Below are 109,295 nucleotides of genomic sequence, written 5' to 3' on the forward strand. Positions count from 1 at the left end.
AGCACGGCACCGACGAGCGGGGCCGAGCGCGGCACGGGCAGCGACCGGAACCGGTCGAAGATGCCCTTCTCCAGGTCGGTGTTGAGGTTGACGCCGATCGCGATGGCGCCCGTGGCGATCGTCTGCGCCAGGATGCCCGGCAGCAGGAACTGCAGGTAGGAGGCGGTCGATCCGGCGACGGCACCGCCGAAGATGTAGACGAAGATCACCAGGAAGATCGCCGGCTGCAGCGTGACGTCGATGAGCGCCTCCGGCGTGCGCCACGTCTTGATGAGGCTGCGCTTGGCCAGCGCCAGGGAGTGCCGCAGCAGCGGCAAAGGCTTGCGGGAGACCTCGGCGGCGCGCGGGACCGTGCTGGTGCGCGGGGTGGGGGTCAGGGTCGCGGTGCTCATGCGGCGACCTCCTTCGTGACGGTCGTGTCGTCGTCGGACGCCGTGCGTCCGGTCAGCTTGAAGAACACCTCGTCCAGGCTGGGCAGGTGCAGGGAGAGCTCGGTGACGCCGATGCCGGCGGCGGCCAGCCGGGAGACGGTGGCGGTCAACGCGGTGTCGTCGGACACGGGGACCGACAGGACGCCCTTGCGGTCCTCGACCGCACCGGTCACGCCCGTGGAGACCTGCGACAGGATCGTCGCCGTCTCCTCCATGCGGGCCAGGTCGGACGGGCGCACCTCGAGCGTCTGGCCGCCGACCAGGTGCTTGAGCCCGTCGGGGGTGTCGTGCGCGATGACGCGGCCGTGGTCGATGACCGTGATCTCGTCGGCCAGCGCGTCGGCCTCCTCCAGGTACTGCGTGGTCAGCAGGACGGTGGAGCCGTCGGTGACCAGCGACCGCACCACGTCCCACATGTCCTCGCGCTTGGCGGGGTCCAGGCCGGTGGTCGGCTCGTCGAGGAAGATGACCTCGGGGCGCCCGACGAGGCTCGCGGCCAGGTCGAGGCGGCGGCGCATGCCGCCGGAGTAGGTCTTGGCGGGCCGGTCGGCGGCCTCGGTCAGGCCGAACCACTCGAGCAGCTCGGTGGCGCGAGCCCGCGAGCCGGCGCGGCCCAGGTCCAGCAGCGTGCCGAACAGCACGAGGTTCTGGCGGCCCGTGAGGTCCTCGTCCACGGACGCGTACTGGCCGGTGAGGCCGATCGTCTGGCGGACCTGCTGGGACTGCTTGACGACGTCGAAGCCCGCGATGGTCGCGTGGCCCGCGTCGGGGGTCAGGAGGGTGGACAGGATGCGGACGGCGGTCGTCTTGCCGGCGCCGTTGGGGCCGAGGACGCCGAGAACGGTGCCTCGCTTGACGGCCAGGTCGACGCCCTGCAGCGCCTTGGTCTGGCCGAAGTGCTTGACGAGGCCCTCGGCCTCGATCACCAGGTCTGTGCTCATGGGTGCAACCCTGCACGCCCCCGCTGACACGCCACCGACACGGGCCCGACACCCCTCGTCAGGCCGCTGACACGGCCCGACGCACCGCGGCCTACAGGACGTGGGCCAGGAAGTCCTGGGTGCGAGGCTCCGTGGGTGCGTCGATGACCTGGGCGACCGGGCCGTGCTCGACGACGGCGCCGTCGGCCATGAAGACGACCTGGTCGGCGACCTCGCGCGCGAAGCCGATCTCGTGCGTCACGACGATCATCGTCATGCCGGACGCGGCGAGGTCGCGCATGACGCCGAGCACCTCGCCGACGAGCTCCGGATCGAGGGCCGACGTCGGCTCGTCGAACAGCATGAGGTCGGGGTCCATGGCCAGCGCCCGGGCGATCGCGACGCGCTGCTGCTGACCGCCCGAGAGCTGCGACGGGTAGTGCTCGAGGCGGTCCGAGAGCCCGACGCGGGTCAACAGCTCGGCGGCCCGCTCGCGAGCCTCGGCCTTGCTCTTGCCCAGCACCTGGATCGGCGCCTCCATCACGTTGCCGATCGCCGTCATGTGCGGGAACAGGTTGAAGCGCTGGAACACCATGCCGACGCGGGCGCGCTGCACGGCGATCTTCTTGGGGTGCAGGCGGTGGAGCCTGCCGCCCTCCTCGCGGTAGCCCTGCAGCTCACCCTCGACGTGGATGGAGCCCGCGCCGATCTCCTCGAGCTGGTTGATGCAGCGCAGCGCGGTCGACTTGCCGGAGCCCGACGGGCCCAGCATCACGGTCACCGTGCCGCGCGGGACCACCAGGTCCACGCCGGTCAGCACGTGGTTGTCGCCGTACCACTTGTGCACGCCGGCCAGCTCGACCATGGGGGCGTTCGGGTCGAGGCCGTCCGTGCGACCTGCGTCGGCGGCGTTCGTCGGCACGGCGCTCACGGTGTGACTCCGTCCAGCGGGCTGGGGTCGGCGGTGGTCCTGGCGGCGTTGATCGCGGCTTGCCGGGCGGGTCGCTTCTTCGGGCTGTGCTCGTCGAACCCGCGGCCGTAGTACCGCTCCAGGTAGTACTGCCCGACCATGAGGATGCTGGTGATCACCAGGTACCAGATGGCGGCCACGACGAGCAGGGGAAGCGGCTGGAAGATCCGGTTGCCGATGGCGGCCTGCGCGAAGTTGAGGTCGTAGATGAACGGCACGGCCAGGACCAGCGACGTCGTCTTCAGCATGGAGATGGTCTCGTTGCCGGTGGGAGGGACGATGACACGCATCGCCTGCGGCAGCACGATGCGCCACAGGATGCGCCCCTCCTTCATGCCCAGCGCGCGAGCTGCCTCCGACTGGCCGCGGTCGACGCTCTGCAGGCCGGCGCGCACGATCTCGGCGAGGTAGGCCGCCTCGTTCAGGGCGAGTCCGATGATCGCGGCGCGCAGCGGGTTGAGCAGGTCGGCGGTGTCGACCTGGAAGAACTCTGGGCCGAACGGGACGCCCAGCGACAGGTTCTTGTACAGGACCGACGCGTAGCCCCAGAACGCGAGCTGCGTGTAGATCGGGGTCCCGCGGAAGAACCAGATGTAGACCCACGACACCCAGCGCATCACGGGGTTCGCGGACCGCCGCATCACCGCGAGCAGCACGGCCAGCACGATCGCGATGGCCATCGACGCGACCGTGAGGACCAGTGTCCAGCCCACGCCGCGCATGATCGGCTGGCTGAACAGGTACTTCCCGACCGTCGGCCAGGCGAACTTGTCGTTCGTGATCAGTGCGTTGACGGCCATGGCCGCCAGCACGACGACAACCGCCGCCGAGATCCATCGGCCGGGGTAGCGCACGGGGACCGCGTGGATCCGCTCGGGCTCGGCCGCCGGTCTCCCGGCGGCGGGTGTCGTCGTCGTCACGGCGTCAGGATACGGACGGGTTGAGCTCGGCGGTCTTCACCGCACCGGCGTCGTTGCCCCACGCGGCGAGGATCTTGCCGTAGTCGCCGTCGTCGATGAGCTTCTGCATCGCCTTCTGCACGGCGTCCGTGAGGGCCTGGTCGTCCTTGCTGACGACGATGCCCTGCGGGGCGCTGGCGAACACGTCGCCGAGCTGCTCGAGCTGGCCGCCGGTCTGAGCGATCGCGTAGGCGATGATCGGCGAGTCGGCGTACATCAGGTCGGCCTTGCCGCCGACGAGCGCCGTGGTGACCTCGGACTGCTTGGCGTACTTCAGCGGCGTGATCGCCTTGTCGCCCGCGTCGGTGCACTTCTTGGACAGGCCGTCGAGCTCCTCGTCCTCGACCGTGCCGGTCTGCACGCCCACCGTCAGGCCGCACAGCTTCGAGCCGTCGACCTTGCCCGGGTTGCCCTTCGGCACCGCGAACGCCTCGCCGGCCTCGAAGTACTCGACCATGTTCGCCTGCGTGAGGCGGTCGGGGTTGATCGTGAACGACGAGATGCCCACGTCGTACTTGCTGCCGATGGCCGGGATGATGCCCGTGAAGTCGGCGGTCTGGACGTCGGCCTTCAGGCCCATGACGGCCGCGAGCGCCTTGGCGATGTCGACGTCGTAGCCGACCGCGGTGGTGCCGTCGTCGTCGATGTACTCGGCCGGGGCGTAGGACGTGTCGGAGCCGACCGTCAGCGTGCCGGCGGACTTGATCTTGTCCGGGACCAGCGCGGCGATGGCGTCGTCCTTGGCCACGCTCGACGGGTCGAACGTGGCGGCGGCCGACGACGTGCCGCTCGAGCCGGGCGTCGCGGAGTCGTCGTCACCCGTGCTGCACGCGGCCAGGGCCAGCGTGGTCGTCAGGGCGAGCGCGGTCAGGAGTGCGGGGCGGGACGTGCGCAAGGAATCCTCCTTCACCGCGCCGGGGGCGACGCGGGTCCTGGCAGCCGACTGGCGTCGGGTCTGACGCACCGGGGGTGCGCGAGCCGGAGCGTAGTCGGCCGGTGTTACGTCGTGGTAACCCGATCACGCGCCGGGACGGCGTCGGTCGGGGCGTCGCTGGGCTGGACGCTACCGCCGTCGCGCGGCTCGAGCACCTCGATCTGGTGCAGCACGCTCCCGTGCGTGTCGCCGAGCAGGCGTCGGGCACGACGCGCCGCGAGCACCGCGTGCGTCGCCAGCGCGAGCGTGACGACCGCGCACCCGACCGCGCTGATGACGAACGTGAGCTCGATGCCGTGCCCGGTGGGCCGGCTTCCCGGGCCCAGGTGGGTGGCGATGACGGCGCCCGCGATGGCCGACCCGATCGAGCCGCCGACGGTCCGCAGCACCTGGTTGAACGACACCGCGCTGCCGAGCTCCTGCGCCGCGACGCCGCGCGCGATGAGGCCGGGCATCGCGGCATAGGTGGTGCCGATGCCGACGCCGACCAGCAGCATGCCGATCATCAGGTCCGCGACCTCGTCGTGCGCGACCAGCATGAGCAGGTTGGCACCCGTGGTGAAGGCGGCGCCGATGGGCAGCAGCAGCGTGAACGGTAGCCGGTGCGACAGCGCGCGGGCCGTGCGGCTGGCGAGCTGGCTGCCGACGGACAGCGGGAACATCACGAACCCGGCCCAGAACAGCGGCATGCCGGCGCCGTAGCCGGTGGAGGTGGGCGCCTGCGCGATGAGGCTGATCACCGAGACGCCGATGTACATGGCCGTGCCGATGCTCAGCGCGGTGGCGTTCGCGAGCAGCACGTCGGAGTGGCGCAGCAGGTCCAGGCGGATCAGCGGGTGGTCGGTGCGCAGCTCGCGCCACACCCAGCCCGCGAGCACGACGACGGCGCCGGCCAGGATGCCGAGCGTCGTCGTCGACCCCCAGCCCCAGCGCGACCCCTCGCTGATGCCCAGCAGCAACGCCGCGAGGCCGATGCTCAGCAGGGCGGCGCCGGCGGTGTCGAAGGGAACCCGCAGGCCGTGCTCGTCCGGCCCCTTCGGCACAGCGACGACCACGACGACGATCGCCGAGACCACGAATGCGGCGGCGAACCAGAACGCGTACCGGAAGTCGAACGTCGCCGCGATGATCCCGGTCAGGGGGTAGCCGAGCCCGATGCCCGTCGCGACGGTCACCGAGAGCGACGCGATGCCGGTGCGGACCTTGTCCGCGGGCGCGTAGCGGCGGGCCAGCGCGATGGTCATGGGCGTGATCGCGTAGGACAGGCCCTGCAGGGCGCGGCCGACGACGAGCACGGCGAACGTCGTCGCCGTCGCAGCAAGCACCGACCCGGCCAGGACCACGGCCAGCGTGACGAGCAGGATGCGTCGCTTGTGCGGGCCGTCGCTGAGGCGCCCCAGGACGGGCGTCGCGATGGCACCGACCAGCAGGTTGATCGTCAGCGTCCACTGCGCCGTGCTGACCGTGACGTCGAACTCACGGGCCAGCGTCGGGACCAGCAGGAGGCCCAGCGAGCTGATGATCGCGGCGGCCAGCGCGGTGTAGACGAGCGCGGGGATCAGGCGATTGCGCTCAGCCACGGTAGGTCCCCAGCTTGCGCAGCACCGGGATCGCGGCGGCGATGACCGCGCGCTCGTCGTCGTCCAGCGCGTCCGTGAGCACCGACGTGAGCCAGCCGCCCGTCGCGTGCCGGTCCGCGTCGAGCGCGGCGCGGCCATCGTCCGTGATCCGGACCAGGCGGCGGCGGCCGTCGTGCGGGTCCTGCTCGCGCGCGACCATTCCACGCGCCTCCAGCTCCGCGACGATCGCGGCCATGGACTGGGGGGTGATGCCCTCGGCGGCGGCCAGCTCCGAGGAGGTCGTCGGGCCGCCCGCGACCAGCGTGTTCAGCGCGCGGGTCTGGCCGACGGGCAGAGTCTTCTCGGCGACGAGCCGCCGGTAGACGGGCCCGAGCGCGGCGCGCAGGTCGAAGGCGATCTCGGAGACGGTCACGCGGCAAAACTATACAGTTCGGCTGATGAGTCTCCCTGACGACCTCGCGCCGGTCACGCCGGGCGGGCCGTCGACGCGCGCGCCGACAGTCGCTGCATCGTCGCCTGGTGGGCGCGGACGGGCCCGTCGGCCAGCGTGTTGAGGACGCACGTGCCCACCTGCTGACCCATGCCGTGCACGTCGAGCGTCATGGCCGACAGCGGCGGGTTGGACAGCCGGCACAGCGCGGAGTCGTCCCATGCGAGCAGCGACAGGCGCGCCGGCACCTCGATGCCCATCTCGGCGGCGACCGCGAGCGCCGCGAGCGCCATGACGTCGTTGTCGAAGACGATGGCCGACGGCGCACCCCGCCGGCCCAGCAGCAGCCGCGCGGCCGCCTTCCCGGAGTCCTCGGTGTAGTCGCCCTCGACGATCACGCCCTCGACGCCCGTCGCCGCGCAGCGCTCCAGGAACGCGTCGTTCCGCCAGCGCGTGTGCAGCAGCGCCTTCGGGCCGCTCACACGCGCGAGGCGGTCGTGCCCCAACCCCACCAGGTAGTCGACCGTGTCGCGGCTCACCTGCGCGTCGTCGATCCAGACGTTGGAGAACACCATGCCGGTGCGGGGTCCACCGACGACCACCGCGGGGATGCCCAGCTCGGCGAGCACCGGGATGCGCGGGTCGTCGTCCACGACGTTCACGACGACGACCGCGTCGACCATCTGACCGGCGGCCCACCGGCGGTAGGCCGCGATCTCCGCGTCCAGCGTCGGGACCACGTGCAGCAGCAGCGACCGGTCGTCGGTGGCCAGGACCTCCTCGATGCCGGCGATGAGCTCGCCGAAGAACGGCTCGTGGCCGAGCATCCGCGCTGGCCTCGCCAGGACGAGGCCCACGGCATCGGATCGGTGCGTCACGCCGGTCAGCCTAGCCGCGGCGCTCCTGGTCGGGCCGTCCGCGGCGCGGCCCGGCGGGCCGACGACGCGGCGCGGGACCGGGCCGCGCCGTCGGGCACCCGGGCGGCGGTGTCGACCTGGCGGGCGGCCGTCGCGGCGTCGTCGAGCGCCGCCCGACGAGCATCGGCGTCCCGCTCGTCGAGCACACGCCGCAGACGCGGCGGGGCGACCGGGTCCCAGCGGGTCGTGCGCAGTGCGAGCACGACGAACGGAGACGCGATGATGAGGGCTGCGAGGACTGTCACGAAGGCTTCCATGCGTCCAGCCTGGGTCGTCCGGCCGCGCTCGACGAGTGGCAGGAATGACCGCCTACGTCAATATGCCGCCAATGGATGACCGCATCGGCACGAGGTCGCCCAGTGGCAGTCGAGGCATTGACCATCGAGATCCCGCCACCTACCGTGGCGGGATGCTGCGCAGTGTGGGTGCCCTGGTGATCGACGGCCTGTCGATGTTCGAGTTCGGTGTGGTGTGCGAGGTGTTCGGCATCGACCGCACCGAGGAAGGCGTGCCGCTGATCGACTTCCGGGTCGTCGGCACGCGTCCGGGCCAGGCGGTCCGGGCCGCCTCCGGCATCGGCATCACGGCACCGTTCGGCCTCGACGCGCTCGCGGACGTCGACCTCGTCGCCGTCCCCGCCACCACCATCCGCGACGAGTACGACCCCGCGATCCTCGATGCGATCCGCGCCGCCCACGCCCGCGGTGCCACGATCGTCTCGGTCTGCTCCGGCGTGTTCGTCCTGGCGGCGGCCGGAATCCTCGGCGGGCGCGCCGTGACGACCCACTGGCGGCACGCCGACGAGCTCGCCGCACGCTACCCGGAGCTCAGTGTCAACCCGGACGTGCTGTTCGTCGACGAGGGCGACATCGTGACGAGCGCCGGCACCGCGGCCGGCATCGACGCGTGCCTGCACATCGTGCGCCGCGAGCTCGGCAGCCAGATCGCCACGACCATCGCCCGCCGCATGGTGGTGCCGCCGCAGCGCGACGGCGGCCAGCGCCAGTACATCCCGCAGCCGGTGCCGGAGTGCACGGACGACTCGCTGCGCCACGTCCTGGACTGGGTGCTGGAGCGGCTGGCCGACGACCACACGGTCGACTCGCTCGCGGCCCGGGCGCTCATGTCCTCGCGGACGTTCGCGCGCCGGTTCGCCGCGGAGACGGGCACGACGCCGATGCGGTGGCTCACGTCGCAGCGGATCCTGCGGGCCCAGCACCTGCTCGAGGACAGCGACCTGGACGTCGAGGAGGTGGCGCGGGCCTGCGGATTCGGGTCCGCGGCGCTGCTGCGCCACCACTTCCGCGCGTCGGTGGGCGTCGCGCCCGGCGACTACCGCGCCACGTTCCGCGCCCGCGTCGCCTGACAGCCCACACAGGCCGGGCCGAGGACGAACCGTGCGGGCGCTCGAGCCGGTTGCCGACGGGGTGCTCGTCGCTACGAGCCGGACCATGTCGACGACGTCGACGGTGGTGGTCCACGACGAGCGCGCGCTGCTCGTCGACCCGGCGTGGCAGCCCGACGAGCTGGCGGGCTTGGCCGCCGAGCTGGCCGGGCGTCGCTGGACCGTCGTCGCGGGGTTCGCGACGCACGCTCACCACGACCACCTGCTGTGGCACCCGGGCTTCGGCGGGGCGCCACGGTTCGCGTCCCCGCGGACGGCCCGGCTGGCGGCCGACGACCGCGCCACGCTCGTCGCCGAGCTCGGCGACTTCCCGGAGGACCTCGTCGACCTGGTGGGCCGCGTGTCCCCGGTCGACACCATCCCGCCCGAGCACCTGCCGGGGATCGACGTGGAGCTCGTCGTGCACGACGCCCACGCGCCGGGCCACACCGCGCTGTGGCTGCCGCGGTCGCGCGTGCTCGTCGTCGGCGACATGCTCAGCGACCTCGAGCTCCCGCTGCCGTTCGACCCCGACGACCTGCCCGCGTACCTCGCCGGGCTGGACACCCTGGCGCCGTACGTCGCGCGGGCCGCGGTCCTGGTCCCGGGCCACGGCACGCCGACGCGCGACCCCATGGCCCGCCTGGAGGCCGACCGCCGCTACCTGTCCGCTGTCGCCGCAGGCCGCACCCCGTCCGATCCACGCCTGTCGACACCGGACATGCAGGAGACTCACCGCCGGATCGTCGCCATGGCCTCACCGAGCTCGACATCGTCCACGCCCTGACCCCCGCCAACCGTGAACGATGTCGATCTCGACGGCTCAGTTCCGACGCGGTGAACTCGACTTTCGCCGCGGTTCGCGGCGGGAGTCCGCGGCCAACCTCGAGCTGGGGTCGGTCGCGCACGTAGGGTGCCGGTATGGCTGACGACGCGTTCGACTTCGTTCCGCTCGGTGCTGCGCCGCGGCCCGACGACGGTGAAGAGCTGGCGCGGCGGGTGCGGAGCGCGCTCCTGGACCAGGCGGCCGGGGTCACCGACGCGTCCCCCGTTCGCGTCGCCGCGACCCTCGACGGCGCCGCGGTCCCGACGCTCGACGTCGACCTCACCGGCGTCGTCGTCGCCGGAGCCCGTAAGACCCCGCCTCCCCCGGCACCCGTCACCGCACGGTCCAGCGAGGCCGGGATCGTCGGACGGCTCCGCGTCGACGCGCACCCCGTGACGATCGAGGGGGTGCGGGTCGACCTGCAGGCCGAGGCCGAGAACCTGTCGTTCTCCTGGGTCGAAGGGGTCGACGGGTCGTTGGCCGCCCAGCTCGTCGAGCCGACCGAGCAGGACCGCGTCGTGGGGCAGGTGCGCGTCGCGGCGGCGCGCGACGAGATCGTCGCTGCTGTGCAGCGGGTCGCAGCCGACCTGGCCAAGGCACAGGGCGTGACGCTGTCGCGGCTCGACGTCGACCTCGTCTCTCGCGGGCCGCGAGCGGCGTCCGTGGCCGTGCGGGCCCAGATCCGCAAGGGGTTCCTGTCCGCGACGGCGGAGGGCGGAGCCACGGCGACCGTCGGGACCGACCTGGTGCTGACCGTCAGCGACGTGTCCGTGACCAGCGGCAACCCACTCGTCGCCGGGATGCTCGCCGTCGCGAGCGGGAGGATCAAGGCCTACGAGGGGCGGCGCATCGACCTGGGCGCGCAGCTGCCTCCCGGCGTGCGGCTCGTCGACGTCGGGCTCGACGTGGGAGACGAGGTCGTCCTCACCGCCCGTACCGGCTGACGGTCAGGGCCAAGCGCGCCGATCAGGGATTGACGACGCTCTGGATCTCCGCGACGGCGATCTGGGCATCGGCGGTCACCGTCTGAGCGGGAAGGTCGGTCCGGGCCGCGCTCTGCGACGACACCCAGCCCGCCGTCCACGTCGACGTCGCCATCATGGTCGTGGTCGGCAGGGCGTCGGACGCCCCTGCCAGGTAGGCCGTGGACCGGTCGAACGACAGGCACGCCGTGTCGGCGGCCGGCGCGGGATACGTCACGCCCTCGCACGGCACGCTCGTCGCATCGTCGGCCGTCACCGCGACATCGGTCCGGTCCGCGTCGACACGGGCCCACGTCCCACCCGGGATCGAGGCGGTGACCTCGATATGCCTCGACGCGTCCTCGAGCCACACACCGGTCTGCTTGCCGACGATCGTCCCCCCGAACCCTTTGACCTTGGGGTTCCAGTCGAGCTTGCCCGGGGGCAGGAGCTCCTTCATCGAGTCGTAGGCAGCCTTGGCGAGCACCTCGGGGTCCACCAGGATCGCTGCCGCCGGCGGGTCGTCGTTCGCGTCTACCCAGACGTAGGCGTTCGCGATCTGGTACGCCAGCGTGATGTCGCCCGGGGTGTCCAGCTGGCACATCGGGCCGTACCAGTGCCCGCCGTCGTCGTCCTTGTGATCTTCCATCGCCTTGGGCAGGTGGCCGCCGTACGCGTAGTCGTCCATCGTGTCGGCCTCGCGTGCGGGCCCACCCGGCTTCCAATAGTCCCAGAACTCCTTGCCGGACATTCCTGGGGTCAGCCAGCACTGCGGGCGAACCGTGACGCCGCCCGGCACGCTGTCGGTGAACGTGTGCCCGCCCGAGGTGGTGCCTGTGGAGGTGATCGTGACGCTGATCGACCCGCCGCCGGCGGAAGGATCGACGTCGTTGTTCCCCGCAAAGCCTCCATCGGCCGACGCGGGCGTAGCAACGACGACGCCAGCGACGCCCACCAGGGCGCCGCACAGCAGCAGGGCGGGGATGCGACTCCTCAGCACGACCCCTCCGTCTCGATCTTGTAGATGCGCCAGAAGCCGTTGGCAGGACCCGGCGTCACTGTCACCTTCTGGCGTCGCGGCCCGAACCCGGCCTCCTTCGGCGTGTACGTACCGCTGGGATCCTTGAAGGTGGCCTGGTCGAAGTTGTCGCAGACGGTTGCGGTCGCGCTTCTGCCGTTCTTCGCGATCGCGACATCCGAGATGGTCACGTGGACCGTCCCGCCGATGTCGGCCTTGTTCTTCGCGTTGGCGGCCGCGATCTTCTTCAGCGAGGTCGCCGCATCGGTCCCGTACAGCTCGGAGACCCCAGGGCTGACCTTGTTGGTGGTCAGCGTGCGCCAGTACTCGGTCTCGTAGCGGGCCAACGAGTTGTAGGCGTCGGCAGCGGCGCCTGTCAGGCCAGGGACGTCGGCGAACACGATTCCGAGCTTCGGGTCCGAGAGGTCCTGGGCGCCGCGCTGTGCGGGCGCCCCCGACGATGTGGCCGTGGTGGGCGTCGCTGCCGGCGTCGCGCCCTGGGTGGGCGTGGCGGCCGCGGAGGTCGCTTTCGTCGGCAGGACGCTCGGCCCGACGTCGGCCTTGCTGGCCGCCGAGCACGACGCGAGCGCGAGCGCGCACATGCCGGACAGCGCGACAACACCTGCCCGCCGCATCTGCACCTCCGTGGTGTCCACCATGTCTGCGGCCCACGGTACCGACCATTCCGGGAGGAATGCACGCCGGGACCCAGCGCCGCAGCGGGTGATCACACGGGCCGCAGCGCGCCCACCAGGTCGTTCGCGGTGCGCAGCACCGGCCGCTCGGCGAGCGCCTCGGCCAGCCCACGGACCGCGGTGCGCACGTGCAGCCGCGCCGATGCACCGGCCGGCAGGGTGACGAGCGCGTCGCTGACCTGCGCCGCCGGGTCGAGCCGGTCGACGTGGAGCGTGAGGTCGCGGACCAGCGAGCGCGCGACGACGGTCACGACGTACCCGTCGGCGACCGCCTCGACCGAGGCGTCGAACGGCGCGGGCTCCACGTGCAGGTCGACGTCCTCCACGAACGCGTGCACGGTCCGCACGTCGCCCAGCTCGGCGACGAGCACCTCGTCGGCCGCGTCGACCGGCACCGCCACCTCGTCGGGCAGCGCCACGAGCGCGACCGCACGCGCACCGGCGGACGCGTCCAGCGACGCCGACGCGAGCACCGTCCCGTCCAGCCGCTCGCGCCGCACCTCGACCGTCCCGGTCCACGGCAGCGCGGTGTCGTTGACCGCCGCGACCACCAGCCCGGACGGCCGGGACTGCACGGTCAGGAGCCGGTCGGCGTACGCCGCGCGCAGAGCCCACCACAGCGGCTTGGGCCGCTCGTCGCCGTCGACCGCCGCCCACGACGTCACGGGCCAGCAGTCGTTGAGCTGCCACACGATCGACCCGGCCGTGCGCGGCCACCAGGAGCGGTAGTGCGTGATGGCGGAGGAGACCGCGCGCGCCTGGTTGAGCTGCGTGGCCCAGTGCCAGTCGGTGAAGTCGTCGGGCACGCCCAGGTGCGGCTCGAGTCCGCGGTCGAGCTTGCCGTTGCCGTCGTCGGCCTTCTGGTGCAGGAGCCAGACGGCGTCGTCCTTGGCCAGCGGCGCGCCGTCGGCGTTGCGGACCGCACGCTCGAGCGTCGCCCACGTGGGGGGACCCTGGAACCCGAACTCGCTGCTGAAGCGCGGGACGTCGTCGCGGTAGTGCGTGTAGTCGATGCGGTTCCACACCTCCCACTGGTGGTGGGTGCCGTGGTCGGGGTCGTTGGGGTGCACGACCTGCGGGTCCTGGCGCGGCGAGAACGGGCTGCCAGCGGAGTACGGCGTGGCCGGCGAGAGCTCGGCGACGATCGACGGGAACAGGTCGTAGTAGTAGCCCGCGCCCCAGGTCAGGTCGCCCAGTTCGTCCTTCCAGCCCCAGTCCTCGTGGCCCCAGATGTTCTCGTTGCCGCCGTTCCACAGCACCAGGGACGCATGCGACGCGAGCCGCGTGACGTTCTCGCGGGCCTCGGCCTCGAGCTCGCTGCGCAGCGGCTCCTCCTCCGGGTAGGCGAAGCACGCGAGCAGGAAGTCCTGCCACACCATGACGCCGCGCTCGTCGCACACGTCGTAGAAGTCGTCGGACTCGTAGATGCCGCCGCCCCACACGCGCAGCAGGTTGAGGTTGGCGTCGAGCGCCTGGTCGACACGGCGCGCCAGGCGCTCGCGCGTGATGCGGGTCAGGAGGTGGTCGTCGGGGATCCAGTTCGCGCCCTTGACGAACACGGGCTGCCCATTGACCACGAACGTGAAGGCGGTGCCGTGCTCGTCGTCGGACGTGTCCACCTCGACGGTCCGCAGGCCGATGCGGCGCTGCCACTCGTCCAGACCGTCGAGCTCGACGCGCAGGTCGTACAGCGGGTGGTCGCCGTAGCCGTGCGGCCACCAGAGCTTCGGGTCGTCGACGACGACGGACAGGACGACGGACGACGCAGCTGCCGGCACCTCGCCGCGGACGTGCTGGTCGCCGACGCTGACGGTGACGGGCAGCGCGGCCGCGTCCTCCAGACCCGACCGCTCCACGTCCACGTGCACGGACACCGTCGCGGCACCGTCGATCGTCACGACTGGCCGCACCGAGGCGAGCCTGGCCGTGCGCCAACGCTCCAGGCGGACCGGCTTCCAGATCCCGGCCGTCTGCAGGTCCGGCCCCCAGTCCCAGCCGAAGCTGCACGCCATCTTGCGGACCATGTTGAGGGGGTGGGCGTACGCGCCGGGCCGGGCGCCGAGACGCTCGCGCTCGGCCTCGGCGGTCTCGAGCGCGGACCGGAACAGGACCGTCAGGGCCTGCTCCGCTCCCGTCACCAGCGACCGAACGTCGAACCGGTAGCCGCGGTGCATGTTGGCCGTGCTGCCGATCAGCGCGCCGTCCAGGCTGATCTCGGCGACGGTGTCCAGGCCGTCGAAGACCAGGTCGACGCGCTCGTCGTCGGCCGCGGGCTGGGCTGCGAACGTCGTCGCGTAGAGCCACTGCGCGCGGTGCGCCCAGACCAGCTCGTTCTCACCCAGGTCGACGTACGGGTCCTCGATGAGCCCGGCGGCGAGCAGGTCGGTGTGCGCGGTGCCGGGCACCTGGGCGTCGATCGTGCGACCGGCGACGTGGTCGGGCACGGGGCCGCCGGCCGCACGCAGGGTCCAGCCGTCGTGCAGGGTGGTGCGGTTCATGGTCACAGCTCCGTTGCGCGTGAGGTGGCCCGGCCGCGAGCCCGTCGTCGACATCATCGTCAGTCGTTGTCGGCAGCCAGTCAGCAGGTAGGGACCGAGTCGGTCCCGACCCCTACCGGCATTCTTAGATCGGTGGCTAAAGTTAGTCAACTCTTCGGTGGCATCCCGGGCGATCGGTTGCGCACCGGCTACCGTGAGCAGCACCGGGTGCGACGCCGGACCCGGACGCTCACGCAGGTCACCGGCACGGGCGTGGACATGGGCAGCACTGGCAGGGCCAGGCCGACGACGTCGTCGTCGGCCTCGACGTAGGAGGACCGATGAGCTCCGGACCGGCACCGGTCACCCACGCGACATCGAGCGCGGCCGTGCTCGACGTGATCAGAGGCGCCGGCATCATCAGCCGCGTCGACCTCACGCGCGCCACCGGCCTGACGGGCGCCACCATCTCGACCGTCGTGCGCCGCCTCATCGACAACGGCCTGGTGCTCGAGACGGGGCGCGCCGAGTCGACCGGCGGCAAGCCGGCGGTGCTGCTGTCCCTCGACCCCGACGCGCGCTACGCCGTGGGCGTGCACCTCGACCATGCGGGCATCACCTACGTCCTGGCCAACCTGGGCGGGGCCATCGTCGGGCGTTGGCGGCGCCCCGGCGCCGGCACGGACGCACCCGACGTGGTCGTCGCGCGGATCGCCGCCGAGGTCACGACCCTCGTCGCGCAGACGGGCGTCGATCCGGACCGCATCGTCGGGTTGGGCGTCGTGTCACCCGGACCATTGACGGGCTCCGCGGGCATGAGCCTGACGCCGCCCGTCATGCAGGCATGGACCGACTTCCCGGTCCCCGAGGCGCTGGGTGCCGCCACCGGCATGCCCGTCATGCTCGAGAACGACGCGACCGCGGCGGCCGTCGGCGAGTACTGGGCCACGTCCCACGAGGCCAGCGCCTGCTTCGCGACCCTCTACATGGGCACGGGCATCGGTGCGGGGATCATGGCGAACGGCGACATCTTCCGCGGCGCGAGCGGCAACACCGGCGAGATCGGGCACATCTGCGTCGACATCGACGGACCGGCGTGCTGGTGCGGGGGGCAGGGCTGCATCGAAGCGCTGGCGGGCCCAGCGGCCTCCGTCGCAGCAGCCCGCGACGCCGGCGTCGACCTGCCGGGGATCGGCACGGCCGAGGACTTCGCCGCCCTCACGCGTGCTGCCCTGGCCGGCCCCGGACCGGCCGCGGACATCGTCGCGCGATCCGCCCGGTACGTCGCACTGGCCGCGCAGGCGCTCGCCAACATCCTGGACCTCGACCGCGTGGTGCTCACCGGCCCGTCGTTCGCCTACGCCGCCTCGCTGTACGTCCCGGCCGTCCGCGCCCAGCTCGACCGTGCCTTCTTCTCCCGCAGCAGCCACCCCATCGACGTCGTCATCTCGGCCCACGCCGCGGAGGCAGCGGCCGTCGGGGGTGCGGCGCTGGTCCTGCAGAGCGAGCTGGCCCCGCGCGCCTCGTCGGCCCGCGTCCCGTCGCGCGCCCGCTGACCGCAGGCACCGAGACAGGCGTCTGGCGGCGAGACAGACCTTTGCAGAGGTCTGTCTCGCCGCCAACGGTCTGTCTCGGTGAGGGTCAGCTCCCCAGGCCGATGGACGGGTCCAGGAAGTCGTTGGTGAACAGGTCGGTCGCCTTCAGGCCCGCGGCCGGCGCCGTGCCGTTCTTGGTCAGGATCGGCGTGGTGATGTCGAGGATCTTCTGCACGCGTGCCTCGTCGAAGTCGCCGAGCTCGTCGTTCGTCCCGTTGCTCACCAGACCCAGCGAGACCTGCTCCTTGGCCGAGCTGGCCGCCTCCCCCGCCGGGTAGACCCAACCCGTGTTGTACTCCTCGACGGCCTTGACGATCAGGGCGTTGGCGGCCGTCGGGTCGGCGAAGAAGTCGGCCGTCGACTGCTGCACCACGGGGATCAGCTTCTTCAGGCACGCAGACTGCTTGCTGACGTCGTCGGACCGCACGGACAGCGCGACGGCGTACAGCGGGTAACCCGTGTCGGCGATGAGCTGGTAGTCGACCGGCTTGCCCCACTCCTTGATCTCGTTCTGGTAGACGTACGGCTCAACGGTGGCGAAGCCCTGCTGCCCGTCCTTGCCCTTCGCGGCGACGAAGTTGGCGGGCGTGCCGTCGTAGCCGCCGTCGGTGTGGTCCTTGCGCAGCTGACCGGACCCGACGAGGTAGTCCATCCACGTGGCGCCGTTGAAGTACCGCACCACGGCGTCGGTCTTGCCCAGGTCGGCGATGGTCTTCACGTCGGGGTACGTCGCCGGGTCCCACATCACCATCCACGGCGCCTTCTCGAACGTCGCGAAGACGGCCGTCGTCGGCATGGCCTGCGAGTTCTGGATCGCCTCATCGGTGTTCACCCAGCCCAGCAGGATGTCCTTGTCCGTGTACATCTGCGCCGGGACGGCCGTGTAGCCGATGGCCGGGCCGCCCGCGCGAATCTCGACGTTCACGCCGGTGGGCTGCCCCTTCGAGTACAGCGAGCCGCTGATCGTCTTCTGCTGCGCGTCGATCTTCGCGTCCGGGCCGAGGAGCTCGAACAGCCCGCCCTGCTCCGACTGCGGGTTCCAGTCGGTCTGGACGACGACGGTCGCGGGGCAGACGTCGGCGAGGTTCACCGACCCGGCGGCGGCGGCCGTGGTGCCGGAGGCGGCGGGCTCTGCGGCGTCGCCGCTCGAGCAGGCGGCGAGTGCGAGGCTGAGGGCGGCGGCCGCGGCAGCGCCGGCGGCGAGGCGTCGGGTGGTCATGGTGGTCTCCTTGGTGGGGGTCACAGCTGGTCGATGTCGGTGGCGGCGACGGGCGCGCCGTCGGGTGCCTCCGCGAGGGAGAAGCGGTCGGAGGTGGACACGTAGAAGCTGGCGCCGAAGCGTCCGACGGGGTGGAAGTCGGCCAGCGTCACGCGCCAGCGGTCGGTGTCGACGAGCCCGGGGGCGGCGTGCAGGTGGTGGATCCGGCCCAGGTAGATCTGCCGGCTGGTGGTGAGGATGCGTTCGTGCACCGTGCACTCGAAGGCGACGGGCGCCTCGGCGATGCGCGGCGGCCGGACCCGGTGGGACGGGACGGCCGTCAGGCCGACCTCCGCGAGCTCGTCGACGTGCGGGGGGAACCGCTCGCCCGTGCGGTGCATCTGCGCGGCGATGCTCTCGTCGGGGATGTGGACCACGAACTCGCCGTTGGCGTCGAGGTTCGCGGCGGTGTCCTTCTGCGTGCCGTCGTCGAGCCGGTTGACGCTGATCATGAGCAGCGGCGGGTCCTCGCCCACCATCCCGAACATGCTGAACGGCGCCGCGTTGACCTCGCCCGACGGGCTGACCGTGGTGACCAGGGCGATGGGCCGCGGCACGATGAGGCTGGCCATGAGCTTGTAGCGCTCGTAGGCGGGCAGCGCGTCGAAGTCGATGTCGAGCCCGTCAGCCATGGGTCGCCACCCACCAGGTGAGCAGCACGTCGCGCAGCGCGGTGCCGTCGTCCTTCGCGGTCTCGGCGTGCCGCAACCCGTCGAGCAGCGCCGCGTGCTCGTCGTCGAGCTCGACCTTCACGTCCACCAGCCGCACGGGCGTGCGCGCGAATGCCGGCACGTAGTCCGGGTCCCGGCGCAGGGCCCGCTCCGCGCGGATCGCGGGCTGGCGGAAGTCCGCCGGCGTGCGCTGCGTGTCGTACGCGAGCAGGGGCGGGACGACGGCGACGTCGGCGGTGCTCGCCGCGTACGTCCGCACCAGCACCGGGTCGAGCGAGAAGTTGCTGGTACCCATCACGTCGTTGCCGCACACGTTGGGCACCGCGAGGGTGTCGACGAGGGCCAGCAGCTCGACGTGGTCGCCGGGACTCGTCTGCTGGCGCAGGATCTCCGGCATCCCCGCGTCGGTGACGCGCGTGGCCATGAAGAGGTTGAACGAGTCGTGCACGTCGTCGGGCGTCAGGCCGTACTCGCGCTGCGCCTCGGCCTGGATGTCCGCACAGTTGGTGTGGTCGGCGAAGCCGTGCATCGACTCGTACATGTTGGCGCTGCAGCGCGGGAAGAGGGTGTCGTTGATGCCGGCCGTGTCCGTGAGCAGGTACATCAGGGCGCGCTCGCGCGGCGGGGCCGACCACAGGAAGTCGCCCGCCGTCGGGTTGACGCCGTGCAGCGTGCGGGTGCGGCCCACGTGCATGAACTCGCGGTAGTCGTGCAGGTTGAAGACGTTGAGGTCGACGCACTGGTCGCCGTCGATCTGCTCGACGCGCAGGATCTGACCCGCGCGGACCTCGAACGCCTTGCCGGTGCCGGGCGCCAGGACCGCCTCGGCCAGGAGCGTGCGCTCGTAGGCCGGCGCGTCGACGATCGCGTCCTGCCACGCCCACGGGCGTCCGGCGGGACGCGGGTGCGGCCGCGGCCGGACGCCGGCGGCGAGCTCGCGCAGGGCGAGCAGGACGAGCGCGGCGGCGTCGTCGGCCTCCCCTGCCGCGACGGAGGCGTCGACGAGCTCCTGCTGCTGCTCGGTGAGTGCGATGGTGGTGATCGGCATGGGATCCTCGGCTTTCGGTATACGAACTAACGCTAGTTCGCATACCAACACCCGTGGGTTGCGTATCCTTTAAACCTGGGTTTCCGATCCGTTTCGCGCACGACGGCAGGTATACGGTGACGCCATGCACGCCACCGACCCCGCTCCCGGCACCGTCGCCGGGGTCGCACCCACGCCCGTCGAGACCGCCCCTCAGCGCCCCGCCGACCGGGCAGACGCCGCGTTCCGGAGCCTGCGCTCCGCGATCGTCGAAGCCGCGCTCCCGCCCGGGACCCGCCTGCCCGAGGACGTGCTCGCCCAGCAGTACGGCGTCAGCCGGACGCTGATCCGCGGGACGCTCGCCCGCCTCACGACGGCGGGGCTCGTCGAGGTCGGCAAGGCCAAGTCGGCGCTCGTCGCCAACCCGTCGCTCACCGAGGCCCGCGAGACGTTCGAGGTCCGCCGGTGCCTCGAGCGCGAGGCGGTCCGGCTCATTGCCACCGGCCCGGGGGCCGCCGTCCGGGCCCCGCTCGACGCGCACGTCGCGCAGGAGGCCGCAGCCGCCGACTCCGGCGGCCAGGTGTCGGGGCGGCTCGGCGCCGAGTTCCACATCCTGCTCGGCGAGCTGAGCGGCAACGCGCTGCTCGAGCGCTACCTGGGCGAGGTCGTCTGGCGGTGCGCGCTCATCCTGGCCGTGCACGGCCGCAACCACGACCAGCACCGCTCCGTCGACGAGCACCGCGAGCTCGTCGACCTCCTGGCCACCGGTCGGGCCGACGACGCCGAGGCCCTCGTCGCGCGGCACGTCACGGCCGTCGAGGAACGCGCCCTCTCGACCGCGGCACCTGACGCACCGCTCGACCTGGTCACGATCCTGCGCCGCTACTGACCGGTCGCCGGCACCACACCCCACGTCGAGACCGACGTTTGCGGGCGAGACAGACGTCTGCAGAGGTCTGTCTCGCCGTGAAGTGCCTGTCTCGACAGGTGCCCTCGCACGTTGCGGCGGGTTCGGCGGGCGTGGCGCTCGCACCGCGAGGGCTTCCGCTGGGATCCTCACGCACATGGCGAAGCACCCCCTCCAGGCCGTCCTCCCGGACCGGCAACGGCGCACGCTCGACGAGCTGACGGCCGACCTCGACCTGTCCCACGGCGACCGGCAGTCGAAGCGGTCGGCGTTCTGGACGATGCTCGTGCTGTCGGCGGTCATCGCGAGCGCGGGCGTGCTGTCCGACTCCACCGCGACCGTCATCGGCGCCATGATCATCGCGCCCCTGTCGACGCCGATCATGGGCGTCGCCCTCGGGCTCGCGAAGGGCAGCCGCACTGCGATCCTGAGCGCCGCACGCTTCGTCGTGCTCGGCGCGCTGCTGGTCATCGCCGTCGGGGTCGTGTTCTCGCTCGTCATCCCCAGCACCACCAACCTGCTCACCAACAGCCAGATCTCCGGGCGCACGTCGCCCGGGCTGCTCGACCTCGTCGCCGCGATCGCCACCGGCTTCGCGGGTGCGATCGCGCTGGCACGACGAGACGTCGCGGCGGTGCTGCCGGGCGTCGCGATCGCCATCTCGCTGGTCCCGCCGCTGGCCGTCGTCGGCATCTGCTTCGGGCAGGGAGCGTTCGGGCTCGGCTTCGGCGCGCTGACGCTGTTCCTGTCCAACTTCCTGGCGCTGGTGCTGGCGGGCACCTTGGTCTATGCGACCACGGGCTACACCGCCGAGGCCGAGGAGCGTCGCGACGGTCCTCGGCGCCGCACCTACCTGACGATCGGGATCCTGTTCACGCTCGTCGCGCTGCCGCTGGTGCTCAACACGGTCGGGAACTACGTGCTCGCGCTCTACACGAACCGGGTGCAGGCGGCGGCCGACGCATGGGTGTCCCAGGTCCCGGGGGCGGAGATCACCGGCGTCACCCTGCAGGGCGACACCATCCACATCGAGGTCCGGACGCCCGGCGACCTTCCCGCCGGCGACGACCTGCTCACCGCGCTCGACGGCCGCGTACCGTCCGGCATCGGCGTCGTGGTCGACAGCTCGCGGGGCGAGAGCGTCGACGTCGGCGTCGTCGGGAGCTGAGCCCACCCTCGCGCTCCCCTGGCTCCCTCGCGGAGGTCAGCGCGGGGCGGACGGGCGCCAGAGGACGACCGCGCCGGCCTGGCCGATGGCGCGCGGCTGGCGCGGAGCCTGCGGCGCGCGGGCCGTGCGGCGGGTCGCGACGACGTCGCCGCGCGGGTCGGCCGTGAAGACGCGCCGCCCCGGGTCGACGAAAGCGCGCAGGTAACCCACCTGCGCCTGCAGCCGCTCGACGTCCGCCTCCAGGTCGAGGATGCGCTTGATGCCGGCCAGGTTGATGCCCTCGTCGTGCGAGAGGCGCTGCACCTCGCGCAGCGTCGCGACGTCGCGCAACGAGTACCGCCGGCCGCGGCCGGCGGTGCGCGAGGGCACCACCAGGCCGAGCCGGTCGTACTGGCGCAGCGTCTGCGGGTGCATGCCCGCCAGCTGGGCCGCGGCCGAGATGAGGAAACGCGGGGTGTCGTCGGGCGCCATCAGCCGCTCACATCTTCGCCAGGTCCATGAGCCCGGCCCGCACGTCCTCCCCCGACGTCGCAATGCCGAACGCCTGGACGGCCTCGCGCGCGGCGTCGGTCAGGCGCTGCGGGACGACGACCTGCACGGTGACGAGCAGGTCGCCCTTGCCGCCGATGCCGCGGCCCTTGACGCGCAGCCCGCGGCCGGACGGTGTCCCGGCGGGAACCTTGAGCCGCACGGTGGACCCGTCCAGCGTGGGCACCTCGATGGTGGCGCCGAGCGCCGCCTCGTCGAACGCGACGGGTGCCGTCAGGCGCAGGTTCATGCCGTCCGCGGTGAACACGGGGTGCGGTGTGACGTGCACGGTGACGACGAGGTCACCGGCGGGGGCACCGGGCTCGCCGGCGCGACCCTTGCCGCGCAGACGGATCTTCTGCCCGTCGCGCACGCCCGCCGGGATGCGGGCATTGACCGTGCGGCCCTCGACGGACAGGGAGACGGGCGCGCCCTCCGCGATGTCGCGGAACGGGAGCGTGACGCTGGCCGAAAGATCGGCGCCGGCCTGCGGGGCGCGCTGGAAGCCGCCCTGCTGCCCACCGAACATGCCGCCCAGCAGGTCCTCGAACGTCGCGCCGCCGGCGCGGTACTGCTGGCCGCGCGTGCTCTGCCCGAACATGCCGCCGAACATGTCCTCGAAGCCCGCGCCGCCGCCGGCGCCGCCACGGCCACCGGCCTGGAAGCGGGCGCCGCCGGTCATGGCGCGCAGCTGGTCGTACTGCTGACGCTGCTCGGGGTCGGAGAGCACCGCGTAGGCCTCGCCGACCTCCTTGAACTCGGCCTCCGCCTTCGCGTCGCCGGGGTTGTGGTCGGGGTGCTTGGTGCGGGCGAGCTTGCGGTAGGCCTTCTTGATGGTCGCGGCGTCGGCGTCCTTGGCCACGCCCAGCACCTTGTAGAAGTCCTTCTCGATCCAGTCCTGCCCGGTCACCTAGCCTCCTTCGTTTCCTTCGTCGTCCCCATCCCGCAACGTCCGAACCTTCGGTCGCTATGACGACCAGTTGCTCGGACGCTAGCGGTGTCCCGCTGTTGATTCCCCGCAACGTCCGAGCCTTCGGTCGCTATGACGACCAGTTGCTCGGACGTTGCGGGGATTGCACCTCTACTCCGGGTCGACGACCGCGACGCGGGCCGGGCGCAGCACCCGGTCGGCGAAGCGGTAGCCCGGCTGCAGCACGTTCTGCACCGTGGTCTCGGTGACCTCGGCACTGTGCCCGTGCATGAGCGCCTCGTGCACGGCCGGGTCGAACGCCTCGCCGGCCGCACCGTAACGCTCGACGCCGAGCCGCTCGAGCGTGGACTCGAGCTTCTCCGCGATCGACGCGAACGGGCCGGTGAGGTCACCGTGCTGGCGGGCCAGCTCGATGTCGTCGAGCACCGGGATCAGCGCCTCCGCCACCGAGGCCGCTCCCCGCCCGTGGGCGGCGAGCGTCTCGGCCTTGGACCGCTTCACGTACGCCGAGTACTGCTGCTCGAGGTTGTAGTGCGCCGCGTTGGCGCGCTGCACCTCCTCGAGCCGCTCGGCCGCGAGCTTCTGGGCCTCGACGAGACCCTCGAGCACGACGGCCTCCTCGGCCTCGGCTGCGACGGACTGCGCCGCCGCGAGCACCTCCTCCTCGGGCGTGCGCACCTCCCCCGTCTCCGGGTCGAGGCGACGCTTGTCCGTGGAGCGTGGCTCCTCGTTCGGCTCGTTGGCCTCGGTCACTTGGTCTCCTCGTCGTCCACGATCTCGGCGTCGACCACGTCCTCGTCGTCCGCGGCGGCCGAGGCGGGGGCCTCGTCGGCCGGGGCGGCGTCAGCCGAACCCTGGTTGGCGTAGATGGCCTCGCCGATCTTCTGCGCGGCCGTCGACAGGGCGGCCGTCTTGGCCTTGACCTCGTCGGCGTCCGTGCCCTCGAGCGCCACCTTCAGCTCGCCGACCGCGGCCTGGACCTCGGTCTTGACGTCCTCGGGCAGCTTGTCGGCGTTGTCGACCAGCAGCTTCTCGGTCGAGTAGACGAGCTGCTCGGCGGAGTTGCGGGTCTCGGCCTCCTCGCGGCGCGCCTTGTCCTCGGCCGCGTGCTCCTCGGCCTCCTTGACCATGCGGTCGATGTCCTCCTTGGGGAGGGCCGAGCCGCCGGTGATCGTCATCGACTGCTCCTTGCCTGTGCCGCGGTCCTTGGCGGACACGTGCACGATGCCGTTCGCGTCGATGTCGAACGTGACCTCGATCTGCGGCAGGCCGCGCGGAGCCGGCGCGATGCCGGTCAGCTCGAACGTGCCGAGCGGCTTGTTGTCCCGCGCGAATTCACGCTCGCCCTGGAACACCTGGATCAGCACGGACGGCTGGTTGTCCTCGGCCGTCGAGAAGATCTCGCTGCGCTTCGTCGGGATGGCCGTGTTGCGCTCGATGAGCTTGGTCATCACGCCGCCCTTGGTCTCGATGCCGAGGCTCAGCGGGGTGACGTCGATGAGCAGGACGTCCTTGCGGTCGCCCTTCATGACGCCGGCCTGCAGTGCGGCACCCACGGCGACGACCTCGTCGGGGTTGACGCCCTTGTTGGGCTCGCGACCGCCGGTGAGCTCGGTGACGACCTCGGTGACGGCGGGCATGCGGGTCGACCCGCCGACGAGGACCACGTGGTCGATGTCCGCGAGCTTGATGCCCGCGTCGCGGATGACGGCATTGAACGGCGCCTTGGTCCGGTCGATGAGGTCCTGCGTCATCTGCTGGAACTGCGCGCGCGTGAGCTTGCTGTCCAGGTGGATGGGGCCGTTCTCGCTCATGCCCAGGTACTGCAGCGAGATGTTGGTCGACGTCGAGGAGGAGAGCTCCTTCTTCGCCTGCTCGGCGGCCTCGCGCAGACGCTGCAGCGCGACCTTGTCCTTGGACAGGTCCTGCCCGTAGTTGTTCTTCACCTCGGCGACCAGGAAGTCGACGACGCGCTGGTCCCAGTCATCGCCGCCCAGGCGGTTGTCGCCGGACGTCGCGCGGACCTCGATCGTCGAGAAGCCGTCGTCGTCCTTGCCCACCTCGAGCAGGGACACGTCGAACGTTCCACCACCCAGGTCGAAGACGAGGATGAGCTCGTCCTCCTTGCCCTTCTCCAGGCCGTAGGCCAGGGCGGCAGCGGTGGGCTCGTTGATGATGCGCAGGACGTTGAGGCCCGCGATGGTGCCCGCGTCCTTGGTGGCCTGGCGCTCGGCGTCGTTGAAGTACGCCGGGACGGTGATGACGGCCTCGGTGACGGGCTCGCCCAGGTAGGCCTCCGCGTCACGCTTCAGCTTGGAGAGCACCCGCGCGCTGATCTCCTGCGCGGTGTACTTCTTGTCGTCGATCTCGGTGGTCCAGTCCGTGCCCATGTGGCGCTTGACGGACGTGATGGTCCGGTCGACGTTGGTGACGGCCTGGCGCTTGGCGATCTCGCCGACGAGCACCTCGCCCGTCTTGGAGAACGCCACGACCGACGGCGTCGTGCGCGACCCCTCGGCGTTGGCGATGACCGTCGGCTCGCCGCCTTCGAGGACGGCGACCACGGAGTTGGTGGTGCCCAGGTCGATGCCGACTGCTCGTGCCATGTGTGGATCCTTCTTTCGTTCCGGTGCTCGTGGACGCTCTTGAGTCCGCTGCGCTCAACCTTGCACCCGCCTCTGACACGATGCAAGCCGTTCGTCGCGAACTTGAGTCTGCTTGGCTCAACTTCAGCGCGCAGCTGAATGTTCCCTCGCGCCATGGGCGCGAGGCGCACGCGCTGATGGCCGGCGTTCGAGTCGCGCGCAGGTCGCGATGTCGCGCTGGGCGGCAGACTCCGTGCATGCCACATGACCACGCCACGTCCGAGACGCCGGGGCGGATGGGCGGCTCGCCCGAACGACCTGCGCGCTTCTTCGACAGTCCCGAGGAGTTCGGCGCGTGGCTGGCGCTGCACCACGACACCGAGACGGCGCTGTGGATGGGCTTGAAGAAGAAGGGCTCGGCCGATCGCGGCCTGACCTGGGAGCAGGCGGTCGTCGAGGCGCTTTGCTGGGGCTGGATCGACTCGGTCGTGCAACGCATCGACGACGAGACCCGGCGGCAGCGCTGGACGCCTCGCAAGAAGACGTCCCAGTGGAGCCGGGTCAATCTCCAGCTCGTCGAGCGGCTGCGCGCCGAGGGGCGGATGCAGCCGAGCGGGCTGGCGATCTGGGAGCAGCGCACCCGCGAGGAGGCGCCCTACAGCCACGAGCGACCGTGGGCCGGGCTGCCGGACTGGTATGCCGAGCAGCTCGCCGCATCGCCGGCGGCCACCGCCTTCTGGGAGGCGTCGACGGCGAGCTACCGCAAGGTCTGTGCCGTCTGGGTCACCTCAGCCAAGCAGGACGTCACCCGGGCCCGGCGGATGACCCAGCTGGTCGAGTGCTGCGCCGCGGGCGAACTCGTGCCGAACCAACGCTACGGCGAGGTTCCGCGGTGGTTGGCGCGGGCCGGCGCGGCAGCGGCAGAGGCGCGATGACGGTCAGGGCGCGGTCGGTTGAAGACCGCCCTCGATCCGAGCGTCGAGCATGTGGACGGTCGCGTCGACGGTCGCCAACGTGGAGGCGTCGTGCGACACGAGCAGGGTCGCGGCGCCGCGCTGCCGCGCCAGCGTGGTGATCAGGTCGACCACCTGGGTGCCCCGCTCGTGGTCGAGCGCGGAGGTCGGCTCGTCCACGAGCAGCACCTGCAGGTCCCCGACGAACGCCCGCGCGATGGCCACCCGCTGACGCTGGCCGCCGGACAGCTGCGCCGGACGCTTGGCGTGCTGCGGCCCGACGCCGACGGCGTCCAGGAGCTCCATCGCCTCGCGACGCACGCTCGCGGGGCGGCGCCCGCGCAGGTGGGCGTGCAGCTCGAGCTGCTCGAGGGCGGTCAGCGATCCGAGCAGCTGCGGTGACTGGAAGACGACGCCGATGCGCTCGAGCCGCACCCGGGTCGCCTCCGCCACGCTCGTGGACGGGCCGAAGACGACCTCGCCGCCGATGGTGACCGCACCGCTGCTGGGCTCGAAACCCGCCAGCGCGACGGCGGTGACGATCTCCGCGCGCCCCTGAGGGAAGTGACCGTAGAGGACGGGCTGGCTGTACTCGATCGCGTCGGCGAGCCGTCGGGTCGTGACGGCCTCCCAACCACGCTCCTCGGCGAGCGCGCGCGGCGACGACGATCCGCCCCCGTCGTACCTCGACCTGGCGGGCCTCAGCCCAGTAGCACTACTTGACGACGCGGACCTCCTGCGGCCAGCCACAACCCTCGGCGACCCTGCCCGCCCACACCTTCGCCGTCTCGAGGTCGGGTACGTCGATGACGGTGATCCCGCCCAGGTACTCCGTCGTCTCGGTGTAGGGGCCGTCGGTGACGACGACGCTGCCGCTCGTGGCGTCGGCGGAGAACGCATCGGCCATGTCTTCCTCGAGGCCGCCCGCGAAGACGAGGACCCCCGCCGCCTCCATCTCGCGGATCACCGCCATGCTCGGTTCCACGCGGCTCTGGAACCACTCGGCCGGGTGGTCCCCGACCCACTGCTGGTGGAAGTAGATGGCGTACTGAGTCATGTCGCTCCTCCTGCGTCGGCGCCCCACGCGCCGTCATCACCGTGACGCACGAGCCTGGCCCGAATCGACAGCCGGCGCCCGTCGAGCGGACGACTGGCACGATGCACTCCATGATCAGGTACCCGGCACCGCTGCGGCGCGGCGATCGCATCGGCGTGACGTCACCGTCGGCGGGCGTCGCGGGAGCAGCCGCGGAGCGCATCGACTTCTGCGTGCAGTGGCTGCGCGACGCCGGCCTTCGAGGTCGTCGTCGGGCAGCAGCTGGACGGTGCGGGCATCACCGCCGGGTCTGCGGCCGACCGCGCGGCCGAGCTCACCGCCATGCTGTGCGACCCGGACGTCCGGTGCGTGGTCCCGCCGTGGGGTGGCGAGACCGCGATCGACCTCGTCGACCTCCTGGACTGGGATGCGCTCGCCGCCGCGGACCCGACGTGGCTCGTCGGCTACTCCGACCTCTCGACCCTGCTGGTCCCGCTCACGACCCGACTGGGCTGGGCCACCGTGCACGGCGACAATCTCGCCGACACGCCCTATGAACCACCCGCCGGGCTGCTGAGCTGGCTCGACGTCGTCGGCGGGAAGGGCCCTCATCGGCAGCAGGACTCCGGTGTGGTCGCGGACTTCTGGCGGTTCGAGGAAGACCCGCGCGCGACGCGATGGAAGGTCACCGGCGGCGGGCGGTGGGACCTGTGCGGTCCGGAGACGCTGGAGGTCACCGGCCGGCTCATCGGCGGCTGCGTCGAGACCATGTGCAACCTCGCGGGCACGCCGTACGGAGACGTCGCGGCGTTCGGCCGCGAGCACGCCGACGACGGCCTCATCGTCTACCTGGAGGCGGCCGAGGACGAGGCTGCGACCATCTGCCGCAACCTGCACGGCCTACGCCTGGCCGGATGGTTCGACGACGCGAAGGCCGTGATCATCGGTCGGACGAAGGCGGCAGCCCATCCTCAGCTCTCCCAGCGCGAGGCCGTGCTCGACGCCCTCGGCCGCCTCGACCTCCCGATCGTCTTCGACCTGGAGATCGGCCACGTCCCGCCCCACATGCCCCTGCTCAACGGCGCGCTCGCGACGCTGACGGTGGACGACGACGTACGAGAGATCGTGCAGCACCTGGCGTGACCAGGCGTGCGACGATCGCCGGCATGTACGTGCGCGAGGCGACGGGAACAGCGCTTCACTCGCGGAACCGTCGACCTGGTCGTCGCTGACCGTTCTCTTGGCCTCGTCGACGAGCCCGACAGACGTCGCAGAGGAATCACGACCGGTCCACGGCTGTTGATCGTCTCGGTCCAACATCACCCCACCCCCGAACGACCGAGGAGCTGAGTACCGCGTCCGCCCACCCCCGCACCGCGAGCGAGTCGACCCCGTCCGCCGCTCCCGACGGGACGCTCCACCGGAGCCTGTCCCTGCGGCACCTCGTCATCTACGGGCTCCTGTTCATCGGCGTGACGGCACCCATGGGCACCTTCGGCGTGCTCGACGCGCGCAGCCAGGGCGCGGTCACGCTCGTGTTCCTCGTCGCGACCCTCGCGATGGCGTTCACCGCCTGGTCGTATGCGCGGATGTCCGCCGCGGTCCCGAAGGCGGGGTCGGTCTCGGCGTACGCGACCGCGGGGCTGGGGCGTCGGCCCGGGTTCCTGGCCGGCTGGATGATCGGGCTGGACTACCTGTTCATCCCGAGCCTCGCCGCGCTCTTCAGCGGGATCGCGACCCACGCCCTGGTACCGGCGGTCCCCGTGTGGGTATTCACGGCGGCGGCGGTCGTCGTCATCACGGGGCTGAATCTCGGGGGCGTGAAGCTCGCCGCGACCGTGGGGCTCGTCTCCCTGGTCGTGGAGCTCGTGGTGCTGGCCGCCTTCTGCGTAGGCGCGGTGATCATCCTGGTGCACGAGGGCGCCGCCCGGCCGTGGCTCTCCCCCCTCACCGGTCTCGACGGGTTCACGCTGGCCGGCGTCCTCGGCGCGGTCTCGGTGGCGGCTCTCGCCTTCCTGGGGTTCGACGCGATCGCGACGTTCGCGGAGGAGAGCACCGGCTCGTCCCGGCAGGTCGGGCGGGCGCTCCTGTTCTGCCTCGTCCTCGCGGGCTTCCTCTTCGTCGTGCAGACCTACCTGGCCGCCCTGCTCACGACGACGACACCCGCCGAGCTCGCCGCACACCCTGACCAGCAGGGCACCGTGTTCTACACGATGCTGGACGACCAGTTCGGGTCGTGGTTCGGCACGACCGTCACCGCGGTGCGCGCGGTCGGACCGGTGCTCTCCGCCCTCGTCGCCCAGGCCGCGGTGAGCCGCCTCATGTACGGGATGGCGCGCGACGGCCAGCTACCCGCTCGGCTCGGGACGGTCAGCCGCCGGACGGGTGTGCCGCGCGTGGCGATCCTCGTGTCCGCGGGCGCCACGTCCGTGATCGCGATCGCCGCCGCACTCAGGTCGGACGGACTCGACCTGCTCTCGTCCATGGTCACCGTCGGGGCGCTGACCGCGTTCGTGTTCCTGCACGCCGCGGTCGTCGGGTACTACGTCGTCGGAAGCCGCACCGAGCGGCGCGTGCTGCACACCGTCCTCCCTGTCATGGGTGCGGCGATCGTCGTCGCGGTGCTGGCGTCGGCCAGCCATCTCGCCCTCGAGATCGCGGCGGGGTGGCTCCTGCTGGGGCTGATCGTCATGGTGGTGCGCGGGCGCAGGAGCCTCCGGCCCCAGCCGGCGAGACCGACGATCGCGTAGCAGCGCGGCGATGGTCGGCGGAGGTGCGGCCGCCGTAATCGATTCGCACACCTCCGGACAGGCGCTGCGCGCGGCACAGTACGTCCGAACGCCGTCCACCGGGAGGAATCGTCATGTCCGTGCCAGGGAACGTCCGTCGGTGGAGCCGTGTGCTCGCCGTGCTGCTGGCGGGCGCCGCGATCGTCGGCGTGCACGCGACCGCCCAGGCTGCGCCGTCGGGCGGTGAGACCTCCCCGGTGACCGGCAACGCGACCTGGTTCGACAACCTCGGCTCGCCGTACGGCGGTTGCGGGCTCCCGCAGGACCACCTCGAGACGCAGAACTGGATCGCGCTGAACGTCTTCAACACGCCGGGCGACTACACGATGTACTCGCGTCCGATGGCGGGAGGCGATCCCAAGGTCGGCACGTGGGACAACGGTCTGAACTGCGGCCGCTGGGTGCGGGTGTCGATCGGCGACTACTGCACCGGGATCAACGACGGTGCCGCCGGGCAGGCGTTCTGCCGCAACGGCTCGTGGGTGTCGGACAAGTACAACGGCGCGACGCTCGACATGCTCGTCGCCGACAGCTGCGGCGACCCCAATGCGTGGTGCCGCGACGACCCGTACCACATCGACCTCGCCCACCAGGCGATCAACAAGTTCGTGAAGGACGGGACCGCGGTCGGCGACCTCGAGCCGGCTCACTGGGGCAACCGCCACGTCTCCTGGCAGTACATCCCGGCGCCCGGCTACACCGGCGACATCCAGATCGGCTTCATCCAGGGCTCCGAGCGGTGGTGGGGCGGGGTCTCGATCAACCACCTGCCCAACGGCATCCACGGCGTCGAGCACTACTCCAACGGCGCGTGGGTCACGACACCGATGAACACGGACATGGGGCAGTCGTACCTGGTGCAGCCGACGACGACCGGCGGGACCGACTACCGGATCCGAGTCAAGGACGTCACCGGCGCCTACCTCTTCGGCGGCCGCGAGTACTCCTTCTCGCTGCCCGCGAGCTGCGGCGGCAAGTGCTCGGCGCCGCGGACGGTCGTCTCGTACACGACGTCGGGCGGCACGACGACGCCCACGCCGACCCCGACCGCGACCCCGACGGCGTCCCCCACGCCGACCGTCACGCCCACCCCGACAGCTACGCCAAGGCCGACAATCACGCCCACTCCGACTCCGACTCCGACGGGCGGAACCGCCGCGTGCACCGCGACGTTCCGCGCGCTGAGCTCGTGGCCCGGCGGCTACCAGGGCGAGGTCACGGTGAAGGCGGGCACCTCCGCGCTCTCGTCGTGGAAGGTCACGGTGTCCGGCCTGAGTATGGGGAGCCCGTGGAACGGCGTCGCGACGGCGTCCGGCTCGACGACGACGGTGACGAACGCGCCCTACAACGGCGCCGTCGCCGCGGGCGGCACGACGAGCTTCGGGTTCATCGGCACGGGCACGGCGGCCACGCCGACGCTGACCTGCTCCTGACGTGCGGCGCCCCCGATACCTTGTGGTGCTAGGGTTGCATCCCTAGCGCTTCAAGGTATTGGGGGCACGGTCATGCACATCGAGAAAGACCTCGTCGCGGCGGCCGCGACACCGCTCGTCCTGGGCATCCTCGCGGACGGCGACCTGCACGGGTACGCCATCCTCAAGCGCGTCGGGGAGCTGTCCGACGGTCGCCTGCAGTGGACCGACGGCATGCTCTACCCGCTGCTGCACCGGCTCGAGCGGAACGGCTGGGTGTCGGCCCGGTGGGACGCGGAGTCGGGCCGCAAGCGCAAGCACTACACGCTGACGGCGGCCGGTCGCGAGGCGCTCGCGGACCGGCAGGCGCAGTGGGACGTCGTCGCCGACGCGTTGCGGCAGGTCTGGAACAACCTGCAGGGCCCGAGCGCGGCGGAGGCCTGGGCATGAGCGGCGTGCACGCGGGTCTCGAGGAGCAGATCGACCAGTGGCGCACGTGGGTGCTGCGGCGCCCGGCCATCACGCCCGACGACGCCGCGGAGCTCGAGGACAACCTGCGCGGCCGGGTCGACGACCTGCGCGCCGGCGGGCTCGACGACGACGAGGCGTTCCTGGTGGCCGTGCGGCGCATGGGCGACCTGGACGACGTCTCGCGCGAGTTCGCCCGCGAGCACTCCGAGCGGCTGTGGAAGCAGCTGGTGCTCGTGCCCGACGCGCCGTCCGACGCGGCCCGGCGCTGGCGCGACCTCGGTGTGCTGATCGCCCTAGCCCTCTGCGCCGGCGGGGCGGTCAAGGCGCTGCTCGCTCTCGGCGACGACGAGGGCTTCGCGCTGAACGTCGGCTTCGCGGTGCTGCCGTTCCTCGCGGCGTACTTCGCGTGGTCGCGGCGGCTGTCCGGCCGGGTCGTCGGCGCACTCGTCGGCCTCGCGGCGGCGGTCGCGGTGACCGTCAACCTGTACCCGTTCGTCGGGTCTCCCGACGACGACGTCGCGACGACCCTCGTCCTCGTCGCGACCCACCTGCCCGTGCTGCTGTGGCTGCTGCTCGGCGTCGCCTACGCCGGCGGCCTGTGGCGCGACCACGCCCGCCGCATGGACTTCGTGCGGTTCACCGGCGAGCTGGTCGTCTACTTCGCGCTGATCGCGATGGGCGGCGGTGTGCTCGTCGCCCTGCTGTTCGCGACCTTCGGCGTCGTCGACGTCGACGTCCAGCCGTTCGTCTCCGGGTGGCTCATGCCGTTCGCGGTCCCCGGCGCGTTCTTCGTCGCCGCGTGGCTGGTGGAGGCCAAGCAGGCCGTCGTCGAGAACATCGCGCCCGTCCTGACCCGCGTGTTCACGCCGTTGACGCTCCTGCTGCTCGTCGCCGTCCTCGTCGCCCTGCTCACCGGCGGTCAGCTCGACGCCGTCGACCGCACGCTGCTGATCCTCATGGACGCGATCCTGCTGCTGGTGCTGGGCCTGCTCCTGTACTCGATCAGCGCCCGCGACCCGCTGGCGCCCGGCACCGCGTTCGACTGGCTCCAGCTCGCCCTCGTCGTGACCGCCTTCGCGGTCAACGTCGTCGCGCTCGTCGCGATGGTCACCCGGATCGCCGACGCCGGCTGGACCGCCAACAAGACGGCGGCGCTCGGCCTCGACGCCGTGCTGCTCGTGCACCTCGTCGGAACGGGCTGGCTGCTGTGGCGGTTCCTGCGCCAGGGCGGCACGTTCGACGCCGTCGAGCGCTGGCAGACCCGCTACCTGCCGGTCTACGCGGCATGGGCGGCGATCGTCGTGGTGGCCTTCCCGCCGGCGTTCTCGTTCGCCTGACGGGCCGACCTCAGAGCTGGTCGATCGCGCGGTCGAGCCACTCGACGAGCAGGCCACGCTCGCCCGGTGAGAGCATCTCGAGACGCGGGGCGACGGCCCGCACGGCGACCGCGGCACCCCGCAGCGCATCGTCACCCTCGGGCGCGCCAGCGGTGTGCGCGGGGGTCAGGATCTGCGCGAGCACCGCCTCGTACATCGCCGCACCGAGCTCCGGGTCGCGACGCTCCGCCGGAGTGGCGAGCAGCGCGGTGAGCACCCCCACGCCGGCCGCCTGGACGAGATCCACGGCCCGCGCCTCCGTGACGCGCAGGCGTCCGATCTCGGCGACGCGGTGGATCCGCGCCTCGAGCACTTCTCTGCCCAACCGTGCGGCCGGCGAGGTCGCGACCCGCTCGGGATCGCTGAGCATCCGGAAGACGGCCGGGTTGGAGAGGCCGAACTCCAGCTGCGCCTGCCAGCCGGACCGGAGGTCGTCCAGCGGGTCGACGTCCGCGGCGCGAGCGGCGTCGACGACCTGCGCCTTGGCCGCGACCTGGGTGCGCATGACGTGCTCGGCGACGGCGTCGAGGAGCCCGTCCTTGTCGCCGAACAGGCGGTACAACGTGGGCGCCTGCACACCGGCGGCATCGGCGACCCCACGCGTCGTGACGGCGGCGGATCCACCCGCACGAAGCATCTCGGCGGCCGCGTCGATGATCCGCGCGCGCACGTCGCCCCGTCCAGGGGATCGCTCGATGGCCACGGACCCGCTCGCGCTCGGCATGCAGCCATGGTCACACAAGGCTGGTATCAGCGCTAATATCAGTGATACGGTGATCGCGTTTCCAACGATTCGGAGTACGTCATGATCATCGTCACCGGCGCGACCGGCGCCCTCAACGGAGCCACCGTCGATCACCTGCTCGACCGCGTGCCCGCCAGCGACATCACCGTCGTCGCGCGGGACGTCACCAAGGCTCAGCGCTTCGCCGAGCGCGGGATCGCCGTCCGGCACGGCGACTACGCCGCACCCGCGACCCTCCCGGCCGCCTTCGACGGCGCGGACCAGCTGCTGCTCGTGTCGTCGAGCGACCCTCGCGCCGACGCCGTCGCGCTGCACGAGGCGGCGATCGACGCGGCCGTCACCGCCGGCGTGGGCCGCATCCTCTACACGAGCCACCAGGCGGCGGCACCGACCAACCCGTTCGCACCGGCTCGGGACCATGCCGCGACCGAGCAGCTGCTCGCCGCCTCCGGGCTGGCCTGGACCTCCCTGCGCAACGGGTTCTACGCGCACAGCCTGACGTGGCTCGCCGGGCCGTGGCGCGAGACCGGAGCCATCACCGTCCCGGCGGACGGCCCGGTGTCCTGGACCGCTCGCGAGGACGCGGCCGAGGCGGCGGCCGTCGTCCTCGCCTCGGACGGCGCGTTCGACGGCCCGATCACGCTCACGGCGGAGACGGCCCCGACGTTCGCCGAGATCGCGGCCATCGCGTCGACGCTCGTCGGGCGGACCATCACCTCGACGGTCGTCGACGAGGAGGAGTGGGTCGCCGCCCAGGTCGCCGCCGGTCAGCCCGAGTACATGGCGCGGTTCGTGCTCGGCATGTACCAGGGCGCCCGCGACGGGTTCTTCGCCGGCACCGACCCGCTGCTCGGCACCCTCCTGGGCCGGGCGCCGCGGTCCGCGCTGGACGCGCTCGCAGCAGATCGCTGATCCGCCGAGCGGGTCTGTTCGTCGCGCCAAGGCGCAGACCCGCTCGATCCCTTGCGGGCAGCTCCGGACGGCTGCGAGCCTGAAGCCCCCGTCGACCCGGAGGCACCCATGGGCAAGCTGATCTACGCCGCGAACACGTCGCTCGACGGCTACGTCGAGGACGAGAGCGGCGCGTTCGACTGGTCGGCGCCCGACGAGGAGGTGCACGCGTTCTGGAACGAGCACGAGCGCGGCATCGGCACCTCGCTCTACGGCAGGCGCATGTACGAGACGATGCGCGTCTGGGCGGACGACGACTGGCTGGCCGACGAACCCGAGGTGGTGCGCGAGTACGCGCAGATCTGGCGCGACGCGGACAAGGTCGTCTACTCGTCGACGCTCGACAAGGTCACGACGGCGCGGACCAGGATCGAGCGGACCTTCGACCCCGAGGCGGTGCGACGCCTCAAGGACGAGTCCGGCGCGGACCTGAGCATCGGCGGTGCGACGCTGGGCGCTGAGGCGTTCCGGCACGGCCTGGTCGACGAGTGCGTGCTGCTGCTGGGCCCGGCGATCGTGGGCGGCGGCAAGCCGGCACTGCCGCGGGGCGTCCGGCTCGACCTCGAGCTGCTGGACCATCGGCGGTTCGCCGGCGGCGTGGTCTACGTGCGTCACGCCGTCCGGAACGCGACCTGACCGCCACGGCGCCTGGCTGGTCAGAGCACGCTGAATCCCTCCGGCAGCGGCCGCCGGCCCGTCAGCGCGAGCAGCGGCGCGCCGGAGCGGCCCCGTGCTGCGGCGACGTCCGCGGCCAGCCGAAGCGCCGCACGCGACGCGGCGAGCGGCGGCTCGCCGTCCGCGCCCAGCGCGGCGCGCAGGTCGAGCGTGTGCACGACGAGCTCGAAGGTGCGGGTCGGGAGGTAGTCGACGAGGCGGATGCCGCCGACGATCGTCGTGACGAGCTCGGACCCGTCGCAGGCAGCGACGAGAGGCAGGACACGGTCGGCCAGGACGGCCACCGCGGCGACCGGGTCCGCACCCAGAGCCTCCCCCGCCACCCGGCCGCGCTCCGCGACACCGGGACCGGCCGCGAGCGCCCTCGTCGCGAGGTAGTAGTCGACGGGCGTCGCGACCTCGACCGATGCGGCCGGGCGCGCCAGGTACTCCTCGACGGTCAGGAACGAGCGCGTCGTGTGCCCGACGAGCGCCCGCACGTCCCACTCGCCGAGACCGTGCTCGCTCCAACGCCCCGCAGCGCCAGGAACCGTCGCGACGAACCACTCCGCCGCTGCCGCGTACGCCGCCTTCTCGTCGTCCCACACCGTCATGGACAGACGGTAGACGCGCGGCGGCGGGGTCGACCACGACCGAAGAGTCGGGCCCTTGACAAGATTGTTTGTCAAGACGAGGCTGGGCCCCATGCAGGACATCGAGGTCATCGAGGACGCCGCGGCCGCGGCCGTGGCGCTGGACCCCGTCCGGGCCCGGCTGCTCGCGGAGCTGGCCGCACCGGCCTCCGCCGCCGGGCTCGCGGCGCGGGTCGGCATCACGCGCCAGAAGGTGAACTACCACCTCAAGGCGCTCGAGGCGCACGGCCTGGTGGAGCTCGCCGAGGAGCGCCGTCACGGCGGGCTCACCGAGCGCGTCCTGCAGGCGAGGGCGTCGTCGTACGTCGTGTCCCCGGCCGCGGTCAGCGTGTCGGCCGCGGACCCGGGAGCGAGTGCCGACCGGCTCTCCGCCGGCTACCTCGTCGCGCTCGCCGGCCGCGTGGTGCGGGAGGTCGGAGCGCTCGCACGACGGGGCGTGGGCGGTCGTCGTCTGCCGACCCTCACCATCGACACGCAGATCGGGTTCTGCTCGGCCGCCGACCGCGCCGCGTTCGCCGACGACCTCACCGCCGCCGTGCTCGACCTGGCCGCGCGCTACCACCACGACGACGGGCAGCCGTACCGGCTCGTCGTCGCCGCCCACCCCGTCCCCGAGGAGCAGCCATGACCACGACCACCGACGTCCCGTACCGCCTGGAGTTCGCCGTCGAGGTGCCCGGCACGCCCGAGCAGGTGTGGGAGGCGATCGCGACCGCGAAGGGCATGAGCGCATGGTTCCTGCCGACCACGCTCGAGGAGCGCGAGGGCGGCTCCCTGCACTTCGCGATGGGCCCCGAGATGGGCTCGGACGGCCAGGTCACGGGGTGGGATCCGCCGCGTCGCCTGGAGTACCAGGAGGACTGGGCTGCCCTGATGGGCAAGGAGCCCGACGCGCTCAGCCCGCTGACCTCGGAGTTCTTGGTCGAGGCGCGGTCTGGGGGGACCTGCGTCGTGCGCGTCACCAGCAGCGGGTTCGGCACGGGCGCCGACTGGGAGCAGGAGTGGTGGGACACGCTCGCACCCGGTTGGTTGCCGTCCTTCGACAACCTGCGCGTCTACCTGCGGGACTTCGCCGGGCAGGAGGCCACGCTGCTGGAGGTCGGCGCCCCGCACGCCTGTACCGGCGCGGCGCTCTGGTCCACGCTGCGCGACGAGCTCGGGCTCGTGAGCGAGGGAGAGACCGTCGAGGTCAACGGCGCCACCGGCACGGTCGAGCGGATCGGGCAGCGGCACGCTCTCGTCCGGCTGACCGCGCCCGTACCGGGGCTGCTCAGCGTCGTCGCCTGGGCCCAGGAGGACGACGCCTCCTTCGCGATCGTCCGGGCATACCTGTTCGCCGCCGACGCTGCGCACTACGTGCAACGCGAACGGGACAGCTGGCAGGCGTGGGTCGAAGGGCTGCCCGTCCCCGCGTGATCGGACTCGGACGACGAGGGCCCGGCCCTCGGAGCCCCCGACGGGCGCTGCGAGCGACGCGAGGTGAGACTGACCCGATGAACCTTGCATCGCCCACCCTGACCCTCCCCGGCGGATCGATCCCCGTCCTCGGCCTCGGCACCTGGCAGTCCGAGGGCGGACAGGCCGAACGCGCGGTGAGCACCGCCCTGCAGCTCGGCTACCGGCACATCGACACCGCGACCGGCTACGGCAACGAGGCGGAGGTGGGACGGGCGCTCGCAACGGTCGGGATCGACCGCGACGAGGTCTTCGTCACCACCAAGCTCCCGCCGGACCACGCCCACCGCGCACGCCAGACCCTGACCGAGTCATTGGCCGCGCTGGGCACGGACCACCTCGACCTGTGGCTGATCCACTGGCCGCCCAACAAGGTCGCCTCCCCCGAGACGTGGGAGGCGTTCCGCGAGGCGCGCGACGAGGGCCTGGTCCGCTCGATCGGGGTGTCGAACTACTCGATCGCGCAGATCGACGAGCTGATCGAGGCGACCGGCGAGGCGCCGGCCGTGAACCAGATTCCGTACAGCCCGAAGGACCACGACCCCGACCTGCTCGCGGCGCACCGCGAGCGGGGCGTGGTCGTCGAGGGTTACAGCCCGCTCAAGCGGACGGACCTGTCGTCCGACGTCCTCGCCGAAGCCGCTCGCGCGCACGGCGTGACACCCGCGCAGGTGGTGCTGCGCTGGCACGTGCAGCACGACGTGGTCGTCATCCCGAAGTCCACGTCGCGCGACCGCATCGAGACGAACGGCGACCTGTTCGGCTTCACGCTCACCGAGGACCAGATGGCGACGATCGACGCGCTGGGGTGAGGGGTTCCTGGACCGACGTCCGCGCCCGCGCTCAACCGAGCGCGGTGGCCACCTGGTCGAGGATCGACCCGACGAGCATCGCCGCCCAGATCACGGCCGACACCTGCGCGATGGCCATCACGACGATCGCGGTCCACATCGGGGCGAACGCGCCCGCGCCACCGACCTTGCGCACGACGACGCTGCGACCGATCACGTAGATGATGGGGCTGAGGATCGACCACGCCCAGTGGAACGGGCGGACGACGCCGACACGGGCCAGGTACTTGGAGTCCTGGTAGGCCAGGACCACGAGGCCGACGGTCAGCACGAGCCCGACGAGCGAGACGATCCCGTAGCCGGCGCCGAGGAACCCGCTGACGTCGGGCGGTGGGACGTACGCCGAGCTCCCGCTCTCCGAGGCGTGCCCCACCGCCCGCAGGTAGTCGGCGATCGACGACGTGTCGACGCGGTACAGCCACGGCGTGAACGCACCCAGGATCGGCAGCACCGCCAGCAGCCAGATGCCGATCCCCTGGACGGGTGTCCCCTCGGGCAGGCGCGGTCGCTGGGCCTTGCCGCCCACCGGGACCGTCTGCGGCGTCCAGCTCGACCCCTCCCAGTACCGTTGGGGCGCCTGCCCCCACGGGTCCGGGTACCAACCGGGCGCTGCAGGCGCAGCCGTCCCGGCACCACCCCACCCCTCGTTCATCGACACGGGCGACTCATCTCTGTGCGTGGCTGCTGGACTGCGCGCGAGCGTAGCGGGAATCGTGGCCGGGCGGACGACGTACGGTGGCCGGGTGCAGGTGACATCGCGGCAGGTGGCGCAGCGGATCGCGGAGCTCGTCGGCGTCCCGCCGCGCGCGACGACGGTCCTCGAGGCGGAAGCCGACCCGGTGTACACGGCGAAATCGGCGTTCATCGCCGAGCACGGGCTCGTCGTCCTGCACCTGCACGACGCGTGGCACGACCGCCGACCGGACGGCATCCGCACCGGCACGGCCCGCGCGCTGCGGTACGTCGGCGAGCCCGGCTCCCCCGTGTCCGCCGTCGCCCTGCAGCCCGGCTTCCAGGGGTTCGCCCTCAACCGGCGCGCCCTCGCCCGGCCCGACGTCGACGTGATCGTCATCGGGGAGGGCCACGAGTGGGAGACGAGTGGGAGACGGGCGAGTACACGGCCGACGCGGTCACCGCGGGGAGGTGCACCGGGATCGTCGTCGTCGGGCACGTGCCGTCCGAGCAGGATTCCGGTGGAGCTCGTCGCGACCGCCGACCCGTTCCGCACCGTCGTGAGGTAGTCCGGCTCAGCCGATGGCCGCTCGGATCGCGCTCGCGTCCTCGTCCAGGAGGGGCCTGTCGCGCTCGCCCGGCTCCGGGAGCGTCAGCGACCAGCCGTCGTCGACGTAGCGCGGGATGACGTGCAGGTGGAAGTGGAAGATGGTCTGGAACGCCGCCGCGCCGTCGCAGACCAGGAAGTTCACACCCTCGCAACGCACGCTCGAGCGCCGCAGGGTGCGCGCCAGGTCATGGCCCACCGACCAGAGGTGCGCACCGACGTCCCGGTCGAGGTCCTCGAACCCCACCGCGTGCGTTCGCGGGACGACGAGCAGATGGCCGCGCACCACCGGGTAGCGGTCCATGAACGCCACGGCGGTCTCGTCCTCGTGGACGATGCTGGCACGGTGCTCGCCCGCGACGATGTCGCAGAAGATGCACTCGTCGGTGGTGTGCGTCATGCCCGCCAGCGTGGCAGCGGCACGAGTCACGGGCATACCGTTTTCCGCCGTGCGGGACGCCCCTGCCCCACTCGACCCCCGAGGGCCTACGGTTCGGGCATGTCCCGCATCGTCGCCGTGGTTGCCGCGTTCGTGCTGATGGTCGTCGTGCCGTCGTCGGGCGCCTCCGCCGCGTCCACGTCCGGCGTCACCTACGTGGGCCACGGGACGGCGCGGTCGTGCACGCCCGCGGCGCTGGCGAAGGCCGTGCGCAAGGGCGGGACGGTGAAGTTCCGGTGCGGGCCGAAGCACGTCACGATCGCGCTCGACCGCACGCTCGTCGTCTGCAACACGACCACCTGCAAGCACCCGTGGGTCGACAGCCGCGCGAAGGTCGTCAAGAAGCTGGTCCTCGACGGCGGCGGCACGGTCACGCTCTCGGGCGCCGGCAAGCGACCGATCCTCTACGCCAACACGTGCGCGGAGTCGCTGGGCTGGCTCGACGCGCACTGCGACACCCAGAAGACGCCGCACGTCGTCGCGAAGAACCTGACGATGCGCAACGGCAACGCGACCAAGGCGCCGACGTTCCAGGGCCACCGGCTCGACGACCTGCGCGGCGGCGGCGCCATCGCGATGCGCGGCGGCCGGCTGACCGTCCAGCACGTCACGTTCCGCGACAACCGGTGCGTCAAGGCCGACTCCGACGCCGGCGGCGGCGCGGTCCGCCTCGTCGGCCAGCGGGTGACAGCCCGCCTGCTCGACTCGACGTTCGTACGGAACCGTTGCGCCAACGGCGGCGCCGTGTCCTCGCTGCAGGCGCCGATGCTGCTGCGGGGCGACACGCTCACGGACAACGTCGCGACCGGCCACGGCGCGTCGTCGGGCAAGGGCGGCAACGGTGGCGCCGTGTACTTCGACGGCACCAAGCAGCACGTGACCGTCGACCGCTCGAGGATCCAGCGCAACCGCGCCTCCGCGGGCGGTCCGGGCGTGTTCTACGTGAGCAACGACCGGACCGGGACGCTCACGATCACGCGCTCGACGATCACCAAGAACACCGGCGCGAGCTTCTGGACGGGCGAGACGCGGAGCATCTTCTTCCTCGGCAAGCACCTCGTGCGCTCCGGATCGACGATCACCTGACGGCGGCCCGGCCGGGTTCAGATCAGCTCGACGCCGTCCGCCTGCGGTCCCCGGTCGCTCTGGCGGACCTTGAACCGGACCCGGTCGCCCTCCTCCAGGACTTCGTCGCCCCGCACCACCGACACATGCACGAACAGGTCGTCGCCGCCGTCGTCGGGCGTGATGAAGCCGAAGCCGCGCTCGTCGTCGTACCGCGCGACGGTCCCCACGCCACCGCGAGCCGGAGCACCCGACGACGGGCGTCCCGAGCCGCCCCGGCCCGGGGACCTGCGACCCGCGCCGCCGACGAGCTGCACGTTGCGTGCGAGCGGGCCCCGGTCGCCGGCGGCGACGTCGTAGGTCACGCGGTCGCCCTCGGAGAGCTCGGTCAACCCTTGCGGCAGGGCCTTGACGTGCACGAACAGGTCGTCGCCGCCGTCGTCCGGCACGACGAACCCGAAGCCCTTGGCCTCGTCGTAGAACGACACCGTGCCGTCGGCGCCGTCGGACGCACCGCGCGCCGGCTGCGCCGCCTGGGCGCCGAGCGGGAGCAGGTGGTCCGCCTGCGGACCCTTCTCGCCATCGACGACGAGGAACGCGACGCGCTGGCCCTCGGAGATCACACCGCCGCCGACGATGGCCGAGCTGTGCACGAAGATCTCGCCGCGACCCTCGTCGGGCGTGATGAAGCCGTAGCCCTTGGTCGGCTCGTACCAGGTGACCGTGCCGAGGACGCCCAGCGGCGCGTCGGCGGCGCGGTCACCCGTGACCCGGACACGGCGCGCCTGCGGGCCGCGGTCCCCCTCGCCGACCTCGAACTCGACCTCCTGCCCCTCGCGGAGCACTCGGTCCTCGCCGACGATCTCGGAGGCGTGCACGAACAGGTCGTCGCCCCCGTCCCCGAGGTCGAGGAAGCCGAACCCCCGCTCGGCGTCGAACCAGCGGACAGCTCCGTGAGGCACGGTGAACTCCTTCTCGCAGATGGTGATGCTCCCCCAGTGTCCCTCACCACGCTCGTCGTGCCCGCTCGTCCGAGCTGCCGATAGGTTCGGTCCGTGCCCCACCTGCTCGGTCAAGGAAGTCACGCGGTGCGCCTCGACTGGGGGCTCACCGGCGCCGTGGCGGCCGGGGCCGACGTCTCCGTCATCGTCGACGTCCTCAGCTTCTCGACGACCGTCACCGTGGCCGTGGGGCGTGGGACTCGTGTCTACCCCAGTCCGTGGGCGGGCGAGCGAGCTCAGGCGCTCGCGCTGCGGCACGGCGCGAAGCTGGCCGTCGGGCGGCTCGAGGCGACGAGGGGAAGCGTCGTCGCGCCGTCGCTGTCACCTGCCACCTTCCTCACCCGCGACCCCGTCGAACGACTCGTCCTCCCCTCGCCGAACGGATCGGCCATCGCGGCGGCGCTGTCGGAGGAGCGTTCGCGCGTGGTCGTCGGGTGCCTGCGCAATGCCCGGGCGGTCGCCGTGCACATCGGTCACGCGCTGGACCGAGGCGCGAGTGTCGGGGTGATCGCGGCAGGCGAGCGCTGGAGCGAGGACGGAACGTTGCGCCCCGCACTCGAGGACCACCTCGGGGCGGGAGCGATCCTGTCGCACCTCGCGGCACTTGGGCACGGGCACCGCTTCAGCCCTGAGGCGGAGTCGGCCGCGACGCTCTTCGGCGCGTCGCTCGGCGCCCTGGACCGCCTGATCCACGGATGCGTCGGAGGCCGCGAGCTCACCGCCATGAGATTCGGGGACGACGTCGCGATCGCAGCCGCGCTCGATTCGACCGCGACCGTTCCCGTCCTGCGCGACGGCGCATTCGTCGACGCGGGCGAGGCCTCGCATGGGTAAAGCCAACTACCTCGTCGACGGGCTCTCCGGCACGGGGAAGACGACGGTCGCCGACGAGCTGGCGCGCCGCGGACTCCAGGCGATCCACGGCGACCGCGAGCTCGCGTACCCGGGCGACGCGCGGACCGGTGAGCCGTTCGAGACCAGCGGGCGCGACGACCACATCTGGGACGTCGCAAAGGTGCGCACGCTCGTCGCCGATCGACGGCAGGACGTCACGTTCTTCTGCGGCGGTTCCCGGAACTTCCCCCAGTTCCTGGACGTGTTCGACGCGGTCTTCGTCCTCGAGGTCGACCTGACCACGCTGCACCAGCGCCTGGACGCGCGGCCGGACGACGAGTGGCGCGACGGGGTCGCGACGGACCGTGAGCTGATCACGCGGTGGCACGCGACGAAGGAGACCGTCCCGGCCGGGATCGCCATCGACGCCACCGCGCCGATCGAGCAGGTTGTCGACGAGATCCTGGCCCGGTGCGGCATCGACGCGTGACCGCAGGTCAGTCCTGCTTGGCCGCTCCCCAGCCGTGCCACCGGTCGAGCTCGACGAGCACGCTCACGCGAGGCCGGTCGCGCACCGCGTAGGGCTCTCCGCCGTAGTGCCGCGAGAGCCGGTCGATGTCGACCAGGTCGACGTCGTCGCGGATCTCGACGACACGCCCCTGGACGCTCACGTGCGTGTACCAGTTGCCCTCCGCGAGCGCCGTCAGCGCGACGTGCGGATCCTTGCGCAGGTGCTTCAGCCGTGCGCGGCCCGCGTCCAGGTTGAGCAGGATGCGGCCGTCGTCCTCCAGCAGGTACCAGGTCGCGACCGTGACCGGGTGGCCGTCGGGGTGAATCGTCGCCATGACGGCAGGGTTCGGGCGGGCGAGCAGCGCCGCGACGTCGTCGGGCAGCGGGAGGTTCGGCATGAAGGGACTCCTATCCGTCGTGCGGCGCACTGCCGCACCCCCAGCGATATCACTGCGCGTCGGACGCCGCGAGCGCCCGGGCGTTGTGCCCGGCATGCGGGCATGGTGTGCTGAAGGTTCCGATCCCGGGGAGTCATCGTGCGCGAACTCGTCGTCACCCAGAACGTCACGCTGGACGGCGTGGTCGACCTGTCCTCGGGCTGGTTCATGCCGCAGGGCGCGGGCGAGCAGGACGGCTCGACCGACGACATCGGCGAGGAGATCGCGGCGCAGGACGCCCGGTCCGACGCCCTGCTCGTCGGCCGGCGCACGTTCGAGGACTTCCGCGGCTACTGGCCGCACCGCGACGACGACACCACGGGGATCTCGGCTTACCTCGACGGGGTCGACAAGTACGTCGTCTCGGGCACGCTGACCGAGCCCGGCTGGGAGAACACCACCGTGATCTCCGGCGACCTCGCCGCCGGGATCGCCGCCCTGAAGGACCGTCCGGGCCTCGACATCGTCGCCACCGGGAGCATCCGGCTCGTGCACGAGCTGGCCGCGCGCGGCCTGGTCGACGAGTACCGGCTGTTCGTCTACCCCGTCGTCGTCGGGAGCGGACGTCGACTCTTCGCGCCCGACGCCCCGGCACCCGAGCTGCGGCTCGCGGGGACCCGCACGTTCCGCTCCGGCGTCGTGCTGCTGACGTACCGCGTGCTGCGCCCGGCCTGATCGAGCAGTCAGTCCCCGGGGATCTCGAAGCGGACGATCACGATCTCGTCGTCCGCGGCGAGGTCGGGGTAGTAGTCGCGCAGGGCAGGCAGGACATCCGCGGCACGGTCGAAGCCGTCGGCTCGCGCGTCGTCGTCGGTCAGCTCGCTGACGGGCTTCGCGACGGTCGAGACGATGCGCCCGGCCAGCGTGACCTCCTCGTCTAGCTCGAACACGAGCCTTGCCGGTCCGACGTGGACGGGGTCCTCGAACCGCAGGGTGACGCGCTTGGTGCCCGCACGGACGGCGGCGAGGTGCGAGCCGCGGAACCGCAGCCGCTGGACCGCCTGCGCACGCGTCGAGTAGCTGTGCGGGAGCAGGTCGACGACGGGCACCACCCGGACGCCGTCGTCGGCTGGGACGAGCACCCGGATGTCGGGGAAGTAGTCCGCGAGCACCTGACGGTCGCGTCCGCACGGCGCCAGGACGCCACGGCCGTCGTCGCCCACCGCCACGATCAACCGCGGCCGCCGCGCGCCTGCGGCGCGTGCCGTCGCCAGCGCCACCAGCTCCGCGCACGGGCCGCCCGTGAAGTGATAGAGGTTCAGGCCGACGTGCGTGCGGCCGTGCTCGTCGAGCACCGCGGCGGCGACCGTGTGCACGTCCCCGTCGCCGTGCTCGCGGACCGCGGAGCGCGCGGCGTCGACGAGCGCGTCCTGAGCGGACTGGTCGATCGGGTGCGTCGTCACAGCCCGCGAGCCTAGTCGGCGCCCGACGATCGATGACCGCGACCGCCGACGACACCGTGAGGGCGGCGCCTTAATCGGTTCACACGGGTGCATGGCTAGCGCGACCGTGGTGGAGTCGAAGCGCTTGCGTCCCCGACCGCACCGTCGCGATCGCGTCCCACGCGAGCAGCAGCGAACGGCCGTCCACCCCCGGGCGGCGTTCGGCCATCGCCGGAGCCGTCCATGGCCTTGTGGGTGCTCCCTGTCAGGAAGGGACCACCTCGTGCTCCCATCACGTCCCGCCGTACTGGCCCGCAAGATGATGACGGTCGCCGCGGCGCTCGCGGTCACCGCGGTCGGCTCGATCGCCGTTGTCGACCAGGCCAGCGCCGCCACCGGCTGCAAGGTCGACTACGCCGTCACCAGCCAGTGGCCCGGCGGCTTCACCACCAACGTCAACGTCACCAACCTGGGCAGCGCCGTCACGGCCTGGGACCTCGGCTTCTCGTTCAGCGCCGGCCAGGCCGTCACACAGCTGTGGAGCGGCACGGTCACCCAGACCGGTCCCGCCGTGAAGGTGCACAACGCCGCGTACAACGGATCGCTGGCGACGAACGGCTCCACGTCGTTCGGCTTCATCGGCACCTACGGCTCGTCGAACCCGGCCCCCACCGTGTTCACGCTCAACGGCGTCGCGTGCACGGGCGCCCCGGTGACACCCAGCGGCACGACGACGCCGACCACCACCCCCACACCCACGAAGTCCGCGACTCCGACGCCCACCCCCACCGCGACCGCCACGCCCACCCCGACCCCCACGCCGACGGCTACCACCACGCCCATCACCGGCTCGGCCGCACAGCTCGTCACCGCGCTGGGCAAGGGCTGGAACCTCGGCAACCAGCTCGAGGCCAGCAACAACGGCGTGCCGTCGGAGACGGCGTGGGGCAACCCGGTCATCACCGGGGCGCTCTTCGACAAGGTCAAGGCCGCCGGCTTCTCGACCGTCCGCATCCCGGTCTCCTACCTCAGCAAGATCGGCGCGGCCCCCAGCTACACGGTCGACGCCGCGTGGCTGAACCGTATCCAGGAGGTCGTCAAGCTCGCGTCCGACCGCGGCCTGTACGTTGTGGTCAACATGCACGGTGACGGCTACAAGGGCGTCGCCGGCTCGTGGCTGATCTGCGACGCGTCCGACCAGACCACGATCAAGGCCAAGTACGCGAAGGTCTGGCAGCAGGTGGCCACCAAGCTCGCGGGCTTCGACGGGCACCTGATCCTCGAATCCATGAACGAGGAGTTCGACGGCCAGTACGGCACGCCCACGCAGCCCTGCTACAACAACATCAACGCCTACAACCAAACGTTCGTCGACACGGTCCGCCAGACCGGCGGCAACAACGCCTCGCGGTGGCTGATGGTCCCGGGCTGGAACACGAACATCGACTACACGGTGGGCAGCTACGGCTTCGTGATCCCGACCGACACGTACCGCTCGTCGGCCATCCCCGCCGCGGACAAGCGCCTGATGATCTCCGTCCACTACTACGACCCGTGGGACTTCACGGGCCAGGAGGACGGGAACGTCACGCAGTGGGGCCCGAACGCGACGAACTCGGCGAAGAAGTCCACCTGGGGCCAGCAGGACTACATGGACACGCAGCTGAAGAAGATGTCCGACACCTTCGGCAGCAAGGGCTACCCCGTGTTCATCGGTGAGTACGGCTCGATCGACAAGACGGCCTTCGACTCGGCGAACAACACCTACCGGGCCGACTACGCCCGCACCCTGGTCGCCACCGCCAAGAAGTACGGCGAGGCCACGGCCTACTGGGACAACGGCTACAACGGCCAGTTCGGCTTCGGGCTGTTCGACCGCAGCTCGGCGACCGTCACCCAGCAGGGCATCATCAACGCGATCATGACGCCGTGACTCCTCGGGTCGCGGGTTGCCCGTCGGTGCGCTGGTTGCAGCGCACGGTTCGACGGACAACCCGCGACCCGCGCAGGTGTCGGCCTCAGCGCACCGGGCCGCGCAGGCCGTCGATCGGGACCTCGTCCCAGGTGGCGAACGGGTCGTCGCCGACCTCGGCCATGAGCGCCGGCCGTGCAGCCGCGGCGGCCTCGGCCGACTCCCACAGCGCGACGCCGACGAGCCGCCCGTCCTCGTCGTCGACCACGCCGACGAACTCGAGCCCGGCCTGCTGGCGCGCGACGGCGCCGTACCGCTGCATCGAGTCGATGACAGCCTCGCGGTGCTCGGGCTTGGGCGTGTGCACGGACACGACGGCATAGGTCATACGCGGCATTCGACCACCGCGCGCCCCGCTCGACCACCCCCCGCACGCGTCGCGTTCTGGGTTCCTGCCGCTGTTCGCGCGAAAACCGGAACACGACGGCCGAGGCCGGTCAGCGGGCCGCTGCGCTCCAGGCGATGCGGCGGAGGACCAGGGCCGACGCCGCGGCGCTGACCAGCTCGCCCGCGGCGAGGCCGACCCAGATGCCCGTCGTCCCGTACGCGCGACCCAGCACCAGGACCAGCGGGACCTTGACGACGACGAGCGTCCCGACCGAGAGCACGTACGACGGGCGCGGGTGCCCGACGGCCTGGAAGTACGCCGAGACCAGCGGCGTGACGCCCGCGGCGGCGAAGCCGACCGCCATGATCCGCAGCGCGTCGGCCGCCGACGAGCGCACGGCGGGCTCGTCGACGAAGAAGCCGACCAGCGGCCCAGCGGCAACCGCGACGAGCGCAGCCGCCGCCACCGAGTAGACCAGCGTCGCCCGCAGCGACAGGACGCGGGCCAGCACGACGCGGTCTACCAGCCGGCGCCCCGCGTTGTAGCCGACGATCGGCTGCATGCCCTGGCTGATGCCGAGCTGCGGCATGGCGACGAACGTCTGGATCCGCGCGCAGATGGCGAATGCGGCGAGCGCGGTGGCGCCCCCGACGGCGACCAGGGTCGTGTTGACCACCACTGCCAGAAGCGTCGCCCCGAACCCGGCCAGGAACGACGGCGCCCCGATCCCCAGCACCGTGCCGACGGTCCGCGCGCGCGGGCGCAGGTCGGCGGGCGAGACCCGGTAGGGCCGACGACGCTGCACGAAGAAGAACCACACGCTCATCGCCGCGGACACGGCCTGGCCGCCGACCGTCCCCAGCGCGGCGCCCCGCACGCCCAGGTCCAGCCCGTAGATGAGCAGCGGGTCGAGCACGATCTGCACGACGACGGGCACGACCCACAGCATCGTCGAGAACCGCATCCGCCCCTCGGCGCGCACCAGGCTGGAGAAGCCCGTCGACACGACCGCGCCGGCCAGGATGACGACCGCGTAGTCGTGCGCGTAGCCGAAGGTCTCGCCCTGCGCCCCGAGCGCCCGCAGCAGCGGGTCGAGGCCGAGCAGCCCGACGACCGTCGTCGTGAGCGCCGCCGCCCAGAACACCGTGAACGCGTTCCCCGCGGCGCGCGCCGCACCGGAACGGTCCCCCGCCCCCAGCGCACGAGAGACGACGGACGCGCCGCCGACGCCGAGCGCGGTCGAGACCGCCCCCAGCGCCAGCAGCAGAGGGGCGACGATGTTGACGGCGGCCATGGCCGTCGCGCCCACGCCGCGCGCGACGAACCACGCGTTGGTCAGCGCGTAGATGCCGTAGACACCGACCGACAGCGTGGTCTGCGAGCACGCGTGCCACAGCAGCCGGCCGACGGGGCGGGTGCCGAGCGTGGCCGCGTGCTCGTCGGCCCGCGGCGGGGCCTGCGCGCTCACACCACCTCGAGCACCGTGGTCAGCTCGGCGGTCGACGAGCCGCCGACGAAGACGTCGATCGTCGTCGCGTCCTGGACGAACGCACGCGGCACGGCGCTCCAGTACCGCAGCTCGTCGGGCCCGAGCGTGAGGGTGACCGTCCGGGTCTCGCCCGCGGCGACGTGCACGCGCGTGAAGCCCTTGAGCTCGCGCAGCGGGCGCGACGACGTGCCGTGGCGCTGGTGGATGTACAGCTGGACGACCTCGTCGGCGTCGCGCGACGACGTGTTGGTGACGTCCACCGACACGTCGACGCTCTCTCCGACAGCGATCGACGAGCTGCTCAGGCCCAGGTTCGCGTACTCGAACGCGGCGTAGGACAGGCCGTGGCCGAACGGGAAGAGCGGCGTGCTGACCTCGTCCCAGTACCGCTTGCCGGCGCCGTCCGGCTCGAACGTGCGCAGGTGCGAGTAGACCATCGGGACGTGCCCGACATGGCGCGGCCACGTGAAGGGCAGGCGGCCGGCCGGCGAGCTGTCACCGAGCAGCATCGACGCGACCGCGTCACCGCCGCGCGTGCCCGGATACCAGACCTGCACGATGGCGGGCACGTTCTCGGCCGCCCACCGCAGGTCCACCGGCCGCCCGCTCATGACGACGAGAACGACGGGCGTGCCCGTCGCGACGATCCGCTCGAGCTGCTCGATCTGGCGGCCCGGCAGGTCGAGGGTCGAGGCGCTCGCCTTCTCCCCGATCTGGTTCTGGCGCTGCCCGACGACGACGATCGCGACGTCGGCCGCAACGGCCGCGGCGACAGCGGCGTCGATCGCCGCGTCGTCGTCGTAGTCGTCGGGCGTGTGCTGCACGTCCGCATCGCGGTCGTCGAACATCGACGGAAACACGCGCTCGACGATGCCCGCGCCGGGCTCGTGCGTGACGGTCTCCGCGCCCAGCCGGGCGCGCAGGCCCTCGAGGATCGTCACCGTCTCCGGGACGTCCTGGTCGAAGACCCACGGGCCCAGGGTGTCGCGCTTGCTGTCCGCGAGCTGTCCGATCACCGCGACGGAACCCAGCGCGTCGGCCGCGAGCGGGAGGGCGCCGCCCTCGTTGCGCAGCAGGACGAACGTCTGCTCGGCGGTGGTGCGGGCCAGCTCGCGGTGCTCGGGTGCGGCGGCGACCTGCGCCGCGTGCGCCTCGTCGGCGTACGGGTTCTCGAACAGGCCGAGCTGGAACTTGACGGTCAGCACGCGGCGGACGGACTCGTCGACCTGCTCCTGCGTGATCAGACCGTCGGCGACCGCCTGCGGCAGGTGCGCGTACGCGGGCTCGAACATGCACATCTCCATGTCCAGCCCGGCGACCAGCGCCCGCGCGCCCGCGTCCTTCGCGTCCGCGGCGAAGTGCTGGACCTCCAGCGACTTCACGGCGTTGGCGTCGGAGACGACGAACCCGTCGAAGCCGAGCTCACCGCGCAGCACGTCGCCCAGCAGCCAGCGGTTGCCGGACGCGGGCACGCCGTTGAGGTCCATGTACGCGCTCATGATGTTGGCGGCGCCCGCCTCGATCGCGGCCCGGAACGGCGGGAGGTAGACGTTCCACAGCTCGGAGTCGGAGATCTCCGCGTCCTCGTAGTCACGGCCGCCGCGCGCTGCGCCGTAGCCGGCGAAGTGCTTGGGACCGGCCAGGATGCTCTCCGCGCCCAGGTCACCCTGGAAGCCGCGCACCTGTGCCGCGGCCATCGCCGCGCCCAGCACCGGATCCTCGCCGGCACCCTCGATCATCCGGCCCCAGCGCGGGTCGCGCGCGATGTCGACCATCGGCGCGAACGCCCAGTGCAGACCGGCAGCCCGCGCCTCGCGCGCGGCGACGGCCTGGGCTGCCTCGGCGGCATCGGGCGACCAGCTCGCCGCCATCGCGAGCGGCACGGGGAAGATCGTGCGCAGGCCGTGGATCACGTCGAAGCCGAAGATCAGCGGGATGCCCAGCCGCGTCTCCTCGACCGCGATCCGCTGCAAGCGGTTGGCCAGGTCGGGGTGCTGCACGAACAGCAGGGACGTGGCACCGGCGTTGCGGACCGCCTCCTCCACCATGCCCGGCTGCTGCGCGAACAGCGCGGCCTCGGGCGGCAGGTTCTCGAGGTCGAGCTGCGCGGCGTCGGCACCCCAGAAGTAGAAGTACTGCGTGAGCTGGCCCGCCTTCTCCTCCGGCGTCAGCTGCGCCAGCAGGTCCTCGACCCGCTCGGCGATCGGACGGGAAGGGTCGCGGTAAACCTGGGACATCTGAGTTCCTCCGGTGGTTCGACGTCGGCGTCAGCGCTGGGCCAGCAGGTCCATGATGTCGTCCAGCTGCGGACGGGCCCAGTCGTGCTGGGCGGTGTCGGTGTGCGCGCGGTACACCGTCTCGATCACCATGACGAGCATGAGGTGCAGGCAGTAGAGCCGGCGGCGGAGCAGCTGGGACTCGGTCAGCTCCGGCCAGCCGTACCCGCGCATGAACGCGGTCGAGTCGCCGAACTGCGGCAGGACGAGCGCGGTGAACCCCGCCTCCATCAGCGGGTCGCCGTACAGCGCACGCTCGTGGTCGATGATGCAGGCGATGCGCCCGTCACGGACCATCACGTTCGAGTCCCACAGGTCCCACTCGACGAACCGCGGCTCGGTGACCTCGTCGAGCACGTACGCGTGCGTGGCCAGGGTCGCGCGGACGTCGTCGTACGCGTGCCCGATGTCGACGCCGCGCGCCTCGCCGTCGCGCAGCACGTCCTCCACGATGCCGGTGAACACCACCCGCCACGACGAGTCCCCCGGGCCGGCGAGCGGCCCGAAGCGCTCCCCGACGATCGCGTTGAGCTCGCGGTTCGCGGCGCCGAGCTGCTCGTTGTACGCGTCGGCCTGCCCCGGGTCCAGCGCGTCCTTGACGATGCCGAAGTTCTCGCCGTCGACGTACGGCATGAAGAACCAGTCCGCGTCGATCAGGTCGTGGCTGGTGTCGGCGTGGTCAACGCGCGGGACGGGGACACCGGTCTGTGCCTCGATCAGGGCCAGCGACGCGAGCTCGATGCGCATCGCGCCGCGCTCGTAGGTCATCACCTCGACGTCTGCCGGCGGAGCGATCTTCAGCACCACGTCCCGCCCGTCCCGCAACGTGATCCGGTACGCGACGTTGAACCAGCCGTGCCCCAGCTCCTGCACCCACGGCCCCTCGGGCTCGGTCGGGACCTGGTCGGCGCCGTAGGCACGCGCGACCATCGCCTGCAGCGTGGCGCGGGACTGCCGGTTCTTGGTGATGCTCTCCACGTGCGGTGGGCTCCTCGTCTCGGTCCGGCGGCGGTGCCGGGTGGTCTCAGTCTCTCGTCGGCCAGGTGGTGCTCGTGACCACCTCGACCGCGCGGGCCAGGTCACGTGGGTCGCGTGGTTCGGTGTCGAGCGCGGCGTGGATCGTCAGGCCCTCGACGAGCGCGTCCAGGACACGCGCGGTGGTCGGGTCGAAGTGCCGCTCGAACGCATGCCGCGAGCGCGCCATCCACGCGTGCGTCAGCTCCCGGTAGGCGGGGTCCCGGGCGGCCAGCGTGTAGAGCTCGTGGGTCAGGACCAGCTCGCGGGGGTCCACGAGCGGGTCGGCCGTGATCATGTCGACGACCGCCTGGCGGGCCTGCTCGACCGTCGTCGCCCGCGCCATGTACTCCTCGAAGCGGTCGCTGACCCGGCGGGCGAACCGCTCGAACGCCACGCGCAGGAGCTCGTCGACGTCGGCGAAGTGGTATGTGATCGAGCCGAGCGGCACGTCCGCGGCCGCCGCGATGCGCCGCGTGGAGGCGCCCGCGACCCCGACCTCGCCGATCACCTGCAGGCACGCGTCGATGATCCGGTCGCGGCGCTCGGGGTCGTACCGGCGGCGCCGCACAGGCTCGGGATCAGGCTCGGCCACCACGTCAGTCTTCGGTGATCTCGCGGACCACGCGGGCCGGGTTGCCGACCGCGACGACGTTCGCGGGCAGGTCCTTGGTGACCACCGCGCCCGCGCCGACGACGGTGTTGTCGCCGATGCTCACGCCGGGGCACACGATCACGCCGCCGCCCAGCCAGACGTTGTCGCCGAGCGTGATGGGCCTGGCGGCCTCGAGCTTGTCGCGGCGCGGCTGCGGGGCCACCGGGTGCGTGGGCGTCAGGAGCTGCACGTTGGGGCCGATCTGGCAGTCCTCGCCGATCGTGATGGTCGCGACGTCGAGCGCGGTCAGGTTCGAGTTGACGAACGTGCGCGCGCCGACGTGGATGTTCTCGCCGTAGTCGACCGCGAGCGGCGGCTTGATGTACGCGCCCTCGCCGAGCGTCCCGAGCAGCGCGACCAGGTGCTCGCGGGCGTCGGGCTCCCCCGCCGACTCGGCCCGGTGGTACTCGGCAACCAGCCGCATCGCCTCGCGCGCGATGCGCTCGTTGTCCGGGTCGTCGGCGATGTACAGGTCGCCCGCCAGCATGCGCTCGCGGTTGGTCCGGGGGTCACCGGCGAAATAGTCAGGCGCGCTCATGTGGTCGATCGTACACATGATGCGTACGGTCGACCACAACGCCCTGGTCGGCTTCCAGTCGGGGGCCGCGAGTAGCGTGGACGACGCATCGAGCGCGGGCCGCGCGCCGACCACCAGGAGGCCTCATGGACGAGCCGACCGACAGCCCCGCCGTGATCTCACCGGCCACCTTCCACCGCGCGCCGGGCGTCGCGGACTGGCGCGTGACGTCGACCGGGCCGCAGGCCGTCTTCACGGCCACCTCGCTCGCGGACGCGTCCCGTCTCGTCGCGCCGGTCGTCGCCGCGGCCGAGCGCTCGGGCGTCCTGCCCGACGTCGACCTGCGCCCCGAGGCCGTCGTCGTCCGCGTGCCGTTCCGCGACCTCGAGGGCATCCCGGCCGCGGCACCCGCTTTCGCCGCCGAGGTGTCCAGGGCGGCCGCCGAGCTCGGGCTGCCGGCCGACCCCGCCCGGGTGCAGGCGATCAACCTCTACGTCGCGCGGCACTCCGGCATCGACGTGCGCCCGTTCTTCACCGCCGCGCTCGGCTACGACGAGCTCGGCGAGGGCGATGCCGTCGACCCGCTGCGCCGCGGTCCGCTGCTCGCGTTCAACCCCATCGCCGGTGACGTCCCCGGCCGTGGACGCACGCACCTCGACGTCTTCGTCCCGGCGGATCAAGCCCGGTCGCGGGTCGACGCGGCGCTCGCCGCCGGCGGCCGGCTCGTCGACGACTCGCACGCCCCGGACTGGTGGACGCTCGCGTCACCGGACAACCACGGCATCGACATCGCCGCCTGGATCGACACCACCGACTGAGCGGGCGTGGCGCCGCGTCTAGCATGCGAGGCATGACCGCAGCGCCCGACGAAGGCAACCGCGACCGCATCCTGGCCGCCGCGCGTGGCCAGTTCGCGGCGCGCGGGTTCGGTGGGACGACGATGCGCGCGATCGCCGCCGAGGCGGGAGTCGACGTCGCGCTGCTCGCGCACTACTTCGGCAACAAGGACGGCCTGTTCGCCCAGGCCATCGCGTTCCCCGCGCCGCCGGCGACGATCCTCGCCGGCGTCTTCGCGGGCCCGCGCGACGAGCAGGCCGAGCAGCTGACGCGGCGCTACCTGGGCCTGTGGGAGGACCCCTCCACCGCGCTCCAGATGCAGGTGCTCACCCGCTCGGCGATGGCCGACGAGACGGCTGCGGCCCGACTGCGCGAGATCGTCGGCGGGGCGATGGCGGACGAGCGCGTCGCCGTGGCCCTCGAGGGTCGCCGCGCCGGGTTCGTGACGGCGATGGCCCACCTGGTCGGAGTCGCGGTCGCGCGGCACCTCGCGCGCGTGCCGATCCTGTCGACGATGGACTTCGAGGCGGTCGTCGCCCGGACCACGCCCGCGGTGCGGCTCCACCTCGAGACGCCAGACTGACGTCAGGCGCGCGCGAGCACGAGCATCCGCTCCTCGATGGTCGCCGCGACCGGCTCGATCGCCCCGTCGATGCCGGCGGCGGCCAGGATCTCGCGCACTCGCGCCGGGTCGGTGTCGGCGACGCGGACCGCACGCCCGTCCAGGATGACGGGGACGCCGGCCGCGTTGAGCGCCGCGAACGTCGCGGACCAGTCGTCGGTCCGCACCGACAGCGCCCGGGTGTCGCCGACGACGTCGGCCTCGCTCCCCTGCGCGACGAGCTCACCGTGCGACATGAGCAGCAGCCGGTCGCACTGCTGCGCCTCCTGCATGTAGTGCGTGGTCACCAGGACGCCGACACCCTCGTCGGACTGCGCCCGGATCGTGTCCCACAGCCGAGCGCGGGCCAGCGCGTCGACGCCCGACGTCGGCTCGTCGAGCAGCACCAGCTCCGGGCCGTGGCTCAGCGCGGCGACGAAGGCCGCCTGCCGCTGGGCACCGAGCGGCATGGATCCCACCAGCACCTTCGCGTACGGCAGCAGGTCGTCGGGCAGCGAGGGAACAGCCGTGCCGTACGTCTCGGCGACGAAGTCCAGGTTCTCGGCCAACGTCAGGTCCCGGTACAGGCCCAGGTTCTGCGGAACGTACCCGACGCGGCGGCGCCGCTCCCGGTTGGGCGGCCCGCCGAGCATCGTCACGGCACCGTCCGAGACCGGCAGCAACCCGAGCAGCATCCGCATCAGGGTCGTCTTGCCGGCGCCGTTGGCGCCCAGCAGCCCGACGACCTCGCCGTGGCCGACCTCGATCGACACGTCGCTGACGGCCGTGAAGTGCCCGAACCGGCGCGTCACGGCGTCGGCGCGCAGGGCGACGTCGCCGCTCACGCCGACACCCCCGCGAGCCGGCGAACCAGGGACAACGCGATCACGATGTCCTCGAGGTCGGGGGCGACGACCTCCCGGTCGGCCGGCGCGTCGTCGTCGGGCCAGTACTCGTGCCGGTCGTGGCCCCGCCGCCACGACCACTCCTCACGCACGGGGGTCGGCGCGCTGGTCACGGTCCCGGAGAAGGTTGCGCGGACCTCGTCGTACGAGCCCTGCACCAGCACCTCGCCGCCGTCCAGCACCACCAGGTGCCCCGCCCGCTCGGCCTCGTCGAGGTAGGTCGTCGACATGATCACCGCGGCACCCGACGCGGCCTCCTGCGCGATGAGCCGCCACAGGTCGATGCGGCTGACCGGATCAACGCCCGTGCTGGGCTCGTCGAGCACGACGAGGCGCGGGCGGTGGACGATCGCCATGAGGAAGCCGAGCTTGCGGCGCATCCCGCCGGACAGCTGGGAGGCGAGCCGGTCCTTCGCCGCGGTGAGGTCCGCGGCCGCGAGGAGCTCGGTGCGTCGCTCGTCGCGCGCCGCACCCGTCAGCCCGTACGCACCCGCGGCGAAGTCCAGGTTCTGCGCGACGGTCAACGCCGCCCAGCTCCCGGACGAGGCCGGCAGGAACCCCAGCTCGGCCTTCGCCGGCGCGCTCACGTTCCCCGCGTCCGGGCTCACCTCGCGCACGAGCGTCCGCAGCAGCGTCGTCTTGCCTGCGCCGTCGCCGCCGACCACCGCCACGACCGTCCCGGCCGGGACCTCGACCGTGACGGCCCGCAGCGCGGTCGTGTCCCCGAACGTCACGCTCACGTCCTCGACGCCGAACGGCATGCCCGCGCCGTGCGCTGTCATGCCCGCGCCTTGCGCTCTGGCGCGAGGTCCCGACGGAACCGCAGCGTGGCCGCCGTGAAGATGACGACGGCCATCACGGTGAGCACGACGAACGACGGCCACAACGAATCGATGCCCGCGCCGCGCAGCATCACGCCCTGCGAGATCTTCGTGAAGTACGTCAGCGGCAGGATGTAGCCGATCCACCGAACCCCGGCGGCCATCGCGTCGAGCGGGAAGATCATGCCGGACAGCAGGATCTGCGGGAGCAGGACGAAGAACGCGCTCTGGATCGCCTGGCCGGCGGTCTGCGAGATGGTCGAGATGAACACGCCGATGCCGAGCACGGCGAACAGGAAGATCGCGGCCCCCAGGGCGAAGACGAGCACGTTGCCGTTGAACGGCACGTCGAACAGCAGCATGCCGAGCACGGTCACGACGGCCATGTCGATCGCGGCGAGCAGGAAGTAGGGCGCGATCTTGCCCAGGATCACGGTGCCCGGTTTGATGGGCATCACCGCGAGCTGCTCGAGCGTGCCCGCCTCGCGCTCCCGCACCAGGCCGATGCTGGTGACGATCGTGCCGATGAACGTGAGGATCAGGCCGATGATCGCGGGCACCATCACCCACGCCGTCGTGAGGTCAGGGTTGTAGAGGACCTCGGGTTCGATCTTCCCGGCGGTCGCGTTGACCGCGCCGAGGATGGACTGAGCGGCGAACAGGTTCGAGCCGTCGATCAGCGCGGTCGGCGTCCCTCCACCCGTCGTGACGACCGCGACGTCGACCTCGTCGTCGCGCAGCAGGTCGCGCGCGTCGGCCTCGGTCGCGTCCGCGTCGACGGTCTCGACCTCGAAGAAGTCCGGAAGTGACGCCGCGACCTGCGCCGCCTGCGGCCCGACGACCGCCGCGGAGACGTGGTCGACGTAGAAGTTGGCGGCGTACCCGAAGATGACCAGCAGGATCAGCGGCAGCCCGACGAGCAGACCCAACGTGCGCCGGTCCCGCAGCAGCTCGCGGAACTCCTTGACGATCATCGCCCTCATGCTCGGCACGCTAAGCCCACCGAGCGCTCAGGTCAACAGTTGTTGAGCACTCAACTGCCTGCGTACTCGTCGTCGGACACGTGGTCGAGCCACACGGTCGACCCCGCCGGGTCGTCGGCGTTCTCGGACATCGCCAGGTGGGTCATGAAGTCGTCAGGCGTAGCGCCGTGCCAGTGCTCCTCGCCGGGCGGGCAGTAGACCGTCTGGCCGGGCAGCACACGCACGACGTCCTGCCCGCGCGACTGCACGAGCGCGACGCCGGACAGCACGTGCAGCGTCTGGCCACGGGCGTGCCGGTGCCAGGCGGTGTGGGCGCCGGGCGCGAAGCGCACCAGTCCGACGACCATGCGCTGGTCGCCCTCCTGCGGCGTGGTCAGCATGTCCACCCAGACGTCGCCCGTGAAGCGCTCGGGCGGGTTCTTGACGGTGGGCTGCTTGTCGATGATCCGCATCAGCGGGCCTCCATCGGGGAGTCGGCGGCGGTCAGGGTGGTCGCGGCCCAGGACGCCAGCAGGGCGAGCCCGTCGGCCGAAGGCGACGCCGGCACGGCCGTGTAGACGTTGAGCTGCAGCCCCGGATCGGCGGGCAGGAGCAGGGCCTCGTAGTCGAGCTCGAGCGTCCCGACCGCCGGGTGGTGGAAGACCTTGGTGCCGGAGCGGTGGTAGCGCACGTCGTGCGACGCCCAGAGCCGGCGGAAGTCCTCGCTGCGCGTGGACAGCTCGCCGACGAGGTCGGTCAGGCGCTTGTCGTAGGGGTTGCGGCCCGCCTCGGAGCGCAGGATCGCGACGCCGTCGTGCGCCATCCGCTCGGCCTTCTCCCCCCAGAACGCGCGCGCCCCGGCGGGGTCGAGGAACTGGAAGCGGGCCGTGTTGACCGGGCGGCCGGGCGTGTGCGTCGGCGAGTCGTACAGCGGCGCGTACAGGGCGCGGCCCAGCAGGTTGGCGTGCAGGACGTCGAGCCGCCCGTTGCGCACGAACGCGGGCGAGCCGAGCGCGTCGACAACTCGCCTCATCGCGGGACGGAGCACCGCGGCGGGTGCGTGCCGGGCCCGCGAGCGCGCGGCGCCCGACGCGTTCGCGGCACGGGCCAGGTCCAGGAGGTGTCCCCGCTCGGCCTCGTCGAGCTGCAGCGCCTCGGCGAGCGACTCCAGCACGTCCTCGGAGACGCCCGCGAGGTTCCCGCGCTCCATGCGGGTGTAGTAGTCCACGCTGACGCCGGCCAGCATCGCGACCTCCTCGCGGCGCAGCCCCGGCACCCGGCGGTTGCCGCCGTACGCCGGCAGGTTCGCCCGCTCGGGGGTGAGGCGCCCGCGGCGAGTCGTGAGGAACTCGCGGGTCTCGGCTCTCAGGTCCATCCCTCGACCGTACGGTCCCGGGAGCGTCGTCGGGAGGTACTGGCGGTACCGGGCACGACCCGCCCTCCCACACCGCGCGCCACGTCCCTAGCGTGGAGGTCATGACGACGATCCCCACCCTCACCCTGAACAACGGCGTGACCATGCCGGCCCTCGGGTTCGGCGTGTTCCAGTCGAAGCCCGACGAGACCGTGACCGCGGTCGCCACCGCGCTGGACACCGGCTACCGGCACGTCGACACCGCGGCCGCGTACGGCAACGAGCGCGAGGTCGGCCAGGCGATCCGCGAGTCCGGGCTGCCACGCGACGACGTGTTCGTCGAGACCAAGGTCTGGGTCTCCGACTACGGCTACGACCAGACCCTGCACGCGTTCGACAAGGCCACCGGCAAGCTGGGCGTCGACCGGCTCGACCTGCTGATCCTGCACCAGCCCGCTCCCGACCGCTTCGACCTGACGGTCGGCGCCTACCGCGCCCTGGAGAAGCTGCTCGCCGACGGCGGCGTCCGCGCAATCGGCGTCAGCAACTTCATGCCGCACCACCTGGAGTCCCTGCTCGAGCAGGTCGAGGTGGTCCCCGCGGTCAACCAGGTCGAGCTGCACCCCTACTTCTCGCAGCCCGCCGTGCAGGCGGCGGACGAGCAGCACGGCGTGCTCACGCAGGCGTGGTCGCCCATCGGCGGCATCACGTTCTACCCCGGCTGGGGCGACGACACCCGGCGCAGCACGCTCGACGACCCGACGATCGGCGGGATCGCCGCCGCGCACGGCGTCACGCCCGCCCAGGTCATGCTGCGCTGGCACCTCCAGCAGGGCCGCTCCGCGATCCCCAAGTCCGTCACCCCGTCGCGCATCGCGGAGAACTTCGACGTCGCCTCCTTCGACCTCACGGCCGACGAGCTCGCGGCGATCGACGCGCTCGACACGGGCGTCCGCGGCGGCCCGGACCCCGACGTCCCGCGGCCGGAGTTCTTCGCCCGCGAGATCCCCGAGGCCTGACGGTCGCTCTCCCCCGACCGACCGACGGCACCACCACCCACGGAGACACTGTGCTTGCCACCTTCATGTACGGCGCGGGCGACGTCCGAGTCGAGACCGCCCCCGACCCCGTGATCCTGCAGCCCACCGACGCGGTCGTCCGCGTCGTGCGGGCCTGCGTGTGCGGGTCCGACCTGCACGGCTACCACTCGATGGAGCCCACCACGACCGCCCGGCCGATGGGCCACGAGCTCATCGGTGTGGTCGAGGAGACCGGCTCCGCCGTGCCGACGCTCCGCCCCGGCGACCTCGTCGTCGCACCGTTCGCCTACCAGGACAACACGTGCTCCGTGTGCCGCGACGGCTTCCAGACGGCGTGCCCGCACGGCGGCTTCTACGGCAACCGCGAGACGGGTGGCCTGCAGGCCGAGCGGGCCAGGATCCCGATGGCCGACGGCAGCCTCGTCGTCGTCCCGGACACCGACCCGGCCACGGCCGACCCGGCGCTTCTCGCCTCGCTGCTGGCCCTGTCCGACGTCTACCTCACCGGTCACCACGCCGCGCACATGGGCCGCGTCGAGCCGGGCAAGACCATCACCGTGATCGGCGACGGAGCCGTCGGCCTGTCCGCCGTGCTCGCTTCGCGGCGGCTGGGCGCCGAGCGGATCATCCTCATGGGCCGGCACACCGACCGCACCGACCTGGGCCGCGACTGGGGCGCCACCGACGTGGTCGCCGAGCGCGGCGACGAGGGCGTCGCGCGGGTCATGGACCTGACCGACGGCGAGGGCTCGCACGTGGTGCTCGAGGCGGTCGGGCTCATGCCCGCCTACGAGCAGGCGTTCGGGATCGTGCGTCCCGGCGGCGTCATCTCCCGGGTCGGCGTCCCGCAGTACGAGGAGGCGCCCGTGGGCTTCGGGTCGTTGTTCGGCAAGAACGCGACCCTGACCGGCGGCCCCGCTCCCGTACGCGCGTACCTCGAGGACGGCATCGCACAGGTGCTCGCGGGCGAGATCGACCCCGGCCGCGTCTTCGACCGCGAGCTGCCGCTGGCCGACGCCGCCGAGGCCTACCGCCTCATGGACGCGCGCGAGGCCCTCAAGGTCGCGCTCCGGCCGTGACGCCCCGCCCGTGATCCCGACCGAGAGGACCAGCATGCCCACCTGGAACGCCGACCAGCTGACCGCGATCGACGCCGACGGCGAGCTGCGCGTCGCCCCCGACCGACCGGACGGGTCGCGTCAGGCGCCGCGGATCATCTGGCACGTCGTCGTCGACGGCGGGCTGTACGTCCGGTCCGCGCACGGTGCCGACGGCGCCTGGTACCGGGCGGCGCTGCGCACCGGCACGGGCTCGATCGACGCCGGTGGCGTGCGCGCCGACGTCGCCTTCACGCCCGACGACACCCACGACGACGCGATCGACGCCGCGTACCGCACCAAGTACGGCACCGGCTCCGCGGTGCAGTCCATCACCAGCAGCACCGCCACCCCGACGACCCTGCGCGTCGACCCGCGCTGAGCAGGAGGAACGATGCCCACCCCGACCGCCCAGGCCAACCACCACGCCCTGTTCCCCGGGCACGTCTCGACGCTCGCCGTCACCGACCCCGAGCTGATCGACATCTTCGACGACATGGCGTTCGACGAGGTCCTGGAGAACAGCGAGCTCGCGCCCCGCCTGCGGCTGATCATCACCCAGCTCGCGGCGCTGATCGGCGTGGGCGCCACCGCGGAGCTCCGGGCGATGCTCGGCGCCGGCCTGGCCGTCGGCGTCACGCCCGTCGAGGCCAAGGAGATCGTCTACCAGTCCGTGCCGTACGTCGGCATGGGGCGCGCGTTCGACATCCTGCACGCGACGAACGACGTGCTCACCGCCCGCGGCGTCGAGCTGCCGCTGCCCGGCCAGTCGACGACGACGCGCGAGACCCGCGCCACCGACGGCCGCGCCGTGCAGGAGCGGATCGTGGGCGCCGAGCGGGTCGCGGCCATGTACGCCAGCGCGCCCGACGACGAGCAGCACATCCAGCGGCTGCTGTCCGCGCACTGCTTCGGCGACCACTACACGCGCACCGGCCTCGACGTCCCGACGCGTGAGCTGGTCACCCTCGCGCTGCTCGTCGGGCTGGGCGGCGCCGACGCCCAGGTGCGCGGCCACGTCACCGCCAACCTGAACGTCGGCAACGACCGCGCCGTGCTGATCGACGTCGTCACCCAGCTCGTGCCGTTCGTCGGCTACCCCCGCACGCTCAACGCGCTGGCCGCGATCGACGAGATCGCCCCCGCCGCCTGACCGAAGGAGAACCTCATGCAGTACCGCGCGCTCGGCCGTACCGGCGTCCAGGTCAGCCCGCTGACCCTCGGGGCGATGATGTTCGGCCCGTGGGGCAACGACGACGAGGCCGACTCGATCCGCATCATCCACCGCGCCCTGGACGCGGGGATCAACGTCGTGGACACGGCCGACGTCTACTCCGCGGGCGTCTCCGAGGAGATCGTCGGCAAGGCGATCGCCGGCCGTCGCGACGACGTCTTCCTGGCGACGAAGTTCTTCATGCCGATGGGCGACGACCCCAACCACCGCGGCGGCTCGCGCCGCTGGATCATGCGCAGCGTCGAGGACTCGCTGCGGCGGCTCGGCACCGACCACATCGACCTCTACCAGGTGCACCGCCCCTCCCCCGACACCGACGTCGCCGAGACCCTCGGCGCACTGACGGACCTGGTCCGCCAGGGCAAGGTCCGCTACATCGGCTCGTCGTCGTACGCGGCGTCGCAGATCGTCGAGGCGCAGTGGGTGTCGCGCGAGCGCAACCTCGAGCGGTTCGTCACCGAGCAGCCGCCCTACTCGTTGCTCGTGCGCGGGATCGAGGAGGACGTCCTGCCGACCGCACGGCGCCACGGCATGGGGACGCTGACCTACTCGCCCCTGTCCGGCGGCTGGCTCTCGGGCCGCTGGCGCAAGGACGCGGCGTCCAGCCCCACGTCGTCCGCGCGCCCGAACGCCCGGTTCGACATGTCGTCGCCCGCCAACCAGCGCAAGCTCGACGTCGTCGAGGACCTCGCCCTGCTCGCCGAGGAGGCCGGGCTCTCGCTGCTCGAGATGGCCATCGCGTTCGTCGTCCACCACCCCGGGGTCACGTCGGCGATCGTCGGCCCCCGGACCATGGAGCAGCTCGAGTCGTACCTCCCGGCGGCCGAGCTCACGCTCACCAGCGACGTGCTCGACCGCATCGACCAGATCGTCGCGCCGGGCGTGACGCTCAACCCGGACGACAACAGCTACGGCGCCGACGAGCTGCGGGTGGAGAACCGGCGGCGGTGACCCCGGCACCCACGGTAGACCTGCACGTCTACCCTGGGTAGATTCTCCGCATGTCCCTGAACATCAAGAACGAGCGGACACATGCGCTCGTCCGGCGGCTCGCGGACCTGACGGGCCAGTCGCAGACGGCGGCGATCGAGGACGCCGTCGCCCGCCGGCTCGCCGACGTGGAGGCATCGACCGCAGCGGCAGCGGTCGACCAGCAGTGGGCAGACGTCGCAGGCCTCCTGGTGGAGTTTCGGGCGGGAGTCACGGCCGACGAGCGGGCGCGCATGCTCGGCGCCGACGACGAGCTGTACGACGAGCACGGGCTGCCGCGGTGATCGTCGACACCTCGGCGGTCGTGGCCATCCTGCTCGGGGAGCCGGGCGCCGACGACCTCGCGCGGGCGCTCCTCGCCGACCCGCACCCCCGGATGTCGGCGGCGACGTACGTCGAGCTCGCGGCCGTGGTCGCACAGCGGTCGTCGCCGCAGCAGCGACGGCGGCTCGAGGCGCTGCTCGACAAGCTGAAGGTCGAGGTCGTGTCCCTCACGCCCGAGCACGCCCGGATCGCCGCCGAGGCCTACCGCGAGTTCGGTCGCGGCAGCGGCCACGCGGCGCGTCTCAACCTCGGCGACTGCTTCTCCTATGCGCTCGCGGCCTCGCGCGACGAGCCGCTGCTGTTCGTCGGCGACGACTTCCGCCACACCGACGTCCGCGTCGCCAACGCGCTCGACTGACCAACGCCACGGGTGGACGTCATCGCTCCCGCACGCCCAGTTCTGCGACCAGGTCCGCGACACGGCCGCGGATCTCGTCCCGGATGCGCCTGACGGCCTCGATGCCCTGACCGGCTGGGTCGTCGAGCTGCCAGTCCTCGTACCGCCGGCCCGGGAAGTACGGGCACGCGTCGCCGCAGCCCATGGTGACGACGACGTCGGACGCCTGGACGGCCTCGGACGTGAGAACCCGGGGTTGGGCGTCGGCGATGTCGATGCCCACCTCGGCCATCGCCGCGACCGCGACGGGGTTGATCTGCTCGGCGGGTAGAGACCCGGCGGAGCGCACCTCCACGCCCTCCCCGCCGAGGGCGGCCAGGAAGCCCGCGGCCATCTGGGAGCGACCCGCGTTGTGCACGCAGACGAACAGGACGCTGGGACGTGGCTCGCTCACGAACGGACCTCCGGTGCAGGGCGGGCGGCGCGGACGACCGCGCCGTGCATCCCATCGGCGACGGGCTGGGTGAGCTCGACCGACGCGTCGCGGAAGCCGACACTCTCCAGCAGGTGAAGGTACTCACTGCGGGACAGCGCCCCCGCGACACAGCCGACGTCGCGGCCGCGCTCGACCCGCTCCTGCACGCTCAACCGGTCCTCCGCGACGACGTCCGAGATCCCGATCCGACCGCCCGGGGCGATGACGCGGAACGCCTCGCGCAGCACGCGCTCCTTGTCCGGCGAGAGGTTCACGACGCAGTTCGAGATCACGACGTCGACGGACTGGTCGGGCAGCGGCAGGTCCTCGATGACACCGAGGTGGAACTCGACGTTGGTGGCCCCGACCTCGGCAGCACTGGCGCGCGCGAGCTCGAGCATCTCCTCGGTCATGTCGACACCGTGGACGAATCCGGTGGGCCCCACGCGCCGGGCCGACAGCAGCACGTCGACGCCGGCGCCCGAGCCGAGGTCGAGCACGCGCTCACCCTCGCGCAGATCGGCGACGTCCAGCGGCGTGCCGCAGCCGAGCGAGACGTCCTGGGACCGGAGCGGGATGCCGACCAGGTCCGTGGCGTCGTAGAGGCGGATGCCGAAGACCTGCTGACCGGATGCGCTGCCGCTGCCGCAGCAGTCGTCGGCAGCGGTTCTCTGAGCCGCCCGTGCGTACCGCTCCCGCACCTGCTCACGGGTGTCACCCATGACCGCCTCCTAGACATCGATGATTGTCGATGCAATGTCCCGCGCGACAGGACCACGTGTCAATATCGACAACCATCGATGTGTGCGTAACCCTGGGGCCATGAGCGCCACGCGGGACCTGCCCGTCGCCCGAGCCGACTGCTGCGGCGCGGAGGCCCCGTCACCGCTCACCGAGGCCCCCGCCACCGACTTGGCGCTGCGCCTCAAGGCGCTCGCCGACCCGACGAGGCTGCGACTGCTGTCGATCATCGCCGCCCATGCCGACGGCGAGGCCTGCGTCTGCGACCTCACCGAACCGGTGGGTCTCGCCCAACCGACCGTGTCGCACCATCTCAAGATCCTCGTCGACGCCGGCCTGCTCACTCGCGAGAAGCGGGGCGTGTGGGCGTACTTCCGTACGGTTCCCGCGGCGCTCGACTCGACGGTCGACGACCTCCGGGCGGTCTGCCGACAGGGCTGAGCCGCTCGACGCCGGGCACGTTCAGCCCAACGCCATCCCCGGGATGCGCGCGCGGATCGCCTCCATCTCCGCCTCGTCGGACACGCCCTGGAAGTCGTACCGCGGGGTGTACGGCGCCTCGAGCCTGCGCACCTGGTCGTCGGACAGGTCGACATCGAGCGACGCGACCGCCTCGTCGATCTGCTCGATCGTGCGCGCACCCACGAGCGGCGCGGTGACGACGGGCTGGCGTCGGAGCCACGCGAGCGCGACCTGCGCGCGGCTGACGCCGAGCTCGTCGGCCACCTCGCCGACAGCCGTGACGATCGCGCGGTTCGAGTCCTGCTCCGCCGGCGTGTAGAGCAGGTCCGCGTAGTCGCCGTCGCTCGTCGAACGCGCGGAGGAACGCGCGTCGTCCCACGCGCGCGCGAGCCGGCCTCGCGCCAGCGGGCTCCACACCACCGTCCCCACGCCCTCGTCCAGGCAGAGCGGGATCATCTCGCGCTCCTCCTCCCGGGCGAGCAGGTTGTAGTGGTCCTGCATCGAGACGAACCGCGCCCACCCGTGCTGCCTCTGCAGGTGCAGGGCCTTGGCGAGCTCCCAGGCGTGCATCGACGAGGCGCCGAGGTACCGCACCTTCCCGGCCCGGACCAGGTCGTCGAGCGCCTCCAGCGTCTCCTCCAGCGGTGTCGCGTGGTCGTTGCGGTGCACCTGGTACAGGTCGACGTGGTCGGTGCCGAGGCGACGCAGCGAGTGGTCGATCTCGGTCATGATCGCCTTGCGGGACAACCCGCGACCGTTGGGGCCGGTCCGCATGGGGTGGCGCAGCTTGGTCGCGACGACGACCTCGTCGCGGTCGGCGAAGTCCTTGAGGGCGCGCCCCAGGATCTCCTCGCTCGACCCGTTCGAGTACATGTTGGCGGTGTCGAAGAAGTTGATGCCCGCCTCGAGGGCGTGCCGCACGAGCGGGCGCGCATCCTGCTCGCCGAGGGACCACACGGGATGACCCCGGTCGGGCTCGCCGTAGGTCATGGCGCCGATGGCCACCGGGGAGACGTCGAGGCCGGTGCTGCCGAGCTTGATGTACCGCATGATGCTCCTCTAGAGTTCCGGAGATGTCTCCGGATACGTTACCGGAGAACTCTCCGGATGGCGAGGTGGTGACGTGGTCCGAGCGGACGCCCGGGAGAACCGGGAGCGGATCCTGGAGGCGGCGCGCGATGCGTTCGCCGCCGACGGGTCCGCGTCGACCAACCAGATCGCCCAGCGCGCGGGCGTCGGGCCAGGCACCCTCTACCGCCACTTCCCCACACGCGAGGCGCTCGTGCTGGCGGTCTACCAGCACGAGGTCGCCCGGATCGTCGACCTCGTGCCGCAGCTCCTGCGCGACCACGCGCCCGTCGAGGCGCTGCGGCTGTGGACCACCGAGCTGGTCGCCGCGATGCGGGCCAAGCACGGGCTGGGCCACGCCCTGGACCCGGCCGCGCAGGCCGCCGTGACCGAGCAGACGTACGACCCCGTCATCGGTGCGATCACGACCTTGCTGGACGCCGGCAAGAGCGACGGCTCGATCCGCGCCGATGCCGACGCGGCCGACTTCCTCCAGCTCACCGGAGCGCTGTGGCGGGCCGCGAGCGGGCCCGAGGACCGGTCGCCCCGCCTGCTCGCTCTCGTGCTCGACGGCCTGCGGCCGCCACCGGCCCGCTGAGCCCGGTGCCGCCCGACGGACCCCCCCGGCCGCGCCGACCGGCCGCTACCGTGGCGCGATGGCCACGGTGCGCGTCAACGGCACGACCCTCGGCGTCGAGTCCTTCGGGCGCGACACCGACCCCGTCGTCCTGCTCGCGGGCGGGACGACGATGCTGTCCTGGCCGGACGCCCTCTGCGAGCGCCTCGCCGCCGGTGGTCGCCGCGTGGTGCGCTACGACCTGCGCGACAGCGGTGAGTCGACGACGGTCGATCCGAGCGCCCCCGACTACACGCTCCGCGACCTCGCGGCGGACGCGGCGGCCCTCGCCCAGGCGTTGGACGGTGGGCCCGCGCATCTCGCCGGGATCGGGGTGGGCGGCATGGTCGCCCAGGTGGCGGCGCTCGACCACCCCCACGCCTTCTCGGCCCTCACGCTGGTCGGCACCCGCCCCGTCGCCCCGGGGCCGCCCGACGACGACCTCCCCGACCACGACCGGTCGACGATGGCCCGGCTCGTCGCCCGACCGGTTCCGGACTGGGCCGACCGCGACGCCATCGCAGATCACGCCGCCGCCGGCGCACGTATCCTCGGCGACGACCCGGAGGAGGCGTGCGCACGAGCCGCACGCATCTGGGACAGGACGCCCGGCACCGCGACGGCGGTCCAGCTGGCGAACCAGGTGGGGCTGGTCTTCTCGAGGCTCGACTGCACACCGAGGTGGCGCGAGCGTCTGCCAGAGATCAGCGTCCCGACGCTCGTCGTGCACGGACGCCGCAACCCGTTCTTCCCCGTGGGCAACGGCGAGGCGATCGCCCGGGAGGTCCCCGGCGCACGGCTGCTGGTCCTGGAGCACGCGGCCACCGCGATCCCGAACGCGGCGGCGCCCGAGGTCGCCGACGCGATGCTCGTGATCGGCTGACGCGAACGGGTGGCCGTCGCCCGAGCGCAGGTCAGCCGCGACGCGTGAGCAGCGGGACGAAGACGTCGTCGACGATCTCGTCGATGACGTCCTCGGGCACCGGGCCCAGCCGCATGACGGCCTCGTTGCGGTACAGGTCGAACGCGACCGAGCGCATCCGGGGCGTCAGGCCGGCCGGCTCGACCTCGCCGCGCGCGATCGCCCGGTCGACGATCTCGTCGAACCGGTTGGTGCGACCGGCGATCATCTCGTCGCGCAGCTGGGCCAGGTTGGTCCCGGTCTCCAGGAAGTAGCCGCCCAGGTAGGCGACCAGCAGCGTCGAGACCGAGGCCCGCTTCTCGTTGGACTGCCGCAGCGCCTGGCGGACGTCGTCGGCGAGGCTGCCCGTGTCCGGCGTGACGAAGTCACCCAGCGCCGTCATCCGGACCACGGCCGCGCGGACGAGGTCGGGCTTGGTCGGCCAGCGTCGCGCGATGACGGGCCGGCTGGTTCCCGCGCGCTGCGCGACCGAGTCGAGGGTCAGCGCGCCGTAGCCGACCTCGATCAGCTCGTCCCACGTGGCCTCGAGCAGCGCGGCCTCGAGCGCGGCGCCGCGGCGTCGGCGGCGCGGCTCGTCGTCGTCCTCAAGATGCACTTGCGCATCCTAACGCGCACCGAGTACCTTCCGAGATTAGAAGCAGCCTCGCATCTTATGAACGGAGCCCGTCATGGCCCAGGACACGGCCGCGAAGCCCGACGAAGCCGGTCTCGACCCCGACCTCAAGCGGCTCGCCACCGCGATCATCGTCGGGGCGATCACCGTCATCCTCGACACCACGATCGTCAGCGTCGGCATCCACGAGCTCGGCACCGCGCTCGATGCGAGCGTCGGCACCATCCAGTGGGTCTCGACCGCGTACCTGCTGGCGATGTTCGTCACCATCCCGCTGTCCGGCTGGGCGCAGGGGCGGCTGGGGTCCAAGACGCTGTGGATCGCCGGCCTGTCCGTGTTCCTGCTCGGGTCGACGCTGTGCGCGCTGGCCTGGAGCGCGCCGAGCCTCATCGCGTTCCGCGCCGTGCAGGGCATCGGCGGCGGGGTCCTCATGCCGCTCATGACGACGCTGCTCATGCAGGCCGCGCACGGGCGGAACATCGGCCGTCTCATGGCCAGCGTCAGCCTGCCCGCAGCGCTCGGCCCGATCCTGGGCCCGGTCCTGGGCGGCCTCATCCTCAACTTCGCGTCCTGGCAGTGGCTGTTCCTCGTCAACCTCCCGATCGGGGCCGTCGGGCTGTGGCTCGCGGCGCGCCGCATCCCGCGCGACCTGCCGGTGCGGCGCGTGCCGCTCGACGTCGTCGGCGTCCTGCTCGTCTCCCCCGGCATCGTCGGCGTCATCTACGGGCTGACGCAGGTGGGCGAGCTCGGCGGGTTCGACCACGCCCGGGCGCTCGTCCCGCTCGTCGTCGGCCTGGCCCTGATCGGCGCGTTCGCGTGGTGGGCCGTCCGACGAGGCGGCGCCGCGCTCATCGACGTCCGGCTGTTCCGGCACGCACCGCTGCGGACCTCGTCCATCCTCATGTTCCTCACCGGCATCGGCCTGTACGGGGCGATGCTGCTGCTCCCGCTGTACTGGCAGGAGGTCCGCGGCGAGGACGCGCTCGGTGCGGGGCTCCTGCTGGTGCCACAGGGCGTCGGCGCCCTGCTCTCGCGCACGATCGCCGGGCGCCTCACCGACTCGATCGGCGGGCGATGGGTCGCCGTGGCCGGCTTCGCCGTCGTGAGCCTCGCGACCGTCCCCTTCGCCCTGGCCACCGAGCACACCGCCATGTGGACGCTCATGCTCGCGCTGCTGGTGCGCGGGTTCGGCCTGGGCGCGGTGTTCATCCCGCTGATGACGATCGCCTTCGCCGGGCTCGAGCGCGACGAGATGCCGCACGCCAGCATCATCACGCGCGTGGCGCAGCAGCTCGGTGGGTCCTTCGGCACCGCGGTGCTTGCCGTGATCCTGGTGAGCACCGCCGCCGGCGCCGCGTCGCTCCATGATCTGGCGAACGCCTTCGACACCGCCTTCTGGTGGGCGGCCGGCTTCACGGCGGCGGCCGCCGCGCTGTCGCTGCTGCTCCCCGGTCGCACCCTTGACCCGCGCTCGGCAGTACCCCTAAGGTCAGCACGTCAGAGCGGGTAAGCGCTTTCTCAGGGGTCATCATGCACCTACGACGACGTTCGGCACGCCTCCTCACCACCCTCACTGCGGCCGCCTTCGCGCTGACCGTCACGGCTGGCGGCGCGTCCGCGCACCCGGGCCGCGACGACCGTCACGCGCCGCACGGCGTGACGGTCTCGGCCGACGGGCACGGCGACTTCACGACCGTCCAGGCGGCCATCGACGCCGCGCCGGAGGGTGCGACGCGCCCGTGGGTCATCGCGGTGCGCCCCGGCGAGTACCACGAGCTCGTCCACGTGCCCGCGACCAAGCCGTTCCTCAGCCTCGTCGGCACCGGCCGGCGCGCGCAGGACGTCGTCATCTCCTACGACAACGCGAACGGCACACCCAAGCCCGACGGCGCCGGCACCTACGGCACCTCCGGCAGCGCGAGCGTCACGCTCGACGGTGCCGACTTCACCGCCCGCAACCTGGCGTTCGCCAACACCTTCGACGAGGCCGCGCACCCGGAGATCACCAACCGGCAGGCCGTTGCCGTCCTGTCCCGCGCCGACCGCCTGGTCTTCGACGACGTCCGGTTCCTCGGCAACCAGGACACGCTCTACGTGAACAGCACCGCGGCCGACGTCGTCGCGCGCGCCTACTTCCGCGACTGCTACGTCGAGGGCGACGTCGACTTCATCTTCGGGCGCGCCACGGCCGTGTTCGACGACTGCGAGATCCACTCGCTCGACCGCGGGTCGGCCACCAACAACGGCTACGTCACCGCCCCGAGCACGTCGATCGCCAACCCCTACGGCTTCCTGTTCACGCACAGCCGCTTCACCACCGACGCCCCCGCCGGCACCGTGTCACTCGGCCGGCCGTGGCACCCGAGCAACGACCCGAACGCGATCGGCCAGGTGCTGGTGCGCGACTCGTGGATCGACGACCACATCGGCGCCACTCCCTGGAGCGACTTCTCGGGTGGCTGGTCCTGGCGCGACGCCCGGTTCGACGAGTTCCACAACCGCGGCCCTGGCGCCGTGGTCACCGCCGACCGCCCTCAGCTCAGCCGCACCGAGGCCGCCGCCTTCACCGTCCGCACCTACCTGCGCGGCTCGGACGGCTGGTCCCCGGAGCACTGCCGCTGACATGGCCCTGGACGCCGAGAATGCCGCGCGAGCGATGCTTTGATGCGGTGATGTACTAACATCACCGCATGAGGACCACGCTCGACATCGACGACGACGTGCTCGCGGCCGCCCGCGCGCTCGCGGCACACGAGGGCGTCTCGCTCGGGCGCGCCGTCTCGGTCCTCGCGCAGCGGGGACGTTCGATGACATCCACCGCACCCGACGGCTTCCCGGTCTTCACGGCCCCCGCCGGCCACGTGATCACCGACGACCTCGTCGCAGCGCATCTCGACGATGCCTGAGAACTACCTGCTAGACGCGAACGTCCTGATCGCTCTCACGAACGCGGGGCACGTCCACCACGGCGCCGCGCACCGATGGTTCGCGACGATCTCGGCGTGGGCGACGACCCCGCTGACCGAGACGGCGTTCGTCCGTCTCACCTGCAATCCCGCGGTCGTCGGCCAGGACGTCGCACCGACGACGGCGATCGGGGCGCTCAGCGCCCTGCGCGCCCAGCCCGGGCATCGCTGGCTGCCCGACGACACCACCCTGGCGGCGCCTGCCGTCACCCTGACCCTCGGTGGCTACCGCCAGGTCACCGACTTCCACCTCGTCAACCTGGCCGCGTCGACCGGAGCCGTGCTCGCGACATTCGACGCGCGACTGCCTGCTGCCCTGACGCCCGGGGACAGGAGGCACGTCCAGGTGCTCGACCCGACCTGAGCGGCGTCCACTACCGGTGCGCCTGCTGGCGGATTCCGGCAAGGAGCAGGTCGAGGCCGGCGCGGAACTGCTCGGCGTCGTCGTGCGCGGCGAACTCGTCGGCGATGTGGTGCAGGAACGGGAAGTCGTCGGCGCCCAGCTCGCGCATCTGGTCGCGAAAGGAGGCGACGAAGACGTCGCGGTCGATGGTGCCGTCGCGCACCTCCTGCGGCGGGTCCTGGCCGCGGTCGGCGGCGACGCCGACGACGAACGCCATGACGGCCGAGACCGCGTCGAACCGCTGCCGCGGGGTGAGGTCGAGGCGCATCGTCTCGCGGCCCATGCGGTCGTAGAGGGTGAGGCCGTTGATCTGGGTGCCCGTGTCCTGCAGGAAGTAGGAGCCCAGCCAAGGGCGGTTGACGGTCGCGGCGTAGAACGCGATCGCGATCTGGCGAATGCCGTCGATCGGGTCCTCGTCGCCACCCAGGTGGGTGGTCTGCGTGAGGACGCCGGCGAGCACCTGGTCTGCCGCGCGCTCCAGCAGCTCGTCCTTGCTGGCGACGTACCAGTAGATGCTGCCGACACCGGTGCCCAACCGGGCCGCGAGCGCCCGGAACGTCAGCCCCTGCTCGCCCGCCTCGTCGAGCAGGGCGACCGCCTCGGAGACGACGGACTCCAGGGAGTGCGACGCCCGTCGTCGACCACCCCCGCCCGGACCTCCACCACGAGCGCTCCCGCCGCGAGCCGGTGGCCGACCGCGTCCCGCCTGTGACGCACCACTCACCGTCTGTTCCCGTCGCATGGTTGCACTCTATCGAACATCGTTCTAGCGTATGGAACAGCGTTCGATGAACGAACACCGTTCTACGGAGGTCCTCCCATGACTACCCTCACCACAGCTCCCACGCCGGCCCGGACGTACCCGTCCCTGCGCGCCGCGTGGATCCCCATGGCGGCGCTCTGCCTCGCCTTCTTCGTCGAGATGGTCGACAACACCCTGCTCACCATCGCGCTGCCGACCATCGGCCGCGACCTCGGCGGCAGCACCACCGCCCTGCAGTGGGTCACCGGCGCGTACTCGCTGACCTTCGGCGGGCTGCTGCTCACCGCCGGGTCCGCCGCGGACCGCATCGGCCGACGCCGCGTGCTCCTGACCGGCCTCGCCGCGTTCGGGCTGATCAGCCTCTTCGTCGTCGCCGTGCACACCTCGGGCGAGCTCATCGCCCTGCGCGCCGCACTCGGGGTCGCCGCCGCGATGATGGCCCCGATCACCAACTCGCTCGTCTTCCGGCTCTTCGACGACCAGGCGCTGCGCATGCGCGCCATGACCGTGATGATCGTCGTCGGCATGAGCGGGTTCATCCTGGGCCCGCTGCTGGGCGGCACGGCCCTGGCGCACGTCGGCTGGCAGTGGCTGCTCCTCGTCAACGCGCCGATCGCGCTCATCGCGTGGATCGGCGTCCGCAAGGGCGTCGCGGCCGACGACCCCGCCGGACTCACCGAGGACAAGCTCGACCTGCCGGGCTCGATCCTCTCGATCGCCACGATCGGCCTCGCCTGCTACACCGCCACGAGCGGCGTCGACCATGGCTGGACGTCAGCCTGGACCTTCGCCTCCGGCATTGGCGCGCTGCTCGCACTGGCCGCGTTCGTGTGGCACGAGAACCACACCGAGCAGCCGATGCTCGACCTCAAGGTTTTCCGCAACGGCATCGTGCGTGGCGCGAGCATCGCTCAGATCGGCACGTCGGTCGCGATGGCCGGCGTCATGTTCGGCCTGATCCTGCACTTCCAGTACGCGTACGGCTGGAGCCCGGTCAAGGCCGGGCTCGCCAACCTGCCGCTCATCGTCACGATGATCGCCGCGACGCCGATCTCGGAGTCGCTGGCCAAGCGCTTCGGCCACCGGGTCGCGTGCCTGGTCGGCGCGGCGCTCCTGGCCGGCTCGATGGCCGGCATGGCCTGGGGCGTCTCGCACGGCTACCTCGCCATCGCGATCTTCATGGTCACCTTCACGATCGGCCTGCGGACCGTCATGACCATCTGCGCCGTCGCCCTCGTCGACGCGATGCCCGAGAACCGCACGTCGCTCGGCGCCGCGCTCAACGACACCGCCCAGGAGGTCGGCACCAGCGTCGGTACTGCCGTCGTCGGGACGCTCATCGCGGTCCTCGTCACCACCGTCCTGCCCGACGGGACCTGGGGCGCCGACCTCGTCGCCTCGTTCTTCCACGGCGAGCGGATCGTCTACGGCGTGCTCGCCGTGGTCGTCGGCCTCATCGCCGGCGTCGGCGCGATGTCGCTCAGCAGCTCGCGCTCGGTCGACGCGCACGCCTGACACGCCGTCGACCTGCACGAACGCCCGCCCGCGAATGCTGGCGGGCGTTCGCGTCCTGCGACACACTCGGGGTGTGACCTTCCCGCGAGCCCGCCGCCCGTACACCTCTGAGATCGCCGCATGAGCGCGGCCCTGACGACGATCGCGCAGGTCGCGATCCTGACGTTCGTCCTCGCGTCCATGATCGGCCTCGGCCTGTCCCTCACGGTGCAGCAGATCGTGACGCCGCTGAAGGACCTCCGGCTCGTGCTGCTCGCGCTGGCGTCGAGCTTCGTCGTCGCGCCCGCGGCCGCCTGGGCCATCGCCAACCTCTTCGGCCTGTCCGACGACCAGTCGCTCGGCCTGCTGCTGCTCGGCGTCGCGGGCGGAGCCCCGTTCCTGCCCAAGCTGGCTCAGCTGGCACGCGGGGCCGTGGCCTACTCGGTGGGCCTCATGGTGCTCCTCATGGTGGTCAGCGTCGCGTACGTGCCGCTCGTGCTGCCGTTCCTGGTCGACGGCGTCACCGTGAGCGCGTGGGACATCGCCCGACCCCTGCTGCTCCTCATGCTCCTGCCCCTCGTCGTCGCGCTGGCCGTGCGGGCCCGGTACCCGGGGTCGGCGTCGCTGGCGCCACGCCTCAACCAGATCTCGACGACGGCCCTCGCCCTGGGCATCGGCGCCGCCGTCCTCGTCGGGCTCCCGAAGATCTGGGACCAGGTCGGCACCGGCGTCATCCTCGCGACGCTGCTGTTCACGGTCGTGTGTCTCGTCGTCGGCTGGCTGCTGGGCGGGTCCGGCCGCGAGCAGCGGGTGGTCACGTCGCTCGGGACAGGTCAGCGCAACCTGTCCGCGGCCCTCCTCATCGCCGGCACCAGCTTCGTGGACAGCCCGAACGTCATTGTGACAGTGATGGTCGCGAGCCTGGTGCTGACCGGGACGCTCCTTCTCGTCGCGGGTGAGCTGGGCAAGCGGGTCGAGGCCGAGGCACCGCCGCACGCGCCCGGTGACGCTGAGCCCGGTCGCTGACGACGGGCGCCTCGGGGCGCTGGGGGCTCGTGCAGCGCCGGCGCCTGGCTCGGGCGCTGCTCGTCGCGCTCGAGCTCGCAGCCGACGGCAGCGACAGCTGAGGCGGACAAGGAGCAGCGCCGACGAGAACGGAAAAGTCGTTGCCGTGCCGAGCCGCACGCGCGCACGCTCGAAGGCATGACGAGCAGCGACCTGTGGGACGAGGCGACGGCCGACGCGTTCGACCACGAGGACGGACCCATGTTCACGCCCGAGGTGGTCGACCCCGCCGTCGACCGCCTCGCGCGGCTGGCGGGCGACGGCCCCGCGCTCGAGCTCGCCGTCGGCACCGGCCGGATCGCGGTCCCGCTGCGGGCCCGGGGAGTGCCGGTCACCGGCATCGAGCTGTCGCAGCCGATGGTCGACCGGCTGCGACGCAGGGCGTCGGCCGACGAGCTGCCCGTGACCGTCGGCGACATGGCGACGACGGTCGTCCCGGGCGAGTTCAGCCTCGTCTACGTCGTGTGGAACAGCATCAGCAACCTGCGCACGCAGGACGAGCAGGTCGCGTGCTTCGCCAACGCCGCGCGCCACCTGCGACCCGGCGGCCGCTTCGTCGTCGAGCTGGGCGTGCCCAGCCTGCGCCGGTTCCCACCGGGGCAGATCGCGGTCCCGTTCGACGTGAGCGAGGACCACCTCGGCTTCGACACCCTCGACACCGTGACCCAGCAGGGCACGTCACACCACTACGGCCGCCGCCCGGACGGCTCCCTCACGTACAACCCGCACCACTTCCGCTACATCTGGCCCGCGGAGTGCGACCTGATGGCGCGGCTCGCCGGTCTGGAGCTGGAGAGCCGCGCGGCGGACTGGGCCGGTACGCCGTTCACGTCGGACAGCACGAGCCACGTCTCCGTCTGGCGCAAGCCGGAGCGCTGACGCCCTCGACGCCGCTCAGCCCGCCGGCGGCCGCCAGGGCTCATGCGTGTGCGAGAGCCAGACGGCTGCCGGGTCGAGCGCCAGGACCCGCCGCTGGCCCTCCGTCGTCGGCTCGTCGAGCTCCCCGAACCACACGGCGGTGTCCCCGGCGATCACGACCCGACGACCGTCGCTCTCCACGACCACCACCTGCGACCCACGCGTGTGACCGGGCGCGGGGACGAGGCGAACGCCCGGCAGCAGCTCGAGCTCGCCGTCGACCGGCACGTACGTCACGCCTGGCGCATCGACCCAGTCGGGGATCGTGTAGTCCTCGAGCGTCCGGGCGTCCTCGAGCTCCTGGCGCTGGACGTAGATCGGGCGCCCCGCGAACCGGTGGTTGCCCCCGACGTGGTCGAAGTGCAGGTGCGTGTTGATGACGATGTCGATGCTGCCGGCGTCCCAGGCGTGCAGGCGCGGGTCCATGTCCGCCACGGCCGGGTGCAGCTCGGTGAAGCCGGTGTCGACCAGGACGCGGGCGTCCGGGTGCTCGACGACGTGCACGTACACCGGCATCCGCTCGCCCTCGACCCCCAGGTCGGCGACGAGCATCGGTGTGACCGTGATCTGACCGTCGACGTCGCTCATGCTCGCTCCTCACATCGCCGCAGGACCGGCCCTGCGGCTCCTGCAAGACTGTAGGCGTCACCCCCGACAGGACCGAGGGCCGCCATGACTACCACGAGATCGATCGCGCTGTTCGTCGCCGCCGCGCTCTTCGAGATCGGCGGCGCGTGGCTGATCTGGCAGGGCGTGCGCGAGCACAAGGGCTGGGCCTGGATCGGCGCCGGCGTCGTCGCGCTGGGCATCTACGGCTTCGTCGCGACCCTGCAGCCCGACGCGAGCTTCGGACGGATCCTCGCCGCGTACGGCGGCGTGTTCGTCGCCGGCTCGCTGGTGTGGGGCATGGCCGTCGACGGCTTCAAGCCCGACCGCTGGGACGTCACAGGCGCCCTCATCTGCCTGGCCGGCGTCGCTGTCATCATGTACGCCCCCCGCAGCAACTGACCGGTCCTCGCCAGGCACCGCCGACGCGTTGCGTCCTCGACGAGGACGCCCCTGCGCACCCTCGCCGACCGCTGTCAGCCCGACCGAGCGCGCGCCAGCCGGACCGAGCGCGCGTCGCGCGGCACCCGCGGTCGCGCTGAGCCACCCGCAGTCGCGCGACGGCGGGATCGGGGGGAGGTGTTGACATCTCGTCGGTACCTAGCGTTACTGTGTACCAGTACTCAACAACACCGAGTACTAGGAGTCGGTGACACGGAGTACGGAGGGAGGTTCCGATGGGCAGGCAAGAGACGGAGATGCTCAAGGGGACGCTCGAGGGCGTGGTCCTGGCGATCATCGGGCGGCGGCCGGCCTACGGCTACGAGATCACCTCGTGGCTGCGGGAGCACGGGTTCGCTGACATCGCGGAGGGCACCGTCTACGCGGTCCTCGTCCGGATCGAGCAGCGCGGGTTCGTGGACGTGGAGAAGGTCCCGTCCGAGAAGGGCCCGCCCCGCAAGGTCTACACGCTCAACACCCAGGGCCTCGAGCAGCTCGACGAGTTCTGGAGCACCTGGAGCTTCCTGTCCGCACGGATCGAGGAGCTCCGCACCGACACCACCACGCAGGGAGAGAACTGATGGTCGCCAAGTGGATCGAGTCCCTCACCGGGTCGCTCGAGCAGAAGAAGCAGTACAAGAAGGACGTCGCCCGGATCGACGCCCTCCCCGAGCCGTACCGCGGCGCCGCGAAGGCGATGCACCGGTACGCGCTGTACTCGGGCGGCGTCACCGACGGCGACACGCTCACCACGATGTTCGGCGACCTCGCCGACCTGTGGGAGCGCGCGGCGGTCGACGGCACGCCCGTCCGCTCCATCGTCGGGGACGACCCCGTCGACTTCGCGGAGTCGTTCGTCGCCGCCTACAGCGGCGAGAAGTGGATCGACAAGGAGCGCGCCCGCCTGGCCCAGGCCATCGCGGACGCCGAGAAGGAGCAGGCATGAGCACGCTGGCACCGGCCCGGCCGGCCATCAGCGTCCGGGGCGTCGTGAAGTCCTACGACGACCTGCACGTGCTGCGCGGCGTCGACCTGGACGTCGAGCAGGGCAGCATCGTCGCCCTGCTCGGCTCCAACGGCGCCGGCAAGACGACGCTCGTGCGCATCCTGTCCACGCTGCTGCGGTCCGACGAGGGCACGGCGGCCGTCGCCGGCTTCGACGTCGCGACCCAGGGCGCAGACGTGCGGGGGGCGATCAGCCTCACGGGGCAGTTCGCGGCCGTCGACGAGATCCTGACCGGGCGCGAGAACCTGGTGCTCGTCGCCCGGCTGCGCCATCTGGCGAGCCCGGGGGACATCGCCGACGAGCTGCTCGCGCGGTTCTCCCTCACGGAGGCCGGCAGCCGGCGGGCCGGCACCTACTCGGGCGGCATGCGCCGCCGGCTCGACATCGCCATGAGCCTCGTCGGCCGTCCGCCCGTGATCTTCCTGGACGAGCCGACCACGGGCCTCGACCCGCAGGCGCGCGTCGAGGTCTGGGACGCGGTCCGCGAGCTCGCCGCCGCCGGCACCACGGTCCTGCTCACCACCCAGTACCTCGACGAGGCCGAGCAGCTCGCCGACCGCATCGCGATCCTCCACGAGGGCCGCATCATCGCCGACGGCACCCTCGCGGAGCTCAAGGCCTTGCTCCCCGCACCCACGGTCGAGTACGTCGAGAAGCAGCCGTCCCTCGAGGACGTCTTCTTCGCGATCGTCGGCGACCGGACGACGACCACGGAGGACGCACGATGACCACCCTGACCGCACCCGCACCCGCACCCGGCACCAGCCGGCCGCGATTCTGGAGCGACACCGCCGCGCTGACCGGCCGCTCGCTGCAGCACGTGACCCGCAGCGTCGACACGATCGTCACCACGGCGGTCACCCCCGTCGCGATCATGCTGCTGTTCGTCTACGTGCTCGGCGGCGCGATCGACACGGGCGACGTGCCCTACCTGACCTACATGCTCCCGGGCATCCTGCTCATCACCATCGCGTCCGGGGTCGCGTACACGTCCTACCGGCTGTTCCTGGACCTGCAGGGCGGGATCTTCGAGCGGTTCCAGTCAATGCCGATCGCCCGGTCGGGCGTGCTCTGGTCCCACGTGCTCACCTCGCTCGTCGCCAACGCGGTCTCGCTGGCGGTCGTCCTCGCGGTGGCGCTGGTGATGGGCTTCCGGACCGGCGCCGACGTGGGCTCGTGGCTGGCCGTCGTCGGGATCCTGGCCCTGTTCACGCTCGCGCTCACCTGGCTGGCCGTCGTCGCAGGGCTGTCCGCCAAGACCGTCGACGGGGCCAGCGCGTTCTCCTACCCGCTGATCTTCCTGCCGTTCGTCAGCTCGGCGTTCGTCCCGACGGACACCATGCCGACGGCCGTCGCGTGGTTCGCCGAGCACCAGCCGGTGACCTCGATCGTCGACACCATCCGCAGCCTGTTCCTCGAGCAGCCGGTCGGGTCCGACATCTGGGTCGCGCTCGCCTGGTGCGCGGTCATCCTGGTCGGCGCGTTCGCCTGGGCGACGGCGCTCTACCGCCGCCGCATCCGCTGATGCACGCACCATCCCGCCGCGCTTGTGACAGGAGTGACCTCCTGGGGCTGCTGGACGCCCCTCCAGCCACTCGCGTCACAAGTGCGGCGGGTTGCTGACGGCACCACGCAAGTGCGGCCGAAAGAAATCTGCGCGAGGGTGTCGGATCGGGACCGAAGCCTTCGTCGTGAGGGTGAGAGGCGGTCGACCAGGCCGCCCGAGCAACGAGTCGGCGAACGTGCCCGACGAGGTGCTCGCTGCAGACAGACCGAGGAGAACAGTCATGCCCCAGTACCTGCTGTCCGTGTACGGCCCCGCCGAGCGTGAGCCCTACGGCGACTACGGCTCCAAGGAGGCCATGCTCGAGGCGTTCGCCGCGACGGGCGCCTTCAACGACAAGCTGGTCGCCGACGGCCACTTCGTCTTCGCGAACGGCCTCGCGGAGGCCACCACCGCCACCGTCGTCGACGGGCAGGGCGACGAGCCCGTCCTCACCGACGGCCCCTACGTCGAGGCCAAGGAGTACATCGGCGGCTTCTGGGTGATCGAGGCGCCGGACCTGGACGTCGCGCTCAAGCTGGCGGCCGAGGGCTCGAAGGCCTGCGGCGGCAAGGTCGAGGTGCGGCCGTTCCAGACCGAGGACGACGTGAAGAAGATGCTCGGCGAGTGACGTCTGTGGACGACGCGATCACCCGGGCCCACCGTCAGGAGTGGGCCCGGGTGGTCGCGACCCTGACGCGTCGGTTCGGCGACCTGGGCCTGGCAGAGGACGCCGCAGCCGAGGCGTTCGCGACGGCCGTCGAGCGATGGCCGTCGGACGGCGTCCCCGCCAACCCCGGTGCCTGGCTGACGACGACGGGTTCCCGGAAGGCCATCGACCGGATCCGGCGGGAGTCGCGGCGCGACGACAAGCACGAGGAGGCGCGGCTCTTGTTCGACGAACCCCCGCGCGACGTCGGCGCGGTCGACGACGACCGGCTGCGGCTGATCTTCACGTGCTGCCACCCGGCACTGTCGCCGGAGGCCCGCGTCGCCCTGACCCTGCGGATGGTGGGTGGCCTGACGATGCCGGAGATCGCGCGCGCGTTCCTGGTGCCGGAGCCGACGATGGGCCAGCGGATCACCCGGGCCAAGGCGAAGATCAAGGCCGCGCACATCCCGTACCGCGTGCCCGAGGCGGAGGACCTTCCCGGCCGCGTCGACGGCGTGCTCGCCGTGCTGTTCCTCGTGTTCAACGAGGGCTACCTGGCCACGGGCCCCGACACCGACCCCGTGCGTCATGACCTGACGGTCGAGGCGATCCGCCTGACCCGCCTGGTGCGCGAGCTCGCTCCGAGCGGCGAGGTGACCGGCCTGCTGGCGCTCATGCTGCTGACGCAGGCGCGCGCCGCCGCTCGCGTCTCGGTCACCGGTGAGCTGGTCACGCTCGACGAGCAGGACCGCGGCGCCTGGGACAGGGACCTGATCGACGAGGGTCACGCGCTGGTGCGGCAGTGCCTCGCGGACGTCGCCGCGGGCGGCCCTCCCCCGGGCCGCTACCAGCTCCTCGCCGCGATCAACGCGGTGCACACCGATGCACGCGACGCCCGCGACACCGACTGGTCGCAGATCACCACGCTGTACGACCGGCTCGTCCGCCTCGACCCCTCGCCCGTCGTCGCGCTCAACCGCGCGATCGCCGTGGCGCAGGTCGACGGGCCCGACGTCGCCCTCGCGCTCGTCGACCGGCTGCCGCTCGACGGCTACCACGCGTTCCACGCCACGCGCGCCGACCTGCTGCGCCGCCTCGGCCGCAGCGCGGACGCCCGCGACGCGTACGACCGCGCCATCGCGCTGGCCGGCAACACGGCCGAGACCGCCTACCTCACGCGGCGCCGCGACCAGCTCGCGCTCCAGGGGGACCGATCCGCAGGATCGTGATGTCCGATGTCACCGGTTCGTCCTAGTGTCCGTGGGGTCAGCCGCCGACCGACGACCTGAGGACCCGATGAGCCCAAGCACCCACGCCCGCTGCATCACCCCGCCTTACCTGCTCGAGCACCTGCTCACGTCGAGCGACCCGGAGGTTCGGGCGGCTGCCGCCCGCACGCTGGCTGGGAGCGTGGAGCTGCGGGTCAGGCGCGAGGTGACGACGACGCTCGCGCCACAGGCCGTCGAGTCCGCGGGCGGTGCGCGCAGCATCTTCGACTCCCAGCACCACGAGGCGACGTCGGGGCCGCTGGTCCGCGGAGAGGACGACCCGGCGGTCGACGACACGTCGGTGAACCAGGCGTTCGACGGCCTCGGCGTCACGCGGCAGTTCTACGCGGACGTGCTGGGCCGTGACTCGATCGACGACAACGGCGGCCCACTGAACGGCTACGTGCACTACGGCCGGGCGTTCAACAACGCGTTCTGGGACGGCAGCCAGATGGTGTTCGGGGACGGTGACGGGCAGATCTTCGCCGACTTCACCGGCTCGCTCGACGTCATCGGCCACGAGCTCACGCACGGCGTGACCGAGGCGCTGGCCGGGCTCGAGTACCACGTGCAGCCGGGCGCGCTCAACGAGTCGATCTCGGACGTGTTCGGGTCGCTGGTCAAGCAGTTCTCCCGCAACCAGACGGCCGACGAGGCGGACTGGTTGATCGGCGACGACATCTTCACGCCGGACTTCGCGGGCGACGCGCTGCGCTCCCTCAAGGCTCCCGGCACCGCCTACGACAACGCGACGTTCGGCAAGGACCAGCAGCCGGCCCACATGGACGACTTCGTGGTCCTGCCCGACACGGCGGCCGGCGACTGGGGCGGCGTGCACACCAACTCCGGCATCCCCAACCATGCGTTCTACCTGGTCGCGACCGCGATCGGCGGGTACGCGTGGGAGGCGGCGGGCCACATCTGGTTCGAGGCGCTCGCGGCGTCGACGCCCAAGACGGACTTCACGCAGTTCGCGCGGAACACGCTCACCCGGGCGACACTGGTCTTCGGCGAGTCGTCGTCGCAGGCGCAGGCCGTGCGTGACGGGTGGTCACAGGTGGGGATCCCGCTCGACGGGGCGTCCGACGACTGATCGCAGGAGGGAACCGTGGCGCGCAGGGTCGTCCTGGAGACCGCCGGAGGCGTGGCGGCGATCTTCGCCGCGCGTGCCCTGGTCGTCGACGACGACGAGCTCGACGACCACGGTCGACGACGCCTGAGTGAGCTCGTCACCGCGGCCGACGACGGCTCCCACGCCGATCCGGGGCCGGGTCTGCTCCGCGACGCGCAGACCTACCAGATCACCGTCGAGCACCCCGACGGCCCATCCCTGGTGCTGTCCGCCTCGGACGGGCACGTCTCGCCGCCCTTCGCGGAGCTGCGTGACTGGATCCGCGACCACGGCCGCCCCGCCCCTAGCACGAGGAACACGCCGGGCATCGAATCACCCTGACCCGAGTGACGGTGGCGATGGGGCCTCAGGCCACGGCCAGGCACGACACGGCCAGCTTCTGGGCCGCCTCGCCACGCGCGAGCCGCGCACCCTCCCAGGACACCTTGCTCCAGTCCGTCGTGCCGTGGGCCGCCTCGAGCGCCCGGCCGACCGAGATGGCGTCGACCGCACCGTCGGGCTCGCGCGTCGCGAGGAAGCTCAGCGGGTTCTCCTCCGTCGGATCGCCCCACCCGTCGGAGGTCGATCGAGCCTCCACGATCCACCACGTCTGGCTCGGGTCGTCGCCAGGTCCCACCTCGACCATGACGACGTCCGACGCGGGCAGGTCGTCACGGAATCGGTCGCGCAGCCACCTCATCGCCCAGCCGGTCGGGTCGACGCACACGAGGTCGGCGGTGCTGACGCGCGTGGCGGACGTCGCCGGCGTCCTCGTCGGGACGACTGACGGCCTCGGCGGCGCCACCGTCGGCACGGGCCTGGTGGGCTCGGGCTCCGGCACGCTCCCGGCGCTGCACCCGCCGAGGACCAGCGCCGCAGCCGCCGCGAGCGCCAGCGCGCCGCCGGTTCTCGCCGATTCCATCCCAACCCCCAGGTCTGTCGCAGAACGGTCCGCAGCGTAGCAACGGCGCCGATGTCACCGGTCCCTCACGCGCTGGCGTCGCCCTGCCGGCGATACGTCGTCGTGAGGCGGTAGTCCTTGGCCGGCCCGACCGCGTGCCAGGTCTCCTCGAAGCAGTCCGGCCCTACGAACCGGCCGGTGACCGTGTAGGTGTCGGCGCCGCAGCCGTGGGTCGCCGACCAGGTGTCGTCGACCGGGTCGAGCCGGAAGAACGGTCGGCCGTCGGCGAACTCGACGTCCACGGCGTCGTCGCCCGCGCGCAGGATCAGCCGCCGCCTGGCCGGCATGGACCGCTCACCCATCGTGAGCGTCCCCTCCTCGACCCACGCGAGCCCGCCGTCGGGCAGCGACTCCGTGCGCGCGACGCCATCCACCACGCCCTCGGCGCCGGCGAGCGCATCGGCGACGTCGCGCTGCATCGACCACGTCCCGACGAACCTGTCCCTCACGCCGACGACCCTTTCACGACTGCGACACGCGGGTGAATCGGACGGCCCGCACCCTCGCGGGCGCGGGCCGTTCGATTCAGTTGCTCTTCGCAAACGGCGCGGCGAAGGCGTAGACCGCCAGGGCGACGGTGGCCAGTGAACCGAGCGTGGCGGCCACGCGGGTGCGGCTGGGACGAGTGCTCATGCGTTGCTCCTCGGACGTGTCATCAGTTGGTCTTGGTGAACGGGGCGGCGAAGGCGTAGACCGCCAGGGCGACGGTGGTCAGGGAACCGAGCGTGGCGACCACGCGGGTGCGGCTGGGACGAGTGCTCATGCGGTGCTCCTTGCGACGGCGGACGGTGCGTCCGGGCTGGTGAGGGCGGTGCTGTGGTGCACCCCGGCGGCGCCGGGGGGTTCGGTGGTGGCGTCGTCGGGCGGGACGACGACGCTCCGCTGGGTGTGCAGGGCGGCGACGACCAGGCACGCCGCGAGTCCGCCCCACAGCAGCACGTCGCCGAGGCTGAACACCAGGTGGAGGCCGGGCACGGGGACGACGTCGGCGATCGCGACGAGTCGCGTCCCGGTGTCGATCGGCACGTGGCCGGGCGTCGGGTCAGCGATGGACGCCGCGTCGATGCCGGCCGCAGCCGCGGCCCGGACCGAGAAGGGCATGCCGCCGTTGAGCGCGGTGGCTGCTGCGTTGAGCAGTGCGCCGAGACCGGCGACGCCTGCGGCGAGGGCCGCACCCCGGGGGCGGTCCCGCAGATTCGCCAGCACGAACCCGACCGCGCACCCACCCAGGACGAGCGCCGTCGCGGCTCCGCCGGCCGCGTGCAGGAAGCCCGATGCCCATGCGGGGTCGGCCGTGCGCAGGGCCTGCACCGCCGCACCCGCCAGCACCCAGGGCATGCCCCGGACCCGGAACCGGCTGAGCGCGGCGAGGCCGCCCGGGCGCAGGGCGAGCACAGCGACCGCGATCGCGGGCGCCACCAGCAGCACCGCCAGCAGACCAGGGCTCATCGGGACCTCCGGGTCGGACCCTAGCGGCCCGCGCAACGGCGCCGGAAGTCCCGTCTCACGCAGGGGTGCGGGCCCGCCCTGCGCGTCAGACGACCAGCGACTGGCCGCCGTCGACGAAGATCTCGGTGCCCGTGACGTGGCTCGCCGCGTCCGAGGCGAGGAAGGCGATCACGTCGGCCACCTGATCGGCCGAGCCCGGCTCCTCGCCCGTGAGCGGGATCGCGCCGTCCGGGTACTCGGCCCGCACCCCGAGCCCGTCGGTGTGCCGCTGCTCGGTGTTGTCGCTGATCTCGGTGTCGATCGCGCCGGGGCACACCACGTTGACCCGCACCCCGCGCGGCGCCAGCTCGACGGCGATCATGCGCGCGAACGCGAGCTGCCCCGCCTTGCTCGTCGCGTAGGCGGACGCGCCGGAGTTGGAGAAGGTGCGGGTGCCGTTGATGGAGGACACGACGACGACGGCGCCGCCCTGCCGGACCAGCAGCGGGACCGCGTACCGGACGGTGAGGAACGTGCCGGTCAGGTTGGTGGTGATCGTCGCCTCCCACTCGTCGGGCTCCAGCTCGTCGATCGGCGCCCAGACCCCGTTGACGCCCGCGTTCGCGACGACCACGTCCAGGCGGCCCAGCTCGTCGTCGATCTGCTGCAGCGCCGCGCGCACGGCTGCGGCGTCGCCCACGTCGGCTTCCAGCGGCAGAGCGGTCCCGCCGGCCGCGCGGATCTCGTCGGCCACCTCGTCGGCGCTGTCCTGCGTGTGCCCGAGCCCGACGACCGTCGCGCCGCCGCGCGCGAGCCGCGTCGCTGCCGCGCGCCCGATGCCCGACCCGACGCCCGTCACGAGCGCCACCTTCTGGCTCATCCGCACTCCCTCCGACACCGGCACGGGGCGTCCGCGCCTCCCCGGCATCGTCACCCCGCCGCGCGGCCCGCGCACCCGGGGCCATCGCTCTGCGAATGTTCGTCCGGCACGAACAATCGCAGAGCGATGAAGGCTGGGCTACGCCGCGCGGGGTGTGCGAACGCGGTTCCACCACAGGGACAGGCCGATCGCCGCGGCGATCAGCAGGGCGCCGACCGCCGCGAACCAGGCGGCCAGGTCGACGTCCTTGTGCACCACCGTGATCGTGCTCGGCAGGCCGCCCAGGGCGTCGTCCAGCTGGTCGGCGTTCTCCGCGCGGAAGTACTTGCCGCCCGTGGTGTCGGCCACCTGCTGCAGCGCGTCCTCGTCGATGAGCAGCAGGTTCGCGCCGCCCCGGCCGATCGCGCTGCCATAGCCGCCGCGGCCGACGGTCCCGCCCTGGAGCTGGTCCGGGCTGCACACCATCTGCGCCGGCGTCGTGGTGCCGAAGCCGATCGTGTAGACGCGCAGGCCGCGCGCGGCGGCCTCGTCGGCTGCCGTCGCAGGGTCCACGCCCTGGGAGTTCGCGCCGTCGGTGAGCACGACGATCGCGTCGGCCGCCTGCGCGACGTCCTCGCCGCCGGTCACGTCCACGGCGGTCGACGGGACCGACGGGTCCACCTCGGCGATCGCGTCGATCGACGTCAGGATCGCCTGCCCGATGGCCGTGCCGTGTGTCGTGGTCAGGCCGTCGATCGCGTCGACCAGCTTGTCGGTGTCGTCGGTGGGCGGGACCAGCAGGCCCGCGACGCCGGCGAAGGCGACGAGCCCGATCTTCGCGCCGCCCGCCTGGTCCTTGACGAACGCCTTCGCGGCGTCCTGCGCGACCGTCAGCCGGTTGGGGTCGACGTCCGTGGCGCACATCGAGCTCGACACGTCGACGGCCAGCAGGATCGTCGTCGCGTTCGACGCGACCGGCACCGAACCCTGCGGCCGCGCGGCGCCGACGCCGATGACGACGAGCCCCGCGACGAGCAGCGCCGCCGGGATACGCCGCGTCCACCGCCCGCGGCCGGGTGCGGCCTGGCGGACCAGCGCGATGGAGGTGACCTGCACGGCGCCGCGACGCCGACGTCGACGCAGCCACCACGCGAGCAGGAGCACGAGCGGGACGACGAGCAAGGCCGCGAGGGCCCAGGGCCAGGCGAACGACATCAGACGATCCTTCCCGTGCGCACCACGGTGAGCAGCGCGCCGACGCCCAGCAGCACCAGGGCCAGGACCGACAGCGCACCCGCGAGCGGGACCGGCTTGTCGGCGACCGTCAGGCGAAGGTCGATGGTGTCGGCGATGCCGTCGAGCTCGGACGCGTCGCTGGCCGGGTGGTAGCTGCCGCCGGAGGTCTGGGCGACGGTGGTGAGCGTGTCCTCGTCGAGCGCGGTGTGGACGCGGTACCCGTCGACCTCCACCGAGGTGCCCGCGGTGGTGCCGACGCCGACCGTCTCGATGTGGACACCCGCCGTCTGCGCGACGGCGGCGGCCGTCTCGGCGTCGGTGCCGCCCTGGTTCTGGCCGTCGGAGAAGAGCACGATCGTCGCCGACGGCCAGTAGCCGAGGTCTGGGGCGGTGCCGTCCTCGGCGAGCTGGACCGTCTCGCCCGTGATCGCCGACAGCGAGGTGATGATCGCGTCGCCGATCGACGTGCTGCCGGCGACCTTGAGCCGCTCGATCGCGGCGACGGCGGCGGCGTGGTCGTCGCTCGGCTGGGCCGTGGTCAGCGCGCCCTGCTGGAACGCGACGACGCCGACGTCGACCGAGGACGGCTGCGCCTCGACGAACTTCTCCGCGGCCTGCTGCGCGGCACCGAGCCGGGTCGGGTCGGCGTCGGTGGCGGCCATGGAGTTGGAGACGTCGACCGCGACGACGACCGTCCCGGCCGTGCGCGGCACGGGGATCTTCGCGACCGGCCCTGCCGCGGCGAGCACGAGCACCGCGAGCCCCGCTACGGACAGCCATGCGCCGACGCGTCCCCCACGGCCGGTCGTCGTGATCCCGGCGCGCGCGAGCGCACGGCGCCGGCGACGGCCCAGCACGACGAGGCCGGCGGCGACCGCGGCGACGACGAGCAGCCCGACGACGAGCGCCCAGGGGTTGTCGATGCTCATGCGCGCCTGCCCCGGTTCCTTTCGACGACGGCGACGAGCTGCTGCGCGAGGTCGCCGTCGGTCGTGATGCGGTGCACCGGCACGCCCGCGCGCGCCATGCCGTCGACGAGTGCCTCGTCGCGCGCCCGCACCCCGGCCTGGAACCGGGCCTGGAACAGCGGGTCCCCGGAGTCGACCACGAGCTGCTCGCCCGTCTCGGCGTCCTCGACCACCACCACGCCCACCTCGGGCAACGCGTCGTCCGCAGCGTCGACCACCCGCAACGCCACCACCTCGTGCCGGTGCGTGAGCCGCGCGAGCGGGCGCTGCCAGTCCCCCGTGCCGATGAAGTCCGAGACGACCAGGACGAGCGAGCGTCGCCGGGCGATCGACGCGACGGACTCGAGCATCGCGGCGAGGTCGGTGGGGCGCGCCGCATCGTCCGCCGGCGCCTTGCGCCGACGCCGTCCGCGACCCTCGTCGCGCGCGTGCGGACGCGTGCTCCCGACGGCCACCCCGACGACCAGCGCCTGCGCGCGCCCCACCCCCGGCCGCACCACCCGCACCGCACCGTTGTCATACAGCAGCGCGCCCACGCGGTTGCCGCCGCGCGCGAACAGCCGCGCCAGAACGAGCGCGAGCTCGGTGAGCACGTCGTCCTTGCCGCGCCCGGGCGCGCCGGCCAGCATCGACGCCGAACGGTCCAGCACCAGCCACACCGTCAGCTCGCGGTCCTCGGTGAACTCGCGCACGAACGGCTCGTCCATCCGCGCCGTGACGTTCCAGTCGATGTGCCGCGCGTCGTCGCCCTCGGCGTACTCGCGGAGCCCGGCCAGGTCGTAGCCCGACCCGCGCTGGGCAGTGCGGTACGCGCCCTGCAGCCGGCCGTCGAGGCGGCGCACGACGCGCCACTCGAGCCGGTGCAGCAGGCGATCGGTCGCGGTGGTCATGGGCTCAGCGGTCTTGCAGGACGACGGTCGGGGCGGGCACGGCGGCGAGGATCCGGCCGACGATCGCGTCGGCGTCGAGGTCGTCGGCCAGGGCCTCGTACGACAGCACGACGCGGTGGCGGAGCACGTCGAGCGCCAGCTCGGTCAGGTCCTGCGGCAGCACCCAGGCGCGCCCGCGCAGGTGCGCGAGCGAGCGGGCGCCGATGACCAGGGCGATCGACGCACGCGGGCTGGCGCCGTAGGTGAGGTACCGGTCCAGGTCACCGAGCCCGACGATGCCGGGCGAGCGCGTCGCGGCGACCAGCCGGACCGCGTAGTCGACGATCGCCGGGTCGACGTAGACCTGTGCGGCCTGCTCCTGCATCGCGACCAGTTCCTCGGGCCGCAGGATCGCCTGCACCACCTCGGCCGGCCGCAGCGACCGCTCGACGACCGCGTGCTCCTCGGTGCTCGTCGGGTAGCCGACCAGCACCTTCATCATGAACCGGTCCACCTGCGCCTCGGGCAGCGGGTAGGTGCCCTCGTTCTCGATGGGGTTCTGCGTCGCCATGACCAGGAACGGCTCGGGCACCCGGAAGGTCTCGCGGCCGATCGTGACCTGGCGCTCCTGCATCACCTCGAGCAGCGCGCTCTGGACCTTGGCGGGTGCGCGGTTGATCTCGTCGGCCAGCAGCAGGTTGGCGAACACGGGGCCCAGCGTCGTCGCGAACTCGCCCGAGTGCTGGTGGTAGACGCGCGTCCCGACGAGGTCGGCGGGCACCAGGTCCGGCGTGAACTGGATGCGCTGGAACTCCCCGCCGATGGCGCCGGCGAGCGACTTCACCGCCAGGGTCTTGGCCAGCCCGGGCACTCCTTCGACCAGCAGGTGCCCGCCGGACAGCAGCGCGACGGCCATCCGCTCGAGCAGCTCGTCCTGCCCGACGATCACGCGCTTGACCTCGTAGAGCACCTGCTCCAGGGGGTTGGGTCCGTCCGTCATGTTGCTCCCTCGTCTCACAGTTGTGGTGCCTGGCCGCCGCCGCCGACGGCGCCGCCGATGGGGACCGCGAAGCCGATGCCCGCGAAGGCGTCGTCCTTGCCCGGGTCGGCGATCGCGACGACGATCCCGATGACATTGCCCTGCGCGTCGAGCAGCGGGCCACCGGAGCTGCCCGGGTTGACCGACGCGTCGAACTGGATCAGCCCCTTGAGGTTCCCGCTCGTGCGGTCCAGCCCGGACACGACGCCGGTCGAGACGCTGTAGGTGAGGCCCAGCGGGTTGCCGATCGCGACGACGTCGGCGCCCACGGTCACGTCGCCGCCGAGCGTGGCCGGGACCAGGACCTCGGGGAACGTCGTCGGAGCGACGTGGGCGATGTCCTGCGCGGCGTCCGACGACGTGACGCTGGCGGCCGACGTCGTCCCGTCGGCGAACGTCACCGTCACCGCGCTGCCGTCCGCGACCACGTGGTTGGCGGTGAGGACCGTCCCGTCGTCGGAGACGACGACACCCGAGCCGAGCGCACCGTCGGCGGTGCGGATCGTCACGACCGACGGCGCGACGGCCGTGAACACCTCCGGCACAGTGGGCGTCGTCGCCGTGGAGCTGGGCCTCGGTGTCGTCGTCGGCGCGGACTGCGGCTCGCCGCCACGTCCCGTCAGCGCGACGACGACCGCGACGAGCGCGACCACCAGCGCGAGCACGCCGAGCACCCGGCCGCTCAGTGCTGCGCGGCGCTGCGGGGGCTGTTCGGCCTCGGACATGGACCGAGGCTAGGGACGCTTGCTGTGGAAAGGATGAGAACGCACGAGGAACCTGGCCTCAGCGGCCGGAGTCGATGGTGTGGGCCCACGCCGACAGGAAGTCGTCGGTCAGGTGGGAGTTGCGGTCCAGGGCACCCGAGACGACGGCGCCCGTGCGGATCATCATGAGCTGCTCGGCGGCCGCGCGCGGATCGCGGTGCCCCACCTCGCGCAGCAGCTCCTCCAGCCGCTCGGTCACCCATCTCCGCACGTCGTAGGCCTGCAGCCGCGCCGGGTGCGTGCCGGTGAACTCCGCGGACGCGTTGATGAAGGGGCACCCGCGCTGCACCTGCGCGAAGTCGTCGCGGGTGAGGACCGTGGCCAGCTCGGTGAGCGCCTCACGCGGTCGACCGGCGTAGGCCGCGACGATGCCGCCCACCTGGTCGCGGTCGAACTGCTTGCGTCGCTCCAGGTAGGCATCGACCAGGTCGTCCTTCGACGGGAAGTGGCGGTAGAAGGTCACGCGGGTCACGCCGGCCTCGGTGACGATGCGCTGCACGCCGACCGCGTGGATGCCCTCGTCGTAGAACAGCCGGTCGGCGGCCGCGACGATGCGCTCGCGCGCGGCCGACGGGCGAGTCGTCGTCGCCCGCCTCTGCTCTGCCATCACGTGCACTCCTGCCCCGCGCCTCGAACCCTTGTGGACGCGTCGCCGTGACCCCTAGGTTAAGTCCGCAGGTAGGTAGAACGATCGATCTACACCGGGAGACGCCATGACCGCAGCACCCGTCCTGTTCATCCACGGCCTCTGGTTGCACGCCAGCTCGTGGGACCCGTGGGTCGAGTACTTCACCTCCGAGGGCTACACCGCCTCCGCGCCCGGCTGGCCGGGTGACCCGGCGACGGTCGACGAGGCGCGCGCCGACCCCGACGCGATCGCCGACCACGGCATCGACGACGTCGTCGCGCACTTCGCCCAGGTGATCGCCGCCCTGCCCACCAAGCCGATCCTGATCGGGCACTCGTTCGGCGGCATGATCGCTCAGCGCCTGCTCGGCGAGGACCTCGCGCTCGCCGCGGTCGCCATCGACGCCGCGCAGATCAAGGGCGTGCTGCCGCTGCCCCTGTCCGCGCTCAAGGCCACGCTGCCGGTGTTCAAGAACCCCGCCAACAAGCACCGCGCCGTCTCGCTGACCGCGGAGCAATTCCGCTACGCGTTCGGCAACGCGATCGAGCCGGCCGAGTCCGACGAGCTCTTCGAGAAGTGGGCCATCCCCGCGCCCGGCAAGCCGCTGTTCGAGGCCGCGGCCGCCAACTTCAACCCGCACTCGCCGGCCAAGGTCGCCACCGACAACGCCGCCCGCGGCCCGCTGCTGCTGATCATGGGCGGCCGCGACAACACGGTCCCGGAGGCCGTGACCCGCGCGACGCTCAAGCAGTACCGGCACAGCGACGCGGTCACCGACATCCTCGAGTTCGAGGACCGCGCCCACTCGCTGACGATCGACCACGGCTGGCGCGACGTCGCCGACGCCTCGCTCGCCTGGCTCCGCAAGAACGGGTTCTGACGTGGACCTCGGACTGGCGGGTCGGACCGCCGTCGTCACCGGCGCGAGCCGCGGGATCGGGTTGGCGATCACGCGCGGGCTCGTCGAGGAGGGTGTGACGGTCGTGGCGGCGGCGCGGTCCACCAGCCCGTCGCTCGACGAGCTGGGCGGCTCCGTCCACGTCGTCCAGGTCGACCTGAGCACGCCCGACGGACCGGCCACGCTGATCGGTGCGGCCGTCGACCTGCTCGGCGGGATCGACGTGCTGGTCAACAACGTGGGGGCGGTACACCCGCGGCTCGGCGGCTTTCTGTCCGTGTCCGACGAGGACTGGGCGGCGACCCTCGATCTCGACGTGCTCGCTGCCATCCGCACCATGCGCGCCGCGATCCCCCACCTGACCGGCCGCGACGGCGCGAACATCGTCACGGTCAGCTCGGTCAACGCCTTCCTGCCCGACCCGGGCGTGCTGGACTACAGCGCGGCGAAGGCGGCCCTGTCGAACGTGTGCAAGTCGCTGTCCAAGGAGCTCGGCCCGGCGATCCGCGTCAACACCGTGAGCCCGGGCCCCGTCGCGACGGACCTGTGGCTCGGCGCGGGCGGCGTGGCGGCGACCGTGGGCGGCGCGGGCGGACGGTCGGCCGACGAGGTGGTGCACGCCCAGGAGGCCGCGGCACCCAGCGGCCGGTTCACCACGCCGCGGGAGGTCGCCGACGCCGTCGTGTTCCTGGCCAGCCCGCGCTCGGCCAACACCACGGGAGCCGACCTGGTCATCGACGGCGGCCTGATCCCGACGCTGTAGCCCGACGCCGGGCCGCGAACCTGCGATCACCGACGCTATCGACGCGGTTGATGTGCACGATCGCAGGTTCGGTGATCTGTTGCGTGCCGGTCAGGGCGACTGGACCGCGTGGACGGCATCGCCGTAGGCGGCGACGAAGCGGTCGAGCAGGTCGAGGAAGGCGTCTGCGTCCGCGCCCAGCTCGTCGAGCGCGACGTCGTAGGCCCGCAGGCCCTCGACCATGTCCTTCTCGAAGATCCGCCGGCCGCTCGCCGTCGGCTCGACGACGGCCGCACTCCGGCCCGGGACCCGCCGACGCTGCAGCAGGTGGGCGGCGATCGCGGCGTTGACCTGCCGGTTCACGGTGGACTGCTCGAGGTTGAGGTCGTCGGCGATCTCACGCAGGGTGCGAGGGCGCTGCCCCAGCAGCCAGACCAGCCGGACGTCGGCCGCGTTGAGGCGCAGGCGCTGCTCGAGGACGTGCCGGTGCTGGCCGGCGAGCGTGAGCAGCCAGGCGGCGCGACGGTCGCGCGGGGTGTCCGGCGTGGGGTGAGCGCCGACGTCGCCCATGGGTCGCCTCCCGACGAGGGTGGTGGAGGGCAGTGTCCATGTGTATCCTACACAGGTTGATGTGTACTCTACATATCCACCCTCCGTCGAAGGATCCACCGTGAGTTCTGTGCTGCCCGCGTCCGAGGCCGTCCGGCCCGACGCCGAGCGCAAGGCCAAGTGGGTGATCGGGGTCCTGCTCTTCAGCAGCCTCTCCGCCGCCCTCATGCAGTCGCTCGTCATCCCCATCCAGTCCGAGCTCCCCGAGCTCCTGAACACCAGCGCCAGCAACGCGTCGTGGGTCATCACCGCCACCCTGCTCGGCGCCGGCGTCACCATGCCGCTCGTCGGCCGCCTCGCCGACCTCGTCGGCAAGAAGCCCGTCCTCGTCGCGTCCGCCGCGCTGCTCGTCGTCGGCTCGCTCATCTGCGCGCTGTCGGACAGCCTCGGCATCGTCCTCGTCGGCCGCGTGCTGCAGGGCGCGGCGATGGGCTACATCCCCGTCGCGATCTCCCTGGTCCGCGAGGTCATCCCGCCGCGCATGGTGAACTCCGCCATCGCCGCCGTCAGCGCCACGCTCGGCGTCGGCGGCGCGCTCGGGCTGCCGCTGGCGGCCTGGATCGCGCAGGGCCACGACTGGCACGACCTGTTCTGGGTCGCCACCGGCCTCGCCGTCGCCATGACCGTCCTGTCCTTCGTCGTGCTCCCCCACGTCCACGACGCCCACCCCGCGACCATCGACTGGCTCGGCGCCGTCGGCCTCGCGCTCGGCCTCGTCGGCGTGCTCGTCGGCGTCTCCAAGGGCGGCGACTGGGGCTGGTCCTCGGCCTCGACGATCGGGCTGATCGTCGGCGGCGTCGTCATCCTGCTCGCGTGGGGCTGGTACGAGCTGCGCAGCAAGGACCCGCTCGTCGACCTGCGCACCATGAGCGCGCGCCCCATCCTGCTGACGAACATCGCTGCCGTGCTCATCGGGTTCGGCATGATGGCGCAGTCCATCGTCGTGCCGCAGCTGCTGCAGATGCCGAAGGCCACCGGCTACGGCCTGGGCCAGACCATCCTGCAGGCCGGCCTCTGGATGGCACCCGGCGGGCTCATGATGCTGCTCTTCGCCCCCGTCTCCGCGCGGCTGCTGACCAACCTGGGCGCCCGCATCACCCTTTCGATCGGTGCCGCGGTGCTGGCCGCCGGGTACGTCGCGGCCGTGTTCCTCACGGGTGCGCCGTGGCAGCTCGTCGTCGCGTCCTGCATCTCCATGGCGGGCGTCGGCGTCGGCTACGCGGCCATGCCGACCATGATCCTGTCGCACGTCCCGATGGCCGAGGCCGCCTCCAGCGTCAGCGTCAACACGCTCATGCGCTCCATCGGCACGACCGTGGCCGGCGCGGTCATGACCGTCGTCCTGACCAGCCGCACCATGGTGCTGGCACCGGGGACGCCCGAGATCCCGACGCACGGCGCGTTCCAGCTGTGCTTCGTCATCGGCGCGGTCGCGGCCGCGCTCGGCGCGGTCGTCGTGCTGCTGATCCCCAAGGCCGCGGCGCGCGGCGCGGCACCGGTCCACACGACCGCGGACGACGAGCGCGACGACGACCTCGTGGAGGCCGGCGCGCACTGAGCCGCAGTCAGCACAGCGAGGGCGCCGTCGGGAGACCGACGGCGCCCTCGCCGCGTCATACGACGCGTCGCGTCAGCGTGCGCTCGGCTCGCGCAGCCGCGCCAGGTGCTGACGCAGCGCGTCGGGGCCCGAGACGTTGAAGATGAGCGAGACGATCGCGACGGGCAGGGACACGAGCAGCGCCCCGACGTCGTGCCCGCTCTCGACCACCAGCACCACCGCGACCAGCGCGGGCACCTCGGCCGCCGCGATGCCCGTGAACACCGCGGACCGCACGGCGTCCGGGACCGCCGACGGCTCGACGCCGCGATCGCGCGCGCGGTCCAGCGCGCCGCGGATGATCCGCCTGGGCGCGAACCAGGACACGAGCCCCAGGACGACGCCGACGAGGAGGCCCACCCCGCGCACGGCCGGCTCGGTGACGACGAACAGCACCATCACCGCGCCGATCACGAACAACCCGATGACGAACGCGATCGTGATCGGCGTCATCGCGATGATGAGTGCCTGGTCGGGGTTCTCGCTCGGCCGCTTGGCGAAGGGGTCGCTCATGTCCGCGAGGCTAGCGTGCGACGACCGCGCCGCACCTACCGCTCCTAAGCGCCGGGGCGCTCGGGCGCCGGCGCGTAGCCGGAGCGATCAGCGACGCGGCCCGGACGCCCGTCGACGCGGCGCCGCCGACCGTGGCGGGTTCTGCCGCATGTGGTCGCGTGCGCGCCCGAGGACCTCGGCGAGCGTCTCGATGTCGGCGCGGGACAGCGCCGCGAACAACAGGTCGTCGAGTAGCGCGACGTGCCCCGGGAAGACCGCCGCCAGGACGGCACGCCCCTCAGCGGTGATGGTAACGGTGACGCTTCGCTCGTCGTCCGCGGACGGGGCGCGCGTGACGAGGCCGCGGCTCTCGAGCGTCTGCGCCTGGTAGGTCAGGCCGCTGCGGCTGTAGACGACGCCGTCCGCGAGGTCGGTCATCCTGCGACTGCCGGTCTCGGAGTCGCCGAGCGTGGCCAGGAGCTGGAACTGGACGTAGCTGAGATCGCCCTCGTCGCGCAGCTGCTGCTCGACCGCGTGCTTGAGCAGGCTGCTCGCCTCGATGAGAGCGAAGTACGCACCGAGCTGCGTGGCATCCAGCGGACGGGGCGACGAGGTCATGCGGCCAGCCTACCGGTGCTTCCAACTCGAAGCGCTTGTTTGGAATTCGAAGCACTGTTATGGTTCTCTTGTTGCTTCGAATCCGAAGCAACATCATCGAACGGAGAGAGACCATGAAGGCAATCCGCTTCCACCAGACAGGCAGCTCCCAGGTGCTGCAGTACGAGGACGTCGACCAGCCGGTGCCCGGCGCAGGCGAGGTCCGCATCCGCGTTGCGGGCTCGGCCTTCAACCCGGCCGACGGCGGCATCCGCGGCGGCCTCCTGCCGATCCCGGTCACGCTGCCGCACATCCCGGGGTACGACGTCTCCGGCACCATCGACGCCGTGGGCGACGGTGTCAGCGTCTGGACGGTCGGTGACCGCGTCGTCGGCTTCCTGCCCATGACAGCCGACGGCTCGGCGGCCGAGTACGTCGTCGCCCCCGCGGACGCACTGGTGACGGCGCCGGCGAGCGTCGAGCTCGCCGACGCCGCCGCGCTCCCGTCCGTCGGGCTCACCGCCTCCCAGGCTCTCTTCGAGGCCGGTCGGCTCACGGCTGGTCAGCGGATCGCGATCAACGGCGCCGGTGGCCCGGTCGGCGGCTACGCCGTCCAGCTGGCCAAGCGCTCCGGCGCCTACGTCATCGCGACCGCGAGCCCGCGCAGCCGGGATGCCGTCGCGGCAGCCGGCGCGGACGAGATCGTCGACCACACGGCGACGACCTTGCTCGAGTCGCTGACCGAACCGGTCGACGTGCTGCTCAACCTCGCGCCGATCACCGCGGACGGATTCGCTGCCCTGGTCCCGTGGGTCCGGGACGGGGGCATGGTCGTGTCCACCACCCCGATGGTGACGACGCCCGCCGACGAGGACCGGGACGTGCGGGCGGTGACGATCTACGTCCACCCCGACGCCGAGGTCCTCGCAGGCCTCGTCGAGCTCGTCGACAGCGGCGACCTCCGGGTCTCCGTCGCGCGCCGCGTGCCCCTGAGCGAGCTGGCCGCGGTCCACGAGCAGGCCGACGCCGGCGCGATCCACGGCAAGGTCGTGGCCCTGCCTCCAGCCGCGTGACCGGCGGTCGACCGGACGCACAGACGGCCGTCGCAGCCTCGGGCCCGTGAGCTGAGGCTGCGACGGCCCGTGACGCGAGGTGCTCGCCCGAGCGCACGTCGGCCTCCACCCCCACCGGGTAGAGTCCCCGCCCATGCCCCTCGCCCTGGTGACCGGCGCCGCGCGCGCGAACAGCCTCGCCGCAGGCGTCGTCCCCCGCCTGCGCGCCGACGGCTGGGACGTCGTCACCAGCGACCTCGCCGACGCCGACTACCCGTGCGACCTGTCGACGCACGCAGGGCCCGACGAGCTGATCGCGGCGGTCACCCGCGACCACGGTGCGCTCACCGCCCTCGTCCTGTCCCACGCGCACGACGTGAACTCAGGCATCCTCGACACCACCGCGGAGAGCTTCGACGCGCACGTCGCAGTCAACGCCCGCGCGAGCCTGCTGATCGTCGCCGCGTTCGCGCGGCAGGTCCCGTCCGACGGCGGCGTGGTCGTCGCCCTGACCAGCGACCACACCACCGGCAACCTGCCGTACGGCGCGTCGAAGGGCGCGCTGGACCGCATCGTCATCTCGGCGGCCCGTGAGCTGGGGCCGATGGGCATCTCCGCGAACGTCGTCAACCCCGGCCCCATCGACACGGGCTGGATGGACGACGAGACACGCACGACCCTGACGCCGATGCACCCGTCGGGCCGGCTGGGCACGCCGCGCGACATCGCCGCCGTCGTCTCGTTCCTGCTCTCCGACGAGGGCCGCTGGGTCTCCGGCCAGCTGCTCCACACGGACGGCGGGTTCTCCGCCCGCTTCTGACGTCGGCCGCGAGCTCGACTCGCGGGTTCATCGTCGGACCGCGGGATGCAACCCGCGACTCGACGAGGAACCCGCGACCCGTCGGTCGAGGTCGGTCAGGCCAGGGCGGGGGCCGGAGTCGGGCGGCTCATGGGGCGGGCGGCGATGTGGCCCTGGTGCGCGACGTCCACGCCGACGCTGGTGATGCGCGCGGACCCGTCGGGCTCGATCTCGACCGTGGAGACCGACGCGTTCGGCAGCGGCACCAGGCCGACGTCGTCGAGCGTGGCCAGGTAGGCGCCCAGCGCGAGCCCGTGCCCGACGACCAGCACGTGACCGCCGTCGTGCGCGGCGGCGATCCGCTCGAACACGTCGCGCGTGCGGGCCATGAACTCGTCGGCCGGCTCACCCCCGGGCAGCCCGGGGTGGCGACCCGCCAGGACCTCGGTGACGAGGTCGGGCCACGCGATGACCTCGTCGAGCACGCTCTCGTGCTTGCGCTCGTACTCGCCGAAGTTGTACTCGAGCAGCCCGGGATCCGTGCGGAGCGGGAGGTCGGGGTGGTGGCGGATCACCTCGACGGCCGTCGCGACGGCGCGTCCCGACGGGGACGACCAGGCGGCGGTGAACGGGGTGTCGGCCAGGTGCCGGGCGGTGGTGCGCACGCCCGCGCGACCGTCGCGCGTGAGCGGCGAGTCGCAGCGCCCCTGCATGATGCGGCGGACGTTGAAGTGGGTGCGGCCGTGGCGGACGAGCGTCAGTTCGAGGGTCATCGTTGCCCTGCTTTCTCTGAGTTGTCGCCCCGACGCTAGGCAGCGCGTGTGTCGCGCAGGCGACAGACACGTGACGTGTCGGCAACGGTTCGATCGCGGACGTGAGGCCACTCGAGCCTGCGAATCGTTTAGGCGCAGGCGGCGGGAACGCCCCGCCGTTACCGTCGTCGAACGCACGATGCCCGAGTCCTGCCCGGCAGCGGACGTGGCCTCGACGACGAGGCCCGGCCGAGCGCAGACCCCCGACCGGGCGTCGCATCGCGACTCCACCACGGAAGAGGACACTCATGGCACAGCGGTTCAGGGCTGCGGCCCTGCTGGTCACGGGCCTGCTCGCGACGACGGGAGCCGGCATCGTCGCCGGCACGTCGGCGCAGGCCGCCACGGGCTGCAAGGTCGACTACGCGATCAGCAGCCAGTGGGGCGGCGGGTTCGGCGCCAACGTCACGATCACCAACGTCGGCGACGCGATCTCCGGCTGGACGGTCGGCTGGACGTACGCCAACGGGCAGAAGGTCACGCAGCTCTGGAACGGCGTGGTGACGCAGTCCGGCGCGAACGTGTCCGTCAAGGACGCCGGGTACAACGGCAACCTGGCCAAGGGCGCGACGACGAGCTTCGGGTTCAACGGCTCGTGGAGCGGGACCAACGCGGTGCCGACCCAGTTCACGGTCAACGGAGCCGTCTGCACCGGGACGGCGACCGGCACGCCCACGGCGACACCGACCACGACGCCTTCGTCGACCCCCACCGCCACGCAGACACCGACGCCCACCCCGACACCCACGCCCACGCCCACCACCACGACACCCCCGCCGCCCACGGGCACGACGCCGCTGGCCATCAACGGGCAGCTGCACGTCTGCGGCGTGAACCTGTGCAACCAGTACAACAAGCCGATCCAGCTGCGCGGCATGAGCACGCACGGGCTGCAGTGGTTCAGCCAGTGCTACACCGACACGTCGCTGAACACGCTGGCCAACGACTGGAAGGCCGACGTGCTGCGCATCGCGATGTACGTCAACGAGAAGGGCTACGAGACCGACCCCGCGGGCTTCACCGCCAAGGTGAACACCCTGGTCGACATGGCCGAGGCGCGCGGCATGTACGCGATCATCGACTTCCACACCCTCACGCCCGGTGACCCGAACGTGAACCTGGCGAACGCGAAGACGTTCTTCCAGAACGTCGCGACGCGCAACGCGAACAAGAAGAACGTCATCTACGAGATCGCCAACGAGCCCAACGGCGTCTCCTGGGACCAGATCCGCACGTACGCGAACCAGGTGATCCCCGTGGTGCGCAACGCCGACCCCGACTCCGTCGTCATCGTCGGCACGCGCGGCTGGTCGTCGCTCGGGGTCTCGAACGGGTCGACGTCCGCGGAGATCGTCGCCAACCCGATCGCGTTCTCCAACATCATGTACACGTTCCACTTCTACGCGGCGTCGCACTACGACAACTACCGCAACGAGCTGCGCAGCGCGGCCGGCAAGCTGCCGATCTTCGTCACGGAGTTCGGGACGACGAGCGCCACGGGCGGCGGCACGGTCGACATCGGCAGCTCGACGACGTGGCTCGACCTGCTCGACTCCCTCAAGATCAGCTACGCCAACTGGACGTACTCGGACGCCGACGAGTCCAGCGCGGCCTTCAAGTCGGGCTCCTGCTACGCCGGGAACTTCGGCACCGGCCAGCTCTCGCAGTCCGGGGCGTTCGTCCGCAGCCGCATCATGACGGCGGACAGCTTCCCGACCAGCTGACCCCACGCACGACCAGCCGGCCTCCCCTCCCTCCCCGCCGGCTGGCTCACCACCGCCGCCCCGGGCCCGATCTCCGGGGCGGCGGTGTCTGTTCGGTGGTAGGCAGGAACCGAACACCGCCGCCGGAACCCGAGGAGCTCCATGCCCCCGCTGACTCTCACCCACGTCGAGGCCCAGGAGCGCGCCGCGCTGCTGGACGTCGAGGCCTACGACATCGCCGTCGACCTGACCGACCTGCCCACCGGACCCGCGGTGCGGGCGATCTCGCAGGTCACGTTCACGTGCCGGGAGCCGGGCGCGTCGACGTTCGTGGACTGCGCTGCGGACGTCGTGGTCGCGGAGCTGAACGGGAGGCCGCTGCCGGAGCCGGTCGACGGGCGCATCGCGCTGCCGGAGCTCGCGACGCACAACGTGCTGCGCGTCGAGTCGGTGCAGACGAGCACGGCGCAGGGCGACGGCGTGCGGCGCGTCGTCGACCCGGGCGACGACGAGGTCTACGTCTGGATGTCCTTCGAGCCGGACGGCGCCCGCTACGTGTGGGCGTGCTTCGACCAGCCCGACCTCAAGGCGCCGCACACGTTCACGGTGACCGCCCCCGCAGCGTGGACCGTGACGAGCAACAGCGGAGGCCCGACGGTCGAGGACGCGGGCGGCGCCCGCCGGTGGTCGTTCCCCGCGACGCCGCCGCTCGCCACGTACAACACGGTGATCAACGCGGGCCCGTTCCACGAGATCCGGCGCGAGGCGGGCGGCTACGACCTGGGCGTGTTCTCCCGGCGCACGCTCGCGCACGTCCTGGAGCGCGACGCCGACGAGCTGTTCCGGGTGACCGCGCAGGGGCTCGAGTTCTTCGGCGACGCGTTCACCATGCCCTTCCCCCAGCGCACCTACAACCAGGTGTTCGCACCGCAGATGCAGGGCGCGATGGAGAACTTCGGCTGCGTGACCTGGTCGGACAACTTCCTGACGCGCAGCGCGCCCACCCCCGCGGAGCGTGAGCTGACCGCCAAGGTGCTGCTGCACGAGATGGCGCACATGTGGTTCGGCAACATCGTCACGATGCGCTGGTGGGACGACCTGTGGCTCAACGAGGCCTACGCGGAGTTCGCCTGCCACTGGGCCGCGACCCAGGCCACCGAGTACACCGACGCGTGGGCCGGGCACCTGGCCGTCGGGAAGGTCGCGGCGTACCTGGCCGACCAGGGCCCGACGTCGCACCCGATCCGCCGGCCCATCGCCGACGTGGGTGAGGCGATGTCGATCTTCGACGCGATCACCTACCCCAAGGGCGCCTCCGTGCTGGCCCAGCTCATGACGTACGTCGGCGAGGCGGAGTTCCGCACCGGCATGTCCGCGTACTTCGCGCGGCACGCATGGGGGAACACGACGCTGCAGGATCTCGTCGACGCGCTCGCGTCGGCGAGCGGCCGCGACCTGGACACGTGGCGCACGCTGTGGCTGGAGACGGGCGGCACCGACCGGCTCACGCTCGAGCGGGGCGACGACGGCCTGACGCTCGTCGCCGGGAGCCCGCAGGGCCCGGCCCGCCCGCACGTCCTCGCGGTGAGCGCTTTCGACGCGGACGGCGGCACGCTGACCCGCCGCGAGCGCGCCCTCGTCGAGCTCACCGGCGAGCGCACCGCCGTCGCCCTCCCGCTCGACGCCGACGTCTACCTGGTCAACGACGACGACCTCACGTTCGCGACGACGCGGCCCGACGAGGCTACGCGCGACGCGTTCGTCGCGCACGCCGGCGCCTTCCCGAGCGCGCTGTCGCGCGGTGTCGCGGTCGCGACAGTCTGGGACATGCTGCTCGGCGGAGAGGCGACCGCGGCCGAGGCCGTCGGCGTCATGACCGACGTGCTGCGTGCCGAGACGAGCGACACCGTCGTCGAGCCGTACCTGGCCCGCGCCCTGGAGGCGGCGGAGGCGTGGTCGTCCGACGACGAACGTGCGGACCTGCTCGCGCAGGTGTGCGCCACCGCGCGCGAGCTGGCCGACCACCCGTCCCGTCGCCGGCCGGCGATGCGCGTCGTCGCTCGCACGGCGGGCGATCTCGCGGCCGTCGCGTCGCTCCAGGAGGAGGCCGGCGACGACGTCGACCTGCAGTGGCGGCTCCTGGTCCGCACGGCCGAGCTGGGCGGCGCGGTCGAGGACGACGTCGCCGCACTCCTGGCCCGGGACCCGGACCCCGACCGGCGGCTGCGGGCGGTGGCCGTCCGTGCCGCGGCACCGGACGCGGCGGCCAAGGTGGCGACCTGGGACGCGATCGTCGGTGGTGACGTCCCTGTCAATGCGCTGCGCGACGTCGCGACCGCGTTCTGGCGCCCCGGGCAGGACGCGGTGCTCGGCGCGTTCGTCGACCGGTACGTCGACCTGGTGCCGACGTTCGCCCGCGGGGGGATGATCGCCAGCGGCGCGCGTACGGCCCAGCTCTTCCCGCTGTACGGCGCCGACGACGACGCGCTGCTCCGGTGCGAGCAGGCGGCCGAGGGCACCGCCCCGATCGTCGCGACGACCGTCCTGGCCCGCGCCGACCTGGTGCGCCGCATGCTGCGTTCCCGAACCTCAGCGCGCTGAGCCGGTACGCAGGTCGGGGCACCGACGCGCGTCGACGGCGTCTCGGACGTCCCGAGCCAGCCGTCGACGCGCGTCCGCGTCCCACCGGCCACCACCGTGGTTCTCGAGGAGGGCGTCGACGACGTCGGCGGGGTCGCCTCCCAGCACCGAGTGCACGGGGCGGCCGTCGGCCACCGCGTCGGCGAGGAGCGTCCGGAGCTCGGTGAGCACCTGGTCGGCCACCTCCCTCGACGCGATCGGACCTGTGCGCGTGAGGTAGCGCTCGACCAGGTCGAGCGTGGCGCGGACATCCGCCTCCGCGGGCTCGACGGACGGCGGCGCGGCCGCGTGCTCGCGCTGCTCGGGCTCCCTCACGTCTGCGATCGCGCTCATGCGCCCTGCCCTTCTCGCCGTCGCGTCCCATCGGGACGACCACCCTGACGACACGCTACGTGTCGTTTCGTGATGCTAGTCACCTCGATGCCGGCAAAGCAACACGACACGTAGCGTGTAGCCTGGGGTCCGTGCCAGCACGTGCCCCCGACCCGCAACGACGCAGCGAGCGCGCCCGTGTCGCCGTGCTGGAGGCCGCCCTCGCGCTGTGCCGCGAGAAGGGCTTCGCGGCGCTCACCATCGAGGCGATCGCCGAGCGCGCGGAGGTCAGCAAGAAGACGATCTACCGCTGGTGGCCGTCGAAGGGCGCAGTCCTGCTGGACGCCGTCTCGTTGCTGGCCGGTCGCGTCGCGGACTTCCCGGACACCGGCGACCTGGAGGACGACCTCACCGCCCAGATCTCCGTCATCGTCGACCTCCTGACTCCCCCGGACTCGTCGCCCGTCGCCGCCCTCGTCACCGAGGGCCAACGCGACGCGACGCTGGGTGCGCAGATCCGTGACGACGTCGTCCAGCCCACCATCGTCAACTTCGACGCGCGCATGCGGTCCGCGCAGGCCGCGGGGCAGATCCCGTCCGACGTCGACCTCGACGTCGCGGTCGACCTCTTCTACGGCCCGGTCTACCACCGGCTCGCGCTCCGCCTCGGGATGCCCGACCAGGCGCAGATCCGTGCCCGCGTCCGGCACGTGATCGCAGGCCTGAACGCCTTGGGCTGAGCGCGACCGTCCGGCCGGTCGCACCGATGGCAGGATCGCGACCATGGAGCCCGCGACCGAGCTGCCGTTGGACGGCGGCAACGTGAACACGGTGGTGCGCGTCGGCGACACCGTCCGGCGGTCGGCGGGTCCGTGGACGCCCACCGTGCACGCGCTGCTCAGGCACGTCCGCGCAGCGGGTGTCACCTGCCTGCCGGAACCTGAGGGGATCGACGAGCACGGGCGCGAGATCCTGTCGTGGATGCCGGGCGAGGTGGGCGGCTGGCCGATACCGGCCTGGGTGTGGACGGCGCGGACGCGCGCGCAGGCGGGCGCGATGCTGCGGGCCGTCCACGACGCGACGGTCGGCTTCGACCCGGTCGACCCCGTCTGGCGGTCGCCGGCGCACGAGCCGGCCGAGGTCGTCTGCCTCAACGACGTCGCGCCCTACAACATGGTGCACGGCCCGACGGGGCTCGTCGGCCTCATCGACGTGGACATGGCCTCCCCCGGGCCACGCGTGTGGGATCTCGCCTACCTCGCGTACCGCATCTGCGGGTGGTGCGAGGACATGCCCGCACCCGACGACGCGACCCCGACGCAGCGCCTGCGCGAGCTGATGGCGGCGTACGGCGACGATGCGCTCCCCGCACCCGACGAGGTCCTCGCGACCGTCGTCGTCCGCCTGCACGAGCTCGCCGACTGGACCGACGAGCGAGCGGAGGCCCTGGCGCGACGGGACCTGCACGGCCACGCGGCGATGTACCGCCGCGACGCCGCACGGGTCGCGGGCACGGCCGCCGGCTGAACCGGCAGTCACCTGATCCCGGCGGTCAGCCGAGCCCGGTCGAGGTCGCGCCGCCACCGTCGGGTTCGACGACGGCCATCGGGCCCTCGTCAGGCGTCGGGATCTCGAAGCCGGCCAGGTAGGCCCGGGCCAGGTCCTCCGGCACGAGGACGTCGTGCGGTCCCGCGCCCGTCCGTGCGGAGAGCCGTCGCAGGACCTCGTCGCTCGGCGTCACCTGCAGGTGGACGACCGGCGTCACGCGCCACGGGGCCAGCAGCTCCCGGTACGCGTCGCGGCGCGCCCGGGACCAGAACGAGGTGTCGACGACGACGTCGCGCCCACCGGTGACGTGCTCGACGAGCGACGCGCGCAGGGCCGACTGCACCTCGTCCGCCGCGCTCTCCGGCACCGGGTGCCGCCGCCATCCCCGCCGCCACGCCTCCTCGTCGAACGAGAGACGCTCGTACCCCGCCGCCTCGAGACGCCGGGCGTGCGCAGACTTCCCGGACCCGGCGGGACCGCAGGTCAGGATCACCCGGGCAGCCTCACGCACCGGGAGCTCGTGCGTCACGAGGCGGTCCGGGCCGAGGACCGCGGTCGTGCAAGCAGAGTCGCGGGCGACCCGCAACGAGGGCCCGTTGCTCGGGTCCACGCGCAGCACCGCACACTCGATGTCCGTCGCCGACGCGAGCCACCGACGCAGCAGCCGGACGGCGCGCACGGCGTACCCCCGCCCTCGCCAGCGGGGGAAGACCGCGTAGGAGATGTTCGCCGTCCCGGCGCCCAGGCCGGGGATCGCCAGATGGGCTTCCACCGTGCCCGCCAGCGCCCCGGACGCCACGTCGACGATGCCGAGGTGACGCCGGGGGCCGCCCGTCGACCACTCGGTCGCGTTGTCGACAATCCACCTGCGCTGTCGGGTTGGCTCGGACCGGTGGCCCTCGTTCAGCCACCGCACCTGGTCGTCGTCCTCACCTGCCAGCATCTCCGCTGCGTCGTCGAGGACCAGGCACCGCAGGGTGACGACACCGTCGGACAGCACCGGTGGCGAGACGCTCATCCGTCGATGATCGCAACTGCGGGCTCCAGGACCCACTCCATTCCCCGCGTCTTCCCGGCCGTGGTCACCGGAGGGCGCCGACCTGCCACACTGACCGCCATGGGGCTGTGGGGACGACGACGTGACGCACGGGACCCGCTGCTCGACGACTACGCCGCGGCGTGCGACGTGGGTGACACCGCGGCCGCGGAGCGGATCGCATGGCAGCTCGTCGACCGCGACCCCACGCTCTCCGCCATCTGGTTCGACCTCGGGCTCGCGGCCAAGCGTCGCCGCGACTGGGTCGCTGCCGCCGACCTCAACGCGCGTGCCCTCGAGGTGTCGAAGGAGCGCCGCCAGAACCCCGCCGCCTGGAACCTCGGGATCGCCGCGGCGGCCGTCGGGGACTGGGCACGCGCCCGGGACGCCTGGTCGGCGTTCGGTGTGAAGGTTCCGCCGGGCGACGGCCCGGTGCAGATGCGCCTCGGCATGGTCCCGGTGCGGCTCAACCCGACCGACACCGAGCTGGGCGAGGCACCGCTGGAGATCGACGGTGCCGTCCACGCCACCGAGGTCGTCTGGGCCGAGCGCCTGTCACCTGCGCACGCACGGATCGACAACGTGCCCAGCCCCGGGTCGGGCCACCGCTGGGGGGGACGTCGTCCTCACGGACGGCGTCCCCCACGGCGAGCGTCACGACGGCCACTGCTGGGTGCCGGTGTTCGACGAGCTCGCACTCCTGAGCCGCTCGCCGCACCCGACCTGGCAGGTCGAGGTCGTCGCTCCCGCACCGGGCGACTCGGAGGAGCTCGTCGACCACGCCCGCGACGCGCACCTGGCCGCCGAGGACTGGACCCGCAGCATCCGCATGCTGTGCCCGGCGTGCAGCCAGGGTCGGCCCGACGACCACGACCACCACACCGCACGCGACGAACCCTGGGACGAGAACCGCGTGTTCGGCGCTGCCGGCGCGGCGGAGCAGCTGCTCGACGTGCTCATCGCCTGGGCGGCCGATGCACCGGGGCGCTCCTACAGTCCGCTCGAGCAGGTGCTCTAGCGTCACACCGCCATCGACGTCTCCGGCGCCAGGGTCACCAGCGTGCCAGGGCCGGCCGGCTCGCTGCCCGTCGTGCGCAGCGCGGCGGGGGCCGGCCACAGACCTCGGCCGGACCCGGCGACCGTCGGGAAGTAGAGGACGCGGTACTCGTCGACCAGGCCGGCGTCCGCGAGCGCGGCACCGACCGAGAGGCTGCCGACGAGGGCCACGTCGCGCGTCGCGACCTCGCGCCGGACCCACTCGACGACCGGCCCGTCGATCGCGCGCGAGTGGGACCAGGTCGCCTCGTCGACCGGGCGGCTCGTGACGACGGCCTTGTCCGCGGCGTTCATGGCGCGGGCGAAGTCGCCGTCGCGCGGGGTCCACAGCATGGCGAAGTGCTCCCAGGTGCGCCGGCCGAACAGCAGGGTGCCGTCGGTGAGGATCGGGCCCAGGCGGAACTTGTCGCCGGCGATGGCCTCGCGGCCGTGCCGGATCGCCCAGCCGCCGAACGGCATCCCGCCGGAGCCGTCAGGGTCCTCGACGACACCGTCGAGCGTGGAGAAGGAAACGACGATCAGGCGGCCCATGAGAGCTCCTCGGGTAGGGATGACGAACGTGTCGTCAGTACCTACGAGCGGTCGCCCGAAAACTCATCGCTCATGCGCTCGAAGAGCGCGAACAGCTGCGGATCCGGGTAGACGAGCACGTGGTCGATCCGGCCGGTGGCGTCCGCGCCGAGCAGCTGCACGCTGTGCGGGCGGGGGACGCCGTCCTCGACGCGGTACAGGAGCAGCGCCGACTGGTGCTCGCTCACCAACGCGCGCGTCGCCCAGTCCCTGCCGCGCCAGTCGAACACGTAGGCCATGAAGTCGCGGTACTGCTCGACGCCCCGCGACCACGCCGGAACGGGCGGCATCTCCAGCACGACGTCGTCCGCGACCAGGGCGACGAGCCCCTGGACGTCGCCGCGTTCGAGCGCGGCTGCGTACCGCTCGACGTGGGCACGCTCCACCGCCGCACCGCCCACGGGCCCAGCTGTCCGCAGGCCCGAGCGCGCGCGCTGCAGCGCCGAGTTCACGGCGGGCACCGACGTGCCCAGGGCGGTCGCGGTGTCCGCGGCCGTGAACCGGAGCACCTCGCGCAGCGTGAAGACCGCGCGCTGGGTCGCGGGGAGCGACTGCAGCATCGCCGTGACGGCGAAGCGCACCTCGTCGGACCGCTCGGCGCCGTCCTCGACCACGGAACCGCGCGCCCACCCGGAGGGTGCCGGCATCAGCCACGGCACGTCGGTCGCGGCGACGAACGGCGCGCCGACCTCGATCCCCGGCGCCTGCAGGTCACGCGGCAGCGGACG

The 109,295-nt window shown here is 72.2% G+C and carries 124 protein-coding genes (2 of these 124 cut by a window edge); 61 read left to right on the forward strand and 63 right to left on the reverse strand.

Annotated elements, in window-relative coordinates:
• The 9 genes from IC607_RS02725 to IC607_RS02760 all read right to left on the reverse strand — a co-directional run.
• Window positions 1–392 carry the beginning of an ABC transporter permease gene (locus IC607_RS02725; RefSeq protein WP_191785442.1) on the reverse strand. 439 nt of this gene lie to the left of the window's left edge, so the window shows 392 of its 831 coding nt (coding positions 1–392); it begins with the start codon at window positions 390–392; the stop codon falls past the left edge of the window.
• The gene (locus tag IC607_RS02730) at window positions 389–1,372 is read right to left on the reverse strand and encodes an ATP-binding cassette domain-containing protein (protein WP_191785443.1); all 984 of its coding nucleotides are present in this window, start codon (window positions 1,370–1,372) and stop codon (window positions 389–391) included. Before IC607_RS02730 ends, IC607_RS02725 begins: the two co-directional genes overlap by 4 nt.
• Before the next feature lie 91 nt (window positions 1,373–1,463).
• Window positions 1,464–2,216 carry an amino acid ABC transporter ATP-binding protein gene (locus IC607_RS02735; protein ID WP_191785877.1) on the reverse strand — a complete coding sequence of 251 codons (753 nt, stop codon included), beginning with the start codon at window positions 2,214–2,216 and terminating at the stop codon, window positions 1,464–1,466.
• Between the two features lie 62 nt (window positions 2,217–2,278).
• Entirely contained in the window at window positions 2,279–3,241 is a 963-nt protein-coding gene (locus IC607_RS02740; RefSeq protein WP_370525966.1) for an amino acid ABC transporter permease, read from the reverse strand.
• Between the two features lie 4 nt (window positions 3,242–3,245).
• The gene (locus IC607_RS02745) at window positions 3,246–4,175 is read right to left on the reverse strand and encodes an ABC transporter substrate-binding protein (RefSeq protein ID WP_191785444.1); all 930 of its coding nucleotides are present in this window, start codon (window positions 4,173–4,175) and stop codon (window positions 3,246–3,248) included.
• 104 nt (window positions 4,176–4,279) lie between these two features.
• Entirely contained in the window at window positions 4,280–5,794 is a 1,515-nt protein-coding gene (locus IC607_RS02750; RefSeq protein WP_370525967.1) for an MFS transporter, read from the reverse strand.
• Window positions 5,787–6,206, reverse strand: coding sequence for a MarR family winged helix-turn-helix transcriptional regulator (locus IC607_RS17260; protein ID WP_370525968.1), 420 nt, complete (start codon window positions 6,204–6,206; stop codon window positions 5,787–5,789). Before IC607_RS17260 ends, IC607_RS02750 begins: the two co-directional genes overlap by 8 nt.
• A gap of 53 nt (window positions 6,207–6,259) precedes the next feature.
• Window positions 6,260–7,102, reverse strand: a complete 843-nt coding sequence (locus tag IC607_RS02755) for a LacI family DNA-binding transcriptional regulator (protein WP_370525970.1) — start codon at window positions 7,100–7,102, stop codon at window positions 6,260–6,262.
• 5 nt (window positions 7,103–7,107) lie between these two features.
• Window positions 7,108–7,398, reverse strand: coding sequence for a hypothetical protein (locus tag IC607_RS02760; RefSeq protein WP_191785446.1), 291 nt, complete (start codon window positions 7,396–7,398; stop codon window positions 7,108–7,110).
• A gap of 152 nt (window positions 7,399–7,550) precedes the next feature.
• On the opposite strand from IC607_RS02760, the gene IC607_RS02765 reads away from it, so the two are divergent.
• The 3 genes from IC607_RS02765 (at window position 7,551) to IC607_RS02775 (ending at window position 10,295) form a co-directional block, all read left to right on the forward strand.
• The gene (locus IC607_RS02765) at window positions 7,551–8,507 is read left to right on the forward strand and encodes a helix-turn-helix domain-containing protein (protein WP_191785447.1); all 957 of its coding nucleotides are present in this window, start codon (window positions 7,551–7,553) and stop codon (window positions 8,505–8,507) included.
• 85 nt (window positions 8,508–8,592) lie between these two features.
• On the forward strand, window positions 8,593–9,312 hold the full coding sequence (locus IC607_RS02770; protein WP_225224303.1) for an MBL fold metallo-hydrolase: 720 nt from the start codon (window positions 8,593–8,595) through the stop codon (window positions 9,310–9,312).
• 134 nt (window positions 9,313–9,446) lie between these two features.
• Window positions 9,447–10,295: a hypothetical protein gene (locus IC607_RS02775; protein ID WP_191785449.1), complete on the forward strand. Its 849-nt coding sequence runs from the start codon at window positions 9,447–9,449 to the stop codon at window positions 10,293–10,295.
• Window positions 10,296–10,317: 22 nt separating this feature from the next.
• On the opposite strand, the gene IC607_RS02780 is transcribed toward IC607_RS02775, so the two are convergent.
• The 3 genes from IC607_RS02780 to IC607_RS02790 all read right to left on the reverse strand — a co-directional run bounded on the left by IC607_RS02780 (window position 10,318) and on the right by IC607_RS02790 (window position 14,524).
• On the reverse strand, window positions 10,318–11,313 hold the full coding sequence (locus IC607_RS02780; RefSeq protein WP_191785450.1) for a hypothetical protein: 996 nt from the start codon (window positions 11,311–11,313) through the stop codon (window positions 10,318–10,320).
• A complete protein-coding gene (locus IC607_RS02785; protein WP_191785451.1) occupies window positions 11,307–11,990 on the reverse strand; it encodes a hypothetical protein in 684 nt (227 codons plus the stop codon). The genes IC607_RS02780 and IC607_RS02785 overlap by 7 nt, the downstream gene beginning before the upstream one ends.
• Window positions 11,991–12,058: 68 nt before the next feature.
• A complete protein-coding gene (locus IC607_RS02790) occupies window positions 12,059–14,524 on the reverse strand; it encodes a glycoside hydrolase family 2 protein (RefSeq protein ID WP_191785452.1) in 2,466 nt (821 codons plus the stop codon).
• Between the two features lie 320 nt (window positions 14,525–14,844).
• Here IC607_RS02790 and IC607_RS02795 point away from each other — a divergent pair, with 320 nt between their 5' ends.
• Window positions 14,845–16,059: an ROK family transcriptional regulator gene (locus tag IC607_RS02795; protein WP_191785453.1), complete on the forward strand. Its 1,215-nt coding sequence runs from the start codon at window positions 14,845–14,847 to the stop codon at window positions 16,057–16,059.
• A gap of 85 nt (window positions 16,060–16,144) precedes the next feature.
• On the opposite strand, the gene IC607_RS02800 is transcribed toward IC607_RS02795, so the two are convergent.
• From IC607_RS02800 to IC607_RS02810, 3 genes are read right to left on the reverse strand one after another with little or no spacing between them, the layout of a single operon-like run.
• Window positions 16,145–17,317 carry an ABC transporter substrate-binding protein gene (locus IC607_RS02800; protein WP_191785454.1) on the reverse strand — a complete coding sequence of 391 codons (1,173 nt, stop codon included), beginning with the start codon at window positions 17,315–17,317 and terminating at the stop codon, window positions 16,145–16,147.
• 20 nt (window positions 17,318–17,337) lie between these two features.
• Window positions 17,338–17,988, reverse strand: coding sequence for a flavin reductase family protein (locus tag IC607_RS02805; RefSeq protein WP_191785455.1), 651 nt, complete (start codon window positions 17,986–17,988; stop codon window positions 17,338–17,340).
• Window positions 17,981–19,075 (reverse strand): urea carboxylase-associated family protein, encoded by a 1,095-nt coding sequence (locus IC607_RS02810; protein ID WP_191785456.1) that lies wholly within the window; start codon window positions 19,073–19,075, stop codon window positions 17,981–17,983. Before IC607_RS02810 ends, IC607_RS02805 begins: the two co-directional genes overlap by 8 nt.
• Before the next feature lie 124 nt (window positions 19,076–19,199).
• Between IC607_RS02810 and IC607_RS02815 the strand changes: the two genes are divergently transcribed.
• Window positions 19,200–19,943 carry a GntR family transcriptional regulator gene (locus tag IC607_RS02815; RefSeq protein WP_191785457.1) on the forward strand — a complete coding sequence of 248 codons (744 nt, stop codon included), beginning with the start codon at window positions 19,200–19,202 and terminating at the stop codon, window positions 19,941–19,943.
• A 175-nt stretch (window positions 19,944–20,118) separates the two neighbouring features.
• Window positions 20,119–21,129 carry a TIGR00341 family protein gene (locus tag IC607_RS02820; protein ID WP_191785458.1) on the forward strand — a complete coding sequence of 337 codons (1,011 nt, stop codon included), beginning with the start codon at window positions 20,119–20,121 and terminating at the stop codon, window positions 21,127–21,129.
• A 36-nt stretch (window positions 21,130–21,165) separates the two neighbouring features.
• Here the strand turns inward: IC607_RS02820 and IC607_RS02825 are convergent, their stop codons facing one another.
• The 4 genes from IC607_RS02825 to dnaK form a co-directional block, all read right to left on the reverse strand.
• Window positions 21,166–21,600 carry a heat shock protein transcriptional repressor HspR gene (locus tag IC607_RS02825; RefSeq protein WP_191785459.1) on the reverse strand — a complete coding sequence of 145 codons (435 nt, stop codon included), beginning with the start codon at window positions 21,598–21,600 and terminating at the stop codon, window positions 21,166–21,168.
• A gap of 7 nt (window positions 21,601–21,607) precedes the next feature.
• Window positions 21,608–22,567, reverse strand: a complete 960-nt coding sequence (locus IC607_RS02830) for a DnaJ C-terminal domain-containing protein (protein WP_191785460.1) — start codon at window positions 22,565–22,567, stop codon at window positions 21,608–21,610.
• Between the two features lie 171 nt (window positions 22,568–22,738).
• Entirely contained in the window at window positions 22,739–23,341 is a 603-nt protein-coding gene (locus IC607_RS02835; protein ID WP_191785461.1) for a nucleotide exchange factor GrpE, read from the reverse strand.
• Entirely contained in the window at window positions 23,338–25,194 is a 1,857-nt protein-coding gene (gene dnaK, locus IC607_RS02840) for a molecular chaperone DnaK (protein WP_191785462.1), read from the reverse strand. The genes IC607_RS02835 and dnaK overlap by 4 nt, the downstream gene beginning before the upstream one ends.
• 275 nt (window positions 25,195–25,469) lie before the next feature.
• Here dnaK and IC607_RS02845 point away from each other — a divergent pair, with 275 nt between their 5' ends.
• Window positions 25,470–26,108: a YdeI family protein gene (locus IC607_RS02845; protein ID WP_191785463.1), complete on the forward strand. Its 639-nt coding sequence runs from the start codon at window positions 25,470–25,472 to the stop codon at window positions 26,106–26,108.
• A 3-nt stretch (window positions 26,109–26,111) separates the two neighbouring features.
• On the opposite strand, the gene IC607_RS02850 is transcribed toward IC607_RS02845, so the two are convergent.
• Window positions 26,112–26,876: an ATP-binding cassette domain-containing protein gene (locus IC607_RS02850; RefSeq protein ID WP_370525971.1), complete on the reverse strand. Its 765-nt coding sequence runs from the start codon at window positions 26,874–26,876 to the stop codon at window positions 26,112–26,114.
• Entirely contained in the window at window positions 26,842–27,183 is a 342-nt protein-coding gene (locus IC607_RS02855; RefSeq protein ID WP_191785464.1) for a YciI family protein, read from the reverse strand. Before IC607_RS02855 ends, IC607_RS02850 begins: the two co-directional genes overlap by 35 nt.
• 276 nt (window positions 27,184–27,459) lie before the next feature.
• Here IC607_RS02855 and IC607_RS02860 point away from each other — a divergent pair, with 276 nt between their 5' ends.
• The 5 genes from IC607_RS02860 (at window position 27,460) to IC607_RS02880 (ending at window position 33,171) form a co-directional block, all read left to right on the forward strand.
• Window positions 27,460–28,305, forward strand: coding sequence for a S66 peptidase family protein (locus IC607_RS02860; RefSeq protein ID WP_370526014.1), 846 nt, complete (start codon window positions 27,460–27,462; stop codon window positions 28,303–28,305).
• Window positions 28,306–28,610: 305 nt separating this feature from the next.
• Window positions 28,611–29,912 (forward strand): APC family permease, encoded by a 1,302-nt coding sequence (locus IC607_RS02865; protein ID WP_370526015.1) that lies wholly within the window; start codon window positions 28,611–28,613, stop codon window positions 29,910–29,912.
• Between the two features lie 113 nt (window positions 29,913–30,025).
• A complete protein-coding gene (locus tag IC607_RS02870) occupies window positions 30,026–31,384 on the forward strand; it encodes a cellulose binding domain-containing protein (protein WP_191785465.1) in 1,359 nt (452 codons plus the stop codon).
• A gap of 72 nt (window positions 31,385–31,456) precedes the next feature.
• Window positions 31,457–31,813, forward strand: a complete 357-nt coding sequence (locus IC607_RS02875; RefSeq protein ID WP_191785466.1) for a PadR family transcriptional regulator — start codon at window positions 31,457–31,459, stop codon at window positions 31,811–31,813.
• A complete protein-coding gene (locus IC607_RS02880; protein ID WP_191785467.1) occupies window positions 31,810–33,171 on the forward strand; it encodes a permease prefix domain 1-containing protein in 1,362 nt (453 codons plus the stop codon). Before IC607_RS02875 ends, IC607_RS02880 begins: the two co-directional genes overlap by 4 nt.
• 10 nt (window positions 33,172–33,181) lie before the next feature.
• Here IC607_RS02880 and IC607_RS02885 read toward each other — a convergent pair whose 3' ends face one another.
• Window positions 33,182–33,934 carry a TetR/AcrR family transcriptional regulator gene (locus tag IC607_RS02885; protein WP_191785468.1) on the reverse strand — a complete coding sequence of 251 codons (753 nt, stop codon included), beginning with the start codon at window positions 33,932–33,934 and terminating at the stop codon, window positions 33,182–33,184.
• An 81-nt stretch (window positions 33,935–34,015) separates the two neighbouring features.
• On the opposite strand from IC607_RS02885, the gene IC607_RS02890 reads away from it, so the two are divergent.
• Window positions 34,016–34,867, forward strand: coding sequence for an NAD(P)H-binding protein (locus IC607_RS02890; RefSeq protein ID WP_191785469.1), 852 nt, complete (start codon window positions 34,016–34,018; stop codon window positions 34,865–34,867).
• A 108-nt stretch (window positions 34,868–34,975) separates the two neighbouring features.
• Window positions 34,976–35,542 carry a dihydrofolate reductase family protein gene (locus IC607_RS02895; RefSeq protein WP_191785470.1) on the forward strand — a complete coding sequence of 189 codons (567 nt, stop codon included), beginning with the start codon at window positions 34,976–34,978 and terminating at the stop codon, window positions 35,540–35,542.
• 20 nt (window positions 35,543–35,562) lie between these two features.
• Here the strand turns inward: IC607_RS02895 and IC607_RS02900 are convergent, their stop codons facing one another.
• Window positions 35,563–36,174 carry a maleylpyruvate isomerase N-terminal domain-containing protein gene (locus tag IC607_RS02900; protein WP_191785471.1) on the reverse strand — a complete coding sequence of 204 codons (612 nt, stop codon included), beginning with the start codon at window positions 36,172–36,174 and terminating at the stop codon, window positions 35,563–35,565.
• A gap of 91 nt (window positions 36,175–36,265) precedes the next feature.
• Between IC607_RS02900 and IC607_RS02905 the strand changes: the two genes are divergently transcribed.
• From IC607_RS02905 to IC607_RS02915, 3 genes are all read left to right on the forward strand, one after another.
• Window positions 36,266–36,841, forward strand: a complete 576-nt coding sequence (locus IC607_RS02905) for a helix-turn-helix domain-containing protein (RefSeq protein WP_191785472.1) — start codon at window positions 36,266–36,268, stop codon at window positions 36,839–36,841.
• A complete protein-coding gene (locus IC607_RS02910; protein WP_191785473.1) occupies window positions 36,838–37,629 on the forward strand; it encodes an SRPBCC domain-containing protein in 792 nt (263 codons plus the stop codon). Before IC607_RS02905 ends, IC607_RS02910 begins: the two co-directional genes overlap by 4 nt.
• A gap of 77 nt (window positions 37,630–37,706) precedes the next feature.
• Window positions 37,707–38,480 (forward strand): aldo/keto reductase, encoded by a 774-nt coding sequence (locus tag IC607_RS02915; RefSeq protein ID WP_191785474.1) that lies wholly within the window; start codon window positions 37,707–37,709, stop codon window positions 38,478–38,480.
• Between the two features lie 31 nt (window positions 38,481–38,511).
• On the opposite strand, the gene IC607_RS02920 is transcribed toward IC607_RS02915, so the two are convergent.
• A complete protein-coding gene (locus IC607_RS02920; RefSeq protein ID WP_225224459.1) occupies window positions 38,512–39,171 on the reverse strand; it encodes a DUF2510 domain-containing protein in 660 nt (219 codons plus the stop codon).
• A gap of 91 nt (window positions 39,172–39,262) precedes the next feature.
• Between IC607_RS02920 and IC607_RS02925 the strand changes: the two genes are divergently transcribed.
• Window positions 39,263–39,760, forward strand: coding sequence for a hypothetical protein (locus IC607_RS02925; protein ID WP_191785476.1), 498 nt, complete (start codon window positions 39,263–39,265; stop codon window positions 39,758–39,760).
• Between the two features lie 6 nt (window positions 39,761–39,766).
• Here the strand turns inward: IC607_RS02925 and IC607_RS02930 are convergent, their stop codons facing one another.
• A complete protein-coding gene (locus tag IC607_RS02930; RefSeq protein ID WP_191785477.1) occupies window positions 39,767–40,198 on the reverse strand; it encodes an HIT family protein in 432 nt (143 codons plus the stop codon).
• 99 nt (window positions 40,199–40,297) lie between these two features.
• Here IC607_RS02930 and IC607_RS02935 point away from each other — a divergent pair, with 99 nt between their 5' ends.
• Window positions 40,298–41,323 carry a right-handed parallel beta-helix repeat-containing protein gene (locus IC607_RS02935; protein WP_191785478.1) on the forward strand — a complete coding sequence of 342 codons (1,026 nt, stop codon included), beginning with the start codon at window positions 40,298–40,300 and terminating at the stop codon, window positions 41,321–41,323.
• A gap of 17 nt (window positions 41,324–41,340) precedes the next feature.
• On the opposite strand, the gene IC607_RS17710 is transcribed toward IC607_RS02935, so the two are convergent.
• Window positions 41,341–42,264, reverse strand: a complete 924-nt coding sequence (locus IC607_RS17710) for a cold shock domain-containing protein (protein WP_191785479.1) — start codon at window positions 42,262–42,264, stop codon at window positions 41,341–41,343.
• A 93-nt stretch (window positions 42,265–42,357) separates the two neighbouring features.
• Here IC607_RS17710 and IC607_RS02945 point away from each other — a divergent pair, with 93 nt between their 5' ends.
• Together IC607_RS02945 and IC607_RS02950 are read left to right on the forward strand one after the other, a co-directional pair.
• Window positions 42,358–43,137: a 2-phosphosulfolactate phosphatase gene (locus IC607_RS02945; protein WP_191785480.1), complete on the forward strand. Its 780-nt coding sequence runs from the start codon at window positions 42,358–42,360 to the stop codon at window positions 43,135–43,137.
• Window positions 43,130–43,627, forward strand: coding sequence for an AAA family ATPase (locus tag IC607_RS02950; protein ID WP_191785481.1), 498 nt, complete (start codon window positions 43,130–43,132; stop codon window positions 43,625–43,627). The genes IC607_RS02945 and IC607_RS02950 overlap by 8 nt, the downstream gene beginning before the upstream one ends.
• 7 nt (window positions 43,628–43,634) lie before the next feature.
• Here the strand turns inward: IC607_RS02950 and IC607_RS02955 are convergent, their stop codons facing one another.
• A complete protein-coding gene (locus IC607_RS02955; protein WP_191785482.1) occupies window positions 43,635–44,045 on the reverse strand; it encodes a TIGR03618 family F420-dependent PPOX class oxidoreductase in 411 nt (136 codons plus the stop codon).
• Between the two features lie 138 nt (window positions 44,046–44,183).
• Here IC607_RS02955 and IC607_RS02960 point away from each other — a divergent pair, with 138 nt between their 5' ends.
• Complete coding sequence (locus tag IC607_RS02960) at window positions 44,184–44,759, forward strand: dihydrofolate reductase family protein (protein WP_191785483.1); 576 nt, start codon at window positions 44,184–44,186, stop codon at window positions 44,757–44,759.
• An 8-nt stretch (window positions 44,760–44,767) separates the two neighbouring features.
• Here the strand turns inward: IC607_RS02960 and IC607_RS02965 are convergent, their stop codons facing one another.
• Complete coding sequence (locus IC607_RS02965) at window positions 44,768–45,487, reverse strand: ASCH domain-containing protein (protein WP_370525973.1); 720 nt, start codon at window positions 45,485–45,487, stop codon at window positions 44,768–44,770.
• A gap of 262 nt (window positions 45,488–45,749) precedes the next feature.
• On the opposite strand from IC607_RS02965, the gene IC607_RS02970 reads away from it, so the two are divergent.
• The gene (locus tag IC607_RS02970; protein WP_191785485.1) at window positions 45,750–47,399 is read left to right on the forward strand and encodes a cellulase family glycosylhydrolase; all 1,650 of its coding nucleotides are present in this window, start codon (window positions 45,750–45,752) and stop codon (window positions 47,397–47,399) included.
• Window positions 47,400–47,484: 85 nt separating this feature from the next.
• On the opposite strand, the gene IC607_RS02975 is transcribed toward IC607_RS02970, so the two are convergent.
• The 6 genes from IC607_RS02975 to IC607_RS03000 form a co-directional block, all read right to left on the reverse strand.
• Window positions 47,485–47,766 (reverse strand): hypothetical protein, encoded by a 282-nt coding sequence (locus IC607_RS02975; protein WP_191785486.1) that lies wholly within the window; start codon window positions 47,764–47,766, stop codon window positions 47,485–47,487.
• 109 nt (window positions 47,767–47,875) lie between these two features.
• Window positions 47,876–49,234 carry an MATE family efflux transporter gene (locus tag IC607_RS02980; protein ID WP_191785487.1) on the reverse strand — a complete coding sequence of 453 codons (1,359 nt, stop codon included), beginning with the start codon at window positions 49,232–49,234 and terminating at the stop codon, window positions 47,876–47,878.
• On the reverse strand, window positions 49,231–51,492 hold the full coding sequence (locus IC607_RS02985; protein ID WP_191785488.1) for a glycoside hydrolase family 3 N-terminal domain-containing protein: 2,262 nt from the start codon (window positions 51,490–51,492) through the stop codon (window positions 49,231–49,233). Before IC607_RS02985 ends, IC607_RS02980 begins: the two co-directional genes overlap by 4 nt.
• A gap of 30 nt (window positions 51,493–51,522) precedes the next feature.
• Entirely contained in the window at window positions 51,523–52,509 is a 987-nt protein-coding gene (locus tag IC607_RS02990; RefSeq protein WP_191785489.1) for an aminoglycoside phosphotransferase family protein, read from the reverse strand.
• A 46-nt stretch (window positions 52,510–52,555) separates the two neighbouring features.
• On the reverse strand, window positions 52,556–53,140 hold the full coding sequence (locus IC607_RS02995; RefSeq protein WP_370525974.1) for a TetR/AcrR family transcriptional regulator: 585 nt from the start codon (window positions 53,138–53,140) through the stop codon (window positions 52,556–52,558).
• A gap of 4 nt (window positions 53,141–53,144) precedes the next feature.
• Window positions 53,145–53,738, reverse strand: a complete 594-nt coding sequence (locus IC607_RS03000; protein ID WP_191785490.1) for a sugar O-acetyltransferase — start codon at window positions 53,736–53,738, stop codon at window positions 53,145–53,147.
• A gap of 125 nt (window positions 53,739–53,863) precedes the next feature.
• On the opposite strand from IC607_RS03000, the gene IC607_RS03005 reads away from it, so the two are divergent.
• Both IC607_RS03005 and IC607_RS03010 read left to right on the forward strand, forming a co-directional pair.
• Window positions 53,864–54,535, forward strand: coding sequence for a VOC family protein (locus IC607_RS03005; RefSeq protein WP_191785491.1), 672 nt, complete (start codon window positions 53,864–53,866; stop codon window positions 54,533–54,535).
• Between the two features lie 32 nt (window positions 54,536–54,567).
• On the forward strand, window positions 54,568–55,137 hold the full coding sequence (locus IC607_RS03010; protein WP_191785492.1) for a TetR/AcrR family transcriptional regulator: 570 nt from the start codon (window positions 54,568–54,570) through the stop codon (window positions 55,135–55,137).
• A 2-nt stretch (window positions 55,138–55,139) separates the two neighbouring features.
• Here the strand turns inward: IC607_RS03010 and IC607_RS03015 are convergent, their stop codons facing one another.
• The 5 genes from IC607_RS03015 to IC607_RS03035 are packed head-to-tail and all read right to left on the reverse strand — an operon-like array spanning window position 55,140 to window position 59,218.
• Complete coding sequence (locus IC607_RS03015) at window positions 55,140–56,000, reverse strand: ABC transporter ATP-binding protein (protein WP_191785493.1); 861 nt, start codon at window positions 55,998–56,000, stop codon at window positions 55,140–55,142.
• The gene (locus tag IC607_RS03020; RefSeq protein WP_225224304.1) at window positions 55,997–56,842 is read right to left on the reverse strand and encodes an ABC transporter ATP-binding protein; all 846 of its coding nucleotides are present in this window, start codon (window positions 56,840–56,842) and stop codon (window positions 55,997–55,999) included. The genes IC607_RS03015 and IC607_RS03020 overlap by 4 nt, the downstream gene beginning before the upstream one ends.
• Window positions 56,839–57,864 (reverse strand): ABC transporter permease, encoded by a 1,026-nt coding sequence (locus IC607_RS03025; RefSeq protein WP_191785494.1) that lies wholly within the window; start codon window positions 57,862–57,864, stop codon window positions 56,839–56,841. The genes IC607_RS03020 and IC607_RS03025 overlap by 4 nt, the downstream gene beginning before the upstream one ends.
• A gap of 50 nt (window positions 57,865–57,914) precedes the next feature.
• Window positions 57,915–58,316, reverse strand: coding sequence for a cupin domain-containing protein (locus IC607_RS03030; RefSeq protein ID WP_191785495.1), 402 nt, complete (start codon window positions 58,314–58,316; stop codon window positions 57,915–57,917).
• Complete coding sequence (locus IC607_RS03035) at window positions 58,316–59,218, reverse strand: helix-turn-helix transcriptional regulator (protein WP_191785496.1); 903 nt, start codon at window positions 59,216–59,218, stop codon at window positions 58,316–58,318. Before IC607_RS03035 ends, IC607_RS03030 begins: the two co-directional genes overlap by 1 nt.
• Before the next feature lie 101 nt (window positions 59,219–59,319).
• Between IC607_RS03035 and IC607_RS03040 the strand changes: the two genes are divergently transcribed.
• Genes IC607_RS03040 through IC607_RS03070 form a run of 7 tightly spaced genes read left to right on the forward strand, consistent with a single transcriptional unit; the run spans window position 59,320 to window position 64,240 of the window.
• Window positions 59,320–60,216 (forward strand): aldo/keto reductase, encoded by an 897-nt coding sequence (locus IC607_RS03040; RefSeq protein ID WP_191785497.1) that lies wholly within the window; start codon window positions 59,320–59,322, stop codon window positions 60,214–60,216.
• 50 nt (window positions 60,217–60,266) lie between these two features.
• Entirely contained in the window at window positions 60,267–61,316 is a 1,050-nt protein-coding gene (locus IC607_RS03045) for an alcohol dehydrogenase catalytic domain-containing protein (protein WP_370525975.1), read from the forward strand.
• 34 nt (window positions 61,317–61,350) lie between these two features.
• Window positions 61,351–61,716: a DUF2255 family protein gene (locus IC607_RS03050; protein ID WP_191785498.1), complete on the forward strand. Its 366-nt coding sequence runs from the start codon at window positions 61,351–61,353 to the stop codon at window positions 61,714–61,716.
• A 12-nt stretch (window positions 61,717–61,728) separates the two neighbouring features.
• Entirely contained in the window at window positions 61,729–62,487 is a 759-nt protein-coding gene (locus IC607_RS03055) for a carboxymuconolactone decarboxylase family protein (protein WP_191785499.1), read from the forward strand.
• A gap of 15 nt (window positions 62,488–62,502) precedes the next feature.
• Window positions 62,503–63,519, forward strand: coding sequence for an aldo/keto reductase (locus tag IC607_RS03060; RefSeq protein ID WP_191785500.1), 1,017 nt, complete (start codon window positions 62,503–62,505; stop codon window positions 63,517–63,519).
• A gap of 50 nt (window positions 63,520–63,569) precedes the next feature.
• Window positions 63,570–63,842, forward strand: coding sequence for a type II toxin-antitoxin system VapB family antitoxin (locus IC607_RS03065; RefSeq protein ID WP_191785501.1), 273 nt, complete (start codon window positions 63,570–63,572; stop codon window positions 63,840–63,842).
• A complete protein-coding gene (locus tag IC607_RS03070; RefSeq protein ID WP_191785502.1) occupies window positions 63,839–64,240 on the forward strand; it encodes a type II toxin-antitoxin system VapC family toxin in 402 nt (133 codons plus the stop codon). The genes IC607_RS03065 and IC607_RS03070 overlap by 4 nt, the downstream gene beginning before the upstream one ends.
• A 19-nt stretch (window positions 64,241–64,259) precedes the next feature.
• On the opposite strand, the gene IC607_RS03075 is transcribed toward IC607_RS03070, so the two are convergent.
• The gene (locus tag IC607_RS03075; RefSeq protein WP_191785503.1) at window positions 64,260–64,673 is read right to left on the reverse strand and encodes an arsenate reductase ArsC; all 414 of its coding nucleotides are present in this window, start codon (window positions 64,671–64,673) and stop codon (window positions 64,260–64,262) included.
• Entirely contained in the window at window positions 64,670–65,416 is a 747-nt protein-coding gene (arsM, locus tag IC607_RS03080) for an arsenite methyltransferase (RefSeq protein WP_191785504.1), read from the reverse strand. Before arsM ends, IC607_RS03075 begins: the two co-directional genes overlap by 4 nt.
• Before the next feature lie 100 nt (window positions 65,417–65,516).
• Between arsM and IC607_RS03085 the strand changes: the two genes are divergently transcribed.
• Window positions 65,517–65,876, forward strand: coding sequence for a metalloregulator ArsR/SmtB family transcription factor (locus IC607_RS03085; RefSeq protein ID WP_191785505.1), 360 nt, complete (start codon window positions 65,517–65,519; stop codon window positions 65,874–65,876).
• Window positions 65,877–65,897: 21 nt separating this feature from the next.
• On the opposite strand, the gene IC607_RS03090 is transcribed toward IC607_RS03085, so the two are convergent.
• Window positions 65,898–66,947, reverse strand: coding sequence for an aldo/keto reductase (locus IC607_RS03090; RefSeq protein ID WP_191785506.1), 1,050 nt, complete (start codon window positions 66,945–66,947; stop codon window positions 65,898–65,900).
• A 73-nt stretch (window positions 66,948–67,020) separates the two neighbouring features.
• On the opposite strand from IC607_RS03090, the gene IC607_RS03095 reads away from it, so the two are divergent.
• Window positions 67,021–67,563: a TetR/AcrR family transcriptional regulator gene (locus tag IC607_RS03095; RefSeq protein WP_191785507.1), complete on the forward strand. Its 543-nt coding sequence runs from the start codon at window positions 67,021–67,023 to the stop codon at window positions 67,561–67,563.
• Between the two features lie 58 nt (window positions 67,564–67,621).
• Window positions 67,622–68,464, forward strand: coding sequence for an alpha/beta fold hydrolase (locus IC607_RS03100; RefSeq protein ID WP_191785508.1), 843 nt, complete (start codon window positions 67,622–67,624; stop codon window positions 68,462–68,464).
• 31 nt (window positions 68,465–68,495) lie between these two features.
• Here the strand turns inward: IC607_RS03100 and IC607_RS03105 are convergent, their stop codons facing one another.
• Entirely contained in the window at window positions 68,496–69,098 is a 603-nt protein-coding gene (locus tag IC607_RS03105) for a TetR/AcrR family transcriptional regulator (protein WP_191785509.1), read from the reverse strand.
• Between the two features lie 73 nt (window positions 69,099–69,171).
• Here IC607_RS03105 and IC607_RS03110 point away from each other — a divergent pair, with 73 nt between their 5' ends.
• The 4 genes from IC607_RS03110 to IC607_RS03125 all read left to right on the forward strand — a co-directional run bounded on the left by IC607_RS03110 (window position 69,172) and on the right by IC607_RS03125 (window position 72,446).
• Complete coding sequence (locus tag IC607_RS03110; RefSeq protein WP_191785510.1) at window positions 69,172–70,626, forward strand: MDR family MFS transporter; 1,455 nt, start codon at window positions 69,172–69,174, stop codon at window positions 70,624–70,626.
• A 20-nt stretch (window positions 70,627–70,646) separates the two neighbouring features.
• The gene (locus tag IC607_RS03115) at window positions 70,647–71,738 is read left to right on the forward strand and encodes a pectinesterase family protein (protein WP_191785511.1); all 1,092 of its coding nucleotides are present in this window, start codon (window positions 70,647–70,649) and stop codon (window positions 71,736–71,738) included.
• A 68-nt stretch (window positions 71,739–71,806) separates the two neighbouring features.
• The gene (locus IC607_RS03120) at window positions 71,807–72,022 is read left to right on the forward strand and encodes an antitoxin (protein WP_191785512.1); all 216 of its coding nucleotides are present in this window, start codon (window positions 71,807–71,809) and stop codon (window positions 72,020–72,022) included.
• Window positions 72,015–72,446 (forward strand): TA system VapC family ribonuclease toxin, encoded by a 432-nt coding sequence (locus IC607_RS03125; protein ID WP_191785513.1) that lies wholly within the window; start codon window positions 72,015–72,017, stop codon window positions 72,444–72,446. Before IC607_RS03120 ends, IC607_RS03125 begins: the two co-directional genes overlap by 8 nt.
• A gap of 10 nt (window positions 72,447–72,456) precedes the next feature.
• Here IC607_RS03125 and IC607_RS03130 read toward each other — a convergent pair whose 3' ends face one another.
• Window positions 72,457–73,227: a TetR/AcrR family transcriptional regulator gene (locus tag IC607_RS03130; protein ID WP_191785514.1), complete on the reverse strand. Its 771-nt coding sequence runs from the start codon at window positions 73,225–73,227 to the stop codon at window positions 72,457–72,459.
• A 78-nt stretch (window positions 73,228–73,305) separates the two neighbouring features.
• Between IC607_RS03130 and IC607_RS03135 the strand changes: the two genes are divergently transcribed.
• The 3 genes from IC607_RS03135 to IC607_RS03145 all read left to right on the forward strand — a co-directional run bounded on the left by IC607_RS03135 (window position 73,306) and on the right by IC607_RS03145 (window position 76,686).
• Complete coding sequence (locus tag IC607_RS03135) at window positions 73,306–74,763, forward strand: MFS transporter (protein WP_191785515.1); 1,458 nt, start codon at window positions 73,306–73,308, stop codon at window positions 74,761–74,763.
• Window positions 74,764–74,883: 120 nt separating this feature from the next.
• On the forward strand, window positions 74,884–75,768 hold the full coding sequence (locus IC607_RS03140) for a bile acid:sodium symporter family protein (RefSeq protein ID WP_191785516.1): 885 nt from the start codon (window positions 74,884–74,886) through the stop codon (window positions 75,766–75,768).
• Window positions 75,769–75,945: 177 nt separating this feature from the next.
• Window positions 75,946–76,686, forward strand: a complete 741-nt coding sequence (locus IC607_RS03145; RefSeq protein WP_191785517.1) for a class I SAM-dependent methyltransferase — start codon at window positions 75,946–75,948, stop codon at window positions 76,684–76,686.
• 15 nt (window positions 76,687–76,701) lie between these two features.
• On the opposite strand, the gene IC607_RS03150 is transcribed toward IC607_RS03145, so the two are convergent.
• Window positions 76,702–77,313 (reverse strand): MBL fold metallo-hydrolase, encoded by a 612-nt coding sequence (locus tag IC607_RS03150; RefSeq protein ID WP_191785518.1) that lies wholly within the window; start codon window positions 77,311–77,313, stop codon window positions 76,702–76,704.
• A gap of 84 nt (window positions 77,314–77,397) precedes the next feature.
• Between IC607_RS03150 and IC607_RS03155 the strand changes: the two genes are divergently transcribed.
• The 9 genes from IC607_RS03155 (at window position 77,398) to IC607_RS03195 (ending at window position 83,694) form a co-directional block, all read left to right on the forward strand.
• A complete protein-coding gene (locus IC607_RS03155) occupies window positions 77,398–77,733 on the forward strand; it encodes a YnfA family protein (protein WP_191785519.1) in 336 nt (111 codons plus the stop codon).
• A 275-nt stretch (window positions 77,734–78,008) separates the two neighbouring features.
• A complete protein-coding gene (locus tag IC607_RS03160) occupies window positions 78,009–78,353 on the forward strand; it encodes a PadR family transcriptional regulator (RefSeq protein WP_191785520.1) in 345 nt (114 codons plus the stop codon).
• On the forward strand, window positions 78,353–78,718 hold the full coding sequence (locus tag IC607_RS03165) for a DUF1048 domain-containing protein (protein ID WP_191785521.1): 366 nt from the start codon (window positions 78,353–78,355) through the stop codon (window positions 78,716–78,718). The genes IC607_RS03160 and IC607_RS03165 overlap by 1 nt, the downstream gene beginning before the upstream one ends.
• Window positions 78,715–79,506 carry an ABC transporter ATP-binding protein gene (locus IC607_RS03170; protein WP_191785522.1) on the forward strand — a complete coding sequence of 264 codons (792 nt, stop codon included), beginning with the start codon at window positions 78,715–78,717 and terminating at the stop codon, window positions 79,504–79,506. The genes IC607_RS03165 and IC607_RS03170 overlap by 4 nt, the downstream gene beginning before the upstream one ends.
• Complete coding sequence (locus IC607_RS03175; RefSeq protein WP_191785523.1) at window positions 79,503–80,303, forward strand: ABC transporter permease; 801 nt, start codon at window positions 79,503–79,505, stop codon at window positions 80,301–80,303. Before IC607_RS03170 ends, IC607_RS03175 begins: the two co-directional genes overlap by 4 nt.
• Before the next feature lie 262 nt (window positions 80,304–80,565).
• Window positions 80,566–80,952, forward strand: a complete 387-nt coding sequence (locus tag IC607_RS03180) for a YciI family protein (RefSeq protein ID WP_191785524.1) — start codon at window positions 80,566–80,568, stop codon at window positions 80,950–80,952.
• Complete coding sequence (locus tag IC607_RS03185) at window positions 80,949–82,202, forward strand: RNA polymerase sigma factor (protein ID WP_191785525.1); 1,254 nt, start codon at window positions 80,949–80,951, stop codon at window positions 82,200–82,202. The genes IC607_RS03180 and IC607_RS03185 overlap by 4 nt, the downstream gene beginning before the upstream one ends.
• 67 nt (window positions 82,203–82,269) lie before the next feature.
• Window positions 82,270–83,334 (forward strand): M4 family metallopeptidase, encoded by a 1,065-nt coding sequence (locus tag IC607_RS03190; protein WP_191785526.1) that lies wholly within the window; start codon window positions 82,270–82,272, stop codon window positions 83,332–83,334.
• Between the two features lie 15 nt (window positions 83,335–83,349).
• The gene (locus tag IC607_RS03195) at window positions 83,350–83,694 is read left to right on the forward strand and encodes a protealysin inhibitor emfourin (protein ID WP_191785527.1); all 345 of its coding nucleotides are present in this window, start codon (window positions 83,350–83,352) and stop codon (window positions 83,692–83,694) included.
• A gap of 25 nt (window positions 83,695–83,719) precedes the next feature.
• Here the strand turns inward: IC607_RS03195 and IC607_RS03200 are convergent, their stop codons facing one another.
• The 10 genes from IC607_RS03200 to IC607_RS03245 all read right to left on the reverse strand — a co-directional run bounded on the left by IC607_RS03200 (window position 83,720) and on the right by IC607_RS03245 (window position 92,083).
• On the reverse strand, window positions 83,720–84,274 hold the full coding sequence (locus tag IC607_RS03200) for a hypothetical protein (protein WP_191785528.1): 555 nt from the start codon (window positions 84,272–84,274) through the stop codon (window positions 83,720–83,722).
• Between the two features lie 65 nt (window positions 84,275–84,339).
• Window positions 84,340–84,762, reverse strand: coding sequence for a DUF6314 family protein (locus IC607_RS03205; RefSeq protein WP_191785529.1), 423 nt, complete (start codon window positions 84,760–84,762; stop codon window positions 84,340–84,342).
• A 310-nt stretch (window positions 84,763–85,072) separates the two neighbouring features.
• Window positions 85,073–85,762 carry a DUF5317 family protein gene (locus IC607_RS03210; protein ID WP_191785530.1) on the reverse strand — a complete coding sequence of 230 codons (690 nt, stop codon included), beginning with the start codon at window positions 85,760–85,762 and terminating at the stop codon, window positions 85,073–85,075.
• Window positions 85,763–85,847: 85 nt separating this feature from the next.
• Window positions 85,848–86,621: an SDR family NAD(P)-dependent oxidoreductase gene (locus IC607_RS03215; protein WP_255502232.1), complete on the reverse strand. Its 774-nt coding sequence runs from the start codon at window positions 86,619–86,621 to the stop codon at window positions 85,848–85,850.
• Window positions 86,622–86,759: 138 nt separating this feature from the next.
• Window positions 86,760–87,815 carry a VWA domain-containing protein gene (locus IC607_RS03220; protein ID WP_191785531.1) on the reverse strand — a complete coding sequence of 352 codons (1,056 nt, stop codon included), beginning with the start codon at window positions 87,813–87,815 and terminating at the stop codon, window positions 86,760–86,762.
• On the reverse strand, window positions 87,815–88,765 hold the full coding sequence (locus IC607_RS03225; RefSeq protein WP_191785532.1) for a VWA domain-containing protein: 951 nt from the start codon (window positions 88,763–88,765) through the stop codon (window positions 87,815–87,817). Before IC607_RS03225 ends, IC607_RS03220 begins: the two co-directional genes overlap by 1 nt.
• Window positions 88,762–89,694: a DUF58 domain-containing protein gene (locus IC607_RS03230; protein ID WP_191785533.1), complete on the reverse strand. Its 933-nt coding sequence runs from the start codon at window positions 89,692–89,694 to the stop codon at window positions 88,762–88,764. The genes IC607_RS03225 and IC607_RS03230 overlap by 4 nt, the downstream gene beginning before the upstream one ends.
• 4 nt (window positions 89,695–89,698) lie before the next feature.
• Entirely contained in the window at window positions 89,699–90,673 is a 975-nt protein-coding gene (locus tag IC607_RS03235; protein ID WP_191785534.1) for a MoxR family ATPase, read from the reverse strand.
• A 14-nt stretch (window positions 90,674–90,687) separates the two neighbouring features.
• On the reverse strand, window positions 90,688–91,437 hold the full coding sequence (locus IC607_RS03240) for a S1C family serine protease (protein ID WP_191785535.1): 750 nt from the start codon (window positions 91,435–91,437) through the stop codon (window positions 90,688–90,690).
• Between the two features lie 58 nt (window positions 91,438–91,495).
• Window positions 91,496–92,083 carry a TetR/AcrR family transcriptional regulator gene (locus tag IC607_RS03245; RefSeq protein WP_191785536.1) on the reverse strand — a complete coding sequence of 196 codons (588 nt, stop codon included), beginning with the start codon at window positions 92,081–92,083 and terminating at the stop codon, window positions 91,496–91,498.
• Window positions 92,084–92,189: 106 nt separating this feature from the next.
• Between IC607_RS03245 and IC607_RS03250 the strand changes: the two genes are divergently transcribed.
• Complete coding sequence (locus IC607_RS03250) at window positions 92,190–92,984, forward strand: alpha/beta hydrolase (RefSeq protein ID WP_191785537.1); 795 nt, start codon at window positions 92,190–92,192, stop codon at window positions 92,982–92,984.
• Between the two features lies 1 nt (window position 92,985).
• On the forward strand, window positions 92,986–93,765 hold the full coding sequence (locus tag IC607_RS03255) for an SDR family oxidoreductase (protein WP_191785538.1): 780 nt from the start codon (window positions 92,986–92,988) through the stop codon (window positions 93,763–93,765).
• A gap of 90 nt (window positions 93,766–93,855) precedes the next feature.
• On the opposite strand, the gene IC607_RS03260 is transcribed toward IC607_RS03255, so the two are convergent.
• A complete protein-coding gene (locus IC607_RS03260; RefSeq protein WP_225224307.1) occupies window positions 93,856–94,314 on the reverse strand; it encodes a MarR family winged helix-turn-helix transcriptional regulator in 459 nt (152 codons plus the stop codon).
• A 100-nt stretch (window positions 94,315–94,414) separates the two neighbouring features.
• On the opposite strand from IC607_RS03260, the gene IC607_RS03265 reads away from it, so the two are divergent.
• Window positions 94,415–95,911 (forward strand): MFS transporter, encoded by a 1,497-nt coding sequence (locus IC607_RS03265; protein WP_370525978.1) that lies wholly within the window; start codon window positions 94,415–94,417, stop codon window positions 95,909–95,911.
• Window positions 95,912–95,983: 72 nt separating this feature from the next.
• Here the strand turns inward: IC607_RS03265 and IC607_RS03270 are convergent, their stop codons facing one another.
• Together IC607_RS03270 and IC607_RS03275 are read right to left on the reverse strand one after the other, a co-directional pair.
• Window positions 95,984–96,463: a hypothetical protein gene (locus IC607_RS03270; protein WP_191785540.1), complete on the reverse strand. Its 480-nt coding sequence runs from the start codon at window positions 96,461–96,463 to the stop codon at window positions 95,984–95,986.
• 87 nt (window positions 96,464–96,550) lie between these two features.
• Complete coding sequence (locus tag IC607_RS03275; RefSeq protein WP_191785541.1) at window positions 96,551–97,060, reverse strand: MarR family winged helix-turn-helix transcriptional regulator; 510 nt, start codon at window positions 97,058–97,060, stop codon at window positions 96,551–96,553.
• 113 nt (window positions 97,061–97,173) lie between these two features.
• Between IC607_RS03275 and IC607_RS03280 the strand changes: the two genes are divergently transcribed.
• A complete protein-coding gene (locus IC607_RS03280; protein WP_191785542.1) occupies window positions 97,174–98,112 on the forward strand; it encodes an NADP-dependent oxidoreductase in 939 nt (312 codons plus the stop codon).
• Between the two features lie 133 nt (window positions 98,113–98,245).
• A complete protein-coding gene (locus tag IC607_RS03285) occupies window positions 98,246–98,911 on the forward strand; it encodes an SDR family oxidoreductase (protein WP_191785543.1) in 666 nt (221 codons plus the stop codon).
• A gap of 95 nt (window positions 98,912–99,006) precedes the next feature.
• On the opposite strand, the gene IC607_RS03290 is transcribed toward IC607_RS03285, so the two are convergent.
• Window positions 99,007–99,663 carry a histidine phosphatase family protein gene (locus IC607_RS03290; protein ID WP_191785544.1) on the reverse strand — a complete coding sequence of 219 codons (657 nt, stop codon included), beginning with the start codon at window positions 99,661–99,663 and terminating at the stop codon, window positions 99,007–99,009.
• A gap of 287 nt (window positions 99,664–99,950) precedes the next feature.
• Here IC607_RS03290 and IC607_RS03295 point away from each other — a divergent pair, with 287 nt between their 5' ends.
• Together IC607_RS03295 and pepN are read left to right on the forward strand one after the other, a co-directional pair.
• Window positions 99,951–101,426: a cellulase family glycosylhydrolase gene (locus IC607_RS03295; protein ID WP_191785545.1), complete on the forward strand. Its 1,476-nt coding sequence runs from the start codon at window positions 99,951–99,953 to the stop codon at window positions 101,424–101,426.
• Window positions 101,427–101,567: 141 nt separating this feature from the next.
• Entirely contained in the window at window positions 101,568–104,006 is a 2,439-nt protein-coding gene (pepN, locus tag IC607_RS03300) for an aminopeptidase N (RefSeq protein ID WP_191785546.1), read from the forward strand.
• Here pepN and IC607_RS03305 read toward each other — a convergent pair.
• The gene (locus tag IC607_RS03305) at window positions 103,995–104,378 is read right to left on the reverse strand and encodes a DUF1048 domain-containing protein (protein ID WP_191785547.1); all 384 of its coding nucleotides are present in this window, start codon (window positions 104,376–104,378) and stop codon (window positions 103,995–103,997) included. The genes pepN and IC607_RS03305 overlap by 12 nt on opposite strands.
• A 131-nt stretch (window positions 104,379–104,509) precedes the next feature.
• Between IC607_RS03305 and IC607_RS03310 the strand changes: the two genes are divergently transcribed.
• Window positions 104,510–105,097, forward strand: a complete 588-nt coding sequence (locus tag IC607_RS03310) for a TetR/AcrR family transcriptional regulator (protein WP_191785548.1) — start codon at window positions 104,510–104,512, stop codon at window positions 105,095–105,097.
• 43 nt (window positions 105,098–105,140) lie between these two features.
• A complete protein-coding gene (locus tag IC607_RS03315; RefSeq protein WP_191785549.1) occupies window positions 105,141–105,884 on the forward strand; it encodes an aminoglycoside phosphotransferase family protein in 744 nt (247 codons plus the stop codon).
• A 25-nt stretch (window positions 105,885–105,909) separates the two neighbouring features.
• Here IC607_RS03315 and IC607_RS03320 read toward each other — a convergent pair whose 3' ends face one another.
• Window positions 105,910–106,923 (reverse strand): GNAT family N-acetyltransferase, encoded by a 1,014-nt coding sequence (locus tag IC607_RS03320; protein ID WP_191785550.1) that lies wholly within the window; start codon window positions 106,921–106,923, stop codon window positions 105,910–105,912.
• A 697-nt stretch (window positions 106,924–107,620) separates the two neighbouring features.
• On the opposite strand from IC607_RS03320, the gene IC607_RS03325 reads away from it, so the two are divergent.
• Entirely contained in the window at window positions 107,621–107,959 is a 339-nt protein-coding gene (locus IC607_RS03325) for a hypothetical protein (RefSeq protein ID WP_191785551.1), read from the forward strand.
• Window positions 107,960–107,961: 2 nt separating this feature from the next.
• Here IC607_RS03325 and IC607_RS03330 read toward each other — a convergent pair whose 3' ends face one another.
• Window positions 107,962–108,528: a dihydrofolate reductase family protein gene (locus IC607_RS03330; protein WP_191785552.1), complete on the reverse strand. Its 567-nt coding sequence runs from the start codon at window positions 108,526–108,528 to the stop codon at window positions 107,962–107,964.
• Between the two features lie 41 nt (window positions 108,529–108,569).
• A protein-coding gene (locus IC607_RS03335) for an RNA polymerase subunit sigma-70 (RefSeq protein ID WP_191785553.1) crosses the window boundary here: on the reverse strand, window positions 108,570–109,295 show its 3' portion. 222 nt of this gene lie beyond the right edge of the window; only the last 726 of its 948 coding nucleotides appear in the window; the start codon falls outside the window, past its right edge; the stop codon is at window positions 108,570–108,572.

This window comes from Cellulomonas sp. JH27-2, assembly GCF_014837175.1.
Lineage (GTDB): Bacteria > Actinomycetota > Actinomycetes > Actinomycetales > Cellulomonadaceae > Cellulomonas.

Bases quoted from the DNA above. Each gene is read 5' to 3' on its own strand.
- IC607_RS03245 (WP_191785536.1), bottom strand. From the start codon at position 92,083: ATGGCAGAGCAGAGGCGGGCGACGACGACTCGCCCGTCGGCCGCGCGC.
- IC607_RS03235 (WP_191785534.1), bottom strand. From the start codon at position 90,673: ATGACGGACGGACCCAACCCCCTGGAGCAGGTGCTCTACGAGGTCAAG.
- IC607_RS03240 (WP_191785535.1), bottom strand. From the start codon at position 91,437: ATGTCCGAGGCCGAACAGCCCCCGCAGCGCCGCGCAGCACTGAGCGGC.
- IC607_RS03160 (WP_191785520.1), top strand. From the start codon at position 78,009: ATGGGCAGGCAAGAGACGGAGATGCTCAAGGGGACGCTCGAGGGCGTG.
- IC607_RS03040 (WP_191785497.1), top strand. From the start codon at position 59,320: ATGACGACGATCCCCACCCTCACCCTGAACAACGGCGTGACCATGCCG.
- IC607_RS03100 (WP_191785508.1), top strand. From the start codon at position 67,622: ATGGCCACGGTGCGCGTCAACGGCACGACCCTCGGCGTCGAGTCCTTC.
- IC607_RS02775 (WP_191785449.1), top strand. From the start codon at position 9,447: ATGGCTGACGACGCGTTCGACTTCGTTCCGCTCGGTGCTGCGCCGCGG.
- IC607_RS03130 (WP_191785514.1), bottom strand. From the start codon at position 73,227: ATGCGACGGGAACAGACGGTGAGTGGTGCGTCACAGGCGGGACGCGGT.
- IC607_RS02845 (WP_191785463.1), top strand. From the start codon at position 25,470: ATGGGCGGCTCGCCCGAACGACCTGCGCGCTTCTTCGACAGTCCCGAG.
- IC607_RS03290 (WP_191785544.1), bottom strand. From the start codon at position 99,663: ATGACCCTCGAACTGACGCTCGTCCGCCACGGCCGCACCCACTTCAAC.
- IC607_RS02785 (WP_191785451.1), bottom strand. From the start codon at position 11,990: ATGGTGGACACCACGGAGGTGCAGATGCGGCGGGCAGGTGTTGTCGCG.
- IC607_RS03150 (WP_191785518.1), bottom strand. From the start codon at position 77,313: ATGAGCGACGTCGACGGTCAGATCACGGTCACACCGATGCTCGTCGCC.
- IC607_RS03110 (WP_191785510.1), top strand. From the start codon at position 69,172: ATGGCCCAGGACACGGCCGCGAAGCCCGACGAAGCCGGTCTCGACCCC.
- IC607_RS03055 (WP_191785499.1), top strand. From the start codon at position 61,729: ATGCCCACCCCGACCGCCCAGGCCAACCACCACGCCCTGTTCCCCGGG.
- pepN (WP_191785546.1), top strand. From the start codon at position 101,568: ATGCCCCCGCTGACTCTCACCCACGTCGAGGCCCAGGAGCGCGCCGCG.
- IC607_RS02810 (WP_191785456.1), bottom strand. From the start codon at position 19,075: ATGCCGATCACCACCATCGCACTCACCGAGCAGCAGCAGGAGCTCGTC.
- IC607_RS03320 (WP_191785550.1), bottom strand. From the start codon at position 106,923: ATGAGCGTCTCGCCACCGGTGCTGTCCGACGGTGTCGTCACCCTGCGG.
- IC607_RS03270 (WP_191785540.1), bottom strand. From the start codon at position 96,463: ATGAGCGACCCCTTCGCCAAGCGGCCGAGCGAGAACCCCGACCAGGCA.
- IC607_RS03060 (WP_191785500.1), top strand. From the start codon at position 62,503: ATGCAGTACCGCGCGCTCGGCCGTACCGGCGTCCAGGTCAGCCCGCTG.
- IC607_RS02800 (WP_191785454.1), bottom strand. From the start codon at position 17,317: ATGACCACCCGACGCCTCGCCGCCGGCGCTGCCGCGGCCGCCGCCCTC.
- IC607_RS02890 (WP_191785469.1), top strand. From the start codon at position 34,016: ATGATCATCGTCACCGGCGCGACCGGCGCCCTCAACGGAGCCACCGTC.
- IC607_RS03030 (WP_191785495.1), bottom strand. From the start codon at position 58,316: ATGCGGATCATCGACAAGCAGCCCACCGTCAAGAACCCGCCCGAGCGC.
- IC607_RS02985 (WP_191785488.1), bottom strand. From the start codon at position 51,492: ATGTCCCAGGTTTACCGCGACCCTTCCCGTCCGATCGCCGAGCGGGTC.
- IC607_RS03215 (WP_255502232.1), bottom strand. From the start codon at position 86,621: ATGAGCCAGAAGGTGGCGCTCGTGACGGGCGTCGGGTCGGGCATCGGG.
- IC607_RS03175 (WP_191785523.1), top strand. From the start codon at position 79,503: ATGACCACCCTGACCGCACCCGCACCCGCACCCGGCACCAGCCGGCCG.
- IC607_RS02730 (WP_191785443.1), bottom strand. From the start codon at position 1,372: ATGAGCACAGACCTGGTGATCGAGGCCGAGGGCCTCGTCAAGCACTTC.
- IC607_RS03210 (WP_191785530.1), bottom strand. From the start codon at position 85,762: ATGAGCCCTGGTCTGCTGGCGGTGCTGCTGGTGGCGCCCGCGATCGCG.
- IC607_RS02910 (WP_191785473.1), top strand. From the start codon at position 36,838: ATGACCACGACCACCGACGTCCCGTACCGCCTGGAGTTCGCCGTCGAG.
- IC607_RS03010 (WP_191785492.1), top strand. From the start codon at position 54,568: ATGACCGCAGCGCCCGACGAAGGCAACCGCGACCGCATCCTGGCCGCC.
- IC607_RS02900 (WP_191785471.1), bottom strand. From the start codon at position 36,174: ATGACGGTGTGGGACGACGAGAAGGCGGCGTACGCGGCAGCGGCGGAG.
- IC607_RS03280 (WP_191785542.1), top strand. From the start codon at position 97,174: ATGAAGGCAATCCGCTTCCACCAGACAGGCAGCTCCCAGGTGCTGCAG.
- IC607_RS02915 (WP_191785474.1), top strand. From the start codon at position 37,707: ATGAACCTTGCATCGCCCACCCTGACCCTCCCCGGCGGATCGATCCCC.
- IC607_RS03225 (WP_191785532.1), bottom strand. From the start codon at position 88,765: ATGAGCATCGACAACCCCTGGGCGCTCGTCGTCGGGCTGCTCGTCGTC.
- arsM (WP_191785504.1), bottom strand. From the start codon at position 65,416: ATGGGTGACACCCGTGAGCAGGTGCGGGAGCGGTACGCACGGGCGGCT.
- IC607_RS02820 (WP_191785458.1), top strand. From the start codon at position 20,119: ATGGCGAAGCACCCCCTCCAGGCCGTCCTCCCGGACCGGCAACGGCGC.
- IC607_RS03275 (WP_191785541.1), bottom strand. From the start codon at position 97,060: ATGACCTCGTCGCCCCGTCCGCTGGATGCCACGCAGCTCGGTGCGTAC.
- IC607_RS02975 (WP_191785486.1), bottom strand. From the start codon at position 47,766: ATGACCTATGCCGTCGTGTCCGTGCACACGCCCAAGCCCGAGCACCGC.
- IC607_RS03220 (WP_191785531.1), bottom strand. From the start codon at position 87,815: ATGTCGTTCGCCTGGCCCTGGGCCCTCGCGGCCTTGCTCGTCGTCCCG.
- IC607_RS03135 (WP_191785515.1), top strand. From the start codon at position 73,306: ATGACTACCCTCACCACAGCTCCCACGCCGGCCCGGACGTACCCGTCC.
- IC607_RS02805 (WP_191785455.1), bottom strand. From the start codon at position 17,988: ATGGCTGACGGGCTCGACATCGACTTCGACGCGCTGCCCGCCTACGAG.
- IC607_RS03020 (WP_225224304.1), bottom strand. From the start codon at position 56,842: ATGACAGCGCACGGCGCGGGCATGCCGTTCGGCGTCGAGGACGTGAGC.
- IC607_RS02935 (WP_191785478.1), top strand. From the start codon at position 40,298: ATGTCCCGCATCGTCGCCGTGGTTGCCGCGTTCGTGCTGATGGTCGTC.
- IC607_RS03260 (WP_225224307.1), bottom strand. From the start codon at position 94,314: ATGGGCGACGTCGGCGCTCACCCCACGCCGGACACCCCGCGCGACCGT.
- IC607_RS03090 (WP_191785506.1), bottom strand. From the start codon at position 66,947: ATGCGGTACATCAAGCTCGGCAGCACCGGCCTCGACGTCTCCCCGGTG.
- IC607_RS02760 (WP_191785446.1), bottom strand. From the start codon at position 7,398: ATGGAAGCCTTCGTGACAGTCCTCGCAGCCCTCATCATCGCGTCTCCG.
- IC607_RS03165 (WP_191785521.1), top strand. From the start codon at position 78,353: ATGGTCGCCAAGTGGATCGAGTCCCTCACCGGGTCGCTCGAGCAGAAG.
- IC607_RS03065 (WP_191785501.1), top strand. From the start codon at position 63,570: ATGTCCCTGAACATCAAGAACGAGCGGACACATGCGCTCGTCCGGCGG.
- IC607_RS03305 (WP_191785547.1), bottom strand. From the start codon at position 104,378: ATGAGCGCGATCGCAGACGTGAGGGAGCCCGAGCAGCGCGAGCACGCG.
- IC607_RS02795 (WP_191785453.1), top strand. From the start codon at position 14,845: ATGAGCTCCGGACCGGCACCGGTCACCCACGCGACATCGAGCGCGGCC.
- IC607_RS03155 (WP_191785519.1), top strand. From the start codon at position 77,398: ATGACTACCACGAGATCGATCGCGCTGTTCGTCGCCGCCGCGCTCTTC.
- IC607_RS03120 (WP_191785512.1), top strand. From the start codon at position 71,807: ATGAGGACCACGCTCGACATCGACGACGACGTGCTCGCGGCCGCCCGC.
- IC607_RS02895 (WP_191785470.1), top strand. From the start codon at position 34,976: ATGGGCAAGCTGATCTACGCCGCGAACACGTCGCTCGACGGCTACGTC.
- IC607_RS03145 (WP_191785517.1), top strand. From the start codon at position 75,946: ATGACGAGCAGCGACCTGTGGGACGAGGCGACGGCCGACGCGTTCGAC.
- IC607_RS02815 (WP_191785457.1), top strand. From the start codon at position 19,200: ATGCACGCCACCGACCCCGCTCCCGGCACCGTCGCCGGGGTCGCACCC.
- IC607_RS03180 (WP_191785524.1), top strand. From the start codon at position 80,566: ATGCCCCAGTACCTGCTGTCCGTGTACGGCCCCGCCGAGCGTGAGCCC.
- IC607_RS03125 (WP_191785513.1), top strand. From the start codon at position 72,015: ATGCCTGAGAACTACCTGCTAGACGCGAACGTCCTGATCGCTCTCACG.
- IC607_RS03190 (WP_191785526.1), top strand. From the start codon at position 82,270: ATGAGCCCAAGCACCCACGCCCGCTGCATCACCCCGCCTTACCTGCTC.
- IC607_RS03170 (WP_191785522.1), top strand. From the start codon at position 78,715: ATGAGCACGCTGGCACCGGCCCGGCCGGCCATCAGCGTCCGGGGCGTC.
- IC607_RS02765 (WP_191785447.1), top strand. From the start codon at position 7,551: ATGCTGCGCAGTGTGGGTGCCCTGGTGATCGACGGCCTGTCGATGTTC.
- IC607_RS03025 (WP_191785494.1), bottom strand. From the start codon at position 57,864: ATGAGGGCGATGATCGTCAAGGAGTTCCGCGAGCTGCTGCGGGACCGG.
- dnaK (WP_191785462.1), bottom strand. From the start codon at position 25,194: ATGGCACGAGCAGTCGGCATCGACCTGGGCACCACCAACTCCGTGGTC.
- IC607_RS02770 (WP_225224303.1), top strand. From the start codon at position 8,593: ATGTCGACGACGTCGACGGTGGTGGTCCACGACGAGCGCGCGCTGCTC.
- IC607_RS03050 (WP_191785498.1), top strand. From the start codon at position 61,351: ATGCCCACCTGGAACGCCGACCAGCTGACCGCGATCGACGCCGACGGC.
- IC607_RS02825 (WP_191785459.1), bottom strand. From the start codon at position 21,600: ATGGCGCCCGACGACACCCCGCGTTTCCTCATCTCGGCCGCGGCCCAG.
- IC607_RS03230 (WP_191785533.1), bottom strand. From the start codon at position 89,694: ATGACCACCGCGACCGATCGCCTGCTGCACCGGCTCGAGTGGCGCGTC.
- IC607_RS02875 (WP_191785466.1), top strand. From the start codon at position 31,457: ATGCACATCGAGAAAGACCTCGTCGCGGCGGCCGCGACACCGCTCGTC.
- IC607_RS03140 (WP_191785516.1), top strand. From the start codon at position 74,884: ATGAGCGCGGCCCTGACGACGATCGCGCAGGTCGCGATCCTGACGTTC.
- IC607_RS03330 (WP_191785552.1), bottom strand. From the start codon at position 108,528: ATGGGCCGCCTGATCGTCGTTTCCTTCTCCACGCTCGACGGTGTCGTC.
- IC607_RS02880 (WP_191785467.1), top strand. From the start codon at position 31,810: ATGAGCGGCGTGCACGCGGGTCTCGAGGAGCAGATCGACCAGTGGCGC.
- IC607_RS02735 (WP_191785877.1), bottom strand. From the start codon at position 2,216: ATGGTCGAGCTGGCCGGCGTGCACAAGTGGTACGGCGACAACCACGTG.
- IC607_RS02855 (WP_191785464.1), bottom strand. From the start codon at position 27,183: ATGACTCAGTACGCCATCTACTTCCACCAGCAGTGGGTCGGGGACCAC.
- IC607_RS02955 (WP_191785482.1), bottom strand. From the start codon at position 44,045: ATGCCGAACCTCCCGCTGCCCGACGACGTCGCGGCGCTGCTCGCCCGC.
- IC607_RS02930 (WP_191785477.1), bottom strand. From the start codon at position 40,198: ATGACGCACACCACCGACGAGTGCATCTTCTGCGACATCGTCGCGGGC.
- IC607_RS02905 (WP_191785472.1), top strand. From the start codon at position 36,266: ATGCAGGACATCGAGGTCATCGAGGACGCCGCGGCCGCGGCCGTGGCG.
- IC607_RS03085 (WP_191785505.1), top strand. From the start codon at position 65,517: ATGAGCGCCACGCGGGACCTGCCCGTCGCCCGAGCCGACTGCTGCGGC.
- IC607_RS03035 (WP_191785496.1), bottom strand. From the start codon at position 59,218: ATGGACCTGAGAGCCGAGACCCGCGAGTTCCTCACGACTCGCCGCGGG.
- IC607_RS03315 (WP_191785549.1), top strand. From the start codon at position 105,141: ATGGAGCCCGCGACCGAGCTGCCGTTGGACGGCGGCAACGTGAACACG.
- IC607_RS03005 (WP_191785491.1), top strand. From the start codon at position 53,864: ATGGACGAGCCGACCGACAGCCCCGCCGTGATCTCACCGGCCACCTTC.
- IC607_RS03115 (WP_191785511.1), top strand. From the start codon at position 70,647: ATGCACCTACGACGACGTTCGGCACGCCTCCTCACCACCCTCACTGCG.
- IC607_RS03295 (WP_191785545.1), top strand. From the start codon at position 99,951: ATGGCACAGCGGTTCAGGGCTGCGGCCCTGCTGGTCACGGGCCTGCTC.
- IC607_RS03000 (WP_191785490.1), bottom strand. From the start codon at position 53,738: ATGAGCGCGCCTGACTATTTCGCCGGTGACCCCCGGACCAACCGCGAG.
- IC607_RS03200 (WP_191785528.1), bottom strand. From the start codon at position 84,274: ATGGAATCGGCGAGAACCGGCGGCGCGCTGGCGCTCGCGGCGGCTGCG.
- IC607_RS02950 (WP_191785481.1), top strand. From the start codon at position 43,130: ATGGGTAAAGCCAACTACCTCGTCGACGGGCTCTCCGGCACGGGGAAG.
- IC607_RS02870 (WP_191785465.1), top strand. From the start codon at position 30,026: ATGTCCGTGCCAGGGAACGTCCGTCGGTGGAGCCGTGTGCTCGCCGTG.
- IC607_RS02920 (WP_225224459.1), bottom strand. From the start codon at position 39,171: ATGAACGAGGGGTGGGGTGGTGCCGGGACGGCTGCGCCTGCAGCGCCC.
- IC607_RS03250 (WP_191785537.1), top strand. From the start codon at position 92,190: ATGACCGCAGCACCCGTCCTGTTCATCCACGGCCTCTGGTTGCACGCC.
- IC607_RS02790 (WP_191785452.1), bottom strand. From the start codon at position 14,524: ATGAACCGCACCACCCTGCACGACGGCTGGACCCTGCGTGCGGCCGGC.
- IC607_RS02885 (WP_191785468.1), bottom strand. From the start codon at position 33,934: ATGCCGAGCGCGAGCGGGTCCGTGGCCATCGAGCGATCCCCTGGACGG.
- IC607_RS03285 (WP_191785543.1), top strand. From the start codon at position 98,246: ATGCCCCTCGCCCTGGTGACCGGCGCCGCGCGCGCGAACAGCCTCGCC.